This is a genomic window from Streptomyces sp. NPDC058758 (genome assembly GCF_042746075.1).
GTDB lineage: Bacteria > Actinomycetota > Actinomycetes > Streptomycetales > Streptomycetaceae > Streptomyces.
Genome location: NZ_JBHYPS010000003.1, coordinates 110,245 through 223,405, shown reverse-complemented (window position 1 = coordinate 223,405; position 113,161 = coordinate 110,245). Strand labels below are relative to the sequence as shown.

General features: G+C 74.6%; 98 protein-coding genes and 1 pseudogene (2 of these 99 running past the window's edge). 46 read left to right on the top strand and 53 right to left on the bottom strand.

Annotation, left to right across the window (positions count from 1 at the left end; genetic code table 11):
- Both ACFW6A_RS05780 and ACFW6A_RS05775 read right to left on the bottom strand, forming a co-directional pair.
- Positions 1-241: the 5' end (the start) of an ABC transporter permease gene (locus ACFW6A_RS05780; RefSeq protein WP_351847263.1), read on the bottom strand. The gene continues 644 nt to the left of window position 1, outside the view; only the first 241 of its 885 coding nucleotides appear in the window; the start codon lies at positions 239-241; the stop codon falls past the left edge of the window.
- Positions 238-1,221 (bottom strand): ATP-binding cassette domain-containing protein, encoded by a 984-nt coding sequence (locus ACFW6A_RS05775; RefSeq protein ID WP_351847261.1) that lies wholly within the window; start codon positions 1,219-1,221, stop codon positions 238-240. The genes ACFW6A_RS05780 and ACFW6A_RS05775 overlap by 4 nt, the downstream gene beginning before the upstream one ends.
- A gap of 132 nt (positions 1,222-1,353) precedes the next feature.
- Between ACFW6A_RS05775 and ACFW6A_RS05770 the strand changes: the two genes are divergently transcribed.
- The 3 genes from ACFW6A_RS05770 (at position 1,354) to ACFW6A_RS05760 (ending at position 3,921) form a co-directional block, all read left to right on the top strand.
- Positions 1,354-2,562, top strand: coding sequence for a sensor histidine kinase (locus tag ACFW6A_RS05770; RefSeq protein ID WP_351847258.1), 1,209 nt, complete (start codon positions 1,354-1,356; stop codon positions 2,560-2,562).
- Complete coding sequence (locus tag ACFW6A_RS05765) at positions 2,559-3,236, top strand: response regulator transcription factor (protein ID WP_351847254.1); 678 nt, start codon at positions 2,559-2,561, stop codon at positions 3,234-3,236. Before ACFW6A_RS05770 ends, ACFW6A_RS05765 begins: the two co-directional genes overlap by 4 nt.
- A gap of 85 nt (positions 3,237-3,321) precedes the next feature.
- Complete coding sequence (locus ACFW6A_RS05760; protein ID WP_386638894.1) at positions 3,322-3,921, top strand: DUF4328 domain-containing protein; 600 nt, start codon at positions 3,322-3,324, stop codon at positions 3,919-3,921.
- Here ACFW6A_RS05760 and ACFW6A_RS05755 read toward each other — a convergent pair.
- Positions 3,908-6,793: a glycoside hydrolase family 2 TIM barrel-domain containing protein gene (locus tag ACFW6A_RS05755; protein ID WP_386638891.1), complete on the bottom strand. Its 2,886-nt coding sequence runs from the start codon at positions 6,791-6,793 to the stop codon at positions 3,908-3,910. The two genes, ACFW6A_RS05760 and ACFW6A_RS05755, sit on opposite strands and share 14 nt — an antisense overlap.
- Before the next feature lie 318 nt (positions 6,794-7,111).
- On the opposite strand from ACFW6A_RS05755, the gene ACFW6A_RS05750 reads away from it, so the two are divergent.
- From ACFW6A_RS05750 to ACFW6A_RS05740, 3 genes are read left to right on the top strand one after another with little or no spacing between them, the layout of a single operon-like run.
- The gene (locus tag ACFW6A_RS05750; RefSeq protein ID WP_386638888.1) at positions 7,112-8,146 is read left to right on the top strand and encodes a LacI family DNA-binding transcriptional regulator; all 1,035 of its coding nucleotides are present in this window, start codon (positions 7,112-7,114) and stop codon (positions 8,144-8,146) included.
- Positions 8,133-8,675, top strand: coding sequence for a SigE family RNA polymerase sigma factor (locus tag ACFW6A_RS05745; RefSeq protein WP_386638885.1), 543 nt, complete (start codon positions 8,133-8,135; stop codon positions 8,673-8,675). Before ACFW6A_RS05750 ends, ACFW6A_RS05745 begins: the two co-directional genes overlap by 14 nt.
- On the top strand, positions 8,675-9,307 hold the full coding sequence (locus ACFW6A_RS05740) for a hypothetical protein (RefSeq protein ID WP_386638882.1): 633 nt from the start codon (positions 8,675-8,677) through the stop codon (positions 9,305-9,307). Before ACFW6A_RS05745 ends, ACFW6A_RS05740 begins: the two co-directional genes overlap by 1 nt.
- 9 nt (positions 9,308-9,316) lie before the next feature.
- Here ACFW6A_RS05740 and ACFW6A_RS05735 read toward each other — a convergent pair whose 3' ends face one another.
- From ACFW6A_RS05735 to ACFW6A_RS05725, 3 genes and pseudogenes are all read right to left on the bottom strand, one after another.
- Positions 9,317-11,257: a pectinesterase family protein gene (locus ACFW6A_RS05735; protein ID WP_386639116.1), complete on the bottom strand. Its 1,941-nt coding sequence runs from the start codon at positions 11,255-11,257 to the stop codon at positions 9,317-9,319.
- Positions 11,258-11,605: 348 nt separating this feature from the next.
- Positions 11,606-12,079 (bottom strand): annotated as a pseudogene (locus ACFW6A_RS05730) (right-handed parallel beta-helix repeat-containing protein); the annotation flags it as partial.
- Between the two features lie 272 nt (positions 12,080-12,351).
- The gene (locus ACFW6A_RS05725) at positions 12,352-13,689 is read right to left on the bottom strand and encodes a polysaccharide lyase family 1 protein (protein WP_386638878.1); all 1,338 of its coding nucleotides are present in this window, start codon (positions 13,687-13,689) and stop codon (positions 12,352-12,354) included.
- 206 nt (positions 13,690-13,895) lie between these two features.
- Between ACFW6A_RS05725 and ACFW6A_RS05720 the strand changes: the two genes are divergently transcribed.
- Positions 13,896-15,560 carry a rhamnogalacturonan lyase B N-terminal domain-containing protein gene (locus ACFW6A_RS05720; protein WP_386638875.1) on the top strand — a complete coding sequence of 555 codons (1,665 nt, stop codon included), beginning with the start codon at positions 13,896-13,898 and terminating at the stop codon, positions 15,558-15,560.
- A 55-nt stretch (positions 15,561-15,615) separates the two neighbouring features.
- On the opposite strand, the gene ACFW6A_RS05715 is transcribed toward ACFW6A_RS05720, so the two are convergent.
- The 13 genes from ACFW6A_RS05715 to ACFW6A_RS05655 all read right to left on the bottom strand — a co-directional run bounded on the left by ACFW6A_RS05715 (position 15,616) and on the right by ACFW6A_RS05655 (position 30,445).
- Positions 15,616-16,524, bottom strand: a complete 909-nt coding sequence (locus ACFW6A_RS05715) for a DUF2382 domain-containing protein (protein ID WP_386638873.1) — start codon at positions 16,522-16,524, stop codon at positions 15,616-15,618.
- Positions 16,525-16,643: 119 nt separating this feature from the next.
- Positions 16,644-17,783: a pectinesterase family protein gene (locus ACFW6A_RS05710; protein WP_386638870.1), complete on the bottom strand. Its 1,140-nt coding sequence runs from the start codon at positions 17,781-17,783 to the stop codon at positions 16,644-16,646.
- Positions 17,784-17,912: 129 nt separating this feature from the next.
- Complete coding sequence (locus tag ACFW6A_RS05705; protein WP_386638867.1) at positions 17,913-19,208, bottom strand: polysaccharide lyase family 1 protein; 1,296 nt, start codon at positions 19,206-19,208, stop codon at positions 17,913-17,915.
- A gap of 12 nt (positions 19,209-19,220) precedes the next feature.
- Positions 19,221-20,048: a rhamnogalacturonan acetylesterase gene (locus ACFW6A_RS05700; protein WP_386638864.1), complete on the bottom strand. Its 828-nt coding sequence runs from the start codon at positions 20,046-20,048 to the stop codon at positions 19,221-19,223.
- Positions 20,045-21,382, bottom strand: a complete 1,338-nt coding sequence (locus ACFW6A_RS05695) for an ABC transporter substrate-binding protein (protein WP_386638861.1) — start codon at positions 21,380-21,382, stop codon at positions 20,045-20,047. Before ACFW6A_RS05695 ends, ACFW6A_RS05700 begins: the two co-directional genes overlap by 4 nt.
- A gap of 107 nt (positions 21,383-21,489) precedes the next feature.
- Positions 21,490-23,034 carry a family 43 glycosylhydrolase gene (locus ACFW6A_RS05690; protein ID WP_386638858.1) on the bottom strand — a complete coding sequence of 515 codons (1,545 nt, stop codon included), beginning with the start codon at positions 23,032-23,034 and terminating at the stop codon, positions 21,490-21,492.
- Positions 23,031-23,876, bottom strand: a complete 846-nt coding sequence (locus tag ACFW6A_RS05685) for a PmoA family protein (RefSeq protein WP_386638855.1) — start codon at positions 23,874-23,876, stop codon at positions 23,031-23,033. Before ACFW6A_RS05685 ends, ACFW6A_RS05690 begins: the two co-directional genes overlap by 4 nt.
- Positions 23,873-25,054, bottom strand: a complete 1,182-nt coding sequence (locus ACFW6A_RS05680; RefSeq protein ID WP_386638852.1) for a Gfo/Idh/MocA family protein — start codon at positions 25,052-25,054, stop codon at positions 23,873-23,875. The genes ACFW6A_RS05685 and ACFW6A_RS05680 overlap by 4 nt, the downstream gene beginning before the upstream one ends.
- Complete coding sequence (locus ACFW6A_RS05675) at positions 25,051-25,971, bottom strand: carbohydrate ABC transporter permease (RefSeq protein WP_351847209.1); 921 nt, start codon at positions 25,969-25,971, stop codon at positions 25,051-25,053. Before ACFW6A_RS05675 ends, ACFW6A_RS05680 begins: the two co-directional genes overlap by 4 nt.
- A complete protein-coding gene (locus tag ACFW6A_RS05670) occupies positions 25,968-26,906 on the bottom strand; it encodes a carbohydrate ABC transporter permease (protein WP_386485240.1) in 939 nt (312 codons plus the stop codon). The genes ACFW6A_RS05675 and ACFW6A_RS05670 overlap by 4 nt, the downstream gene beginning before the upstream one ends.
- A gap of 148 nt (positions 26,907-27,054) precedes the next feature.
- Positions 27,055-28,860 (bottom strand): L-arabinonate dehydratase, encoded by a 1,806-nt coding sequence (gene araD / locus ACFW6A_RS05665; protein WP_386485242.1) that lies wholly within the window; start codon positions 28,858-28,860, stop codon positions 27,055-27,057.
- Positions 28,857-29,759, bottom strand: a complete 903-nt coding sequence (locus tag ACFW6A_RS05660) for a dihydrodipicolinate synthase family protein (RefSeq protein ID WP_386638847.1) — start codon at positions 29,757-29,759, stop codon at positions 28,857-28,859. Before ACFW6A_RS05660 ends, araD begins: the two co-directional genes overlap by 4 nt.
- A gap of 2 nt (positions 29,760-29,761) precedes the next feature.
- The gene (locus tag ACFW6A_RS05655; RefSeq protein WP_351847198.1) at positions 29,762-30,445 is read right to left on the bottom strand and encodes a GntR family transcriptional regulator; all 684 of its coding nucleotides are present in this window, start codon (positions 30,443-30,445) and stop codon (positions 29,762-29,764) included.
- Between the two features lie 312 nt (positions 30,446-30,757).
- On the opposite strand from ACFW6A_RS05655, the gene yicI reads away from it, so the two are divergent.
- Complete coding sequence (yicI, locus tag ACFW6A_RS05650; protein ID WP_351847194.1) at positions 30,758-33,007, top strand: alpha-xylosidase; 2,250 nt, start codon at positions 30,758-30,760, stop codon at positions 33,005-33,007.
- Positions 33,008-33,203: 196 nt separating this feature from the next.
- Here yicI and ACFW6A_RS05645 read toward each other — a convergent pair whose 3' ends face one another.
- Positions 33,204-33,863 (bottom strand): TetR/AcrR family transcriptional regulator, encoded by a 660-nt coding sequence (locus ACFW6A_RS05645; protein WP_351849609.1) that lies wholly within the window; start codon positions 33,861-33,863, stop codon positions 33,204-33,206.
- Positions 33,864-34,045: 182 nt separating this feature from the next.
- Here ACFW6A_RS05645 and ACFW6A_RS05640 point away from each other — a divergent pair, with 182 nt between their 5' ends.
- From ACFW6A_RS05640 to ACFW6A_RS05630, 3 genes are all read left to right on the top strand, one after another.
- Positions 34,046-35,101, top strand: a complete 1,056-nt coding sequence (locus ACFW6A_RS05640) for a serine hydrolase domain-containing protein (RefSeq protein WP_386639113.1) — start codon at positions 34,046-34,048, stop codon at positions 35,099-35,101.
- Between the two features lie 607 nt (positions 35,102-35,708).
- The gene (locus ACFW6A_RS05635) at positions 35,709-36,548 is read left to right on the top strand and encodes a helix-turn-helix transcriptional regulator (protein ID WP_351849613.1); all 840 of its coding nucleotides are present in this window, start codon (positions 35,709-35,711) and stop codon (positions 36,546-36,548) included.
- Positions 36,545-36,691 carry a DUF397 domain-containing protein gene (locus ACFW6A_RS05630; protein ID WP_351849615.1) on the top strand — a complete coding sequence of 49 codons (147 nt, stop codon included), beginning with the start codon at positions 36,545-36,547 and terminating at the stop codon, positions 36,689-36,691. Before ACFW6A_RS05635 ends, ACFW6A_RS05630 begins: the two co-directional genes overlap by 4 nt.
- A 124-nt stretch (positions 36,692-36,815) precedes the next feature.
- Here ACFW6A_RS05630 and ACFW6A_RS05625 read toward each other — a convergent pair whose 3' ends face one another.
- Complete coding sequence (locus ACFW6A_RS05625) at positions 36,816-37,358, bottom strand: DapH/DapD/GlmU-related protein (protein ID WP_351849617.1); 543 nt, start codon at positions 37,356-37,358, stop codon at positions 36,816-36,818.
- Between the two features lie 385 nt (positions 37,359-37,743).
- On the opposite strand from ACFW6A_RS05625, the gene ACFW6A_RS05620 reads away from it, so the two are divergent.
- Entirely contained in the window at positions 37,744-38,907 is a 1,164-nt protein-coding gene (locus ACFW6A_RS05620) for a Cmx/CmrA family chloramphenicol efflux MFS transporter (protein ID WP_386638841.1), read from the top strand.
- Here ACFW6A_RS05620 and ACFW6A_RS05615 read toward each other — a convergent pair.
- Together ACFW6A_RS05615 and ACFW6A_RS05610 are read right to left on the bottom strand one after the other, a co-directional pair.
- Positions 38,867-39,418 (bottom strand): hypothetical protein, encoded by a 552-nt coding sequence (locus ACFW6A_RS05615; protein ID WP_351849618.1) that lies wholly within the window; start codon positions 39,416-39,418, stop codon positions 38,867-38,869. The genes ACFW6A_RS05620 and ACFW6A_RS05615 overlap by 41 nt on opposite strands.
- Before the next feature lie 142 nt (positions 39,419-39,560).
- A complete protein-coding gene (locus ACFW6A_RS05610; RefSeq protein ID WP_386483424.1) occupies positions 39,561-42,419 on the bottom strand; it encodes a glycoside hydrolase family 3 C-terminal domain-containing protein in 2,859 nt (952 codons plus the stop codon).
- A 384-nt stretch (positions 42,420-42,803) separates the two neighbouring features.
- Here ACFW6A_RS05610 and ACFW6A_RS05605 point away from each other — a divergent pair, with 384 nt between their 5' ends.
- From ACFW6A_RS05605 to ACFW6A_RS05585, 5 genes are read left to right on the top strand one after another with little or no spacing between them, the layout of a single operon-like run.
- The gene (locus ACFW6A_RS05605; protein WP_351849621.1) at positions 42,804-44,504 is read left to right on the top strand and encodes a Tat pathway signal sequence domain protein; all 1,701 of its coding nucleotides are present in this window, start codon (positions 42,804-42,806) and stop codon (positions 44,502-44,504) included.
- 1 nt (position 44,505) lies between these two features.
- Positions 44,506-45,465 (top strand): ABC transporter permease subunit, encoded by a 960-nt coding sequence (locus tag ACFW6A_RS05600; protein WP_351849622.1) that lies wholly within the window; start codon positions 44,506-44,508, stop codon positions 45,463-45,465.
- A 2-nt stretch (positions 45,466-45,467) separates the two neighbouring features.
- Positions 45,468-46,424 carry a carbohydrate ABC transporter permease gene (locus ACFW6A_RS05595; RefSeq protein WP_351849686.1) on the top strand — a complete coding sequence of 319 codons (957 nt, stop codon included), beginning with the start codon at positions 45,468-45,470 and terminating at the stop codon, positions 46,422-46,424.
- Positions 46,425-46,453: 29 nt separating this feature from the next.
- Positions 46,454-48,451 carry a beta-galactosidase gene (locus ACFW6A_RS05590; RefSeq protein ID WP_386638838.1) on the top strand — a complete coding sequence of 666 codons (1,998 nt, stop codon included), beginning with the start codon at positions 46,454-46,456 and terminating at the stop codon, positions 48,449-48,451.
- On the top strand, positions 48,448-50,751 hold the full coding sequence (locus ACFW6A_RS05585) for a glycoside hydrolase N-terminal domain-containing protein (protein ID WP_351849624.1): 2,304 nt from the start codon (positions 48,448-48,450) through the stop codon (positions 50,749-50,751). Before ACFW6A_RS05590 ends, ACFW6A_RS05585 begins: the two co-directional genes overlap by 4 nt.
- Here ACFW6A_RS05585 and ACFW6A_RS05580 read toward each other — a convergent pair.
- The 4 genes from ACFW6A_RS05580 to ACFW6A_RS05565 form a co-directional block, all read right to left on the bottom strand.
- Positions 50,687-51,718, bottom strand: coding sequence for a LacI family DNA-binding transcriptional regulator (locus ACFW6A_RS05580; protein ID WP_351849626.1), 1,032 nt, complete (start codon positions 51,716-51,718; stop codon positions 50,687-50,689). The genes ACFW6A_RS05585 and ACFW6A_RS05580 overlap by 65 nt on opposite strands.
- A gap of 243 nt (positions 51,719-51,961) precedes the next feature.
- Positions 51,962-52,915, bottom strand: coding sequence for a hypothetical protein (locus ACFW6A_RS05575; RefSeq protein ID WP_386638834.1), 954 nt, complete (start codon positions 52,913-52,915; stop codon positions 51,962-51,964).
- An 80-nt stretch (positions 52,916-52,995) separates the two neighbouring features.
- Positions 52,996-54,015, bottom strand: a complete 1,020-nt coding sequence (locus tag ACFW6A_RS05570) for a zinc-binding dehydrogenase (protein ID WP_386486472.1) — start codon at positions 54,013-54,015, stop codon at positions 52,996-52,998.
- Positions 54,012-55,166 (bottom strand): mandelate racemase/muconate lactonizing enzyme family protein, encoded by a 1,155-nt coding sequence (locus ACFW6A_RS05565; protein WP_386638832.1) that lies wholly within the window; start codon positions 55,164-55,166, stop codon positions 54,012-54,014. Before ACFW6A_RS05565 ends, ACFW6A_RS05570 begins: the two co-directional genes overlap by 4 nt.
- A 215-nt stretch (positions 55,167-55,381) precedes the next feature.
- On the opposite strand from ACFW6A_RS05565, the gene ACFW6A_RS05560 reads away from it, so the two are divergent.
- Positions 55,382-56,155 carry an IclR family transcriptional regulator gene (locus ACFW6A_RS05560; protein ID WP_386638829.1) on the top strand — a complete coding sequence of 258 codons (774 nt, stop codon included), beginning with the start codon at positions 55,382-55,384 and terminating at the stop codon, positions 56,153-56,155.
- Positions 56,156-56,300: 145 nt separating this feature from the next.
- Here ACFW6A_RS05560 and ACFW6A_RS05555 read toward each other — a convergent pair whose 3' ends face one another.
- Positions 56,301-57,557 carry an ROK family protein gene (locus ACFW6A_RS05555; RefSeq protein ID WP_386481186.1) on the bottom strand — a complete coding sequence of 419 codons (1,257 nt, stop codon included), beginning with the start codon at positions 57,555-57,557 and terminating at the stop codon, positions 56,301-56,303.
- A gap of 166 nt (positions 57,558-57,723) precedes the next feature.
- Between ACFW6A_RS05555 and ACFW6A_RS05550 the strand changes: the two genes are divergently transcribed.
- The 5 genes from ACFW6A_RS05550 (at position 57,724) to dgoD (ending at position 62,300) form a co-directional block, all read left to right on the top strand.
- Entirely contained in the window at positions 57,724-58,629 is a 906-nt protein-coding gene (locus tag ACFW6A_RS05550; RefSeq protein ID WP_386638826.1) for an SMP-30/gluconolactonase/LRE family protein, read from the top strand.
- 17 nt (positions 58,630-58,646) lie between these two features.
- Positions 58,647-59,288 carry a bifunctional 4-hydroxy-2-oxoglutarate aldolase/2-dehydro-3-deoxy-phosphogluconate aldolase gene (locus ACFW6A_RS05545; RefSeq protein ID WP_386481192.1) on the top strand — a complete coding sequence of 214 codons (642 nt, stop codon included), beginning with the start codon at positions 58,647-58,649 and terminating at the stop codon, positions 59,286-59,288.
- A 146-nt stretch (positions 59,289-59,434) separates the two neighbouring features.
- The gene (locus ACFW6A_RS05540; protein WP_351849639.1) at positions 59,435-60,376 is read left to right on the top strand and encodes a sugar kinase; all 942 of its coding nucleotides are present in this window, start codon (positions 59,435-59,437) and stop codon (positions 60,374-60,376) included.
- A gap of 29 nt (positions 60,377-60,405) precedes the next feature.
- Positions 60,406-61,158, top strand: coding sequence for an SDR family NAD(P)-dependent oxidoreductase (locus ACFW6A_RS05535; protein WP_386638823.1), 753 nt, complete (start codon positions 60,406-60,408; stop codon positions 61,156-61,158).
- Entirely contained in the window at positions 61,155-62,300 is a 1,146-nt protein-coding gene (dgoD, locus tag ACFW6A_RS05530) for a galactonate dehydratase (RefSeq protein WP_351849643.1), read from the top strand. The genes ACFW6A_RS05535 and dgoD overlap by 4 nt, the downstream gene beginning before the upstream one ends.
- A 60-nt stretch (positions 62,301-62,360) precedes the next feature.
- Here the strand turns inward: dgoD and ACFW6A_RS05525 are convergent, their stop codons facing one another.
- On the bottom strand, positions 62,361-63,941 hold the full coding sequence (locus ACFW6A_RS05525; protein WP_351849645.1) for an arabinogalactan endo-1,4-beta-galactosidase: 1,581 nt from the start codon (positions 63,939-63,941) through the stop codon (positions 62,361-62,363).
- A gap of 368 nt (positions 63,942-64,309) precedes the next feature.
- A complete protein-coding gene (locus ACFW6A_RS05520; RefSeq protein ID WP_351849647.1) occupies positions 64,310-66,331 on the bottom strand; it encodes a beta-galactosidase in 2,022 nt (673 codons plus the stop codon).
- Positions 66,332-66,548: 217 nt separating this feature from the next.
- Between ACFW6A_RS05520 and ACFW6A_RS05515 the strand changes: the two genes are divergently transcribed.
- From ACFW6A_RS05515 to ACFW6A_RS05500, 4 genes are all read left to right on the top strand, one after another.
- Positions 66,549-67,868, top strand: a complete 1,320-nt coding sequence (locus ACFW6A_RS05515) for an ABC transporter substrate-binding protein (protein ID WP_386481203.1) — start codon at positions 66,549-66,551, stop codon at positions 67,866-67,868.
- Positions 67,869-67,951: 83 nt separating this feature from the next.
- Entirely contained in the window at positions 67,952-68,845 is an 894-nt protein-coding gene (locus ACFW6A_RS05510; RefSeq protein ID WP_351849688.1) for a sugar ABC transporter permease, read from the top strand.
- Positions 68,842-69,780, top strand: coding sequence for a carbohydrate ABC transporter permease (locus ACFW6A_RS05505; RefSeq protein WP_351849651.1), 939 nt, complete (start codon positions 68,842-68,844; stop codon positions 69,778-69,780). The genes ACFW6A_RS05510 and ACFW6A_RS05505 overlap by 4 nt, the downstream gene beginning before the upstream one ends.
- Positions 69,781-69,809: 29 nt before the next feature.
- Positions 69,810-70,835, top strand: a complete 1,026-nt coding sequence (locus ACFW6A_RS05500; protein WP_351849653.1) for a LacI family DNA-binding transcriptional regulator — start codon at positions 69,810-69,812, stop codon at positions 70,833-70,835.
- Between the two features lie 15 nt (positions 70,836-70,850).
- Here the strand turns inward: ACFW6A_RS05500 and ACFW6A_RS05495 are convergent, their stop codons facing one another.
- From ACFW6A_RS05495 to rhaI, 6 genes are all read right to left on the bottom strand, one after another.
- The gene (locus ACFW6A_RS05495; RefSeq protein WP_386481208.1) at positions 70,851-71,489 is read right to left on the bottom strand and encodes a lactate utilization protein C; all 639 of its coding nucleotides are present in this window, start codon (positions 71,487-71,489) and stop codon (positions 70,851-70,853) included.
- On the bottom strand, positions 71,486-72,946 hold the full coding sequence (locus ACFW6A_RS05490; RefSeq protein WP_386638818.1) for a LutB/LldF family L-lactate oxidation iron-sulfur protein: 1,461 nt from the start codon (positions 72,944-72,946) through the stop codon (positions 71,486-71,488). Before ACFW6A_RS05490 ends, ACFW6A_RS05495 begins: the two co-directional genes overlap by 4 nt.
- Complete coding sequence (locus ACFW6A_RS05485; protein ID WP_351849659.1) at positions 72,943-73,659, bottom strand: (Fe-S)-binding protein; 717 nt, start codon at positions 73,657-73,659, stop codon at positions 72,943-72,945. The genes ACFW6A_RS05490 and ACFW6A_RS05485 overlap by 4 nt, the downstream gene beginning before the upstream one ends.
- On the bottom strand, positions 73,659-75,086 hold the full coding sequence (locus ACFW6A_RS05480) for a rhamnulokinase family protein (RefSeq protein WP_386481217.1): 1,428 nt from the start codon (positions 75,084-75,086) through the stop codon (positions 73,659-73,661). The genes ACFW6A_RS05485 and ACFW6A_RS05480 overlap by 1 nt, the downstream gene beginning before the upstream one ends.
- Positions 75,087-75,142: 56 nt before the next feature.
- Positions 75,143-77,188 (bottom strand): bifunctional aldolase/short-chain dehydrogenase, encoded by a 2,046-nt coding sequence (locus tag ACFW6A_RS05475; RefSeq protein WP_386638815.1) that lies wholly within the window; start codon positions 77,186-77,188, stop codon positions 75,143-75,145.
- Between the two features lie 68 nt (positions 77,189-77,256).
- Positions 77,257-78,423, bottom strand: coding sequence for an L-rhamnose isomerase (gene rhaI / locus ACFW6A_RS05470; protein ID WP_351849692.1), 1,167 nt, complete (start codon positions 78,421-78,423; stop codon positions 77,257-77,259).
- A 186-nt stretch (positions 78,424-78,609) separates the two neighbouring features.
- On the opposite strand from rhaI, the gene ACFW6A_RS05465 reads away from it, so the two are divergent.
- A complete protein-coding gene (locus ACFW6A_RS05465; RefSeq protein ID WP_351849663.1) occupies positions 78,610-78,930 on the top strand; it encodes an L-rhamnose mutarotase in 321 nt (106 codons plus the stop codon).
- Between the two features lie 290 nt (positions 78,931-79,220).
- Positions 79,221-80,222, top strand: coding sequence for a LacI family DNA-binding transcriptional regulator (locus ACFW6A_RS05460; protein ID WP_351849693.1), 1,002 nt, complete (start codon positions 79,221-79,223; stop codon positions 80,220-80,222).
- 20 nt (positions 80,223-80,242) lie between these two features.
- Here the strand turns inward: ACFW6A_RS05460 and xylA are convergent, their stop codons facing one another.
- Positions 80,243-81,412, bottom strand: coding sequence for a xylose isomerase (gene xylA, locus ACFW6A_RS05455; protein WP_386483682.1), 1,170 nt, complete (start codon positions 81,410-81,412; stop codon positions 80,243-80,245).
- Positions 81,413-81,557: 145 nt separating this feature from the next.
- Between xylA and xylB the strand changes: the two genes are divergently transcribed.
- Entirely contained in the window at positions 81,558-83,048 is a 1,491-nt protein-coding gene (gene xylB, locus ACFW6A_RS05450) for a xylulokinase (RefSeq protein ID WP_386638811.1), read from the top strand.
- Between the two features lie 10 nt (positions 83,049-83,058).
- Here the strand turns inward: xylB and ACFW6A_RS05445 are convergent, their stop codons facing one another.
- Positions 83,059-83,484: a helix-turn-helix domain-containing protein gene (locus ACFW6A_RS05445; RefSeq protein WP_351849669.1), complete on the bottom strand. Its 426-nt coding sequence runs from the start codon at positions 83,482-83,484 to the stop codon at positions 83,059-83,061.
- 147 nt (positions 83,485-83,631) lie between these two features.
- On the opposite strand from ACFW6A_RS05445, the gene ACFW6A_RS05440 reads away from it, so the two are divergent.
- Positions 83,632-84,528, top strand: coding sequence for an NADP-dependent oxidoreductase (locus ACFW6A_RS05440; RefSeq protein WP_386483685.1), 897 nt, complete (start codon positions 83,632-83,634; stop codon positions 84,526-84,528).
- Between the two features lie 181 nt (positions 84,529-84,709).
- Here the strand turns inward: ACFW6A_RS05440 and ACFW6A_RS05435 are convergent, their stop codons facing one another.
- The 3 genes from ACFW6A_RS05435 to ACFW6A_RS05425 are packed head-to-tail and all read right to left on the bottom strand — an operon-like array spanning position 84,710 to position 86,562.
- Positions 84,710-84,898 (bottom strand): hypothetical protein, encoded by a 189-nt coding sequence (locus ACFW6A_RS05435; protein ID WP_386483679.1) that lies wholly within the window; start codon positions 84,896-84,898, stop codon positions 84,710-84,712.
- A gap of 34 nt (positions 84,899-84,932) precedes the next feature.
- The gene (locus tag ACFW6A_RS05430; RefSeq protein ID WP_386638808.1) at positions 84,933-85,580 is read right to left on the bottom strand and encodes a phosphoribosylanthranilate isomerase; all 648 of its coding nucleotides are present in this window, start codon (positions 85,578-85,580) and stop codon (positions 84,933-84,935) included.
- A 37-nt stretch (positions 85,581-85,617) separates the two neighbouring features.
- Complete coding sequence (locus tag ACFW6A_RS05425; protein WP_386638805.1) at positions 85,618-86,562, bottom strand: ketopantoate reductase family protein; 945 nt, start codon at positions 86,560-86,562, stop codon at positions 85,618-85,620.
- Positions 86,563-86,856: 294 nt separating this feature from the next.
- Between ACFW6A_RS05425 and ACFW6A_RS05420 the strand changes: the two genes are divergently transcribed.
- Together ACFW6A_RS05420 and ACFW6A_RS05415 are read left to right on the top strand one after the other, a co-directional pair.
- Positions 86,857-88,053, top strand: coding sequence for an ROK family protein (locus ACFW6A_RS05420; RefSeq protein WP_386483675.1), 1,197 nt, complete (start codon positions 86,857-86,859; stop codon positions 88,051-88,053).
- 62 nt (positions 88,054-88,115) lie between these two features.
- Positions 88,116-89,159: a S66 peptidase family protein gene (locus tag ACFW6A_RS05415; protein ID WP_386638802.1), complete on the top strand. Its 1,044-nt coding sequence runs from the start codon at positions 88,116-88,118 to the stop codon at positions 89,157-89,159.
- A 21-nt stretch (positions 89,160-89,180) separates the two neighbouring features.
- On the opposite strand, the gene ACFW6A_RS05410 is transcribed toward ACFW6A_RS05415, so the two are convergent.
- The gene (locus ACFW6A_RS05410) at positions 89,181-90,095 is read right to left on the bottom strand and encodes a LysR family transcriptional regulator (RefSeq protein ID WP_386638799.1); all 915 of its coding nucleotides are present in this window, start codon (positions 90,093-90,095) and stop codon (positions 89,181-89,183) included.
- Positions 90,096-90,273: 178 nt separating this feature from the next.
- On the opposite strand from ACFW6A_RS05410, the gene ACFW6A_RS05405 reads away from it, so the two are divergent.
- The 5 genes from ACFW6A_RS05405 (at position 90,274) to ACFW6A_RS05385 (ending at position 95,351) form a co-directional block, all read left to right on the top strand.
- Positions 90,274-90,969, top strand: coding sequence for a type 1 glutamine amidotransferase domain-containing protein (locus tag ACFW6A_RS05405; protein WP_386638796.1), 696 nt, complete (start codon positions 90,274-90,276; stop codon positions 90,967-90,969).
- Positions 90,970-91,140: 171 nt separating this feature from the next.
- On the top strand, positions 91,141-92,622 hold the full coding sequence (locus ACFW6A_RS05400) for an ABC transporter permease (protein WP_386638793.1): 1,482 nt from the start codon (positions 91,141-91,143) through the stop codon (positions 92,620-92,622).
- Positions 92,623-92,658: 36 nt separating this feature from the next.
- Entirely contained in the window at positions 92,659-93,375 is a 717-nt protein-coding gene (locus tag ACFW6A_RS05395; RefSeq protein WP_351857218.1) for an ABC transporter ATP-binding protein, read from the top strand.
- A 45-nt stretch (positions 93,376-93,420) separates the two neighbouring features.
- Entirely contained in the window at positions 93,421-94,863 is a 1,443-nt protein-coding gene (locus ACFW6A_RS05390; RefSeq protein ID WP_386485902.1) for a WGR domain-containing protein, read from the top strand.
- Positions 94,860-95,351 (top strand): hypothetical protein, encoded by a 492-nt coding sequence (locus ACFW6A_RS05385; RefSeq protein WP_351857222.1) that lies wholly within the window; start codon positions 94,860-94,862, stop codon positions 95,349-95,351. Before ACFW6A_RS05390 ends, ACFW6A_RS05385 begins: the two co-directional genes overlap by 4 nt.
- A 46-nt stretch (positions 95,352-95,397) precedes the next feature.
- Here the strand turns inward: ACFW6A_RS05385 and ACFW6A_RS05380 are convergent, their stop codons facing one another.
- From ACFW6A_RS05380 to ACFW6A_RS05370, 3 genes are all read right to left on the bottom strand, one after another.
- Positions 95,398-95,820, bottom strand: coding sequence for a DUF350 domain-containing protein (locus ACFW6A_RS05380; protein WP_043225569.1), 423 nt, complete (start codon positions 95,818-95,820; stop codon positions 95,398-95,400).
- A gap of 144 nt (positions 95,821-95,964) precedes the next feature.
- A complete protein-coding gene (locus ACFW6A_RS05375) occupies positions 95,965-96,579 on the bottom strand; it encodes an HdeD family acid-resistance protein (protein ID WP_351854804.1) in 615 nt (204 codons plus the stop codon).
- A gap of 14 nt (positions 96,580-96,593) precedes the next feature.
- The gene (locus ACFW6A_RS05370) at positions 96,594-97,988 is read right to left on the bottom strand and encodes a dipeptidase (protein ID WP_351854802.1); all 1,395 of its coding nucleotides are present in this window, start codon (positions 97,986-97,988) and stop codon (positions 96,594-96,596) included.
- Between the two features lie 189 nt (positions 97,989-98,177).
- Between ACFW6A_RS05370 and ACFW6A_RS05365 the strand changes: the two genes are divergently transcribed.
- A complete protein-coding gene (locus tag ACFW6A_RS05365) occupies positions 98,178-98,738 on the top strand; it encodes a DoxX family protein (RefSeq protein ID WP_386638788.1) in 561 nt (186 codons plus the stop codon).
- A gap of 52 nt (positions 98,739-98,790) precedes the next feature.
- A complete protein-coding gene (gene opcA, locus ACFW6A_RS05360) occupies positions 98,791-99,705 on the top strand; it encodes a glucose-6-phosphate dehydrogenase assembly protein OpcA (protein ID WP_351854797.1) in 915 nt (304 codons plus the stop codon).
- Positions 99,706-99,814: 109 nt separating this feature from the next.
- Here opcA and ACFW6A_RS05355 read toward each other — a convergent pair whose 3' ends face one another.
- The gene (locus ACFW6A_RS05355; RefSeq protein WP_386638784.1) at positions 99,815-101,185 is read right to left on the bottom strand and encodes a carbohydrate-binding protein; all 1,371 of its coding nucleotides are present in this window, start codon (positions 101,183-101,185) and stop codon (positions 99,815-99,817) included.
- Positions 101,186-101,323: 138 nt separating this feature from the next.
- Here ACFW6A_RS05355 and ACFW6A_RS05350 point away from each other — a divergent pair, with 138 nt between their 5' ends.
- Positions 101,324-101,794, top strand: coding sequence for a hypothetical protein (locus ACFW6A_RS05350; protein WP_351854792.1), 471 nt, complete (start codon positions 101,324-101,326; stop codon positions 101,792-101,794).
- Here ACFW6A_RS05350 and ACFW6A_RS05345 read toward each other — a convergent pair.
- Together ACFW6A_RS05345 and ACFW6A_RS05340 are read right to left on the bottom strand one after the other, a co-directional pair.
- Positions 101,740-102,732 carry a LysR family transcriptional regulator gene (locus ACFW6A_RS05345; RefSeq protein ID WP_386638781.1) on the bottom strand — a complete coding sequence of 331 codons (993 nt, stop codon included), beginning with the start codon at positions 102,730-102,732 and terminating at the stop codon, positions 101,740-101,742. The genes ACFW6A_RS05350 and ACFW6A_RS05345 overlap by 55 nt on opposite strands.
- Before the next feature lie 58 nt (positions 102,733-102,790).
- Positions 102,791-103,765 carry an acetylxylan esterase gene (locus ACFW6A_RS05340; protein ID WP_351854787.1) on the bottom strand — a complete coding sequence of 325 codons (975 nt, stop codon included), beginning with the start codon at positions 103,763-103,765 and terminating at the stop codon, positions 102,791-102,793.
- 189 nt (positions 103,766-103,954) lie between these two features.
- On the opposite strand from ACFW6A_RS05340, the gene ACFW6A_RS05335 reads away from it, so the two are divergent.
- Both ACFW6A_RS05335 and pntB read left to right on the top strand, forming a co-directional pair.
- Positions 103,955-105,481, top strand: a complete 1,527-nt coding sequence (locus ACFW6A_RS05335; RefSeq protein ID WP_386483877.1) for a Re/Si-specific NAD(P)(+) transhydrogenase subunit alpha — start codon at positions 103,955-103,957, stop codon at positions 105,479-105,481.
- Between the two features lies 1 nt (position 105,482).
- Positions 105,483-106,901, top strand: a complete 1,419-nt coding sequence (gene pntB / locus ACFW6A_RS05330; RefSeq protein ID WP_386638777.1) for a Re/Si-specific NAD(P)(+) transhydrogenase subunit beta — start codon at positions 105,483-105,485, stop codon at positions 106,899-106,901.
- A gap of 116 nt (positions 106,902-107,017) precedes the next feature.
- On the opposite strand, the gene ACFW6A_RS05325 is transcribed toward pntB, so the two are convergent.
- Positions 107,018-107,464, bottom strand: a complete 447-nt coding sequence (locus ACFW6A_RS05325) for a DUF1772 domain-containing protein (protein ID WP_351854782.1) — start codon at positions 107,462-107,464, stop codon at positions 107,018-107,020.
- Between the two features lie 91 nt (positions 107,465-107,555).
- On the opposite strand from ACFW6A_RS05325, the gene ACFW6A_RS05320 reads away from it, so the two are divergent.
- Both ACFW6A_RS05320 and ACFW6A_RS05315 read left to right on the top strand, forming a co-directional pair.
- Positions 107,556-108,134 (top strand): TetR/AcrR family transcriptional regulator, encoded by a 579-nt coding sequence (locus tag ACFW6A_RS05320; protein WP_351854779.1) that lies wholly within the window; start codon positions 107,556-107,558, stop codon positions 108,132-108,134.
- Between the two features lie 92 nt (positions 108,135-108,226).
- Positions 108,227-108,787 carry a DM13 domain-containing protein gene (locus ACFW6A_RS05315; protein WP_351854776.1) on the top strand — a complete coding sequence of 187 codons (561 nt, stop codon included), beginning with the start codon at positions 108,227-108,229 and terminating at the stop codon, positions 108,785-108,787.
- A gap of 145 nt (positions 108,788-108,932) precedes the next feature.
- Here ACFW6A_RS05315 and ACFW6A_RS05310 read toward each other — a convergent pair whose 3' ends face one another.
- From ACFW6A_RS05310 to ACFW6A_RS05295, 4 genes are all read right to left on the bottom strand, one after another.
- Positions 108,933-109,436, bottom strand: a complete 504-nt coding sequence (locus ACFW6A_RS05310; RefSeq protein WP_386483870.1) for a MarR family winged helix-turn-helix transcriptional regulator — start codon at positions 109,434-109,436, stop codon at positions 108,933-108,935.
- A gap of 10 nt (positions 109,437-109,446) precedes the next feature.
- The gene (locus tag ACFW6A_RS05305) at positions 109,447-110,193 is read right to left on the bottom strand and encodes an MBL fold metallo-hydrolase (RefSeq protein ID WP_351854771.1); all 747 of its coding nucleotides are present in this window, start codon (positions 110,191-110,193) and stop codon (positions 109,447-109,449) included.
- A 70-nt stretch (positions 110,194-110,263) separates the two neighbouring features.
- Positions 110,264-111,241: a GlxA family transcriptional regulator gene (locus ACFW6A_RS05300; RefSeq protein ID WP_386638773.1), complete on the bottom strand. Its 978-nt coding sequence runs from the start codon at positions 111,239-111,241 to the stop codon at positions 110,264-110,266.
- Positions 111,242-111,471: 230 nt separating this feature from the next.
- Entirely contained in the window at positions 111,472-112,803 is a 1,332-nt protein-coding gene (locus ACFW6A_RS05295) for a DUF1254 domain-containing protein (protein ID WP_386483875.1), read from the bottom strand.
- A gap of 207 nt (positions 112,804-113,010) precedes the next feature.
- Here ACFW6A_RS05295 and ACFW6A_RS05290 point away from each other — a divergent pair, with 207 nt between their 5' ends.
- Positions 113,011-113,161: the start of a DUF6325 family protein gene (locus ACFW6A_RS05290; protein ID WP_351854764.1), read on the top strand. 317 nt of this gene lie beyond the right edge of the window; the window shows 151 of its 468 coding nt (coding positions 1-151); its start codon is at positions 113,011-113,013; its stop codon lies beyond the right edge, outside the window.

Genomic DNA, 113,161 nt, shown 5'->3' with positions numbered 1-113,161 from the left:
CGGCGTCGGCCGCCGGTCCGGAACCGGGACCGAGCCCCGGGCGCGGACCCCGGCCGAGCCGCTCGGCGTTGGACCGGGCCGCGTTGACGCAGATCCCGGTCACCACGAGTCCGCCCAGGACGAGGGCGTACGGAGTCGAGCGCAGCGACCAGAGCTTGGTCCACTCCGAGCGCAGCAGGTGCCAAAAGCGCGCCGGCACCGCCTGCGGGGCGAGGTGGCGGACGGATGCGGGGGCGTTCACCGGGCGGACTCCTCACGGCCGGACACGGACACAGGCAGGGACGCGAGGGGGTGTTCCGGACCCGGCCCGGCGGGCTCCGGGGCGCCGAACTCGACTCGATCGGCGGTCAGTTCCAGGAACACCTCCTCCAGCGAGGCCGTCCGGGCGGTCAGCGCGTGCAGCCGCACCCGGTGGGCGTGCGCCAGGTCGCCGACGCGTTCGGCGCTCACGCCGGTCACCGTCCAGCCGCCGTCGCCGGACGCGCGGAGCGCCGCTCCGGGCTCGGCCCGCAGCGCGCCGGCGAGGGCCGACGGGTCCGGGGTGCGGACCGCGACGGTCGTGCCCCCGCCCCGGGCGGCGAAGACGGCGAGCGGCTCCGCGGCGACGACCCGGCCCCGGCCCACCACGAGCAGGTCGTCGGCGGTGTGCTCCATCTCGCCCATGAGGTGGCTGGAGACCAGCACCGTCCGGCCCTCCGCGGCCAGCGACCGGAACAGGCCCCGTACCCAGCGCACGCCCTCCGGGTCGAGGCCGTTGAGCGGTTCGTCGAAGAGGAGGACGGGAGGGTCGCCGAGGAGCGCGGCGGCGATCCCGAGCCGCTGCTTCATGCCCAGGGAGAAGCCGCCGATCCGCCGACCGGCCGCCCCGGCCAGCCCGACCGTCCCGAGGACCTCCTCGACCCGGCGGGCCGGCAGACCGTTGCCGTGGGCCAGCGCGGAGAGGTGGGCGCGGGCGGTCCGGCCCCCTTGCACCTCGTGGGCGTCGAGGAGGGCGCCGACGTGCCGCAGTCCGCGCGGCCGGTCGCGGAACGGCCGGCCGCCGACCGTCACCGTGCCGGAGGTCGGCGCCGTCAGGCCCAGGACCATGCGCAGGGTGGTGGACTTGCCCGCCCCGTTGGGGCCGAGGAAGCCGGTCACGCGGCCCGGCCGGACGGTGAAGGACAGCCGGTCGACCGCCGTGACGGGGCCGTAGCGTCTGGTGAGTGCGTTCGCTTCGATCACGCCGTCCACGCTGCCGCCGGACGCCCCCTCCCGGCATCGGCCGACGGGCGCGCCCCGGGGCCCGCCCCGTGGCCCGCGGGCGTAAGCCGCCGGGCCGATGCGCCGCCCGGGGGCACTTCCTAGGATTCCCGCATGACCGTTCCCCCGGCCGTGACCCGTGCGCTCACCTGGGCCGCCGCCCTCGCCTACCTCGCGGTGCCGACCACCGTCGTCCTGCACACCGGGGAGCCCACCGGGACCCGGCTCGTGCCGCCCGTGCTGTCGGCGGCGCTGGTCCTCCCGCTCTTCCCGCGCCGCCCGGGGGTCGCGCTCGCCGTGCTCCTGGCCGGTTCGGCCTCGGCGGCGGTCGCGGCCTCCTCGCGGGTCGCCGCCCTGTATCCGTTCGGCGGGAGCGCCGGCTGGCAGCTCGGCCAGGCGCAGGCCCTGCTCGCCGCCCTCGCCGTGGCGTACGTGGCCGCCACCCGCCGCCCCCGCACCGCCGTGACGGCGGCCGTCGCGACCCTCGTCGTGCAGGCCCTCTCCCTGGGGTTCGCGCGCACGGGCGCGGACGCGTACGTCTCCCACCTCGTCGTCCTCGTGCTCACCACCGCGCTGGCCGGGACGGCCGGCCGCCTGCTGCGCGAGCGGCGCCGGCACGCCCGGGAGCTGCGGTCCAGGGAGGCGGCCGAGGCCGTCACGGCGGAACGGCTGCGCATCGCCCGGGAACTGCACGACATGGTGGCCCACAGCATCGGCGTCATCACCATCCAGGCCGGGGTCGGCCGGCGGGTCGCCGGAGCCCGGCCCGAGGAGGCCCGGCGGGCGCTCGGCGCGATCGAGAGCACCGGGAAGGACACCCTGGCCGGGCTGCGCCGGATGCTCGTCGCCCTCCGAGCGGACGACCCCGAGGCCGCGCCGCGCGAGCCCGCGCCCGGTCTCGCGGACCTCGACCGGCTGGTCGCGGCCACCGCGGGGGCGGGCGTGCGCGTCGGCCTGGAGCGGCGCGGCACGTCCCGCGGGCTCCCGCCGGACGTCGACCTCGCCGCGTACCGGATCGTGCAGGAGGGGATCACCAACGTGGTGCGGCACGCGCACACCGACGCCTGCCGGGTGGTCGTCGACCTGAGCGGCGACGCGGTCAGCGTCGAGATCACCGACGACGGCCCCGGCCTCCCGGACCGGACCGGCGGCCGGGGAGAGGGCGGCCGGGGAGACGGCCCCAGGGGGTCCGGCGCCGGCTACGGCATCACCGGCATGCGCGAGCGGGCCGCCCTGCTGCGCGGACAGTTCACGGCCGGGCCCCGGCCGGGCGGCGGCTTCCGGGTCGCGGCCCGGCTGCCCCTCCCGCAGGAGGCCCGGTGAGCACCCCTCCGGTCCGGCTCCTCCTCGTCGACGACCAGCCCCTCATCAGGGCGGGGCTGCGGCTCCTGGCCGCCGAGGCGCCCGGCCTCGACGTCATCGGCGAGGCGGCCGACGGCGCCACGGCCGTCGCCCTGGCCGAGGAGACCCGGCCCGACGTCGTCCTCATGGACGTACGGATGCCCGGCATGGACGGCATCGAGGCGACCCGGCGCATCACGACCGGCCCCAGCGGCGCCCGCGTGCTCGTCCTCACCACCTTCGACGACGACGAGAACGTGTACGGGGCCCTGCGCGCCGGAGCCAGCGGCTTCCTCGTCAAGGACATGGACCTCGACGACATCCTCGGCGCCGTGCGGGTGGTCGCGGGCGGCGACGCGCTGATCGCCCCCGCCGTGACGAGCCGGCTCATCGCGGCCTTCACCCGGCAGCCGGACCCCGACTCCGCCGTCCCCGCCGTCCGCCCCCTCCCGGAGGCCGTCACCGACCGCGAGCGGGAGGTGCTCACCCTCGTCGGACGCGGCCTGTCCAACCAGGAGATCGCCGGGGAGCTGTTCATCAGCCCGGCCACCGCCAAGGCCCATGTGGCCCGGCTGCTCGCCCGGCTCGCCGCCCGCGACCGCATCCACCTGGTGATCCTGGCCTACGAGTTCGGCCTGGTGACCCCGGGCCGGTGAGCCGCGGACGGCCGTAGGATGCCGCTGATCGCCGCCCCGTGCCCGGCCACGGCGGCGGTAACCGCATCCCGGGGGGGAACACTTCATGGACGCCTACAACGTGCCCGTCGGGCCCGCCGCCGTGCGCGGGCCCCGCTACAGGTTCCGCGATCCGGCGGGGCCCGCCCTCGTCGTGCAGTCGCTCATCGCCACCCAGGCCCTCGCCGACGTCTACGTCATCGCGACCGGCGGCAAGGACTCGCCCTGGCTCTCCGAAGGGCTGGTGCCGCTCCCGGCCGTGCTCCAGGTGGCCTGCTGGGTCTCCTTCCTGGTCTGGTTCCGGCGCGTCCGCCACAACGCCGAGGTGCTCGCCCCCGGCAGCCACGCCCACGCCCCGGGCTTCGCCCTCGGCGCCTGGATCATCCCGCTCGCCATGTGGTGGCTGCCGCGCCGCATCACCCTCGACATCCGCCGGGCCGGCGGGCCGCCCCGCGACGTCTGGCTGATCAACGCCTGGTGGTTCGTCTGGCTCTGCGACGGGCCCCTCACGGTCGCCTTCCACTACCTGGTCCTCGACCACTTCGACTACTACAACCCGGTCGACCAGAGCGTCAGCGTCCTGTGCGCGGTCCTCGCCCTCGCGGTGATCCGGCGGGTGACCACGGGCCAGCCCGCCGGCCCGCTGCCCTACTTCAACATGACCTGAGCGGCGCGAAGGAGAGCGAGAAGGACGCCGGGGCCGCCTCCAGACGGTGCTCCGGCAGCACGCCCGGGCCGCAGGACTGGGAGCCGATGCCGTGCAGGGCGTGGTCCAGGTTCAGCCACAGCGTGTCGCCCGGCACCAGGTCCGGGCGGTGCGCGGCGGCGTCCAGCTCCGCGTGCGTCCAGCGGCGGGCCGTGAACCAGAAGGACGGCTCGCCCTCCACGCGCAGCCCCGCGCCGTCCCCGCCCGAGAGCTCCAGCCACCGGGTGTCGATCCGGGCCCCGTTCTCCTGGGGGCGCACGTACGGCGTCTGGAGGCCGGCCACCGTCGACTCCCAGCGGCCGAGGCGGGCCGCCGCGCGGGTGTCCGGGTACGCCTCCCCGGGGCCGCCGCCGTACCAGACGGCCCGGTCGAGCGCGGTCGGCAGACCGAGCCGCACCCCGAGCCGGGGCAGCGGCACCGGCCACGCGCCCTCCGGCAGCACGTCCGCGTCGAGCCGCACCGCCGCACCGTCCGAGGCCCAGCGGTACGTGACGGCCAGCCCGAAGTCCCGGCCCGCGGGCGCCACCCGGGTCCGGACCGTCAGCCCCTCGCCGTCCGGGGCCACCTCGTCCGTGCGGTGCCGCATCCGGTGCAGGCCCAGCTGCCGCCACAGCGGCCCCCACCGCACGTCGGGCTGCCAGGGCGCGCCCTCGTCGTTGTCCGTCGGCGCCCGCCACACGTCCAGCCCGAAACCGGACACCGCCAGGCCGCCCAGGGAGACGAGCGCACCCGAGCGGGCGTCGAGCACGGCCGGACCGAGGACGAGCCGCCCGCCCTCCCGGGCCGGCCTGCGGGCCGGGGACGGCTGCGCCAGGGGCCGCGGCCCGGTCACGGGCCACTGGCCCCAGGCCATCTCGTGGCCGGCCTCCGCCCACGGCGTCGCGGCGGCGAGCACCGCCCGCACCGTCCACAGCGTCTCCGCGCCCTCCGGATGCGCCGGCGGCTCCGGCAGGGCCGCCTCGACCCGCTCCCCGGCGGCCGCCGGAGGCACCGCCAGCGGCCCCTCGGCCACCACCTCCCCGTCCGCCAGGAAGGCCCACCCGAAGGCGTACGAGGACAGGTCGGCCACGTCGTGGAGGTTGTGCACCGCGGCGGTGCCCGGCCGCTCGCCCGGGGCGATCCGCACCGGCGCGATCACCTTCTTGTACTCGGCCAGGCCCGGCGAGGGCGTCCGGTCCGGGAAGAGGAGCCCGTCGCAGACGAAGTTGCCGTCGTGCAGCTCCTCCCCGAAGTCGCCGCCGTAGCCGTGGCCGTGCGCCGGATGGGCCAGGCCGTGGTCGATCCACTCCCACACGAAACCGCCCTGGCAGCGCTCGTACGTCTCGAAGAGGCGCTGGTACTCGCTCAGGCCGCCGGGGCCGTTGCCCATGGCGTGCGCGTACTCGCACAGGATGAAGGGCAGTGCGCGGCGGGCGGCCGGGCCGCCGTCCTCGCGCCGGCCGATCTCCTCGACCTCGGCGTGCGGCGGGTACATCCGGGAGTACACGTCCACGTCGGCGCAGGACCGGTCGCCCTCGTAGTGCACCGGCCGCGACGGGTCCCGGTCGTGGATCCAGCGGGCCATCGCGCTCAGCCCGGCCCCCGTGCCGCACTCGTTGCCCAGCGACCACAGCACCACCGACGGGTGGTTCTTGTCCCGCTCGACCAGCCGGGCCGCCCGGTCGAGCAGGGCGGGCGTCCACCGTTTGTCGTCCACCGGGTTGCCCCGCCAGTCCAGCTCCTCGAAGCCGTGGGTCTCCAGGTCGCCCTCGTCGATCACCCACAGGCCGTAGGCGTCGCACAGGTCGAGGAAGGCCGGGTGCGGCGGGTAGTGCGAGGTCCGCACCGCGTTGACGTGGTGCCGCTTCATCAGCTCGACGTCCGCCCGCAGGGTGTCCGGGTCCACGGTGCGCCCCGTCTCCGGGTGGAACTCGTGCCGGTTCACGCCCCGGAAGAGGATCCGCCGCCCGTTCGCCTTCAGGACGCCGTCCTCCACGTACACCGAGCGGAAGCCGATCCGCAGCCCGATCCGCTCCCCGCCGGCCGTCAGCTCGCCCTCGTACAGCCGCGGCACCTCGGCGCTCCACGGCTTCACCGGCACCGTGGCGGACTCCCCGGCCGCCAGGTCGAGCCCCAGCTCCGGCACCCGGACCCGGCCGGGCACGTCGCAGTCGACCCGCAGCTCGCCGGTGCCGGCGGTGTGGTCGTACGAGGCGTGCACGAAGAAGTCGCCCGGCGCGCCCTCCGGGCGGTGCAGCAGCGTCACCTCCCGGAAGATGCCCGGCAGCCACCACTGGTCCTGGTCCTCCAGGTACGACCCCGAGGACCACTGGTGGACGCGGACCGCGAGGACGTTGTCCCGCTCCCGCAGCAGTTCCCCGACCGCGAACTCGTGGGCGAGCCGGGAGCCCTTGAACCAGCCCAGCTCCGTGCCGTTCAGCCACACCCGGGCGCAGGACTCGACGCCGTCGAAGCGGAGCACCGCCCCGCCCCCGGCGGGCCAGTCGTCCGGCAGGTCGAACCGGCGCAGGTGGTCCCCGGTGGGGTTCTCGTCCGGCACGTGCGGCGGGTCGACCGGGAAGGGGTAGACGACGTTGGTGTACGCGGGCCCGCCGAACTCCCCGTCCTCGCCCTGGAGCACCCAGTGCCCCGGCACGGTGACGGTCCGCCAGCCGCCCGCGTCGAAACCGGGCTCGGCGAAGGCGGTGTCCGCCGCGTCGGCGGCGGGGGAGAGGCGGAACGCCCAGTCGCCGCCGAGCGGCAGCCGCGCGGCGTCGGAGGCGGCGGTCCAGGCACGCGGCGGCAGCGTGCCCCGCTCGGGGGCGAAGGAGGCGTACCAGGGCAGAACGGTCATGATGCTCCCAACAGAGCGGAAGGAGGAAGGGGAAAGGAGGAGGGGGAGAGCGAAGGAGGGCGGGGAGGAGAGACACCGCCGGAAAGCGCTTGCGCGACCGGTTCCATCCCACCCCGCCGCACGCCCCGGCACAACCCCGCCCGGCCCCCCGGCCCTTGGACTCTTCGCGCCCCGCCTGGACAGTCCGACGAGCGGCCGCTTAGGGTCGGGGTCCCGTCGCCGACGGGCACCCCGCCACCCCGGAGAACCCTCCGCCGCCTCCGGAGGCCCTCCACCCCATCCCGGCGCACCCGCCCGGACCAGCCGAGGAGCGCGCACGTGGTCACCCTCGCCGACGTCGCCCGTCACGCCGGTGTGTCGGCCAGCACCGTCAGCTACGTCCTGAGCGGCAAGCGGTCCATCTCCACCGCCACCCGCGAACGCATCCAGCACTCCATCGACGCGCTCGGCTACCGCCCGCACGCCGGGGCCCGCGCCCTCGCCGGCGGCCGGACCAGCATCCTCGCCCTGATGATGCCGCTGCGCGCCGGCCTCTACGTGCCGGTCATGATGGAGATCGCCATGGCCGTCACCACCACGGCCCGCGCCCACGGCTACGACGTGCTGCTGCTCACCGGCGAGGAGGGCTCCGAGGCCGTCCGCCGCGTCGAGGGCAGCGCCATCGCCGACGGCATGATCGTCATGGACGTCGAGCTCGACGACCCCCGCCTGCCCCTGCTCCGGGAGGCCGAGCGGCCCGCCGTCCTCGTCGGCCTGCCCGCCGACCCCGCCGGGCTCGACTGCGTGGACCTCGACTTCGCCGCCGCCGGCGCCCGCTGCGTCGACCACCTCGCCGGCCTCGGCCACCGCCGCCTCGCCGTCCTCGGCGAACCCCCCGCCGTCTACGCCCGGGGCACGGGCTACGCCGAGCGCACCCTCGCCGGCGTCCGCGCCGCCGCCGCCGAGCACGGCGTCGACCTGCTCCACCGGCCCGTCGACGGCACCTACGCGGCCGTCTTCGCCGCCGTCACCCGGATCTTCGAGGAACGCCCCGGCACCACCGCCCTCCTCGTGCAGAACGAGGCCGCCGTCGAACCGCTCCTCGCCGTCCTGCGCCACCAGGGCCGCGCCGTCCCCGAGGACGTCTCCGTCGCCGCCGTCTGCCCCGACCAGGTCGCCGCCCACGCCTCCGTACCGCTCACCGCCGTCGCCGTGCCCGCCCAGGACATGGGGCGGATCGCCGTCGAGCGGCTCGTCGCCCGGCTGCGCGGCGGGGCCGCCCCCGAGACCGAGCTGCTCGCCCCCCGCCTCACCGTCCGCGCCGGCACCGGCCCGGCGCCCGCCGCGCCGGGGGACGGCCGTGGCCGGGGCTGAGCCGGGCGGGGAGGGGGACGGCGCGGCCGAGTTCCGCGCCTTCTTCGACCGCCACTACGCCGAACTCGCCCGCCTCGCCCACCTCCTCACCGGCGAGACCGACGCCGCCGACGACCTCGCCGCCGACGCCATGCTCGCGCTCTGGCACCGCTGGGACCGGGTCCGCGCCGCCGACCACCCCGCCGCCTACGCCCGGGGCGTCGTCGCCAACCTCGTCCGCACCCGCATCCGCGGCACCGTCCGCGAGCGCCGCCGGATCGCCGCCTTCTGGGACCGCCGCCCCGAGCACACCGAGGACCCGGACGTGCCCGCCGTCGTCGACGTGCGGACCGCGCTGCGCGCCCTCCCCTTCCGCAAGCGGGCCTGCGTCGTGCTCCGCCACGCCTTCGACCTCTCCGAGCGGGACACCGCCCTGGCCCTGGGCGTCTCGGTCGGCACGGTCAAGAGCCAGACCGCCAAGGGCATGGCCGAACTCCAGAGGCTGCTCGGCGGACGGGCCGCCACCGAACTCGCCGCGGGGAGGCGCTGATGGACGAGACACGGCTGCGCGGCGAGCTGCGCGAGGCGGCGGCCGCGCACCGCCCGGACCGCGCCCGGATGCTGGCCCGCGTCGAGCGCGGCATGGCCGCCCCGCCGGCCCGCGCCGGGCTGCCCCGCCGCCGCTGGACGGCCACGGTCGCCGTCGCCGCGACCGTCGTGGCCGTCGCCGCCCTCGGCGGCCTCGCCGTCACCGCCCTCCAGGACCGGCCCGCGCCGCCGGCCGTCGCCGTCGCGCCCGGCCCGGCGGCCCGCGCGGCCGGCACCGTCGACCCCGGCAGCAACAGGTGGTGGGCGCAGAGCGACCTCGCCGTCACGACGGACGGCGAGGTCACGGGCCTCACGGTCGAGCTGCGGGTGGCGCACACCGGTGGGGTCGTCAGCACCGGGCACTGGCAGACCCGCTCCGCCGACGACTTCGCCGTCACGGTCGCGGACGAGGCCGGCGCCCTCGTCTACCGCTGGACGCTGAAGGAGGGCCGCACGGTCCCGGCGGGCCCGCACACCTTCGCCGCCCAGTACAACCACGCCGAGGGCACCCGGGACGCCTCGGCCGACGCGTACACCGTCGTCCTCACCGCCCCCGGCGGCGGCCGCACCACCCTCAGGGGCGGCTTCGGCTGACGCGGCGGGTCAGCCGGAGGCCGTCCAGTCGCCCAGCCAGTCCGCGGTCTCGTGCTCGGCGGCCTGCGCGTCCGTCAGCTGCGGCCGGTCGGCCGAGAGCGGGCCGGCGCCCGGGCCGAGGTTGCGGTACTCGGCGAAGCGGTCGTCCCGCCACGAGAAGCCGCTCATGTCGGTCCAGGGCGCCGGGCGGACGGCCGCGCCGAGGCGGCTGTCGCGGACCACGGTCTGCGGGTCGAGGGTGGCGTCGCCGCCCGCGTGCCAGGGCCGGCCGAGGTGGAAGCTGCCCGCCGCCACGTCGCCGTCGATCACCGACCGGGTGATCAGGAGGCCCCGGTGGCCGGCGGCGGTCGACGGCGCGGTCACGTATCCGGCCGAGCTGCCGTCCCACCGCTTGCTCAGGGTGAGGACCGAGCCGTCGACGACGACCGTGCCCCGCCCGAAGACGAAGTCGACGTTCCCGGAGACGTACGAGTTCGCCAGCCGCACCCGGCCCACGGCGTCCCGGGACGCCGAGTCGGTCTGGAGCGTGTCCTGGTCGCCCTCGACGATCAGCCCGTACAGGTCGATCCGGTCGGCCGCGGTGCGCAGGGCGACCGCCTGGTGGCCGGGCTGCGCCTGGTGGGCGGCCTCGTCGAAGGAGTTGACGACGCTCAGGTTCCGCAGCCGGGTGTCGTCCGCCTCCACGGCGAAGGAGGCGCTGCCGCTGGTGCCGTACGTCCCCGAGCCGTCCGGCTTCGGCGTGCCGGCGGAGTTGGCGTACTCGATCCGGGTGTCGCGGCGGCTCGGCCCGGTGCCCTGCACGGTGACGAACCGCTTGGTGCGCGGGATCCGCACGGTCTCCCGGTAGACGCCGGGGGCGACGGCCACGGTGACGGGCAGCGCGTTCCCGGCGGGGACGGCGTCGACGGCCGCCTGCACGGTGGTGTGGTCGCCGGAGCCGTCGGCGGCGACGGTGAGGACCGTCGGGGCGAGGACGCCGATCGCGGCGCGCGGTCCGGCGCCCGCCGTGACGAGGGCGGGGACCTCGGACGCCGGGTCGAGCGCGTACGGGTAGGCGGCGGCCGGGTCGAAGGCCCCGGCGCCGGAGGAGTCGGGGCCGGACTCGTTGCGGCCGGCGGTGCCGTCGAAGACGTTGCCGCGCTGGACGAGCGCGGCGGTCGCGTCCTTGGTGACGGGGTTCCTGATCCCCTCGAAGTAGCTGTTCTCCAGGACCATCCGGGTCGCGCCCCGGGCGTAGTTGCCGTAGGCGACGGCGACCGGTCCGGCCGGGTCGTCCTGGAGGTAGTTGTTGTAGAGGTGGGCGCGGGCCGCGTTGTCGGCGGAGGGGTTGCGCTGCTGGGTCTCGTACATCCAGTTGTGGTGCAGGGTGAGCGCGGCGGTGGTGTTCGGCGTCCAGCCGATGCCGAGGGTCTTGTTGTTGTCGCTCAGGCGGTTCCAGGAGATCGTCACGTAGGTGGTGTCCTTGCGGCTGTCGATCAGGCCGTCGGCCTGGTTCCGCAGGGAGTTGTGGTCGATCCAGACGTGGTGGGCGCCGTCCATCTGGATGGCGTCGTAGTCGTGCTCGTCGTCGTTCCAGATCCCTTCCGAGGAGTCGCGGATCGTCAGGTTGCGGATGATGACGTTGTGCACGCCGGTGCCGAGGAAGAAGCCGCCGCCGACGAGGTGTCCCGTGGTGCCCTCGCCGACGATGGTCTTGTCCGAGGCGACCTTGATCTCGCGGCCCTTGGGGACCATCGTGATCGTGCCCCGGACGACGACGGTGTACGGCTCCGGCGCCGTCGCGTACTTCTCCAGGTCGGCGAGGGTGGTGGCGAGGACGGTCCGTCCGTCCCGGCCGCCGTGGGTGCCGTTCTGGCCGAGGGCGTTCACCGAGGCGAAGCCGTCGGCGGCGTCGTCGGTCCAGTCGGCGGCGGTCGCTGGGGCGGCGGCCCGTCCGGCGGGCTCGCCGATCTTCTTCTGCGGGCCGGAGAAGCGGTTCACCAGCGCGGGCACGGCGCTCGCCGGGTCGAGCCGGTAGTCGTAGAAGGAGCGCGGGTCGAAGGCGGCGCCGTGGGTGTCGTGCCGGCCGCTGGTGTTGCGCAGGATCGAGCCGCGCTGGACGAGTTCGGCGGTGGCGTCGGCCTGGAAGGGGTGCTGGACGTCCTCGTAGTAGCTGTTCTCGATGACCATCTTCGTGCGGCCCCGGGACCAGTTGCCGTAGGTCCACACCGGGTCGGCCGGGTCGTTCTGCGCGGTCAGGTGGTTGTTGTAGAGGTGGGCGTAGGCGACGTTGTCGGCCGAGGGGTTGCGCTGCTTGGTGTGGGCGAAGAGGTTGTGGTCGATGGTGATCTGGGTGCGGACGTTCGGCGTCCAGCCGATCCCGAAGGTCTTGTTGTTGTCCTCGAAGCGGTTGTAGGAGACGGTGACGTACTCGCTGTCCTTGCGGATGTCGAGCTGGCCGTCGCAGATCCGCGAGAAGCGGTTGTGGTCGATCCAGACGTGGTGGACCGAGTCCATCTGGATGCCGTCGTAGTCGGTGTTCTTGCAGTCCCAGTCGCCCTCGACGGCGGTGTCCCGGATCGTCAGGTTGCGGATGATCACGTTGTGGGTGCCGGGGTTCAGGTGCAGCCCGCCGTGGACCAGTTCGGCGGTGTCGCCGAGACCGAGGATCGTCTTGTCGGAGGCGACGGTGACCTCGGTGCCGAAGGGCTGGAGGGTGAGGGAGCCGGAGACCTGGATGACGTAGGGCTCCGGGGCCGACGCGTAGCGGGCGAGGGCGACGGCGTCGGTCACGGTGACGACCTCGCCGCCCGCGCCGCCGGTGGTGCCCCCGGCGAGCGAGGCGAAGCCGTGCGCGGTGTCGGACCAGCGGTCGGTCCCGGTGCCGGCCGTCGCGGCGGCGGTGCCGGCGGGTTCGGCGGGTTCGGCGGCCCGGGCGGGCAGGGCGGGGGCGAGGGCGGCCAGCAGTGCGCCGGCGAGGAGGGCGCGGGCTGCGGCCCGTCGTCCGGTGCGGGGCGGTGCGGAGGAACGGTTCACGACTCGAACTCCTGGGGAGGGGAGGGGGTTCAGCGGGCGGCGCGGCCGGCGCCGGCGTGGCGGGCCACCGCGCGGTCGGCCGCGGCGGCGTCCTCGATCGGTCCGTGCGGGCCCGGCAGCCGCTCGACCTGGTCCGTCAGGTCGCGCTCGCTGCCCGAGTTGTAGGCGTTGTAGAGGGCCAGCAGGTCGACGGGGTAGCCGTTGAAGACGTTGCCGCGCGCCAGGAGGGCGGTGCCGTTCCAGCTCTTCACCAGGTCGGCGGCCTCCACGTGCGCGGGCGTGGTGAAGGAGTTGTTCTCGGCGACCACCGAGGACTCCGTGGAGACGCCGATCGAGTAGCGGTAGTCGTGGGCGTCCTCGGGGACCACGTACCGGTTGTCGTAGACGTGGACCTGGCCGAAGCGGACCCGGGGCGCGCGCTGCACGATCCCGGTGAACTCGTTGTGGTGCAGGGTGACCCGCAGCTTCCCCCGGTCGGTGAGGACTCCGTCGCCGTTGCCGATCAGCACGGCCTTGTCGTGGCCGGAGAAGCGGCTCCAGCTCACGGTCACCAGGTCGGAGCCGTTGGTGATGTCGAGGAGCCCGTCGTGGCGGAGGAAGTTCCGCCCGAAGTACATGGGTTCGGCGGCGTCCGGGTGGCCCTTGTCGCTGAAGGTGACGTGGTCGACCCAGACGTTCCGGGCGCCGCGCAGCCACAGGGTGTCGTAGGCGGACTTCCAGTCGCCCAGGCCACCGGAGTTGGGCTGCCAGACCGGGAAGCAGTCGTAGGCGTCGGCGAGTTCGAGGTCGCGGACGATGACGTTCGAGGCGCCCTCGACCTGGAGGGCGGCGCCGCGCAGTCCGGCGCGCGGACCGGCGCCGATCAGGGTGGTGTTCGGGCCGACGGCGAGCACGACCCGTTCGGCCTGCCGGGCGGCGGAGGCCCGCCGGGCGTCCTCCTGGGGCCCGGACGGCTTGGCCGCGCCCCAGGTGCGGGGGTCGTAGGCGGCGAGGTAGCCGGCCACGGAGTACCCGTCGGTGGCGTAGTCGTCGCAGGACAGGGGCCGTCCGGCGTCGTCGGTGTTCGCGTCGATCGTCCCGGCGACCCGGATGACCTTCGGTACGGCGCTGCCGCCGTCGAGGGCGCGGACCAGTTCGGCGCGGGTGCGCACGGTGTACACGTGGGCGGCGTCGGCGGCGGACCCGCCGGTGGTGCCGCCCTCGGCGGCGGCCCAGCCGTCGCCGTCCGGGAGGACCTCGCGGCTCAGGTCGGGATAGCGGCCGGGGCCGGACTGCGCGGAGGCCGGTACGGCGGTGAGGGCGGCGGTCAGCGCGGCGGCGAGCGCGAGCCGGGCCGCCGTCCGGTTCCGTCTGCGGTCGCTTCTCATGGGCTCTCCTTCTTCCCGGGCACAGCCGGGTAGTAAGCGCTTTCTCCATGGGGCTGCGACGACCGTAGGGACCGGCTCCCTATTAGTCAACATCGATAACTAATCAAGCGGAAACTTCTTTGAAACGTTTCGAAGGAGGAGGCAACCCTTTCCCGCCCCGCGGCGACCTACGGCTGTCCCCCAGCCCACCGAAGGAGCCGCACCCCATGAGCACCCGCCCCGTCGGCCGCCGTACCGTCCTCGGCGCCGCCGTCGCCGCCACCTCGCTCGCCGCCACCGCCGCGGTCGCCGAAACCGCCCGCGCGGCCGGTTTCGGCTGGAGCGACGACGGCGCGCACTACGTCCTCGACACCGGCGCCGGACTCGTCTTCAAGGTCTCCAAGACCACCGGCGACCTCACCTCCCTCGTCTACAAGGGCAAGGAGTACGAGGGCTACGGCGGCAAGCACTCCCACGTCGAGTCCGGCCTCGGCGCCTCCACCGTCACCCTCCGGCAGGTCGGCGCCACGATCCTCGTCACCGTCGTCCACGGCACCCTGCGCCACTACTACGCGGCCCGCTCCGGCCACAACAACGTCTACCTGTGGACCGACAAGGCCGACACCTCCTTCACCGCCACCCGCTTCATCGCCCGCCTCAAGCCCGGCGTCTTCCCCAACGAGGGCCCGGACTCCTGGGTCGAGGGCGCCGACACCGTCATCGAGGCCGGCGACGTCTGGCGGCGCGCCGACGGTCAGACCCGCTCCAAGCACTACTCCGGCGTCCGCGTCATGGACTACGACCACATCGGGTACACCACGGGCACGGTCGGCCTCTGGATGGTCCGCTCCAACCACGAGAAGGCGTCCGGCGGCCCCTTCTACCGCTCGCTGCTGCGCCACTCCAACGAACTGGGCGTCGGACTCTACGAGATCCTCCACTACGAGCAGTCGCAGACCGAGCCCATGCGCTTCGGCCTCCAGGGGCCGTACCTGCTCGCCTTCACCGACGGCGGCGCCCCCGACCCGGCGCTCTTCGCCGCGAACCACGACACCGGCTGGGTGGACCCGCTCGGGATCCCCGGCTGGGTCGGTGCCGCCGGACGCGGCCGCGTGGCCGGCGTCGGCCTCGCCGGCATGGACCCGGCCCACCCGTACACGATCGGCTTCGCCAACGCCGACGCCCAGTACTGGACCCGGGCCGCCGCCGGCACCGGCGCGTACTCCTGCCGGGGCATGCTCCCGGGGACGTACGCCCTCACCGTCCACAAGGGCGAACTCGCCGTCCACACCACCACGGTGACCGTCACCGCCGGCGCGGCCACCGCCCTGCACACGCTCACGATCACCGGCGACCCGAGCACCGCCCCCGCCCTCTGGCGCCTCGGCGACTGGGACGGAACCCCCGCCGGCTTCAAGAACGCCGCGCTCATGACGTACGCCCACCCGGCCGACGTCCGGGCCGCCGCCTGGACGGGGAACGTCGTCGTCGATGGCACCGATCCCGCCGCCGCCGTGCCCTGTTACCTCTGGAAGGACGTCAACGACGGCTTCCTGGTCCACTTCCGGCTCACCGCCGCCCAGGCCGCCGCCGCCCACATCCTGCGGATCGGCGTCACCACCGCCTTCCTCAACGGCCGCCCGCGGGTCACCGTCAACGACACCTGGGTCTCGCCGATCCCGTCACCGCCCGCCCAGCCGTCGACCCGCTCCCTCACCAACGGCACCTACCGGGGCAACAACCACACCTTCACCTACAGCGTCCCGGCGAGCGCCTGGAAGACGGACCCGTCCCAGTACAACGTGCTCCGGCTGAACGTCGTCAGCGGTTCGACCGGCACCGGCTTCCTGAGCCCGGGCACCGCCCTGGACTGCGTGGACCTCCTGGTCTGAGACCACGGCGCGGGGGCCGGACGGCGATGCCGTCCGGCCCCCGGAGGAGGGTTCCTCACTTGCGGAACTCCTCGCCGGAGTCCCGGACGACGCCGGTGTCCTCGCCCTCGATCTCGATCCGCTCCTTGCGGACCTGGCCGGTGACGGTCTCCTCCTCGGTGACCTCGTCGGTCTCCAGGCGGACCCGCTCGACGGGCACGGCCCGGGTCTCGACCACCGGACGCTCCTCGTGCAGCGTCACCTCGTGCTCGGCCTCGGTGATCTCGGGGCCGGACAGGGCCTCGTCGCGGTTGGCGTCCGTGATCGGCTCGCGCACCACGCGGACCTCCTCGTGGCTCACCGGAACCGTCTGCTGGACCTCCTCGGTGACGACGTACTTGCGGAGCCGGACGCGGCCGGTCTCGACCTGCTCGGTGCCGACGTGCATCTGCTCCTCGGACCGGGTCATCGCGTCCCCGGACGACTCCTCCCTGCCGGTCGAGCCGGTCCGCCCGGTCATCCCGGCCGTGCCCGCCATGCCGGCCGTACCGGCGGCGCCGGCCATGCCCGCCGTGCCCGCCGTACCGGCCGCGCCCGCGGTCCCGGTGCCGTCGCCGTGGGCCCAGCCGCGCTCACCGGGCTCGTTCGCCCGCTGCCACGCCTCGTCCCAGGCGATGCCGTAGTACTCGTAGAGCCGCTGCTCCTCGCTCGCGTCCAGGTGGCCGCCGCCGTCGACGTCGACGTGCGGAGCGCCCTTGACGCGGTCCTTGGGGTAGGGCACCTCCAGGTGGTCGCTCACCACGGAGGCGTCCCTGATCGGCACGAAGGACTCGCTGGTGCCGAACAGTCCGGTCTTGACGGTGACCCATTCGGGACGGCCGGTGGCGTCGTCGAGGAAGACGTGCTTGGCGTCCCCGATCTTCTTGCCCTCGGTGTCGTACACGGGATGGTCCAGCACGGTGGGAATCTGTTCCTGGGCGATCATGTCCACCCTCCAGGCTTGTCGCGGTCACCCGGCGACTAACCGGCGACAAGAGGGAGAAACATCCCCCGCACACCCCATATTTGTTTGATCGATGACCGGTTGACCGTTAAATCGATGGCTCAGGGGCAGACCGGCGCCACGGGCTCCCAGCCGCCCAGGTACACCGCCCGGGTCGCCTCCGCCGCCTGTCCCGCGGTGAGCTGCGGACGGTTCTCCGGCACGGTGCCCTCCGCGCCGCGGCCGGCGTTGCGGTACTCCGCGAAGCGCTGCTCCTGCCAGGGGTGCTCGGCCCGCATGTCCGCGTACGGCGCCACCGCGTCGATCCCCGCGCCCAGGACGCTCTCCCGGACCACCAGCGACGGCCACGCCGTGGGGTCCGAGCCGGGCACCCACGGCCGGGCCAGCTTGTAGAAGCCGTCCGGGGCCTCGCTGGTGACCCGGCACCGGGAGGCCAGGAAGCCGTGCGGGTTGGCGCGGGCCGTCGACGGGGCGAAGACGAAGCCGTACGGCGCCCCGGCCAGGTCGGTGCGGACCAGCGTGCGGAAGTGGCAGTGCTCGAAGACCGCCGTGGCCCGCCCGAAGACGAAGTCCACGTCCCCCTCGACGTGGCAGTGCGCGAAGTACTGCCGGGCGAAGGCCGTCAGGGACATGGAGTCCGCGTACAGCGTGTCCTGGTGCCCCAGGAAGCGGCAGTGGAAGAAGGCCGAGCGGTCGCCCTGCGCCTTCAGCGCCACCGCCTGCGTGCCCGGGTTGCCCGGCAGGTCGGTGCGGAGGAAGTCGTTGGCGAAGGTCACCGCGTGGGCGGTGAAGTCCGCGGCCTGGAGGGTGACCGTCGCCGAGCCGGTGGTGCCGTACGTGCCGGAGCCGTCGGGCTTCGGGGTGCCGGCCGCGTTGTCGTACACCACGACGACGTCCCGCGCGTCCCCGCTCGCCCCGATCCACGTCATGCCGGTCCGGGCCGCGCTCACCCCGACGGTCTCCCGGTACGTGCCCGGCGCGAGCACCAGCGTCCAGCCGGCCCCGGACGCGGCGCTCACCGCGGCCTGGACGGAGGTGTGGTCGCCGAGGCCTCCGGGGTGGACGTACAGCGTCTTCGCGGACAGCCGGGCCGACGGCGAACCGTACCGGCCGAAGGGCCCGGCGGGGCGCTCCGCGGCCGTCGCGGGGGCGGCAGGCAGCGCGAGGGCGGCGAGCGCCGCGCCGGCGCCGACGAGGAAGGAACGGCGGCCGGGGCCGCTGCGGGGGTGGTGCGAGGGCATGCGGATGCTCCTTCGCTGAGCGTGGGAGGGAGAGGGGCGGAGGCGGGGGAGGGGAGGGGAACCGGGCCGGGGCGGGCGCGACGGGACGGGGGTGCCGCGCTCCGCCCCGGCCCGGGGTCGGGGGGCGGGTCAGCGCAGGCGGCCGGCGCCGGCGTGGTGGCCGACGAGGAAGGGCACGGCCAGCGGGTGGTCCACCCGGGTGCGCAGCGTGGGCGTCCAGCCCGCGTCGCCGCGCAGCGCCTCCGCGGGGAACTGCTCGTTGTGGACGGCCAGCAGGTCGACCGGGCGTCCGTCGACGTAGTTGCCGGTGGTGGTGACGGGCGCGTCCTTCCACTTCTTCAGGATCTGCCCGGCTGGCACCCCGGAGCCGAGCGTGAAGGCGTTCTTCTCCGCGTACAGCTGCGACTCCTGGCCGATGCCCAGGCTGTAGACGTAGTTCGCGTCCGGCACCCTGTAGTGGTTGTTGTACGCGTCGACCTGGCCGAAGCGCACGCGGGGCGCCCGCTCCACCACGCCGTCGAAGAGGTTGTGGTGGAGGGTGACGCGGAGCTTGCCGCGGTCGGTGGCGCCCGCGCTGTCGCTGTTGCCGATCATCAGCGTCTTGTCGTGGTCGGTGAAGACGTTCCACGAGACGGTGACGAGGTCCGCGCCGCGCACCACGTCCAGCTCGCCGTCGTGCTGCTGGTACACCTCGCCGTAGTACTCGGGCAGCGAACCGTCCGGGTACCGGCCGTCGGTGAAGGTGTTGTGGTCGACCCAGACGTGGGTGGAGCCGTACACGACCAGGCTGTCGTACTCCGAGTTCCAGGCGCCGGTGGCGCCGTCCGTCGGGTCCCACTGGGGGAAGCAGTCGAGCGGGCTCTCCAGCTTCAGGTTGCGGATCACCACGTTGTCGACGCCGGTGACCTGGAGGCTGCCGCCGAGGATCGTGGCGTCCCGGCCGACGCCGACGAGGGTGGTGTGGGCGGGCACCTTCACCTTGATGGCCTGGCCCTGGGCGGCGGCCGAGGCGGCGCGCAGCTCCTCCTGCGGGCCGCTGACCTCGTTCTCGTACCCCCAGACGGCCGGGTCGTAGTCGGCGAGGTAGCGGTCGAAGTCGTAGCCGGGCGCCTCGAAGGCGGCGCAGCCGGCCTCGACGGCGTCCAGGGTGCCCACGACCTTGACGATCCGGGGCTCGGTGCCGGGGACGGCGAGGGCGGCCCGCAGTTCGGCCCAGGTGGTGACGGTGAAGACGCGGGAGGCGTCGGCGGCGGCGCCGCCGGTGGTGCCGGTGCCGTCGGAGGCCCAGCCGTCGCCGGCGGGGAGGGTGGCGCGGGCCGTGTCGGGTCCGGCCGGGTGACCGGGGTGGGCGCCGGCGGCGGGCGCGGTGACGGCGAGGACGAGGGCGGCGGCGGCCGCCGCTCCGAGCTTCGTGCTTCTGTTCACGCGCGGTTCTCCTCAGGAGGCGGAAGGGGCTGCGGGGGGCCAGGTGATCCAGCGGGCGGGGACGGCGTCGTCGAGCCGGCGGGTCTCGCGCGGGGCGAGCACCCGGGTGCGGAGCAGTTCGCGGGCGACGAGCCGGGCCACCTCGATGGCGCCGGGCGGGTTGAAGTGGGTGTTGTCCTGCTCGGTGGCGGTCCAGTTGAAGTACGTCTTGGTCGCCTCGGGGCCGAGCCGCTGCCACAGCGCCAGCGACAGGGCCTCGACGTCGAGGAGGGGCGTGCCGGAGGCGGCGGCCACCGCGCGGGCGGCGGCCGGGTAGTCGCCGAGCGAGCGCTGGGCGTTCCCGGCGGCGTCGAAGCGGCGCCGTTCCACGGAGGTGGCGATCACCGGGTGGGCGCCCCGGGCGCGGGCGGTCTCCACGAAGATCCGCAGGTTGTCCTGGTAGGCGCCCCGGGGGGCGGCGTACCGGGTGGGGTCGGTGCTCTTGGAGTCGTTGTGCCCGAACTGGACGAGCAGCACGTCGCCGGGGCGCAGGGCGGCCGCGATCGGTTCGAGGCGGCCCTCGTCGAGGAAGCTCTTGGTGGAGCGGCCGTTGACCGCGTGGTTGGCGACGGCCAGTTCGCGGTGGAGGAAGAACGGCAGGGCCATGCCCCAGCCGGTCTCGGGGGCCGCGTCGGCGTACTTCTGCGCGGCGGTGGAGTCCCCGGCGACGAAGAGGGTGCGGGGGCGGGGGGAGGAGCCCTCGGCGGCGGGCTCCTCGGTACGGGCGGCGGCCGGCCGGGCGGCCAGGGCGAGCACCAGGCCCGCCCCGGCCGCGACCGCCTCGCGGCGGCCGACCGTCACTTGTTCTGCGACTTCCACTCGGCCTGGGCCTCGTTCAGCTGCTTGGCGAGGGTGTCGGCGAACTCCTTCGCCGACATCGAACCGAGCAGCACCTTCTGGAAGTTGGCCTCGTTGTCGGCCTTGGAGATGGTGTTCCAGTCGGGCAGGTAGTACGGCAGCTGGACGATGGTCGCCTTGCCGCTGAAGAGGACCTCGGCGGCGAGCTTGGTCGGCTCGGCCTCCTGGAGCCATGGGTCCTGCGCCGCCTCGGTGTGGGCGGGGATGGCACCGGCGGACTTGTTCCACTTGGAGTTGGACTCGTGACCGGCCGCGAACTCGATGAACTTCCAGGCGGCGGCCTTGTTCTTGCTGGAGGAGAAGAGGCCGAGGCCGTCGACCGGGTTGGACACCATCACCCGGGTGCCGTCGTCGAGCGTCGGGTTCGGGATGCCGCGGAACTTCTCGGTGCCCAGGGCCTTCACGTGGTCCTGGTAGGAGCCGAGGTTGTGGTTCAGCATGCCGATCTCGCCGCTGTCCCACTGGGCGACCATCTTGGTGAAGTCGTTGTTGACGTCGGCGGCCGGGGTGTTCTTCTTGAACAGGCCGACGTACTTCTCCAGCGCGGCGACGTTCTTCGGGTCGTTGACCGTGGTCTTGTCACCCTCCCAGAAGCTCTGGATCCCGCTCTGGCCGTACATGGCGTCCAGGGCCTGGGCGATGGAGCCGGCGCCGCCGCGGATGGTGTAGCCGAAGCGGTTCTCGCCCTTCGCGGTGAGCTTGTCGGCGGCCGCGTAGAACTTCGTCCAGGTGGTGGGTTCGTCGAGACCGGCGGCCTTGAACAGGTCGGTGCGGTAGTAGAGGACGCCGTTGCTGGCGGAGGTCGGCACGGTGAAGAGCTTGTCCTGGCCGCCGGCCGCCTTCACGGACTCGACCATGCCCTTGTTCAGCTTGCCGAACAGGGAGCTCTTCTCGATCCGCTCGTCCAGCGGCTCCAGGGCGCCCTGGGCGGCGATCCCGGCGAGCATCGCCGCGCCGACGCCGCCGACGTCCGGCAGCGCGCCGCCCTGGATGGCGGTGTCGTACTTGGACTGGACCTCCTTCGAGGCGACGCCGACGTACTCGACGTCGATGTCCGGGTTGGCCTTCTCGAAGTCGGCGATGATCTCCTTCCAGACGTCGGTGCGGACACCGCCGTTGTTGTCCCAGAAGGTGATCTTGCCCTTGCCCGATCCTTCGGTCCCTTCGCCGCCGGCGCCGCCGCTGCCGTCGTCACCGCAGGCGGTGGCGGTCAGCGCGAGGACGCCGGAGAGGGCGAGGGCGAGGGCGGCTCTGCGCCGTCCGGGGAAGATGGTCATCGTCGGCTCTCTTCTCTCGGGGTGGTGCGGGGGATGGGGGTGTCGCGTGGGGGAGTGCGGGGCCCGCCCGGGTGCGGCGGGCGGTGGCGGCGGCCGGCGGACGGGTCCTAGGCGGCCAGGGTGCGGAAGTCGGTGAACACGCCCGTCCCGGCGTGCCCTTCGCCCTCGGGCGCGGCGGCGAACAGTCCGAGCAGGGCGCCCACCCACCGCCAGGGGGTGGCCGCGAACTCGGGGCCGAGCCGGACGGGTCCCTCGCCGGCGTCGTGGGAGAAGCGGCAGCGGGCGTCGGCGGTGACCTCAATCCGCAGCAGCACCTCGTCGGTGCCGAGGGGCAGGGCGCGGGCCGCGTCCCGCTCCCGGTCGGCGTTGCCCGGCGCGAAGCGGTGGACGAGCAGCAGCCCGCCGCCGGCGTCCCGCTCCAGGCCGATCCAGGCGTACGCGTCGCCGAGCACGACCAGTCCGGCCCGGGCCCCGGGGGCGTCGGACTCCAGCCGCAGCCGGACCTCCACGCTCCGGGCCCCGGCGGGCAGCCGCTGCGTCAGCACGTGCGGCACGGACCGCAGGTCGTCGGCCGACCCGGTGCGGACACAGGCCAGCCGCAGCCCCTGCCCCGGGTGCGCGTGCGTCCACCCCGCGGCGGGGTTGGCGGTCCACGACCACTGCGGCCCGAAGGCGCCGCCCGGGAAGGCGTCGTCCACGACCGGCCGGGCCGGGGGCCCCGGGGGCAGGGCGGGCTTGCGGTGGACGCGCACGGGCGAGCCGTCGTCGCCGAGCACCGGCCAGCCGTCCTCGCCCCAGCGCATCGGCTGGAGGTGGACGAGCCGGCCGTGCGCGCCGGTCTGCTGGAAGTGCAGGAACCAGTCCTCGCCCGCGCCGGTGCGCACCCAGCCGCCCTGGTGGGGGCCGTTGACGTCGGTGTCGCCCTGGGAGAGGACGATCCGCTCCTCGTACGGGCCGAAGAAGGAGTCCGCGCGGAAGGCGCCCTGCCAGCCGGTGGCGACCCCGCCGGCCGGGGCGAGGATCCAGAACCGGCCGTCGTGCCGGTACAGCTTGGGTCCTTCCAGGGTGAACCAGCCGGGGACGAGGTCGGCGTCGACCAGCGTCCGGCCCTCGTCGAGGACCTCGGTGCCGTCGGGGCTCATCCGGTGTCCGGTCAGCCGGTTGTTGAAGCCGGCCCTGGACCTGGCCCAGCCGTGCACCAGGTACGCCTCGCCGGTCTCCTCGTCCCACAGCGGGCAGGCGTCGATCAGTCCCAGGCCCTCCTTCACCAGGTGAGGGCGGCTCCAAGGGCCTTCGATCGCGGGGGAGTTGATCTGGAAGATCCCGTGGTCGGGGTCGCCCCAGAAGATCCAGAACCGGCCGTCGTGGTGGCGGAAGGACGGTGCCCACACCCCGCGGTCGTGCCGGGGGGCGGCGAACGCCTCCTCCGGTTCGAGCCGTTCGAGGGCGTGCCCGACGAGCGTCCAGTTGACCAGGTCGCGGGAGTGCAGCAGCGGCAGGCCGGGGGCGCGGCCGAAGCTGGAGGCGGTGAGGTAGAAGTCCTCGCCCACCCGGACCACGTCCGGGTCGGACCAGTCCGCCGCCAGGACCGGGTTGCGGTAGGTGCCGTCGCCCAGGTCCCCGGTGACCTCGGGCACGTACGGGCCGGTCACGACGCCACCCCCCTGCGGACCAGGGCCGCCGCCCCGTCCCGGTCCAGCCGTCCGTCGGCGACGACCGTGACCACGCGCCGCACGAAGGTCCCGCCGGCCGGGACCGCGAGCCGCTCCCCGTACGCGAGGGAGGAGCCGACGCCGGGGTACTCGGCGGCCCGCACGAACCACGGGTCGCGCCGGGTCGTCGCGGTCGCCCCGGCGAAGACCAGCGTCCAGCCGTCGCCGCACAGCGCCACCCAGTCGGCGCGGGCGCCGTGCACGGCCTCCTCGCCGTCCGCGTCGGGTCCGAACACCCCGGGCGCGGACGCCTCCTTGGGGGCGCGCCAGAAGAAGCCGCCGTACGCCGCGCCCGGGCGTCCGTTGGTGGCCGGGCTGCCGATCGACAGGTCGCGGCCGGAGACGTTGGCGACGGAGAAGGTCAGGTCGAGCGCCCACGCCGTGTCGGTGAGGGCGACCGCGGCGACGGTGCGGTGCTCGGCGAGCAGCCGCTCGCCGCCGGCGGTCCAGGTCAGTTCCTCGACGAAGCCGTCCGGGTCGCACAGCTTGAAGCCGTCGTGGCGCTGCACGCCGTGGTTGTCGAGCTCGACCGGCCCCCGGCCCCGGACGAAGGTCCGGCCGCCCCAGAAGTTGTGCCCCCCGACGTCCGGGACGGCGACGGAGACGCCCAGGTGGTGGACGTGGTCCTCGGGCAGCACCTCGGTGACGGCCCGCCCGGCGAGCGTCGTCACCGGGTGGAGGTAGGGGCGCGGGGAGTGGTCGGCGGCGAGCGCGGGCCGGGTCACGCAGTGGGCGACCGTACGTCCTCCGGCGCGCAGCGTGGTGGCGGTGGCGGTGCTCATCGGGCCTCCGCCGGCGCCGGGGACGCCCAGGGGGCGCCCAGTTCGGAGTAGAGCCGCAGCTGCTCGGCGCTCGCGTCCACCAGCTTCTCCACGTCCGCGACGACCCGTCGCGGGGCGCTCCCGCCGGTCTCGGCGCGCCAGTGGGCGGCGGGCAGCGGCAGCGGGTCGGGGGCGGTGCGGACCGCCTCGACGACCCGCATGAAGGCGCCGGTCGCCTCCGGCGGCACGCACAGGGGGGTGCCGTCGGCGACGTGCGCGAGCAGGTTCTCCAGGAGGTCGGTGCGGCCGTACACGGTCTCCTCGGGGCCGTGGCCGGCCCGCTGGAGCAGGACCCGGTCCTCGCGGTACCAGAAGGTGATCCGGCCGCGGGTGCCGTGCACGACCACGTACGGCTCGCGGGTCTCCTCCGCGCAGAGGGTGGCGGCCACGGTGACCGGGAAGCCGGCGGTGGTGGCGACGCGGACGGCGGAGGTGTCGTCGGACTCGATGGCGTGGGCGTGGAACAGTTCGGTCTCGATGCCGGCCACGTCCTCGGCGCGGGTGGTCCCGGCGAGCGCGAGGGCGGTGGCGACGGCGTGGGCGAGCGGGTTGGTCAGCGCCCCGTCGACGACGTCGAGGCCGTCGAGGCGGCGCCGGCCGGCCCAGGGCGCGCGCCGGAAGTAGGCCTCGTCGCGGACCCAGGCGCCGGCCGCGCCGACGCCCCTGACCTCGCCGACGGCGCCGTCGGCGATGAGGTCGCGGACGGCGGGGACGGCGTGCGAGCCGAGCGACTGGAAGCCGATCTGGCAGGCCCGGCCGGTCTGTGCGACGCCGTCGGCCATCCGGCGGAACTCCGCGTAGGACGGGGCCGGGGGCTTCTCCAGGAGGACGTCGGCGCCGTGCCGGGCGGCGGCCAGCGCCATGTCGGCGTGGGTCTGGATCGGGGTGCTGAGGACGGCGAGCTTCGCGCCGGTGGCGGCGAGCAGCGCCTCGAAGTCGTCGGACTGGGCGGGGTCGCCGAGTCCGTCGAGTTCGGCGGCGTCGAGCGGGCGCAGTTCGCAGACGCCGGCCAGGCGGACCAGGCCGAGCCGTTCCAGGCGGTGGATGTTGAGGAGGTGGCTGCGGCCGTGGCCGCGGGCGCCGGCGAGGACGACGGGCAGGGGTTCGCGTACGGACAGGGGTGCGGGCATGGGGCTCATCCCTTCACCGCCCCGGCGCTGAAGCCGGTGACGAGCCACTTCTGGATGAAGGCGAAGACGATCACGACGGGGACGGCGGCGATGACGCCGCCCGCGGCGAGCGCGCCGAGGTCGACGCTGTCGGCGCCCATGAGGGTGTTGAGGCCGACCGGGATGGTCTGCTTGCTCTGGCTGCTGAGGAACATCAGGGCGAAGAGGAAGTGGTTCCAGGCGTGGACGAAGGCGAAGGAGCCGACGGCCACCAGACCGGGCCGCAGCAGCGGCAGCACGACGATCAGGAAGGCGCGGAAGCGGCCGCAGCCGTCGACCCAGGCGGCCTCCTCCAGCGAGGGGGGCACGTTCCGGATGAAGCCGCTGATGAGGATCATCGACAGCGGGAGCTGGAAGACCGTCTCGGCGAGGATGACGCTGCCGATCGAGTTGATCATCTTCAGCTCGGCGAAGATCTGGAAGAGCGGCACGAGGAGCAGGGCGCCGGGCACGAACTGGGAGCAGAGCAGGGCCAGCATGAAGCCCTTCTTGATCCGGAAGTCGAAGCGGGCCAGGGCGTATCCGCCGGCCAGTGCGACCAGGGTGGTGCTGACGAGCACCGCGACGCCGATGAGCAGGCTGTTCTGGAAGAAGATCCCGAAGCTGCGCTCGGTCCACACCTTCTCGAAGTGCTCGGTCGTCATCGGCCAGGGCAGCAGCGAGGTCGATCCGGCCGGGCGGACGGCGAAGAGGAGGATCCAGTAGAAGGGGACCAGGGTGAAGACGAGGTAGACGCCCAGCGGCAGGTAGATCTGCCAGCGGGGGACCTCGTCCCAGGCCCGGTGCCGCTTGCGGGCGGTGGCGGGCGGGGTGCCCTCCGGCGGGTCCGCGGGGGGCGCGGCCCCGCCGGCGGGGGCGGTGCGGGTGCGGGTGGCTGCGGCGGTCACTTGCTGTCGCCTCCGAACTTGCTCAGGCGCAGATAGACGATCGAGCAGAAGAGAAGGATCACGAACGCCACCGTGGTGAGGGCGGAGGCGTAACCGAAGTTGTGGGCGTCGACGCTGGTCTCGGCGACGTACAGCGGCAGGGTCGTGGTGACGCCCGCGGGTCCGCCGCCGGTCAGGGTGTAGAGGAGGTCGACGTTGTTGAACTCCCACACGGCGCGCAGCAGCGTGGAGAGCACGATCGCGTCCCGGATGTGCGGGAGCGTGATGTGGAAGAACTGCCGCAGCCGGCCCGCTCCGTCGACCTCGGCGGCCTCGTACAGGTCGCCCGGGATCGACTGGAGGTCGGCGAGGATGAGGATGGCGAAGAAGGGCACGCCGCGCCAGAGGTCCGCGACGATCGCGGCCCAGAAGACGGTGCCGGTGTCGGAGAGCAGCGAGGTGCCGTACTCGCCGATGCCGAGGTCCGCCAGATAACGGGTGATGCCGGTCTGGGAGTTGTAGAGCAGCACCCAGATCGCGGAGGTGAGCACGCCCGAGACGGCCCACGGGGAGAAGACCAGGGCCCGGCCCAGGGCACGGCCGAAGAAGGTCTGGTTGACGATGAGGGCGAGCGCCAGGCCGAAGAGCAGCTGGAGCGTCACCTCCACCACGACCCACTTGAGGCTGAAGGTGAGGGTGCCCCAGAAGTGCGGGTCGTCGGTGAAGATCTTCGTGAAGTTGTCCAGGCCGGCGAAGCCGTTCCGCCAGGGCTTGGTGGGGTTGTAGTGCTGGAGGCTGTAGTAGAAGACGCTCAGCACGGGGTAGGCGATGAAGCCCAGCATGAGCAGGCCGGCGGGGGCTATGAGCAGATACGGCAGCCGGCGGGGGGTCGCTCCCGTGCGGCGGCGCCCCCGTGCCGTGGTGGCTCGGGGCGGTTTGGTCACAGCTGTGGCCATGACGGCGGCTCCGTTCTCGGGCGGGCGGTGCGGAGTGCGAGAGGTGTCCGAAAGAGGTTCAGAAAGCGCTTTCAATCACCGGTGAAGCGCTTCGCGAACGGTGTTCGGAATCTCGAACAGGAAGGGTGGTGGCGGGCAGGGCGGGGAGTCAGCCCGCGTACGGATCGGGGGTCGTTCCCGGCCGGGCCAGGAACTCGAAGTCGCAGCCGGTGTCGGCCTGGGAGATCTGCTCCATGTACAGCGCGCCGTAGCCGCGCTCGTACCGGGCCGGCGGCGGGGTCCACGCGGCCCTGCGGCGCTCCAGCTCCTCGTCCGCGACGTGCAGATGGAGGGAGCGGGCCGCGACGTCGAGGGTGATCGTATCGCCCGTACGGACCAGGGCAAGGGGTCCGCCGACATGCGATTCCGGCGCCACGTGCAGCACGCACGCCCCGTAGCTCGTCCCGCTCATCCGGGCGTCCGAGATCCGGACCATGTCCCGCACCCCCTGCTCCAGGAGGTACTTCGGGATCGGCAGCATCCCGTACTCCGGCATCCCCGGGCCGCCCTTCGGGCCCGCGCCGCGCAGCACCAGGACGTGGTCGGCGGTGATGCCGAGCGCCGGGTCGTCGATGGTCCGCTGCATCGTCCGGTAGTCGTCGAAGACGACGGCCGGACCGGTGTGCCTGAGGAACTTCTGCTCCATGGCGACGTGCTTGACGACCGCCCCGTCCGGGCACAGGTTGCCCCGCAGCACCGCGAGTCCGCCCTCGGCGGCCAGCGGCTTCTCCCGCGCCCGGATCACGTCGTCGTCGTGGACGAGCGCCCCGTCGAGCTGCTCGCGCAGGGTGGCGTGGGAGACCGTCGGCCGGTCCAGGTGCAGCACGTCGGCGATCCGCGTCAGGAAGCCGCGCATCCCGCCGGCGAAGTGGAAGTCCTCCATGAGGTGCTCCCCGCCGGGCCGCAGGTTCGCCAGCACCGGCACCGTCCGCGCGATCCGGTCGAAGTCGTCCAGCGTCAGCTTCACGCCCGACCGGCCGGCCATCGCGATCAGGTGGATCACCGCGTTGGTCGAGCCGCCCAGCGCCAGGACGGCGGCCACCGCGTCCTCGTACGCCTCCCGGGTCAGCAGCGCGGAGAGCCTGAGGTCCCGGCGGACCAGCTCCACGATCCGCATCCCCGACGCGGCGGCCATCCGGTCGTGCCCGGAGTCCACCGCCGGCACCGAGGAGGCGCCCGGCACGGTCACGCCCAGCGTCTCCGCGGCGGCGGTCAGCGTCGAGGCCGTGCCCATCGTCATGCAGTGGCCGGGGGAGCGGGCCAGACCGCTCTCCAGCTCGGCCAGTTCGCAGTCGCCGATGGTGCCGGCCCGCCGCTCGTCCCAGTACTTCCACATGTCCGTGCCGGAGCCGAGGGTCTCCCCGCGCCAGTGCCCCGGCAGCATCGGACCGGCCGGCACGAAGACCGTGGGCAGGTCCACCGAGGCCGCGCCCATCAGCAGCGCCGGCGTCGTCTTGTCGCAGCCGCCCATCAGCACCGCCCCGTCCACCGGGTACGAGCGCAGCAGCTCCTCGGTCTCCATGGCGAGGAGGTTGCGGTAGAGCATGGGCGTCGGCTTCTGGAAGGTCTCCGACAGCGTGGACACCGGGAACTCGAGCGGGAAGCCGCCCGCCTGCCACACCCCGCGCTTCACGGCCTGCGCGCGGTCGCGCAGGTGGACGTGGCAGGGGTTGATGTCCGACCAGGTGTTGAGGATCGCGACGACCGGCTTGCCGAGGTGCTCCTCCGGCAGGTAGCCGAGCTGGCGGGTCCGCGCCCGGTGGCTGAACGACCGCAGCCCGTCGGTGCCGTACCACTGGTGGCTGCGCAGCTCCTCGGGCCGCACCTCCCGCCCGCCGTCCGTCCGGCGCCCGCCGTCGGCCGTGGCCGCCGCGTCCGTCCGGTGCCCGTCGGCCGTTCCGTGCCCGCCGCTCATATCGGCCACCCGCCGGCGATCGCCGCCACCTCGGCCCGCTCGTCCTCGGGGAGTTCGCGGCTCGGCGGCCGGATGTCCCGGCGGCACAGCCCGAGCGAGGCCAGGGCCTCCTTCACGACCGTCACGTTGTCCGCGCTGCCGTTGGCGGCGCGCAGCTCCTCGAAGCGACGGATCCGCTCCCACACCTTCATCGCCGTGCCGTAGTCCCCGGCCCGCAGCGCCTCCAGCATCTCCAGGGAGAGCGCGGGCGCCACGTTGACCAGTCCGGAGGTGAAGCCGGTGGCGCCGGCCGAGAAGTACGAGGGGGCGTACGGCTCCGCGAGCCCGGCCACCCACACGAAGCGGTCGAGCCCCGCGTCCCGGGCGAAGCCGGCGAAGCGCGCCGCGTCCGGGACCGCGTACTTGACGCCCACCACGTTCGGGCAGGCGGCGCCCAGCTCGGCCAGCCGCGCCCCGCTCAGCAGCGGGTTGCGGATGTAGGGGACGACGCCCAGCTCGGGGACCGCCTCGGCGATCGCCCGGTGGTAGTCGACCCAGCCGCTCTCGGAGACGTACGGGTGCACCGGCTGGTGGACCATCACCATGTGCGCCCCGGTGTCCCGGGCGTGCCGGGCCGCCTCGACCGCGGTCGGCACGTCGTGCCCGACGCCGACCAGGATCACCGCCCGGCCGGCCGCCTCCTCGACCGTCGCCTCGGTGATGGCGCGGCGCTCGTCGGGGGTGAGGGCGTAGAACTCGCCGGTGTTGCCGTTGGGGGTGAGGGTGCGCACCCCGCCGTCGAGCAGCCGGCGCAGCAGCGCCCGGTGTGCGGCGGAGTCCACCCGGCCGTCCTCGGCGAACGGCGTGACCGGGATGGCCACGACGTCGGCGAGGGCGGCCCGAAGGGTCTCGAAATTCATGGTCACTCGCTGTCGCTGTCGAGAGGGGAGGAACCCGTGCCGGGCTCCGGGGGGTTCGCGGGGAAGGCGCGCTCCACGAACGAGGCGATGTGGGCGTGGACGGCCCGGCGCGCCCCGTCGGCGTCGCCCGCGGCGGCGAGCCGCAGGATCTCCTCGTGCTCGGCCGCCTCCCGGTCCCAGGAGGGGACGGAGGCCCAGGCCACGGTGGAGACGAGCGCGGCCTGGTCGCGCACCTCGTCGAGCATCCGCCCCAGCAGCGGGTTGCCGCAGGGGAGGTAGAGGGCGCGGTGGAACGCCCGGTTGGCCAGGGAGCGTTCGGCCGGGTCGTCGGCGCCGGCCGCCCGGGCGAGCGCCTCGCGGGCGGCGTCGAGCGGGGCGCCCGAGGCGACCGCGCGGCGGACGGCCTCGGGCTCCAGGAGCAGCCGGACGTCGTAGACGGCCCGGGCCATGTCCGCGTCCACCATCCGCACGGTGACGCCCTTGTACTGGCTCATGACCACGAGTCCGCTGCCCGCGAGGGTCTTCAGCGCCTCACGCACCGGCGTCTTGGAGACCCCGAAGCGCGCGGCGAGTTCGGCCTCCACGAGCGCCTGCCCGGGTCTGAGCCCCCCGGTGAGGATGTCGTGCTTGATCGCCTCCTGGACGTACTGGGTCCGGGAGGGGATGGGGCTGGGGGCGAAGGCCATGGAGCACTCTCAGATCTCGTGTATGGCGCATGGTGTACGGCATCTCGTGTATCGCGTCTCATATATGACGTACGAAGTGCAACGGGCATGAAGCTAAGGGGGCGCCGGTGTTTCGTCAATGCTTCGCACACGGTTGGAGAAAGCGTTTTCTATCCGTCATCGGGGGAGCGCTTCCACGAGGGGTCCCCCGTGATCGTCACGGGGCTGTTCCCGGGTTTTGTTTTCTGGGATAACTATTGAGGACCCGGTACGCCCCCGGCCTCGGCGCCGCACTCCGGCCCGGCCCCGCTCCTCCCCACCCCAAGGACCCGCATGAAGTTCACCGACGGCTTCTGGCTAATGCGCGAGGGCGTGCACGCCTCGTACGCCACCGAAGTCCGCGACCTGCGCACGGCGCCCGGCCGCTTCACCGCGTACGCCTCCGTCAAGCGGGTCGAGACCCGCGGCGACACCCTGAACTCGGCGCTGCTCACGGTGGAGTGCCACGCGCCCGCGGAGGGCGTGATCGGCGTGCGGATCACCCACCACGCCGGAAGGGCCCGCCGGGGACCCGACTTCGCGCTCGCCGCCCCCGACCCCGCCGCCGGCACGGTCCGCAAGGACGGCACGGCCGTCGAGCTCGCCTCCGGGCCGCTCCGCCTCCGCCTCGACCGCGCCCGCCCCTGGACCCTGGACTTCCTGGACGCCGACGGCCGCCCCCTCACCCGGGCCGGCCGGAAGGGCACCGCCTTCGTGACCACTCCCGACGGCGCCCACCACATGGCCGTCCAGCTCGCGCTCGGCGTCGGCGAGCAGGTCTACGGCCTCGGCGAGCGCTTCACCCCCTTCGTGAAGAACGGGCAGAGCGTCGACGTCTGGCAGGCCGACGGCGGCACCAGCAGCGAACAGGCCTACAAGAACGTCCCGTTCTACCTCTCCTCGCGCGGCTACGGCGTCTTCGTGAACCACCCCGGACGGGTCTCCTTCGAGGTCGGCTCCGAGGCCGTCGGCCAGGTCCAGTTCAGCGTCGAGGACCAGTCCCTGGAGTACCACGTCGTCGCCGGCCCCACCCCCAAGGACGTGCTGCGCCGCTACACCGCCCTCACCGGCCGCCCCGCCCTGCCCCCGCCGTGGTCCTTCGGCCTCTGGCTCACCACCTCCTTCACCACCGCCTACGACGAGGCGACCGTCACCTCCTTCGTCGACGGCATGGCCGCCCGCGGCATCCCGCTCTCCGTCTTCCACTTCGACTGCTTCTGGATGCGCGAGTACCAGTGGTCGGACTTCGCCTGGGACCCGGAGACCTTCCCCGACCCGGACGGCATGCTCGCCCGCCTCAAGGCCCGCGGCCTGCGCGTCGGCCTCTGGATCAACCCGTACGTCGCCCAGAAGTCCGCCCTCTTCGAGGAGGCCGCCGCCGCGGGCCACCTGGTGCGGCGGCCGAACGGCGACGTCTGGCAGTGGGACCTCTGGCAGCCCGGCATGGCCCTCGTCGACTTCACGAGCCCCGCCGCCCGCGCCTGGTTCCAGGACAAGCTCCGCCCCCTCCTCGCCCGGGGCGCCGACTGCTTCAAGACCGACTTCGGCGAGCGGATCCCCACCGACGTCGTCTGGCACGACGGCTCCGACCCCGAGCGGATGCACAACTACTACGCCCAGCTCTACAACCGCACCGTCCACGAACTCCTGGAGCAGGAGCGGGGCCCCGGCGAGGCCGTCCTCTTCGCCCGCTCGGCGACCGCCGGCGGCCAGCGGTTCCCCGTGCACTGGGGCGGCGACTGCTGGGCCTCCTTCGAGGCCATGGCCGAGTCGCTGCGCGGCGGGCTCTCCCTCTCCCTGAGCGGCTTCGGCTTCTGGAGCCACGACATCGGCGGCTTCGAGGGCACCCCCGACCCGGAGGTCTTCACCCGCTGGCTCGCCTTCGGCCTGCTCTCCTCCCACAGCCGCCTGCACGGCAGCGACTCCTACCGGGTGCCGTGGGAGTTCGGCGAGACGGCCGTGGAGGTGGCCCGCCGCTTCACCCGCCTCAAGCACCGCCTCATGCCGTACCTGTACGCGGCGGCCGTCGAAGCCCGGGACACGGGTCTCCCCGTCATGCGCCCCATGCTCCTGGAGTTCCCCGGCGACCCGGCCTGCCGCACCCTGGACCGCCAGTACATGCTCGGCCCCGACCTCCTCGTCGCCCCCGTCATGGACCCGGGCGGCGCGGTCGAGGTGTACGTCCCCGAGGGCACCTGGACCCACCTCCTCACCGGCGACGCCGTCACCGGCCCGTGCTGGCGCCGCGAGACCCACGCCCTCGACGGCCTCCCCCTGTACGTCCGCCCCGGCGCCGTCCTCCCGCTGGCCGCGCCCTCGGACCGCCCGGACGCCGACTGGCCCGACGGCCTCACCCTCCTGGTGGCCCCCGGCGCCCCCGAGGGCACGACCACGACCGTCACGGTCCCGGACCACCGGGGCGCCCCGGCGGCCGCGTACACCGTGACGCACACGGCGACCGGCCCGACGGCGACCGCGACGGGAACGGAACTGCCGTACGCGGTACGGACGCTGGGCCCGGGAGGCGTGGGGCACGACGGCTGACCCGGCCGGGCCGCGCCCGCCCCGCGCCCGTCCCCCCTCCCGCGCCCGCCCCGCGCCCGTCCCCCCCTCCCGCGCCCGCCCCGCGCCCGTCCCCCCCTCCCGCGCCCGCCCTGCCTCCCCTTCCGCGCCCGCTCCGGCTTCGGCCCCGGGGCCGGCCCCGGGGCCGGCCCCGGTCCGGGAGGGCCACCGGCCGCCGCTAGCGCGGGGCGATCGCGGCCTCGACGTGGGCGAGGTGGGCGGCGAGGAGCTCCTCGAACGCGGCGGCGCGGTCCGCGCCGAGGGGACGGACGTCGCGGGCGAAGTGGGCGAGGGCGGGGAAGCGTTCGGGGTCGGCGCCGAGCACCGCCACACGGAACAGCTCCATGCCCTGCTCGTACTCCTCCGGGCCGAGGGTGCTGACGCCGGCCTCGGAGGCGATCAGCGCCGCGATGAGGACCGCGAGCCGGTGGTAGTGCACCGGAACCTCCGCGTCGGGCAGCCCCGAGGCGCGCAGGGCCCCCAGCACCTCCTCCATGACCAGCCGGGACCCGGCGCCGCCCGACGCGTACCGCCCCCAGACCGAAGCGAGTTGGGGCTGCCGCCCGAAGGCCTCCCGCAGGCGCAGCGCCAGGGCGGTGAGGCGCTCCTTCCAGTCGCCCTCGGGGTGGTGGCCGTCCATGGCGCTCAGCAGGATCCGGTCCGCGACCGCGCGCAGCAGCTCGGTCTTGCTGCGGAAGTGCCGGTACAGGCTGGAGGAGTCGGTCCCCAGGGTCGCGGCGAGCTTGCGCACGCTGAACGACTCCGCGTCGCTCGTGCTCAGCAGCTCCGCCGCCGCGTCCAGGATCTCCTCGGTCGTCCAGCGCCTTCGGCCCGCCATCCCCGCTCCTCTCGCCAAAACCCCAGACTACCGCTGCACTTGGCGTTGCACGCACCGCGTGCATAATGAGGGCATGAGCGGGCGCAGCTCGCTTCCCTCCCTGCGAAAGGACAGCTGACGTGAGCAAGTCCCTGGACTTAGCGGCCCTGGACGCCGCCCTCGAAGACGTCCACCGCGCCGGCATGCCCGGCGTGTTCGCCGAGGTGCGGGACGGCGACCGGGTCTGGCGCGGCGCCGCCGGCGTCGCCGACCTCGCCACCGGCCGTCCCGTCACCGCCGGCATGCGGCACCGCGTCGGCAGCGTCACCAAGACCTTCACCGCCGCGGCCGTGCTCCAGCAGGCCGAGGCCGGCCGGATCGGACTCGACGCGCCGATCGCCCGGTACCTTCCGGAACTGGTCCCCGGAGAACGCGGCGAGGCGATCACGGTCCGGATGCTGATCGACCACACCAGCGGCCTCGCCGAGTACCTCCCCCACGCCTACCCCTCCCTCAGGGCGTTTCCCGTCCTCGCGGACACCGGCCCCCAGAGCCTGGACGACCACCGCCACACCCGGTTCGACCCGCTCGAACTGATCCGTATGGGAGTCTCCGCGCCTCCCGCCGGTGCGCCCGGGAGCACCCCGGGTCTCTACTCCAACACCAACTACCTGCTCCTCGGACAGCTCCTGGAACGGGTGACCGGCACCACGGCCGAGCGGTGCATCACCCGGAACGTCATCGAGCGCGCCGGACTCCGGGACACCGCCTTCCCCGACGAGCCGGAGTTCGACGGCCCGCACGCACGGCTCTACGAGGCGTGGTTCGGCATGATCGACCCGCCGCGCGACTACAGCGTCTTCGACATGTCCTGGACGGGCGTGAGCGCCTCGCTCGTCTCCACCCTCGCCGACCTCAACCGCTTCTACCGCGCGCTGCTGGCCGGCGAGATCGTCAACCCGTCCTCACTGGAGCAGATGCGGCGCGTCGTCCCGGTCGTCTCCCAGGAGATGAAGGTCATCGACTACGGCCTCGGGATCTACCCCACGGAAGAACCCGGTCAGCCCGTCTTCTGGGGCCACGGCGGCACGGTCTGGGGCGGCGGAACCCTGGCCGTCATCCGCGCCGACGGCCGACGGCAGCTGGCCGTCGCGGTCAACCTGCAACGCTGGAACCGGCTCGACCCCTCCGGCGTGCCGCAGCCCCACCCCATCGACGGGGCGCTGGCCGCGTTCCACCGCCTGGCGATGTACGGCTGACGGCCCCCGGGCCGCGCCGGGCCTCTTCCCGTACGCCGCGAGCACGCTCACGGCAACTCCCGGGGAAGCCTCGACTTCGGCTCGGTGTGCGGGTGATTGCGCATCTCGACCCGGAAGTCCGCCGCCCGGGAATGGTCGTTCCTGCGCAGGCAGTTCCGCTCCCACGCGGCCACCAGCTCGCACGTCGGACAGCCCGGCGTCGGCACGGCCGGCGGCAGGGGCTCCGCCGAGAGCACGACCGGCGGCTCCGGGAATCCGGGGCGGGCGGCTCGTCGCCGGGACGGGGGTGGTGAGCACCCGGATGAGCGCGGCCTCCGCCTCGGTCGGGCGCCGCAGCCCGCCCGGCGCGGCCGTCCACGCGGCGCCGCCGCCGGGCGGTTGCAGGTGGACGACGGACCCGTCCCAGGCGGTGACTCTGCCGAGCCGAGGGGTTCCCTCGCCGGTGTCTTCCGCCATGAACGAGCCGAGATCGGGGACGGAGGTGGGGCGGTCGCTTGCGGGCACGAGCGGGCTCCTCTCTGTAGCGGTGCCACTACCAGGAGTCACCAGCGTGACCTATATTCGGCAAGTCTTCAAATCTTCAACTGAGACTTGCGGAAGGAGAGTTGTGGTCAACCGGAAGGAGCTGGACCCGGACGGTGGAGTGGCTGCGGCGTACGGGGCGCGTTTGCGCAGGCTGCGCGAGGAACGAGGCTGGAAACAGGAGGACCTGGCCGCCCGGATCTCGTACTCCGGAAAGCACATCTCCGCCGTCGAAACCGCACGCAGATCTCCAACTCTCAGATTCTCGCGAGAGATCGACTCGGCATTCGAGCTGGCGGGGAAGGCCGAAGCGTTCGAGCGCGAGTGGCGGAAGATGCGAGACGGGGTGCTGCTGGAGGGGTTCCCCGAGTACCTCCATTTCGAGCGGCAGGCAGTGGAGATCAGAATGTTCGACATCGGGGTCGTGCCGGGGCTGCTTCAGACGGACGAGTACGCGAAGGTGCTGGCTGCGTTCTCTGTCGAGCGGGGGTCCGTGACGGCCGACCAGGCCGCACAGCGGGTGCACATTCTGCGGGAGCGCCAACAGATCCTGGAGCAGCGGCGCCCGCCCATGTGCTTCGTGGTGCTGGACGAGAGTTGCCTGCGCCAGATGGTCGGTGGTCCCGCGGTCATGGCGCCACAGCTCGACCGGATCGTCGAACTGGCGGCGCGCCCGCATACCTACGTCCAGGTGGCTCCCTTCAGCCTGGGGGAGAGGCGCCCGTCGCACATGCCCCTTACGCTCCTGACACTGGCCGACCGCTCCCTGCTCGCCTACACCGAGGCGCAGGCCCGGGGGCACCTGGTGCGGGAAGCCGCCACCTTGTCGTATCTGAACGCGACCTACCATCGCCTGGTCGCGGAAGCCCTCTCCCCGGCAGACTCGCTGACCATGATCAAGGAAGTGCGAAAGGGCATGCTGTGACCAACGAGTCCTCTCTCTGGTTCATGTCCTCGTTCAGCGGCAACGGCGGTGCCGACTGCGTCGTGGTCGCCCACAACCTCGTCCCCACCGTCACCGTCTCCGCCGCCGCGTTCACCGCCTTCATCGAGTCCGTCAAGCGGTGATCCGCGACCGCGCGCGGCGCATCGAGGACGTACGGCGCGCCTGCACCAGGAGCTGGGCCTCTGGGTCGCCTCCGGGCGTGGCACGAGGAGCCGGAGCCGGCGGGGCGGCGGCTGACGGGGGCCGTCACCAGCTCCGGTGGACGGTCGCCTTGCCGCCGGTCACCAGGCTCGCCGGCGGGACGTCGTCGGCCACGACCGCGCCGGCGGCGATCACGGCGTCACGCCCGATGGTGACGCCGGGCAGGATCGTGGCGCCGGCCCCGATCCACACGTTCTCCTCCACGTCGATGGGCGCGCCGGTGAGGTACAGCCGGCGCTCCTCGGGGTCGACCGGGTGGCCGCTGGTGATGAAGGTGACCTTCGGCCCGATCATCACCCGCCGGGCGATGCGGATGCCGGCGTAGTCCAGGAACGTGCAGTTCTGGTTGATGAAGACGCGCTCGGCGAGGTCGAGGTTCAGGCCGTGGTCCGTGTAGAACGGCGGGTAGATCGTGACCTTCGGCGGCAGCGGCTTGCCGAGGATCCGCTCGAACAGCTCCGCCTTGCCGGCCTCGTCCTCGAAGGGCAGGACGTTGAGCCGGGAGGTGAGTTCGGTGACCCGCAGGACCCTCTCGGCCATGGCCTGGAACTCGGGGCTGTGGATCCGCATGAGACGGTCGCTGGGCATGTCACGGTCCTCGTCTGTGGTGCCGGTGGCGGGCGGGGGCGCCCGGGGCCATGGTGCGGCGAGCGGTCCGGTCGCCCCTCGCGACGGCACTCTAGGGGACCCCGTACGACTCCGGCCCGGAGCGAAATCCGGGTGCGGGGGAGCGCGGCGGGGCGTAGTGTGCCCCGCGTGTCCAGCCCTGAGGCGTCCAGAGCGGGGGGCTTTCGGTCCCGCCGTCAGCCCCTGAGCCCCCGCCTTCCCTGAGCCGGTGACCCCACCGACCGCCGCCGCGCGCAGCGCCGTGCGGCCGGTCGGGCGTGCCCGTGTGCTCCCGGGCGGGGAGGGGGCGGGCCGACGGCGGTGACGAGACGACGCCCACCGTCCTCGCCTCACCTCGGAGCCTTCCGTGCCCCTCCCTCTCCCTCTGCCCCTCTACCTCCTCGCCCTCGCCGTGTTCGCCATGGGCACCTCGGAGTTCATGCTCGCCGGCCTGCTGCCGGACCTCGCCCGTGACCTGGGGGTGAGCGTCGGCGCCGCCGGGGCGCTGACCTCCGCCTTCGCGGTCGGGATGGTGGTCGGCGCGCCGCTCATGGCCGTGCTCGCGCGCGGCCGGTCCGGCCGGTCCGGGCTGCTCGGCTTCGTGCTCGTCTTCCTCGCCGCCCATGTGGCCGGGGCCCTGACGGGCAGCTTCGCCGTCCTCCTGGCGAGCCGGGCCGTGGCCGCCCTCGCGAATGCCGGGTTCCTCGCCCTGGCCCTCACCACGGCCACCGCCATGGTCCCGGCGGACCGCAAGGCGCGGGCGCTCGCCGTCCTCCTCGGCGGGACGACCGTCGCCACCGTCGTCGGCGTCCCCGGCGGCGCCCTGCTCGGGGCCCACGCCGGGTGGCGGGCCGCCTTCTGGGCGGTCGCGGTGCTCTGCGTACCGGCCGCGCTCGGCATCCTGCGGGGCGTGCCCGCCACGGGGGCGGGCCGTGAAGGGGCCTCCCTGCGCGCCGAGTTCTCGGTGCTGCGCGAGCCCCGGCTCGTGCGGGTGCTCGTCCTCGCCGCGCTCGTGAACGCGGCCACCTTCGGCGCCTTCACCTTCCTCGCCCCGGTCGTCACCGGCCCGGCCGGGCTCGGCCCGGCCTGGGTCTCCGTGGCGCTGGTGCTGTTCGGGGCGGGCTCGTTCGCCGGGGTGACGGCGGCGGGGCGGCTCGGTGACCGTCACGCCGGCCGCCTCCTCGCCGTCGGCGGACCGCTGCTGCTCGCCGGCTGGCTCGCCCTCGCCGTCCTGGCGGACCGCCCGGCGGCCCTGCTGGCGCTCCTGCTCGTCCAGGGAGCCCTGTCGTTCGCCCTCGGCGGGACGCTGATCGCCCGGATCCTGTACGAGGCCGCCGGGGCGCCCGCGCTCGCCGGGGCCTACGCCACGGCCGCCCTCAACGCGGGCGCCGTGGCGGGGCCGCTGCTCGCCGCGACGGCGCTGGGACGGCCGACGGGGCCGTTCCTGCTCGGCGCGGGGCTGGTGGCCGCCGCGCTGGCGTTCGCGGCGGTCAGCGGTAGTCGTCGGGGTGGTCCTGCATCCAGGTGTTGATGAAGTCGCGGGTGGCGACGAGCTGCTTCTCGTGCTTCTTCAGGTTCTCGAAGGAGGCGTCGCCACCGAGCGCCTCGTTGAGCTCGGCCATCTTCCGGAGCGGTTCGGGGAAGTGCCCCGGCCCCTTGGGGTCGTTCTTCATCGCCCCGTCCAGCTCCTGGAGTTCCTTGTTCAGGCGGCCCAGGAAGTAGCCGCAGTCCTGCGCGCAGGAGTCGTCGAGCGTGGCCTGGAGGGTCGCGAAGGCGTCGCGGACCTTCTCGCCGGACTCGGGAGCGTACGGGTCGACGGTGGACGCGGCGGTGGCGGGCGTGGAGTCGTCGGGCAGGGTGCCGGAGTCATCGGTCGTGGCCGTGGGTCCGGCGGTCGTCGGCTCCGGTGCCGGCGTGGTCGTGGCCCGCGCCGGGCCCCCGGCCGGGCGGTCGGGCTCGGGCGTCGTGCCGCAGGAGACGGTCAGGGCCGCCAGTGCGGCGGCCACCAGTACGGCCCGGCGTACGGGCTTCTTGCGGATCATGCGGGTCCCTCCCCGTGGTCATGGACCGGGAGAGCCTAACCGGGAGGTTCCCGGGCCGGGCGCGGCCGGCCGGGCCCGGGGGCGCCCCGCCGGGCCCGGAGGAGGCCGGCGGGGCGCCCGTGCGCCGTGCTCCTCCGGTCCCTCAGCCGGAGAAGCCGACGTGCGCGAGCCGGACCGGCCCGCGCAGCTCCACGCGGAGGTCCGTCACGCCGCGGACGTGACAGGGCGCCCCCGCGAGCACATGGGCGTACGGGCCGTCCGTGGGCCCCACGGTCACCCGGGCCAGCGGGACCGGGGCCGTACCGGCGTAGAACGTCACCTCGCCCGCCCCGGCCGCCGTCACCGCCAGCTCCGTGACCCCGTCACCGAAGTCGCAGGCGCGGAAGAGGAGTGTGCCCGGCGCGGCCGGATCCGCCGGGGCCACCGCGTCGCCGGAGATCCGGGAGCGGTCCACGATGACGGTGCCGGTCTGCTCGTCGTAGCCGGCGGCCTCGATGCCCGCCTCCAGGACCGGGCGCGGGCCCGGCGCCTCGCCCGGCAGCTCCACGCGGACGGTCCGGCGCGGGTCCGCCGAGGACGGCCCCGCCTGGAACTCGTACGCCCCCGGCTCCACCGTCCACCGCCCGTGCGCCACGTCCCAGTACGCGAGTGCCGACAGCGGCACCACGAACGTCAGCGTCGCCGTCGCGCCCGGCGCCAGGTGGATGCGCTCGTGGGCGACGAGCGCCCGGTGCGGGCGCGGCACCGACGGGGCGACCGCCCGGACGTACAGCTGGACGACCTCGTCCGAGGCGACCGCGCCCGTGTTGGCGACCGCGCAGGAGACGCGCACCTCCTCCCCGTCCAGAGCGGCCGTCAGCTCCCGGTAGCCGAAGGTCGTGTAGGTCAGGCCGTGGCCGAAGGGGAAGAGCGGGGTGCCGTCGAAGTACAGGTACGTCTGCCGGCCGCCGATGACGTCGTAGTCGAACAGGTCCGGCAGGTCGGCGTCGGAGCCGTACCAGGTCTGCGGCAGGCGTCCGGCGGGGGAGACGTCCCCGGCGAGGACGCGGGCGAGGGCGGTGCCGGCGGCCTGGCCGCCGTGCGCCGTCCACAGCAGCGCCGGGAGCGCCGCCGCCGCGTCGGGCACGGCGTACGGGTAGGAGGAGACGAGGACCAGGGCCGTGCGCGGATTGGCCGCGTGCGCGGCGCGCCACAGCCGGTCCTGGTGCGGCGGCAGCGCCAGCGTCGCGCGGTCCTCGGTCTCCCGGCCGTTGACGTGCGGGTCGTTCCCGGCGACCACGATCACCGCGTCCGCCCCGGCGGCGGCCCGCGCCACGGCCTCCTCGCCGCGCTCGACGGTCTCCACCGTGAAGATTCCGGCGGATCCGCGGTCGGCGGCAACCTTCACGCCGTCGGCGGCGACAGAGACGTAGCCCCCCGTCCCCAGGTGCAGAAGGAGGTGACCGTCACCGTGGGCCTCGAAGCGGAACGTCTCCTGGACGACCCAGCCCCCGGGCTCGTCCGCCGAGGCGCGCAGCAGCCCGTCCCCGGCGACCGACAGGTACCTGCCGCCGGGGGCGCGCAGGGTCAGCACCCCGTCGCCCCAGTCGATCAGGTCGAGGACCGTGCCCTCCGCGTCGGCGGTCAGCGGCGGCAGGTCCGTGCGGCCGGCGAGCAGCGCCGGGTCGAGCGCGACCTCCGCCTCCCGGCCGGGCTCCTCGCCCGCGGCCTCGGGGACGCGCAGCGCGCGGCCGTCGGCGGTGCGCAGCCGGATCCGGTCCACGCCCTCCGCGAAGTCCACCCGGTCCGCGCCGAACCGCTCCCGGATGCCGTCCAGCGGGGTGGAGCGGTGCAGCAGCGCGCCGCTGTACCAGTCCAGCTTGGCGGCGTCGGCGAGCAGCCCGACGACGGCGACCCGCCCGCCGGCCGCCAGCGGCAGCAGCGGGGCGCCGTCCGCGTCCGGTTCGTTGCGCAGCAGGACGAGCGCCGCCTCCGCCGCCTCGCGCGCCAGCTCGCGGTGGCCGGCCGTGTCGTACGCGGACTCCTGGGCGTACGGGTCGAGTTCGGGGTCGAACTCGCCGAGCGCGAACCGCACGGTCAGCTGCCTGCGGACCGCCCGGTCCACGTCCTCCTGGCCGATCAGGCCCCGCTCCAGGGCCCGTTCCAGCCGGCCGAGGATCACCGAGGGGTCGGTGCCGTGGTCGGTGAAGGAGTCGACGCCCGCGCGCAGCGCCGCCGCGACGGCCTCCTCGTGGCCGTCGAAGTAGGCCTGCGAGTCGGCGAGGTTGCTCGGCGCGCCCGCGTCCGAGCAGACCAGCAGCTCCCGGTCCGTCCAGGTGCGCAGCTCCGACTCCAGGTACGGGGAGAGGTGGTTGGGCCGGCCGTTGACCAGGTTGTAGGCGGGCATCACGCCGGCGGCCGTGCCCGCCTCGACGGCGCCGCGGAAGGCCGGCAGGTCGTACTCGTGGAGCACGCGGGGGCGGACGGAGGCCGAGGAGGTGTCGCGGGCGGTCTCGTTGTTGTGCGCGAGCCAGTGCTTGAGCACGGGCGCCGTGCGCCAGTACACCGGGTGGTCGCCGCGCAGGCCGCGGGTGAAGGCCACGGCGAGGGCGGAGGTGAGCGCCGGGTCCTCGGAGTAGCCCTCCTCGCCGCGGCCCCACAGCGGGTTGCGCAGCAGGTTCACGGTGGGGGCCCACACGTTGAGGCCGACCCGCCCGTCCTTGGCGCGCATCGCCCGCGCCTCGCGGGAGACGGCCTCCCCGACCCGGCGGACCAGCTCGGGGTGCCAGCTCGCGCCGAGGCCGACGGCCTGCGGGAAGACGGTCGCCGGGCCCATCCAGGCGACACCGTGCAGGGCCTCCTGGCCGGTGCGGAAGGCGGCCAGGCCGAGGCGCTCGACACCGGGCGCGAACTGGTGGAGCAGGGCGAGGCGTTCGGCGGGGGCGAGGCGGCCGAGGAGGTCGGCGACGCGTGCGTCGACGGGAAGGGCCGGGTCACGGAAGGGCGGCCGGTCTGCGGTCACGTACGAGTCCCTTGGACGGCGGTCGCCGGAGGGCGGCCGGAAGTTTCGAAGCGCTTCGATGCTCGATCCCTCCCGGGTGGGTGTCAAGGTTCCCGGCGGCGTCATTTCCCGTTCTGTCCACAGGAGTTGAAGGCTTTCGGCCTTCCCGGACGCCGGTTCGAGAAACTCCTGAACGACTCTTGCCGCGCCTGTGACGGTCACTTAACCTCGCAGCAACATCGAAGCGCTTCGACCCGCCGGTGCCGACCTGCCGCGCCCGTCGCCGCGCCCCGGGGCCCCGCCCCGCCCGCACCCCGCACCTTGCTCCATCTCCGTCACCGCAGCCGGCCGGCGACCCCCCCCGGGCGCCGCGTGTCCTGGCGCGTGCCATGAAGGGTTGACGCAATGACGCCGAACGCCGCCTCCACGGGCTCCCCGAGAACCGAGCAGAGCCGGAGGGGCTTCCTCGCCACCGGCGCCGTCGCCGCCGTCGCGGTCGCCGGCGGAGCACCGCTGCTCACCGCCTGCGGCGGCGGTGGCGACACCGGGAAGAAGGACGGCACCACCAGCGGCAAGGACGCCGCCGGGATCCTCCCCGCCCACGTGGCCAGCGGCGTCGTCCCCGCGGACGTCCCCGCCCGGAACGGCTCCGCCGCCGGCTTCACCCGCGCCATCCCCGCCGACCGGCTCAAGGCGTCCGTGCCGCGGAAGCTCGGCAAGGGCGGCGCCCTCACCGTCATGGCACCCTTCTGGGGCACCCCGCCCGCCCCCGGCAACCCGTACTACAAGGCCATGGACGAGGCCATCGGCGTCCAGGCCACCTGGCAGAACCAGGACGGCAACGTCTACGACCAGAAGCTCGGCGCCGTCCTCGCCTCCAGCGACATCCCCGACCTCGTCGTGATCCCCGGCTGGAACCTCGGCGGCAAGATCCCCAGCGCCGTCGACGCCAAGTTCGAGGACCTCGGCCCGTACCTCTCCGGCGACAAGGTCAAGGCCTACCCCAACCTCGCCGCCATCCCCACCGACGCCTGGCAGCGCTCCATCTTCGGCGGCAAGCTCCGCGGCCTGCCCATGCCCGCCTCCTACGTCACCAACATCGCGCCCTTCTACCGCAAGGACCTCTTCGACGCGAAGGGCTGGCAACTCCCCAAGAGCGCCGACGAGTTCCTGGCCCTCGCCAAGGAGATCACCAGCGCCAGGGCCAAGGTGTGGGCCTGCGCCGACATGACCTGGACCGCCTGGAACATGTTCGGCGTGCTGAACGGCAGCGACAAGGCGCTCGGCTGGAACCTCGTCGACGGCAAGCTGGTCAACCGCATCGAGACCCCCGAGTACCTCGAAGCCCTGGAGTGGACCCGCAAGCTCTTCGACGCCGGCGTCGTCCACCCCGACGAGAAGGCCCAGAACCAGGGCGACACCAGCGTCCGCTTCACCTCCGGCCAGTGCCTCATGTACAACAACGACCTCTCCCACTGGTACGGCAAGACCGCCGAGATGGCCGCGCAGAACCCGGCGTTCGCGATGGCCGCGATGGACATCCCCGGCCACGCCGGCGGCAGCCCGCAGCTGTGGGCCACCAACCCCGCCAACATCTGGTCCTTCGTCCGCAAGGGCGCCCCCAAGGCCGTGGTCGAGGACGCCCTCGCCATCGCGAACTTCACCGCCGCCCCCTACGGCACCAAGGAGCGCATGCTCACCGACTACGGCGTCGAGGGCGTCCACCACACCGTCAAGGACGGCCTGCCCGTCAAGACCGACGCCGGCAACCAGGAGGTCAGCAGCTCCTGGATGTTCATCGCCAGCCCCGCCCCCTACATCGCCCACCCCGACCTCCCCGAGATCACCAGGGCGCAGACCGAGTGGCAGCAGCGGATGGGCGCCCTCACCCGCAAGTCCTCCTTCTACGGCCTCACCGTCGCCGAACCCGCCCGGTGGACCGGCCTCATGAACGACTTCGAACAGCTGGAGAAGGACGTCGTCCGCGGCCGCAAGAAGCTCTCCGACGTGCAGCAGGCCGTCTCGGAGTGGAAGTCCAAGGGCGGCGACCAGCTCCGCGACTGGTACAAGAAGCTCCTCGACACCACCGGCTCCGCGGCGAGCTGACGTGAGCGAGCACGACACCACCGACCGCCGGCCGAGGATCCCCCTCGGCCGGCGGCTCCGGCGCGACCGCGTCCTCCTCCTGATGACGCTGCCCGCCCTCGCCCTCGTCCTCGTCTTCCACTACGTCCCGATCCTCGGGAACGTCGTCGCCTTCCAGGACTACGACCCCTACCTCTCCACCAACGGCGTCACCGCCGTCCTGGAATCCCCCTGGGTCGGCCTCGCCCAGTTCGACCGGGTCCTGTCCGACCCCTCGTTCTGGGACGCCGTCGAGAACACCCTGGTCTTCTTCCTCCTCCAGCTGGTCCTCTTCTTCCCCGTCCCCATCGCCCTCGCCCTGCTCGTCCACAGCCTGCTGCGGCCCCGGATCCGCGCCTTCGTCCAGGCCGTGCTCTACCTGCCGCACTTCTTCTCCTGGGTCATCGTCATCACCGTCTTCCAGCAGATCTTCGGCGGCGCCGGCGTCATCGCCCAGACCCTGCGCGAACACGGCCACGAAGGCTTCGACCTGATGACCGACCCCGGCGTCTTCAAGTTCCTCGTCACCGCCGAGGGCATCTGGAAGGACGCCGGCTGGGGCGTCATCGTCTTCCTCGCCGCGCTCGCCGCCGTCGACCAGTCCCTCTACGAGGCCGCCGCCATGGACGGCGCCGACCGGTGGCGCCGCATGTGGCACGTCACCCTGCCCGCGCTGCGCCCCGTCATCGCCCTCCTCCTCGTCCTGCGCGTCGGCGACGCCCTCACCGTCGGCTTCGAACAACTCCTCCTCCAGCGCGACGCCGTCGGCCCCGGCGCCGCCGAGGTCCTCGACACCTTCGTCTGGTGGACCGGCCTGCGCAGCCAGGACTTCAGCTACGCCGCCGCGGCCGGACTCATCAAGGGGATCGTCGGCCTCGCCCTCGTCCTCACCGCGAACAAGGTCGCCCACCTCATGGGCGAACAGGGGGTGTACCACAAGTGACCCTGCGCGTCCTCGAACGGCCCGCGCCGCCGCCCGCCCACGCCACCGCCGCCCGCCGCCCCCGGTGGGCGGCGCCCGCGCGCCCCGTCTGGGAGGAGCCGCCCACCCGGGCCGGACTCACCGCCAAGGCGGCGCTCCTCGCCGCCGCCTGCCTCGCCGTCCTCTTCCCGCTCTGGATCGTCGTCGTCACCAGCCTCTCCAGCAAGCGGGCGATCACCGACGCCGGAGGACTGGTCATCGTCCCCCGCGACTTCACCCTCATCGCCTACCGGGAGCTGCTGAGCGGCGGACAGGTCACCCGCGCCGTCCTCGTCAGCCTCGGCGTCACCCTCACCGGCACCCTCTTCTCGATGACGGTCTCCGTCCTCGCCGCCTACGGCCTGTCCCGGCCCGGCTCCCTCGGACACCGCGCCATCCTCTTCACGCTCATGGGCACCATGTTCTTCGGCGCCGGCCTCATCCCCACCTACCTGCTGGTGCAGAGCCTCGGCCTCACCGACACCTACCTCGCGCTGATCCTCCCCAGCGCCGTCAGCGTCTTCAACATCCTCGTCCTGCGCGCCTTCTTCATGGGCATCTCGCCCGAACTCGTCGACAGCGCCCGCATCGACGGCGCCGGCGACCTGCGCATCCTCTGGACGATCGTGATGCCGCTCTCCCGCGCGGTGATCGCCGTCATCACCCTCTTCTACGCGGTCGGCTACTGGAGCGCCTGGTTCAACGCCTCCATCTACCTCAACGACCAGAACATGATGCCGCTCCAGAACGTCCTCATCCAGCTCGCCCAGAAACAGGAGATCCCCGTCGGCCTCGGCCAGGCCGTCAAGGCCGGGAACCTCTCCGGACTCGCCGTCCAGATGGCCGTCATGGTCCTCGCCCTGCTGCCCGTCGCCGTCCTCTCGCCCTTCGTCCAGAAGCACTTCAAGAAGGGCATGCTCACCGGCGCCGTCAAGGGATGACCCCCCGCCCTCCTACCGGAAGAACCCGTATGCCGAGCCTCGACGACCTCACCCGCCCGCCCGGCCGCCCCGGCCGCATCCTCCACGGCGGCGACTGGAACCCCGAACAGTGGCCGGAGGAGACCTGGACCGAGGACCTGCGGCTCATGCGCCGGGCCGGCGTCACCAGCGTCACCCTCGGCGTCTTCTCCTGGTCCCGGCTCGAACCCGAGCCGGGCGCCCGCGAGTTCGGCTGGCTCGACCGGCTCATGGACCTCACCCACGCGCACGGCGTCGACGTCGTCCTCGCCACCCCCACCGCCTCCCCGCCGCCCTGGCTCGGCCACCGCCACTCTGAGACCCTGCCCCGCGACGAGGACGGCCGCACCGAATGGTGGGGCTCCCGCCAGCACTTCGCCCACTCCAGCGCGGCCTACCGCCGGCACGCCGCCGCGATCACCGAGGACCTCGCCGCCCGCTACGCCGCCCACCCGGCGCTCGTCATGTGGCACATCAACAACGAGTACTGCACCCACGACTGGGGCGACGAGGCCGCCCGCACCTTCCGTACCTGGCTCCGCCGCCGCTACGGCACCCTCGACGCCCTCAACACCGCCTGGGGCGCCGACTTCTGGAGCCAGCGGTACGCCGCCTGGGACGAGGTCCTGCCCCCGCGCCGCGCCCACTACCTGCGCAACCCCGCCCACGTCCTCGACTTCCGCCGCTACACCTCCGACCTGCTCCTGGAGTGCTACCGCGCCGAACGCGACATCGTCCGCAAACACACCCCCCACCTGCCGGTCACCACCAACTTCATGCCCTTCTGGTCCGGGCAGGACGGCTGGGCCTGGGCCGCGGAGGAGGACGTCGTCTCCGTCGACGTCTACCCCGACCCGGCCGAACCCCGCGCCGGCGCCCACGAGAACGCCCTCGTCGCCGACCTCACCCGCGCCGAGGCCGGCGGCCGCCCCTGGATGGTCATGGAGCAGGCCGCCGGCGCCGTCAACTGGCGCCCCGTCAACCGCCCCAAACCCGAAGGGCTCCACCGCCTCTGGACCCTCCAGGCCGTCGCCCGGGGCGCCGACGCCGTCCACTGCTTCCAGTGGCGCGCCTCCCGCCAGGGCGCCGAGAAGTTCCACTCCGGCATGCTCGGCCACAGCGGCGCCGACGGCCGCGCCTTCCGCGAGACCGTCCGCGTCGGCGCCGACCTCGCCCGCCTCGGCCCCCGCGTCGCCGGCAGCCGCCTCCCGGCCGGCGGCGTCGCCCTGCTCCACGACTGGCACTCCTGGTGGGCCGGCCGCCACGAGGGCGCCCTCTCCGACCGCCTCGACCAGGGCGACCTGGTCCGCGCCTGGCACCGCGCCCTCTGGGAGGCCGGCCTCCCCGTCGCCTTCGCCCACCCCCACCACGACCTCACCGCCCACCCCCTCGTCGTCGTCCCGCACCTCTACCTCCTCGACGACACCGCCCTCGACGCCCTGGAGCGGTACGTCTCCGGCGGCGGCCGACTGGTCTGCGGCTTCTTCACCGGCGTCGCCGACCACGACGACCGGATCCGGCCCGGCGGCATGGACGCCCGCCTCCGCGCCCTCCTCGGCATCGACCGGATCGACGAGTGGTGGCCCCTCGCCCCCGGCGAGCACGCCGACTGCGGCACCTTCCGGGGCACCCTCTGGTCCGAGGAACTGGTCCCCGCCCCCGGCGCCGAGACCCTGGCCGCCTACCGGGGCGGCGAACTCGACGGCCGCCCCGCCGTCCTGCGCCACGGCCGCACCCGCTACCTCTCCACCCTCCCCGAACCCGCCGCCCTGCGCGCCCTCCTCGCCGAAGCCGCCCACGACGCGGGCGTGCGGCCCGTCCTCGCCGGCCTCCCCGACGGCGTCGAGGCCGTCCGCCGCGGCGACCTCCTCTTCCTGCTCCACCACGGCCGCGACCCGGTCACCGTCGCCGTGCCCGGCCGCCACCGCGACCTGCTCACCGGCACCACCGTCGACGACACCCTCACCCTCGACCGCTTCGGCGCCGCCGTCCTGGAGGAGCACCCATGAGCGCACCCGCCCCCGCCTCCCCGCACACCCCCGCGCCCCCGCCCGGCCCCGCGCACGGCACCTGGGAGGCCGGGCCCGCCGCCCGCTGGGAGGACGCCTTCCTCGCCGGGAACGGCCGGCACGGGGCCCTGGTGTACGGCGACCCCGTGGACGACCGGGTGATCGTCACCCACCACACCCTCGTCCGCCCCCACCACGCCCCCGGCGACACCGACCCGCCGCGCCTCGCCGACCGGCTCCCCGCCCTCCAGGACGCCCTCCTCTCCGGCGACCCCACCGCCGCCGAGGCCTTCACCGACGGCCGCCCGCTGCGCCGCATCCAGTCCTTCCACCCGGCCTTCCTCACCCGCGTCCGGGACGAGGCGCCGGACGGCGGGCGCGCGGCGCGCCGCGAGGCCGACTTCGCCACCGGCGTCCTCACCGCCACCGCCGGACCGCGCACCAGCCGGGTCCTCGTCTCCCGCGCCGACGACGTCCTCGTCCAGTACGTGACCGGGCCCGGCCCCCGTGTCCACGTGGAGCTCGACCACCGCCTCGACGGCGTCCCGCCCGGCCTCGCCACGGGACGCGGCATCACCACCGCCCACGGCGAGACCCTCCTCACCCTGCGCGCCGGCTACCCCGGCTCCACCCTCGGCTACACCGGCGTCACCCTCGTCGTCGCCGACGCCGGCCGCACCGCCCTCACCGACCGCGGCATCCGCGTCGAGGGCGCCGGCGGGCTCCTCCTGCTCACCCGGGTCCGCCGCCACGACGGCCCCTACGACCCCGCGGAGGAGACCGCCGCCCTGCGCGCCCTCGCCGGGGAGGAGGGCCCCGCCGCCGCGTACGCCCGGCTCCTCGCCCGGCACGCCGCCCTCCACGGCGCCGCCTACCGCCGGGTCGCCCTCGACCTCGACGCCGACCCGGCGGAACGCGCCCTGCCCGGCTCGGAACTGCTGGCCCGCCCCGCGGGACCCGCGCTCCTCGAACGCCTCTTCGCCGCCGGCCGGTACCACCTGCTCTCCTCGGCCGGCCTCCACCCGCCCCGCCTGTGCGGACTGTGGACCGGCGACTGGGACACCGCCTGGTCCGGCGGCTTCACCACCGACGCCAACCTCGCCCTCCAGACCGCCTCCGCCGTCGCCGCCGACCTCCCCGAGGTCACCGGGGCCCACCGCGCCCTGATCCGGGGCCAGTGGGCCGACTGGCGCGACAACGCCCGGGCCGTCTTCGGTACCCGGGGCGTCGTCGCCCCCGCCCACACCGACGGCGAGAGCGGCCACGCGTACCACTTCGACCGGGAGTACCCCCTCCACCTCTGGACCGCCGCCGCCGACTGGCTGCTCCTCCCGCTCCTCGAAGCCGACGAGGCCGACGGCCGCCGCGACCCCTGGCTCACCGGTCTGCTCCTCGAACTCGCCGAGTTCTACGAGGACTTCCTCACCCGCACCGGCCCCGACGGGCACCTGGTCGTCGTCCCCTCCTACTCGCCGGAGAACCGCCCGCGCGGCGGCAGCTGGGGCGCCGTCAACGCCGCCATGGACCTGGCCGCCGCCCGCCACGCCCTCGCCGCCGCCGCCGACCGCGCCCCCGGCGAGCGGGCCGCCCGCCTCCGGGCCCTCGCCGACCGCCTCCCGCCCCACCGCGTCAACGCCGACGGAGCCCTCGCCGAATGGGCCTGGCCCGGCCTCGGCGACCGCTACGACCACCGGCACCTCAGCCACCTCTACCCCGTCTGGCCGCTCGACCAGATCACCCCGTACGACACCCCCGACCTGGCCCGGGCCGCCGCCCGCGCCCTCGCCCTGCGCGGCCACGAGAACGACTCGGCCCACGGCCACCTCCACCAGGGCCTGATCGCCGCCCGGCTTGGCGACGCCGCACGCACCGGGGACGCCCTCCGCCGGGTCCTCGGCGGCGACTTCTTCCACGCCTCGCTGATGAGCGCCCACTACCCGAAGCGGGACGTCTACAACGCCGACGCCGCCCACGCCCTGCCCGCCCTCCTCGTCGAGGCGCTGGTCCGCTCCGCCCCCGGCCGGCTCGTGCTGCTGCCCGCGCCCCCGCCCGGACTCTGCGCGCGCGGCCGGATCACCGGCGTCCGCACCCGCTTCGGCGCCCGGCTCGACCTCGCCTGGGCACCGGGGGAGTACCGGGCCGTGCTGCGCCCCGCCCGGGACGCCGACGTCGAGCTGTGCGCCCCCGACGGCCGGCGGCGGCTCCGGCTCCGCGAGGGCGAGGAGCGCGTCCTCGTCAGCCCCCGACCCGCAGGGCGGCCCGCGGACCCGAACTGGCCCGCACCGTCAGCACCGGGGTGAGCAGCTCCACCCCGGTCGCCTCGGGACCGTCGGGACCGGCGAGCCGGGCGAACAGCCGCTCCACCGCCCGCCGGCCCAGCTCCTGCGCCGGGATGGCCACCGCGGTGAGCGGCACGGACGCCTGCGCGGCCACCGCCTCCGGGCAGACCGCGACCACCGACACGTCCTCCGGGACCGCCCGGCCGGTCCGCCGCAGCAGGGCCAGCAGCGGCTCCACCGCCGACTCGTTCTGCACCACGAAGGCGCTGACCCCCGGGCGTTCGTCCAGGATCCGCGCGAGGACCCCGGCGACCGCGTCGTGACTGCCGTCGCACGGCCGGTGCAGCAGTCCGACGCCCAGCAGCGCGGCCCGCTCGCGCAGCCCGCCGAGGGTCCGCTCGGCGAAACCGGTGTGCCGGGCGTACACCCCGGGCGAACCGCCGACGACGGCGATCTCCCGGTGCCCGAGCCCGGCCAGGTGCTCCACGCAGAGCGCCCCGGCCGCGGCGAAGTCCAGGTCCACGCAGTTCAGTCCGGCCGGATCGGCCGGCAGCCCGACGAGGACGGCGGGCGGCGCCGCCCCCCGCAGCACCGGCAGCCGCCCGTCGTCGAGCTGCACGTCCATCAGGATCACGGCCTCGGCCAGCCCGCTGCCGGTGACCCGGCGCAGCGCCGAGGGCCCCTCCTCGCCGGTGAGCAGCAGCACGTCGTAGCCGCGCGCCCGGGCCGCGGTGGCGACGGAGACCGCGATCTCCAGCATCACCGGCACGTACACGTCGGTGCGCAGCGGCACCATCAGCGCGATGATCCGCGACCGGCTGCTCGCGAGCGCCCGGGCCCCGGCGTGCGGCTGGTACCCGAGCTGCTCGATGCTGGCCCGCACCCGCCGCCGGGTGGGGTCGGAGATGGGCCGCTTGCCGCTCAGGACGTAGCTCACCGTGCTGGCCGACACCCCGGCGTGGCGGGCGACCTCGGCAAGCGTGACCATCCGATCTCCCTGCGGCCAGGACGGGTGAATCGCTTCGACGGAGACGGCCGTCCGATCGTTCCGGCGACCCAGCGAGACCGTAACGCGGGGGAGTTGGGGGTGTCCAGAGCGGAGACCGAGGAGATCGAAGCGCTTCGACGGTCAGTCGTCCGGCGGGCCGGCCCGCAGCCCCCGCCCCGCTCGGCGCGTGGGGCGGGGAGCACCTGGAGCGCATCGAGGTGCCGCCCTGGACGGGGTTCCGGGTCAGGAGGGGCCGGCGGGGAAGCGGGCCAGGGGGCCGGGGTCGTGGGAGCCGACGGGGGACATGGCGCCGGCGGCACCGTGACGGGCCAGCTGGTCCAGGACCAGCCGTCCGCGCCGGACCCGCTCCCGGGCGGTGGCCAGCGCGTGCTCGCGCAGGTGGGCTCCGTACGGGTAGACGCCGGCCGCCCGGCTCAGACCGAACTTCAGGTACAACGGCGCCGCCCTGCGCACCAGTTCGGCCACCTCGTGGAGGCGGACGTAGCCGCCGAGGTCGTCCGGCGCCTCCACGTAGAGGTCCATCGGCGCGGCGCTGGCCCGGCGGATCTCGGTGAGGTGGGCGGGCGTCAGGTCCGAGGGGACGTTCAGGGAGTCGGCGCCCAGCCGTTCGTAGACGGCGTACGAGGCCGGGTTCACCGGGCCGATCAGCGCCGACACCTTGAACCGCGTCCCGGCCGGCAGGATCCCGGCGGTGCGCAGCCGGTGCAGGGTCCAGAGCACCCCCTCGTCCGCCACCAGCAGCGAGCGCACCCCCAGCCCGGCGGCCCGCAGGGCGTCCTCCACGCAGCCGGCGAGGGCGTCGTGGCCCCGGGCGCGCGGCCCCGCGCCGCCCGAGTCGGTGCGGGTCGCCGCCCCGGTGTCCCAGGTGCCGCGCGGTCCGGTGAACAGGCAGAGTTCCACGGACCGTTCGGCGCAGGCGGCCACCATCTCGGCGATCTCGGCGTCGGTGAGCATCCACACCCCGCTGCCCTGGCTCACCCGGTGCACCGGCACGTCGAGCCGCGCGCTCTCCGCGAGCACCGCCGCCAGGGCCTCCGGGCCCTCCACGGACGGCACCTCGGTGCGCCACCGGCCCCCGTCGGGGAAGGCGTGCGGGGAGGAGTCGGCGGGGTCGGGCCGCGGGACGGGGTGGCCGATGCGGCGCAGGGCCTCGGCCCCGGGGTGACGGGCGGACATCTGACTCCTCGTGTGCGACGGGCCGGACGGTGTGCGCGGAGCGGGGCGGGCGGGCGCCCGCCCGGTGGGGCGCGGCGGGTTCAGGGCCGCAGCAGGACCTTGCCGACCGCCGGGTCCCCGCCGCCGACCAGGTCCAGGGCCTCGGCGAAGCGCTCCAGCGGGAACTCGTGGGTGACGAGCGGCGCCGGGTCCAGGAGTCCGGCCGCGAAGGCCCGCACCGCGTCCGCCCAGGCCGCCGAGGAGGCGCCGAAGACGCTCCGCAGCTCCAGCTGGCTCACCGAGAGGTGCACCGGGTCGATGCCGGCGGCGCCCGCCCCGAACATGCCGGTGAGCACCACCCGGCCGCCCCGGCGGGCGAGCAGGCAGGAGGACGCGGCCGTGGTGGGCGCCCCGGCGGTCTCCACCACGAGGTCGAAGGAGCCGTGCGCCGCCTCCCCGGGGGCGAGCGCGGCGCTCGCGCCGAAGTCCAGGGCCCGATCGGCCCGGGCCGCGCGCGGATCGATCACGGTCAGCCCGGCGGGCGAGTGGGCGGCCAGCCACCGCACGGCGAGCAGCCCGAGCGTCCCGGCGCCCACGACCGCGATCCGCTCCCCGGGGCGCGGCCGTCCGGCCCGGACCGCCGCCGCGACCACCGCCGCGGGCTCCAGCAGGGCGGCGGCCCGCAGGTCGGAGCCGTACGGCAGGAGGTGGAGGAGCCGGGCGGGCACGAGCAGCCGGTCGGCGAAGGCGCCGGGCTCGGTGAAGCCGGTCTCCGCGTACCCGGCGGTGCACAGGCTCGTCTCGCCGTACCGGCACCGCTCGCAGCTCCCGCAGCAGCGGAAGCCCTCGGCGACGCAGGGCCGGCCGGCCAGTCCCGGGTCTACCCCGGGGCCGACCGCCTCGACGGTGCCGGCCCACTCGTGCCCCGGCACCACCGGGTAGCGCACGTAGCCGGGCGCCCGCCGCCCCTCGTACACCTCCCGGTCGCTGAGGCAGATCCCGGCGGCGGCGACCCGCACCAGGACCTCGCCCGGGCCGGGTTCGGGCCGGGGCCGGGTCACGAGCCGGGCGGCACCGGGCCGTTCGACGAGCACGGCGCGGTCGCTCGGTCCGCCGGTCACTTCGGCCGCCTCCGCTCCCAGCCCTCGGCCCACAGGTCGAACCTGGCCCGCTGCTGGGGGAACTCGGCCGCCGCGTCCACGTCCAGCTCGACGCCGAGGCCGGGGGCGTGCGAGACGGGGAAGCAGCCGGTCTCCGGGTCGACCTCCGGGGCGCTGCGCACCACCTTCTTGATCTCCGCGTCGGCGAAGTCGTTGAAGTGCTCCAGCACCTTGAAGTTCGGGGTGCAGGCGGCGAGCTGGAGGGAGGCCGCGGTGAGGACCGAGCCGCCGACGTTGTGCGGGGCGACGGTCACGTAGTGGGTCTCGGCGGTCGCGGCGAGCTTGCGGGCCTCCAGGATGCCGCCGATGTGCCCGACGTCCGGCTGGACGACGTCGGCGGCCTGCGACTCGAACAGCTCCCGGAACTCGATCCGGTCGTGGATCCGCTCCCCGGTGGCGATCGGCAGCTCGGTCTTCGACGCCACCTTCGCCAGCGCCTTCAGGTTCTCCGGCGGCACCGGCTCCTCCAGCCACGCGGGGCGGAAGGGGGCGAGTTCGCGGGCCAGGCGGACGGCCGTCGCGGGGGAGAAGCGGCCGTGCATCTCCACCATCAGCTCGGTGTCGGGGCCGATCGCGTCCCGCACGGCCTCGATGAGCGAGACCGCGTACCGCGAGGCGGCCGGGTCGAGTTCGAGCCGGCCCGCGCCGAACGGGTCGATCTTCAGGGCCCGGTAGCCGCGCGCCACCACCTCGCGGGCCGCCGCGTGGTACGCCTCGGGGGTCCGCTCGCCGGTGTACCAGCCGTTCGCGTACGCCGGCACCCGGTCCGTCACCCGCCCGCCGAGCAGCTGCCAGACCGGCACGCCGAGGGCCTTGCCCTTGATGTCCCAGCAGGCCGTCTCGACGACCGCGATCCCCGACATCACGATCTCGCCCGCCCGCCCGAAGTCGCCGTACTTCATGCGGCGCACCAGGTCCTCGACGGCGAAGGGGTCGGAGCCCGCGATGTGGTTCGCCTCCGCCTCGCGGAGATAGCCGAGCAGGGCGTCGGTGTGCCCGAGCATCCGGGTCTCGCCGACCCCGGTCAGCCCCTCGTCGGTGTGGACCAGGACGTAGGTGAGGTTGCGCCAGGGCGTGCCGACGACATGAGTGGTGATTCCCGTGATGCGCACGGCGATGACTCTCCGGAGTGTTCGCGATCTCGAACGGTGTTCGGCCAGGTGGCGTGACCGTAGGCAGCGGCCCGCCGGGGTGTCAACGGAAGCGGGGCCGCCCGGCCGGGTGCGGAGAGGGGCCGTTGCCCGGCCCGCGGTCCGGGGCTAGTCTCTGTCCGCGATTTCGGTCGTGGTGCGGCATTTCGAACGGCGTGAGGGTGAGGTGGGGGGCCATGGGACGACTCGTACCCGCGGTGACCAGGGCATTCGACATACTGGAGCTGTTCCTCCAGGGGGACGGCACGCTCTCCGCCCCCGAGATCACCCGCAGGCTCGGGCTGCCCCGCACCACGACCCACGAGCTGGTCTCCACGCTCACCGCCCGCAACTACCTCGTCCCGGTGCCGGACCAGCCCGGCCGCTACCGGCTCGGGGTGCGCACCTACCAGCTCGGCAGCCGGTACGCCGAGGAGCTCGACCTCGCCGCGGAGGGGCGGGAGGTCGCCCGCGAGACCGCCGAGACCTGCGGCGAGACCGTCCACGTCGCCCTCCTGGAGGACGCCGACGTCATCTACGTCGCCAAGGTGGACTCCACCCACGCCGTCCGCATGGTGTCGGCGGCCGGCCGGCGGCTGCCCGCCCACTGCACGGCCGTCGGCAAGATGCTCCTCGCGATGCTCCCCGCCGAGGAGCTGGACGCCCTCCTCGACGGGCGCGAGCTGGCCGGCATGACCCCGCGCAGCATCACCGACCCGGACGTCCTGCGCGCCGCGCTCGCCGAGATCGCGATCCTCGGGGTCGCCGTCGAGCAGCGCGAGTCCAACCCGGACGTCTCCTGCGTCGCCGCCCCCGTCCGCGACCGCTCCGGCCGGGTCGTCGCCGCGCTCTCCATCTCCGTCCCGGTCATCCGCTGGGACGAGGCCCGCGAGAACGAACTCACCGCCCTCGCCGTGCGCGGCGCCGGCGAACTCTCCACCCGCCTGGGGTACCGGGGCGCGGTGCGCTGACCCGCGCACGGGCGCGTGCGCGTACACGCGCCCGCAGCCGCGCCCGTACCTGCGTCCGTACGCGCACCCGTACCTGCGTCCGCACGCGTGCACGTACCTGCGTCCGTACCCTCGTCCGTACGCGCATCCGCCCCCGGGCCGTTCCTCAACCACCCGCGCCCGCACCGCCCTTGGCGGCCTTGCGCATCCGGCTCACCGGGCCGAAGACCTCCCGGTCGTCGAGGAAGCCCTCCAGGGCGAAGGTCGCCGCGCCGCGGGTCACCGGGTTGTGCGGGACGGCGCTGCGGCGCAGGGTCGCCGCCCGGTGCGGCAGCGCCAGGGCGTGGCGTCCGACCGCCTCGTACGCGGCCGGCAGCAGGCGCTCGCCGAGCAGGTCGACGACCTGGTTGCCGACCACGACGACCTGGGGGTTGAGCAGGTTGACCAGATGGGCGACGGCGGCGCCGAGCCAGCGCCCGGTGCGGTCGATCACCGAGGCGGCCACCGGATCGCCCGCGTCGGCCGCGCGCGCCAGCTCCGCGACGGTCGCCGCGTCGTCGGGGCCGTCCGCCCGGCCGTCGTCCGGGGCGAGTTCCCGCCAGGTCGCGGCGATCCCGCGCAGCGACACGTAGGCCTCCACGCAGCCCCGGTTGCCGCAGGTGCACGGGCGCCCGTCGAGGACGAGGCAGGTGTGGCCCCACTCGCCCGCGCTGTTGGTGAAGCCCCGGTACAGCTGCCCGCCGATCGCGATGCCCGCGCCGACGCCGGCCCGCAGCGTCAGCACCACCAGGTCGTCCACCTCGCGGCCCGCGCCGAACCACATCTCCGCGACCGTGCTGGCCCGCAGCGGGTTGTCCAGCCACAGCGGCAGCCCGAGCCGCTCGTCGAGCAGGGTCCGCAGCGGCACCTCGTGCCAGGACCAGTACGGCGAGAACGACGACACGCCGCCCTCGCGTTCGACCATGCCCGGCACGCTCACCCCCGCGCCGAGGACCCGCGAGCGGTCGGTCCCGGAGGCGGCGAGCAGCTCCTCGACGGCTCCGGCGAGCGCGTCGGCCACGTCGGCGGGGCGCACGTCCCCCGGCGGCAGGGGGCGCTCCACGGAGTGCCGGACGGCCAGCGCCAGGTCGAAGAGTTCGGCGTGGACCGAGGTCTCGGCGATGTCGACGCCGATCAGCGCGCCCCGCTCCGGGTTCACGGCGAGCCGCGCGCGGGGCCGTCCGCCGCCGGACTCCTCGTGCCCGGCCTCAACGAGGACCCCGGCCTCGAGCAGTTCGGCGGTGAGGTTGGCGACCGTGGCGAAGGAGAGGCCCGTGGCGGCCGCGATGTCCTGCCGGCTCATCGCGCCCGGGCCGGCGTAGACCCGGCGCAGCACCTCGAAGCGGTTGAGGCGGCGAATGTCCTGCGAGGTGCGCCTGATCATCCCTGCTGTCCTCCGTCGGTGCGCGGTCGTCGCCCGATCTTATTCGAAGGGTTGGAAGAAGGAGTCCGCAGGATATTTACAACCGTTAGACGAACCCGTAGCTTTTCTCTCGCCGCCACGGCGCCACCTCCGTGGACACGCCCCCCGCCACCCAGGAGGAGACACGATGCTCCAGCTCAGGGCCCTGCCCTGCACCCCCGCGCCCGGCCGCCTCCCCGAAGGGCCCGTCTGGGACGCCGCCCGCCAGGAGCTCCTCTGGGTCGACATCACCGAGGGCCTCGTCCACCGCGCCGTCCTCACCCGGGAGGACGGCCGCACCGACCTCGCGCCCACCGCCGCCCTCCGCTTCGACCGCCCCGTGGGCGCGGCCGTCCCCTGCGCCTCCGGGGCCCTCCTCGTCGCCGCCGGCACCGCCTTCCTCCGCCTGGAGGCCGGCCGCGCCCCCGCCGAGGCCGTCGAGCTCGCCGCCCCCGCCCTCCCCGGCGACGGCGTCCCGCGCCGCATGAACGACGCCTCCGTCGACCCCGCCGGCCGCCTCCTCGGCGGCACCATGGCCTTCGACGAGCGGCCCGGCGCCGGAGCCCTCTACCGCCTCGACGCCACCGGCCTCACCACCCTCGTCGAGCCCGTCACCATCTCCAACGGCCTCGGCTGGAGCCCCGACGGCACCCTCCTCTACTACGCCGACAGCCCCACCCGCCGCGTCGACGTCTTCGACTACGACCCCGCCACCGGCGCCCTCTCCGGCCGCCGCCCCTTCGCCGTCCTCGACGCCGGCTACCCCGACGGCCTCACCGTCGACGCCGAGGGCAACGTCTGGGTCGCCGTCTGGGGCGGCGGCGAAGTCCTCGCCCTCACCCCCCGGGGAGACCTCCACGCGCGCGTGGAGCTGCCCGCCTCCCACGTCACCAGCTGCGCCTTCGCCGGCCCGGACCTCGACGTCCTCGTCGTCACCACCGCCACCCACCACCTCCCCGCCGACCGGCTCCGGGCCGAACCCGACGCCGGCCGCCTCTTCGTCTGCCGCCCGGGGACGACGGGCCTGCCCGCCACCCCGTACGCCGACCGCTGACCCCTCGGGAACCCACCATGACCAGCCCGTACGAGGGGCTGCGCGCCGCCCTGGCCGCCGCCCCCGTCATCGCGATCCTCCGCTCCTCCTCCGCCGCCCGCTTCGCGGAGGTCACCGACACCCTCCTCGCCTCCGGCGTCCGCGCCGCCGAGTTCACCCTCACCACCCCCGGGGCGCTCGACGCGCTCCGCGAGTACGCCGCCGACGCCCCGCCCGGGCTCGCCCTCGGCGCCGGCACCGTCACCACCCCCGCCGAGGCACAGGCCGCCGTGGAGGCCGGCGCCACCTACCTCATCACCCCCGCCACCTGCACCGACGTCATCGCCGAGGCCGTCCGCCTCGACGTGCCGGTGCTGCCCGGCGCGTACACCCCCACCGAGATCCTCACCGCCTGGCGGGCCGGCGCGACCATGGTCAAGCTCTTCCCGGCCGCCACCGGCGGCCCCGCCCACCTCAAGGCCGTCCGCGCCCCGCTCCCCGACGTGCCGCTCGTCCCCACCGGCGGCATCGGCGCCGACGACGCCCCCGCCTACCTCGCCGCCGGCGCCACCGCCCTCGGCATCGGCGGCCCCCTCCTCGGGGACGCCTGCGAGGGCGGCTCCCTCACGGCCCTCACCGACCGCGCCACCGCCCTCCTGAACGGGATACGCCTCCGATGACGCACCCCGCACCGAGCCCCGCGCCCGCGCCGGGCTCCACCCCGGCGCCCGGGCCGGCGCCGGCATCCGCGTCCGGGCCCGAGCCGGCATCCGTGTCCGGGCCCGAGCCGAGTCCCGCCTCCGCGCCCGCGCCGGCACCAGGGCCCGTGCCCGCCCTGGTCACCCTCGGCGAGGTCATGGTCGTCGTCGCCGCCGCCGAGGCCGGGCCCTTCGCCAACGGTGCCCCGATGCGGCTCGGCTGGGCAGGGGCCGAGGCGACCGTGGCCGTAGGGGTCAGCCGGCTCGGCCACCGCGCCGCCTGGACCGGGCGGGTCGGCGACGACGCCGCCGGCGCCATGGTCCTCGCCGGACTGCGCGCCGAGGGCGTGGACGTCTCCGGCGCCCGCACCGACCCCGACGCCCCCACCGGCCTGATGCTCCGCGAGCGCAGGACCGCCGACCGGCTCCGCGTCGCCTACTACCGCTCCGGGCTCGCCGGCTCCCGCCTCGCCCCCGCCGACCTCGACGAGGACCGGATCACCGGCGCCCGGATCCTCCACGTCACCGGCATCACCCCGGCGCTGAGCGCCACCGCCCGCGCCGCCGTCGAGCACGCCGTGGCCCTCGCCCGGGCCGCCGGAGTCACCGTCTCCCTCGACGTCAACCACCGCGAGCGCCTGTGGAGCCGCGCCGAGGCCGCCGAGGTGCTCGGCCGTCTCCTCCCGCACACCGACCTGGTCTTCGCCGGCCCGGAGGAGGCCGCCCTCTTCGTCCCCGGCGGCACGCCGGAGGAGACGGCCCGCGCCCTCACCCGGCTCGGCCCCGCCGAGGCCGTCGTCAAGCTCGGCGCCGACGGAGCCGTCGCGGTCACCGCCGACGGCACCCACCGGCAGGCCGCGATCCCCGTCACCGCCGTCGACCCCGTCGGCGCCGGCGACGCCTTCGTCTCCGGCTACCTCGCGGCCCGCCTCGACGGCTCCCCGGTCCCCGAGCGGCTGCGGCTCGCCGCCCTCTGCGGCGCCTTCGCCGTCTCCGTGCCCGGCGACTGGGAGGGCATCCCGCGCCGCACCGAACTCGGCCTCCTGGCCGCCCAGGACATCACCCGCTGACCTCCCCCCCCCCCGAGAAGGCCCCACCCATGAACCGTTTCTCCGGGCAGACCGCCGTCGTCACCGGCGCCGCCTCAGGAATCGGCGCGGCCAGCGCAGCCCGGCTCGCCCGAGAGGGCGCCGCCGTCGTCGTCGCCGACATCGCCGCACCCGCCGGCGAGGCCGTCGCCGCCCGCATCCGCGAGGAGGGCGGCCGCGCCGCCTACGTCCGGTGCGACGTCTCCTCCGAGGCCGACTGGGCCGCGCTGCGCGAGGAGACCCACGAGCGTTTCGGTTTTGTCTCCGTCCTCCACAGCAACGCCTTCACCCACACCCCGGCCGCCGCCCACGAACTCCCCGTCGACACCTGGGACCGCGAACTCGCCGTCAACCTGCGCTCCCTCTACCTCGCCGCCCGCACCTTCCTCGACGACCTGCGCGCCGAGGGCGGCAGCCTCGTCGCCACCTCCAGCGTCCACGCCGACTTCGGCCTCCCCGGCTACCCCGCCTACGCCGCCTCCAAGGGCGGCATGTGCGCGCTGATCCGCCAGTTCGCCGTCGAGTACGGCCCCGACGTGCGCTTCAACTCCGTCCTGCCCGGCCCGATCCTCACCGACGTCTGGAACGACGTCGACGAGGAGGGCCGCCGCCTCTCCGCCGGCGCCACCGCGCTCGCCCGCCTCGGCCGCCCCGAGGAGGTCGCCTCCGCCGTCGCCTTCCTCGCCTCCGCCGACGCCGCCTACATCACCGGAACCAACCTCGTCGTGGACGGCGGCTGGACCGTCAAGAAGGACTCCAAGTGAAGATCACCTCCCTGAAGACGTACCTCGTCGCCCCCCGCTGGTGCTTCCTGCGGATCGACACCGACGAGGGGATCACCGGCTGGGGCGAGCCCGTCGTCGAGGGCCGCGCCCACACCGTGGCCGCCGCCGTCGAGGAGCTGTCCGACTACCTGGTCGGCCAGGACCCGATGCGGATCGAGGACCACTGGCAGGTCCTCACCAAGGGCGGCTTCTACCGCGGCGGGCCCGTCCTCTCCAGCGCCGTCGCCGGCATCGACCAGGCCCTGTGGGACATCAAGGGCAAGGCCCTCGGCGTCCCCGTCTGGGAACTCCTCGGCGGCCGCGTCCGCGACCGGGTCCGCGTCTACAGCTGGATCGGCGGCGACCGCCCCGACGAGGTCGCGAGCGAGGCCCTGGCCCGCAAGGACGAGGGCTTCACCGCGATCAAGATGAACGCCTCCGCCCAGCTGCGGCTCATCGACACCCCCGCGGCCACCCAGGGCATCGTCGACCGCGTCGCCTCCATCCGGGAGGCCGTCGGCGACGCGTTCGACATCGCCGTCGACTTCCACGGCCGCCTCACCCTCCCCATGGCCCGCCGGGTCCTGCCGCTCCTGGAGCCGTACCTGCCCTTCTTCGTGGAGGAGCCGGTCGTCCCCGAGATGAGCGACCACATCGGCGAGATCGTCCGCTCCACCTCGATCCCCGTCGCCACCGGCGAACGCCTCTACTCCCGCTGGGACTTCAAGAAGGTCCTCGGCCAGGGCGTCGCCGTCGCCCAGCCGGACCTCTCGCACGCGGGCGGCATCTCCGAGACCCGCCGGATCGCCGCGATGGCGGAGGCGTACGACGTCTCCCTCGCCCCGCACTGCCCGCTCGGCCCCATCGCCCTCGCCTCCTGCCTCCAGGTCGGCTTCGCCACGCCCAACCTGCTCATCCAGGAGCAGAGCCTCGGTATCCACTACAACACCGGATCCGACCTCCTCGACTACCTCGTCGACCCCTCGGTCTTCCGGTACGAGGACGGGCACGTGGCCCTGCCCACCGGACCCGGCCTCGGCATCGAGGTCGACGCGAAGGCCGTCGAGCGAGCCGCCGAGACCGGCCACCGCTGGCGCAATCCGGCCTGGCGCCGCGACGACGGCTCCCTGGCGGAGTGGTAGACCCGGACCCATGGGAAGGGGCCGGACCCCCGCACGGGAGTCCGGCCCCTTCCCCACGGCCTACCGGTGGGCGAACCAGCCCGCCGCCGGAAGCAGCCTGCTGTCGTAGTCGAACAGCGCCTGGTTCTCCCAGGCGTTGCCCGACGACGGGTCCGCCGGGTCCCAGCCGTTGCCGGCGACCGCGGTCCAGGCCGGCTCCCAGTAGACGACGCCGAGGCCGCGCCCGCCCGGGACGGCCTCCACCACGTTCATCACGTCACGGAGCCACGCCGCCTGGCCGGCCGGGGACGCCGGGTAGCCGGAGACCAGCTCCGAGGACAGGTCGATGATGTTCTCGTGCGCGTCCTCGCTGTCCAGGCGGAAGGGGTACGCCGTCTCCGCGACCATCACCTTCTTGCCGTAACGGGCCGCGATGTCGTCCAGGTTGGCCTGGAGCGAGGACAGCGCCCCGTGCCAGTAGCCGTAGAAGGACAGCGCGATCACGTCGTAACCCACGCCCTGCGCCTTGGCGTTGTCGAACCACGTGCGGTACAGGGCGTTGTCGCCGCCGTTCGCCAGGTGCAGCGCGATCTGCGTCGAGGACGACACCGCCTTCGCCGCCGAGATGCCGGAGTTCAGCAGCCCCGCGAGCTGCGTCCAGTTCGACGTGGAGCCCTCCGGCCACAGCATGCCGGTGTTGATCTCGTTGCCGATCTGCACCATGTCGGCCGTGGTGCCCTGCGCCTTCAGCGCGCCCAGGACGTCGTACGTGTGGTTGTACACGTCCGTCTTCAGCTGGCTGTACGAGTGCCCGGCCCACGCCGCCGGCTTGGACTGCGCGCCCGGGTCGGCCCAGACGTCCGAGTAGTGGAAGTCGACGAGCAGCTTCATGCCCTGCGCCTTGATGCGCTTCGCGGTGGCGAGGACCCGCGCCTTGGTGTTGTAGCCGTCGGCCGGGTTCACCCACACCTTCAGCCGGCCGTAGGTGGCGCCCGCGCCCTTGAGCAGGGCTACCGGGTCGCCGGTCGTCCCGGAGGCGTTCTTGTACGTGGCGCCGAGGTCCTCGTTCTTCTTCAGGGCGGACAGGTCCACGCCCTTCACGGAGAGCCCGGTCGTGCCGGAGGTGAAGGAGAGGTCGTCCACGTTCAGCCAGTTGCCCGCGTTCGCGTCGGAGTTGACGCTGATCGTGCAGCCGCCGCCGACCACCTTGACGGAGGTCACGACCCGTATCCAGGAACCGGTGGTCACCGGCAGGTCGGTGCGCTGCTCGGCCGAGCCGCAGTTGCGCAGGGCGAGGTACGCGGAGTTCTGGCCGCCGCCCGAGCGCACCCACGCGGTCAGCGTGTAGGTGCCGTCGGCCAGCCCGCTGAGGTACTGGTACGTCTCGACCTTGTAGGCGGACGGGGACCAGTGCGAGAGGCGGTAGCCGCCGCTGTGGCCGCCGGCCTCGGTGAAGGAGGCCGCGTTCTGCCCGGCGGCCGAGTAGGTCGACCAGCCGGACGGCGTGGCCGTACCGGTGCCGTCGGCCTCGAAGCCGGTGTTGGTGAGCGTGCTCGCGGCCACGGCCTGCTGCGCGGGCAGCGGGGCGAGCAGCAGGCCCGCGCCGAGCGCGGTGGCGAGCGCGGCGGAGCGGAGCCGGAAGCGGCTTCTGGTGGTGCGCATCGTCGAGTCCCTTCGACGGTGACGGACGGGGGAGTGGTGGTGCGGTGGCGCTGTTCCTCGGGGACGGGGGAGATCGGGTGGTACGGCTCGCCCGGGGGCGGCGCAGCGGGTGCGGACCGCCCCCGGGGAGATCGGGGGCCGGCCCCGAGGGGGCCGGAGGAGGGGGGCTACGGGGCTGCCGCCGGAGCGGCCGACGCGTGCGCGCCGCCCCCGGGCGGAGCACGTACGGGCCCGGCGCGCTCACGGTTCCGGCGCGCGGACTGCCGGCGCGCGGACTGCCGACCGTCGACCGGCAGCCGCCGGTAGTCGGCCATCGGCTGCCGGTCGGTCCCGGCTGGGTGGTTCCGGGGCGGGCGGTCCGTCCGGGGTCAGTCGTCCAGGCGGACGACCCGGACGCCGCCGGCCGGGACGGTGAGCGTGCCGTCGACCCGCCCGCCGTCGAGCAGTTCCGTGCCGGCGGCGTCCAGCGGCACCTTCGTCTCCCCGGCGGTGTGGTTGAGGACGAAGACGTAGCGGCCGTTCGCGCCGGCCCGGTGCACGACCTCGACGTCCCGGGCGAGCCCGGTGCGGCCCGGGAGCCCGGCGTCCTCGGCCGCCGCCGCCACGATCGCGTCCAGCGCGACCGCGTCGAGGCGGGTGGAGACGTACCAGGCGGTGCCCCGGCCGAGCCGGTGCCGGGTGACGGCGGGACCGCCGGCGGCCGGCCCGTCCGCGTAGGTCCAGACGGTCTCGGCGCCGCGCGGCCGGACGAACTCGGTCCACACGTCACCGGTGAGCGCGGCGCCGCCGGGGCCGGTGAGGCCGACCCGCTGGTGGTCCAGGAGCGGCGACCACTCGTCGACGGTGAGTCCGAGGACGTCCCGCAGGGCGCCCGGGTAGGCGCCGGGGTGGACGGCGTCGTGCTCGTCGACGATCCCGGAGAAGTAGGAGACGACCAGGGTGCCGCCGTTCTCCACGTACTCCCGCAGGTTCTGCCCGGCGGCCTCGGTCATCAGGTAGAGGGCCGGGACGACGACCAGCGGGTAGGCCGACAGGTCGGCCTCGGGGTGGGCGAAGTCCACCGTGAGGTGCCGGTCGTAGAGGGCCTCGTAGAAGCTGTCGGCGCGCTCGCGGGCGTCGTGCGCCTCGTTCGGCCGCCACTCCAGCTTCTGCGCCCACCAGGAGTGCCAGTCCCACAGCACGGCGACGTCGGGGACGGTCCGGCTGCCCCGGATCTCCTCCAGCGCGCCGAGTCCGGCGCCCAGCTCGACGACCTCGCGCCAGATCCGGGTGTCGGTGCCGCCGTGCGGGACCATCGCCGAGTGGAACTTCTCGGCGCCGCGCCGGGACTGCCGCCACTGGAAGAACATGGCGCCCTCGGAGCCGCGGGCGACGTGGGCGAGGGAGTTGCGGGCCATCTCGCCGGGGCGCTTGGCCGGGTTGCGCGGCTGCCAGTTGACGCCCGAGGTGGAGTGCTCCAGGAGCAGCCAGGGGGCGCCGCCGGCGACGGAGCGGGTGAGGTCGGCGGCCATCGCGAGGTTCACGTGGGTGCGCCGGCCGTCGGTGATCAGGTAGTGGTCGTTGGTGACGAGGTCGACCTCGCGGCCCCAGGCCCAGTAGTCGATCGAGTCGCACTGGCTGAGCGCGGTCATGAAGTTGGTGGTGACCGGGATCCCGGGCGACAGCTCGTGGAGGATGTCCCGCTCGGCGCGGAAGTTCTCGCGGAGGGTGGCGTCGGCGAAGCGGCGGTAGTCGAGCTGCTGGGCCGGGTTGCCGACGGTCGGGGTGGTGCGGGGCGGCAGGATCTCCTCGTACGTGCCGTACCGCTGGCCCCAGAAGGCGGTGCCCCAGGCCTCGTTCACGGCCTCGAGGGAGCCGTACGCGCCGTTCAGCCAGCGCCGGAAGTGCGCGGCGCAGGTGTCGCAGTAGCAGGCGCTGACGGGGACGCCGTACTCGTTGTGGACGTGCCAGAGCGCCAGCGCCGGGTGGCCGGCGTAGCGGCGGGCCAGCTCGGTGGTGATCCGGGCGGCGGCCTCGCGGTAGGCGGGGGAGCTGTGGCAGATCGCGCCGCGCGAGCCGTACGAGAGGCGGACGCCGTCGGCGGTGACGGGCAGCGCCTCGGGGTGGGCGCGGTAGAACCAGGCGGGCGGGGCGACCGTGGGGGTGCCGAGGTCGACCCGGATGCCGTGGGCGTGCAGCAGGTCGAGGACCCGGTCGAGCCAGCCGAAGTCGTACCGGCCCGGCTCGGGCTCCAGGAGCGCCCAGGAGAAGATCCCGACGCTCACCATGGTGACGCCGGCTTCCCGCATCAGCCGCACGTCCTCCTGCCAGACGCTTTCCGGCCATTGTTCGGGGTTGTAGTCCCCGCCGAACGCGAGCCGGGTCAGGCCCTTGGGGGTCGTGGCAGACATGAGTCTCTCCTGAGCACCTGTGAAACGGAAGGGGGTGATCGATCGCCGTAGCTGTGAACGTACACACATCAGATTTCGAAGCGGCAACGCAACATAACCGCACAGGAACAACCATTGACAAGTGTCCGGAACGTTTCTCTACTGTGAACGCTCACAGATGCATGGTCGGCCTCTCCGTCCGATGGAGAGGCCCCTTTCGGTCAGGGAGAACCCATCCATGCCCCAGATCACGCGCCGCAGCCTCGCCGCCGCCACCGCCGTCCTCCTCGGCGCCACCGCGCTCACCGCCTGTGGATCCTCCGACTCCGGCGACGAGGCGGGCGGCGGGTCCGGCCCCGTCGAGCTCACCTACTGGGCCTGGGCGCCCGGCATGGACAAGGTCGCCGCCCTCTGGAACGCCAAGCACCCCGAGGCCCGGGTCACGGTGCAGAAGCAGGCCTCCGGCGACGACCTCGTCACCAAGATCATCACGGCGGCCAAGGCCCACAAGGGCCCGGACCTCGTCCAGGCCGAGTACCAGGCCCTGCCGACCCTCGTCAGCAACGACGCCCTCGCCGACATAGCCAAGGAGGTCCAGGGCGTCGAGAAGCAGTTCGCCCCCGGCGTCTGGCAGCAGACCACCCTGGGCGGCGACGCCGTCTACGCCCTGCCCCAGGACTCCGGCCCGCTGATGTTCTTCTACCGCCAGGACCTCTTCAAGGAGTACGGCCTCACCGTCCCCACCACCTGGGACGAGTTCGCCGAGACCGCCCGCGCCCTCAAGAAGAAGGCCCCGAAGAAGGCCCTGACCACCTTCTCCGCCAACGACTCCGGCCTCTTCGCCGGCCTCTCCCAGCAGGCCGGCGCGAAGTGGTGGACCTTCGAGGGCGACAACTGGAAGGTCGGCATCGACGACGCCGCCACCCGGAAGGTCACCGACTTCTGGGGCGGCCTCGTCGCCGAGGGCGCCATCGACAACCAGCCCATGTACACCCCCGCCTGGAACAAGGCCCTCAACACCGGCGAGCAGCTCGCCTGGGTCTCCGCCGTCTGGGCCCCCGGCACCCTCGGCACCGCCGCCCCCGACACCAAGGGCAAGTGGGCCATGGCCCCCCTCCCGCAGTGGAACGAGGGCGAGAACGCCACCGGCAGCTGGGGCGGCTCCTCCACCGCCGTCACCAGCGACTCGAAGCACAAGGAGGCCGCCGCGAAGTTCGCCACCTGGCTGAACACCGACCCCGAGGCGCTGACCGCCCTCGTCAAGGAGAGCGGCATCTACCCCGCCGCCACCGCCGCCCAGACCAGCGGCGCCCTCGCCAAGGCCCCCGACTACTTCGCCAACCAGCCCGACTTCTACACCAGGGCCGCCGAGATCGCGAAGACCACCGCCCCCGCCGCCTGGGGCCCCAACGTCAACGTCGCCTACACCGCCTTCAAGGACGAGTTCGGCAAGGCCGCCAAGGCCAGGACCGGAGCCGCCTTCGGCACCGCCCTCACCAAGGTCCAGGACGCCACCGTCGCCGACCTGGAGAAGCAGGGCTTCGGAGTCGCCAAGTGACGCAGCCCCCCAAGGGCGCGCGCCGGTCGTACGGGGCCGAGACCGCCCCGTACGCCCACCCGTCGCCCACCACCCGCGAACGGGTGCGAAGCGCCCCCTACTTCTTCCTCCTCCCCGCCGCCGTCCTCTTCGCCCTCTTCTTCGCCCTGCCCATCGGCTACGCGGTCTGGCTCAGCTTCCACAAGGTCGAGGTCAAGGGACTCGGCCTCGGCAAGGGAGCCAAGTCCGAGGTCTGGGCCGGCCTGGGGAACTACGCCTCCGCCCTCTCCGACTCCGAGTTCCTCGCCAGCGCCCTGCGGGTCCTCGGCTACGGCGCCCTCGTCGTCCCCGTGATGCTCGGCCTCGCGCTCCTCTTCGCGCTCCTGCTCGACTCCGCGCGCGTCCGGGGCCGCTCCTTCGCCCGCCTGGCGATCTTCCTGCCGTACGCCGTCCCCGGCGTCATCGCCGCCGTCCTCTGGGGCTTCCTCTACCTCCCCGACGTCAGCCCCTTCCACTTCCTCCTGGAGAAGGCCGGACTCCCGCAGCCCGACCTCATGGACGGCGGACCCCTCTACCTCGCGATGTCCAACATCGCGGTCTGGGGCGGCACCGGCTTCAACATGATCGTCATCTACACCTCGCTGCGCTCCCTGCCCGCCGAGGTCTTCGAGGCGGCCAAGCTCGACGGCTGCTCCGAACTCCAGATCGCGCTCCGCATCAAGATCCCGATGGTGATGCCCTCCCTGGTCCTCACCTTCTTCTTCTCCGTCATCGCCACCCTCCAGGTCTTCAACGAGCCCATGACGCTCAAGCCGCTCACCAACGGCATCCCCTCCACCTGGAGCCCCCTGATGAAGGTCTACAACGACGCGTTCACCGGCGGGAACATCCACGCGGCCTCCGCCACGGCCGTCGTCCTCGCCCTCGCCACCTTCGCGCTCTCCTTCGCCCTCCTCAGGATCTCCAACCGCCGCACCACCCAAGGAGCCGGCCGATGACCGGTCACGCCACCCCCGCGCTCCGCAAGGCGCCCCCCGCCGCCGGCACCACCCCCGGCACCGCACAGGCCCCGCCCCGCGACCCCGCCACGGGCCGCGCCGCCCCCCGCCGCACCGCCCTGCTGCCCACCGCGGCCCTGATCCTCGGCGCCCTCTACTGCCTGCTCCCGGTCGCCTGGGTCGTCGTCGCCGCCACCAAGGCCGACGACGAGCTCTTCTCGACCTTCACCTTCCTGCCCGGCAGCGGCCTCGCCGACAACCTCGGCGACCTCACCGCCTACCGCGACGGCATCTACTGGAAGTGGATGGGCAACTCCGTCCTCTACGCCGGCCTCGGCGCCCTCCTGTCGACCGCCGTCTCCGCCTTCGCCGGCTACGCCCTCGCCGTCTACCGCTTCCGCGGCCGCGAGCTCTTCTTCAACGTCATGCTCACCGGCGTCCTCATGCCCCCGGTCATCCTCGCCATCCCGCAGTACCTCCTCATGGCCGAGGCCGACCTCACCGACAGCTACGCCTCCGTGCTGCTGCCGCTGATCCTCTCCCCGTACGGCGTCTACCTCGGCCGCATCTACGCCGAGGCCGCCATCCCGGCCGAACTGGTCGAGGCGGGCCGCGTGGACGGCGCCGGGGAGTGGCGGATCTTCACCCGGATCGCCGTGCCCATGCTCGGCCCCGGCCTGGTGACGATCTTCCTCTTCCAGTTCGTCGCCATCTGGAACAACTTCCTGCTGCCCTTCATCATGCTCGGCGACGACGAGAAGTTCCCCATGACCGTCGGCCTGTTCACCCTCCTCAAGCAGGGCGCGAGCCAGCCCGCCCTCTACACCCTGGTGATCACCGGCGCGCTGCTCGCCGTCCTCCCGCTGATCGCCCTCTTCCTCGTCATCCAGCGGTTCTGGAGCCTCGACCTGCTGTCCGGCGCCGTAAAGTCCTGAACACAGGGGAACGAGGGGAAACACACAGCATGAGCACAGCAGCGAGCAGGCGCCGACCGGCGACCATCCACGACGTGGCCCGCGAGGCCGGCGTCTCGCGCGGCACCGTCTCCCGCGTCCTCAACGGCGGCCACTACGTCAGCCCCGCGGCCAAGGCGGCCGTCGACGCCGCGATCCGCAGAACGGGGTACGTCGTCAACCGGCACGCCCGCTCGCTGATCACCGGCAAGTCCGACTCCGTCGCCTTCCTCCTCACCGAGCCGCAGGAGCGCTTCTTCGAGGACCCCAACTTCAACGTCCTCCTGCGCGCCTGCACCCAGGCCCTCGCCGACCGCGACATCCCCCTGATCCTGATGATCGCGGGCACCGAGGACGAGCGCCGCCGCAACCTCCGCTACATCGAGGCCGGCCACGTCGACGGCGTCCTCCTCGTCTCCAGCCACTCCGGCGACCCCGTCGTGGCCCGGCTGCACGAGGCCGGCGTGCCCGTCGTCGCCTGCGGCAAGCCGCTCGGCCAGACCACCCGCGTCGGATACGTCGCCGCCGACGACCGCGACGGCGCCCGCGAGATGGTCCGCCACCTCCACGCCACCGGCCGGCGCCGCATCGCCACTGTCACCGGCCCGCTCGACACCCCCGGCGGCGTCGAACGGCTCGCCGGCTACCGCGAGACCCTCACCGCCTGCGGCCTGCCCGTCGACGAGGACCTGATCGTCACCGGCGACTACAGCCGCGCCAGCGGAGCCGAGGGGGCCCGCACCCTCCTGGAGCGGGCCCCCGACGTCGACGCCGTCTTCGTCGCCTCCGACCTCATGGCGCAGGGCGTCCTCGACGCCCTCGCCCGGGCCGGCAGGCGCGTCCCCGAGGACGTCGCCGTCGGCGGCTTCGACGACTCCCCGGCCGCGCTCTCCTCCCAGCCGCCGCTGACCACCATCCGGCAGCCCTGGGACCGGATCAGCACCGAGATGGTCCGCACCCTCCTCGCCCGGATAGCGGGCGAGGACCCGGCGACCGTCATCCTCCCCACCGAACTGGTGGTCCGCGAGTCCGCCTGACCCCGCCGCACCGCCCTACACCGGGCCCCGGACCAGGACGACCTCCAGGGTCCGGGGCCCGTGCACGCCCTCCACCCGGTCCAGCTCGATGTCGCTGGTCGCGGACGGCCCCGAGATCCAGGTCAGCGCCCGCAGCGGATCCAGCCGGGGCAGCGCCTCCGGCACGGAGGCGACGACCTGGTCCTCACGGACCACACACACGTGCAGGTCCGGCACGAGGGTGAGGGCCCGCCGCCCCTGCCCCGGGCCGCCGTCGAGCACGATGGTGCCCGTCTCCGCGACCGCCAGCGCGCACCCCGTCACCACCGCGTCCGCCCCGTCCAGGGCGGCCGGCGTCAGCCCCGGCCCGTCGGCCACCCGCTCGGCACCCGACTCCGCCAGCCACGCCTCCGGCAGCCCCGGCGGCACGACGACGCTCCGTGCCCCGTGCCCGTCGAGCAGCCGGGCGACCAGCGCGGGCAGCCCGGCCCCGTCGGAGCGGTGCACCCGGGCCCGGTAGTCGGCCAGGTTCTCGTGCAGCAGGTCGACCACCGCGTCCGGGTCGTCGGGGACGTGGCGGCCGAGGTACGCGCGCGGCACCTCCGGCGCCTCGGGCGCGCCGGCGACGGCGGACCGGATCCGGGCGAGGATCCGCCCGCGGGACTCCTGGCTCATGCGTCGTCTCCCGTGCGCTCGTCCGGACGGTCTCCGGCGCGGTTCTTCTTCCACCAGTCCCGGAAGGGCTCGGCGGGCAGGTCCGGCAGGTCCCGGTGGTCCGTCCACTGGCGGGCGCCGGGCCCGGGCAGCCTCTTCGGGTGCAGGGCCCGGGTCTTCGAGGCGAGGCGCTCGCCCGCCGCGAGGACCCCCGGGTGGTCGAGGACCCACCCGGAGGCCTTCATCGCGGCCTTCTCCAGCCGGTGCCCCTTCCCGCCCTGCCCGGCGACCCGCTCCCGCAGGTGCACCAGCACCTCCGGGATGTCGATGGCGACCGGGCACACCTCGTAGCAGGCCCCGCACAGCGAGGAGGCGTACGGCAGCGAGGCGTCGACCTCGCTCGCCGTGCCGCGCAGCTGCGGGGTGAGGATCGCGCCGATCGGCCCCGGGTAGACGGAGCCGTAGGCGTGCCCCCCTGCCCGCTCGTACACCGGGCAGACGTTGAGGCAGGCCGAGCAGCGGATGCAGCGCAGCGCCTGGCGGCCGACCTCGTCGGCGAGGGCGTCGGTGCGCCCGTTGTCGAGGAGGACCAGGTGGAAGGCGCTCGGGCCGTCGCCGTCCGTCGTCCCCGTCCACGTGCTCGTGTACGGGTTCATCCGCTCGGCGGTGGAGGAGCGCGGGAGGGTCTGGAGGAAGACCTCCAGGTCCCGCCAGGTCGGCACGACCTTCTCGATGCCGACGACCGAGATCAGCGTCTCGGGGAGGGTGAGGCACATGCGGCCGTTGCCCTCCGACTCCACCACCACGAGGGTGCCGGTCTCGGCGACCATGAAGTTCGCCCCGGAGATCCCGACCTTCGCCCGCAGGAACTTCTCCCGCAGGTGCAGCCGGGCCGCCTCCGCCAGCTCGGCGGGGGAGTCGGAGAGCCCCTCCGGCGCGGGCCGCCCCCAACGACCCATCGTGTCGCGGAAGATGTCACGGATCTCGCCCCGGTTGCGGTGGATCGCCGGGACCAGGATGTGCGAGGGCCGGTCCTCGCCGAGCTGCACGATCAGCTCGGCGAGATCGGTCTCGTAGGCGCGGATCCCCTCGGCCTCCAGGTGCTCGTTGAGCCCGATCTCCTGCGTGGCCATCGACTTGACCTTGACGACCTCGCTCTCGCCGGTCGCCTTCACCAGCTCCGTGACGATCCGGTTCGCCTCCGCGGCGTCCGCCGCCCAGTGCACGGTGCCGCCCGCCGCCGTCACCGCCTCCTCCAACCGGAGCAGGTGCGCGTCGAGGTGACGGAGCGTCCGGTCCTTGATCCGCTTCCCGGCCTCCCGCAGCTCCGCCCAGTCCGCCAGCTCCGCCACCGCCCGCGCCCGCTTGTCGCGGATCGTGTGCGTGGCGTGCCGCAGGTTGGCCCGCAGCGTGCCGTCGCGCACGGCCTCGCGCGCCGCCACCGGGAAGGCCGGCATCCCCAGGAAAGTGCCGCTCACGTCCAGGGCTCCTCTTCCGTGCTCGCCAGGATCTCCGCCAGGTGCACCGCCCGCAGCGGCGCCCCCCGCCTGCTCAGCATGCCGCCGACGTGCAGCAGGCACGAGTTGTCCGCCCCGCACAGCACGTCCGCGCCGGTCGAGACCGCGTTCGCCACCTTGTCCGCGCCCATCGCCGCCGACACGTCCGGGTTCTTCACCGCGAAGGTCCCGCCGAAGCCGCAGCACTCCTCCGCCCCCGGCAGCTCCACCAGTTCCAGGCCCTTCACCGCCTCCAGGAGCCGGCGCGGCCGCTCGCCGAGCCCGAGCAGCCGCAGCCCGTGGCAGGACGGGTGGTACGTGACCCGGTGGGGGAAGTGGGCGCCGACGTCGGTCACGCCCAGGACGTCCACCAGGAACTCCGTCAGCTCGTACACGCGCGGCCCGAGCGCGGCCGCCTCCGCCCCGAAGGACGGGTAGTGGTGGCGGACCATCGCCGCGCACGAACCCGACGGCACCACCACGTGGTCGTACCCCTCGAAGGCGCGCACCGTGCGCCGCACCAGCGGCTCGGTCTCCCGCCGGTAGCCGGTGTTGAACGGGGGCTGCCCGCAGCAGGTCTGCGCCGCCGGGAAGTCCACCTCCACGCCGAGCCGTTCGAGCAGCCGCACGGTGGCCACCCCCGTCGACGGGAAGACGGCGTCGTTGACGCAGGTGACGAAGAGGGCGACGCGCATCAGCACTTCCTCGGGGACGGTTCGAGACGGGCGGCGGCCCGGTCCCAGACGGCACCGTCGCCCTGCGGCTCGTAGTGTCGCAGGGGCTGCGTCCGCGCGACCAGGCGACGCACGGACGCCAGGTCGCCGACGAGCCCCGCGGCCCGCGCCTGCACCAGCACGTTCCCCAGCGCGGTCGCCTCCACCGGGCCCGCCGTCACCGGCACCCCGGTCGCGTCCGCCGTCCACTGGCACAGCAGCGCGTTCCGCGCCCCGCCGCCCACCAGGTGGATCCTGCGGACCTCCCGCCCGGCCAGCTCGGCGGCCCGCCGCAGCGTCCGCCGGTGCGCCACGGCCAGCGATTCCAGGACGCAGCGCAGCACCGCCGCCGGGGACCGCGGCGCCGGCTGCCCGGTGTGCCGGCAGAACTCCGCGATCCGCTCCGGCATGTCCCCGGGCGCCAGGAACTCCGGCGCGTCCGGGTCGATCAGCGAGACGAACGCCCGCTCCCGGGCCGCCTCTTCGAGCAGCGCCGGCAGGTCGACGGCGTACCCCCGCCCCTCCCAGGTCCGGCGGCACTCCTCCCACAGCCAGAGCCCCATCACGTTCCGCAGGAACCGGATCGTGCCGTCCACCCCGCGCTCGTTGGTGAAGTTCGCCGCGCGGGCCTCCTCGGTGAGCACCGGCCCCGGCAGTTCGATCCCCGCCAGCGACCAGGTGCCGCACGAGACGAACGCCACGGCCCCGGCCCCGACGGCGGGCACCGCCACCACCGCCGACGCCGTGTCGTGCGAGGCGACCGCCGTCACCGGCGTCCCCGCCGGCAGGCCGGTGTGCGCGGAGACGTACGGCAGCAGGTTCCCCGCAGGATCGCCCGGCGCCCGCAGCCGCGGCAGCAGCCCCGGATCGATCCCGAGCCGTCCGGTCAGCTCCTTCGACCACGTGCCGGCCCTGACGTCGAAGAGCCCGGTCGTCGACGCGTTCGTCTCCTCCGCGCCGGCCGTCCCCGTCAGCCAGTACGCGAACAGGTCCGGCATCAGCAGCATCGTCCTCGCCGCGGCGAGCTGCGCCGACCCGGCCGCCGCGGCCAGCTGGAAGACGGTGTGGAACGGCAGGTGCTGGAGACCGGTCGTCCGGTACAGCTCCGCCGCGCCCCCGACCCGCGCCCACACCTCCTCCGCGACCCCGTCCGTCCGCGCGTCCCGGTAGTGGTACGGGGCGCCGAGCAGCGCCCCGTCGGCGTCGAGGAAGCCGTGGTCCACCGCCCAGGCGTCCACCCCGACCGAGTCCACCGGACCCGAACGGGCCGCCGCCCGCAGCCCGTCGAGGATCCCCCGGTGCAGGGCGAGCGCGTCCCAGCGCAGCCCGTCCGGCAGCCGGACCGGCGTGTTGGGGAAGCGGTGCGCCTCGGCCAGCTCCAGGGTGCCGGGGCCCACCCGGCCGACCATGACCCGTCCGCTGGTGGCCCCGAGGTCGGCCGCCGCGAACGTACCGGTGCGCCCGCTCACCGCAGGAACGCCGCGGCGACGCCCGCGTCGACCGGGACGTGGAGTCCGGTGGTGTGGGTGAGGTCGCCGCCGGTGAGGGCGAAGACCGCGTTCGCGACGTGCTCGGGGAGCACTTCGCGCTTGAGGAGGGTGCGCCGGGCGTAGAACGCGCCGAGCTCCTCCTCCTCGATGCCGTAGGTGGCGGCGCGCTGGGCGCCCCAGCCCGCGGCGAAGATCCCCGAACCGCGCACCACCCCGTCCGGGTTGACGCCGTTGACCCGGATGCCGTGCTCGCCCAGCTCGGCCGCGAGGAGCCGCACCTGGTGGGCCTGGTCGGCCTTGGTCGCCGAGTAGGCGATGTTGTTCGGGCCCGCGAAGACGGCGTTCTTCGACGCGATGTAGACGATGTCGCCGCCGAGCCCCTGCTCGGTCATGATCCGGGCGGCCTCGCGGGAGACGAGGAAGGAGCCGCGGGCCATGATGGCGTGCTGGAGGTCCCAGTCCTTCGCGGTGGTCTCCAGGAGGGGCTTGGAGATGGAGACGCCGGCGTTGTTGACGACGAGGTCCACGCCGCCGAAGGCGAGGACGGCCCGGCGGAACGCGGCGGCGATCTGCTCCTCGGAGGTCACGTCCACCGTGACCGCCACCGCCTTGTCCGGGCCGCCCAGCTCCTCGGCGACCGCCTCGGCGTTGTCACCGTTCAGGTCGGCGACGACCACGCAGGCGCCCTCGGCGACCAGCCGGTGCGCGATCGCCTTCCCGATGCCGGAGCCCGCGCCGGTCACCAGGGCGATCCGGGTGGCGAGGGGCTTCGGCTCCGGCATCCGCCGCAGCTTGGCCTCCTCCAGCTCCCAGTACTCGATGCGGAACTTCTCCGCCTCCTCGATGGGGGCGTAGGAGGAGACGGCCTCGGCGCCGCGCATCACGTGGATCGCGTTGACGTAGAACTCGCCCGCGACCCGCGCGGTCTGCTTGTCCTTGCCGAAGGAGAACATCCCGACGCCGGGGACCAGCACGATCGCCGGGTCCGCACCGCGCAGGGCCGGCGAGTCGGCGGTGGCGTGGCGGGCGTAGTAGGCGGCGTACTCCTGCCGGTACTCGGCGTGCAGTGCCTTGAGCCGGGCCACGGCCTCGTCCAGGGGGGCGGTCGGCGGCAGGTCGAGGACGAGGGGGCGGACCTTGGTGCGCAGGAAGTGGTCGGGACAGGAGGTGCCCAGGGCCGCCAGGCGCGGGTGCTCGGCGTGGGCGAGGAAGTCCAGGACGGTCTCGGAGTCGGTGAAGTGCCCGACCTGGGGACGGTCCTGGGAGGCCAGGGCCCGGATCACCGGGGCGAGGGCGGCGGCCCGCTCCCGGCGTTCGGACTCGTCCAGCGCCGCATAACCGTCCAGCGGGGCGCCGAACGGCTGCTCCTTGCCCCGCTCGGTGAGGAACGCCTCCGCCGTGCGGATCATCCACAGGGCGTTGGCCTCGCACTCCTCGGCGCTCGCGCCCCACGCGGTGATGCCGTGCCCCCCGAGGACCACGCCGACGGCCTCGGGGTGGGCTTCCCTGACCGCCGCGATGTCGAGGCCGAGCTGGAAGCCGGGCCGGCGCCACGGCACCCAGGCCACCTTCCCGCCGAAGCACTCCGCCGTCAGCTTCTCGCCGTCGGCGGCGCAGGCCAGCGCGATGCCCGCGTCCGGGTGGAGGTGGTCGACGTGCGGCGCGTCGACCAGGCCGTGCATGGCGGTGTCGATCGACGGGGCCGCGCCGCCCTTCCCGTACAGGCAGTGGTCGAAGGCGGCGACCATCTCGTCCTCGCGCTCCACCCCCGGGTACACGTCCTTCAGCGCCCGCAGCCGGTCGAGCCGGAGGACGGCGAGCCCGTCCTCGGTGAGGGTGCCGAGGTCGCCCCCGGAGCCCTTCACCCACATCAGCTCCACGGCGCCGCCGGTGACCGGGTCGGTGGCGGAGCCCTTGGCGGAGGCGTTGCCGCCCGCGTAGTTGGTGACGGTCGGGTCGGCGCCGAGGCGGTGGGCGCGCGCGAGGAGGGCGGCGACCTCGGGGTGGGTGCCGGAAGTCATGGCGGTCTTCTTTCGTGGAGAAGGGGGAGGGCGGGCCGTGCGTCCCGGCGGGACCGGGCGGCCGGGGGTTACGCGCCCCAGCCGGCCTGGGCGCCGCCGACGCGCTCGGCGGCGACGCGCTCCAGGCGCCCGGAGCGGAGGGTGGCGGCCACCGGGTCGGGGTCGAGGCCCCGCTCCTCGCGGACTTCGCGCAGCAGCGGGCGCACGTCGGTGTCGTAGGCGTCCATGAGGACGGCGTGGGCGGCGAGCACGTCACCGGAGCGCTGGGCGGCGGCGAGGGCGTCGGCGTCGACGAGGAGGGCCTTGGCGGTGGCCTCCTGCACGTTCATCACGGAGCGGATGACGGCGGGGACCTTGGCCTCGACGTTGTGGCACTGGTCGAGCATGAAGGCGATGCCGGCCGCCGCCTCCAGGCCGCCGCCGGCGACCACCTCGTGCATGATCCGGAAGAGCTGGAAGGGGTCGGCGGCGCCGGCCATGAGGTCGTCGTCGGCGTAGAAGCGGGAGTTGAAGTCGAAGCCGCCGAGTCGTCCCTCCCGCAGGAGGAAGGCCACGATGAACTCGATGTTGGTGCCCGGCGCGTGGTGCCCGGTGTCCACGACGACCCGGGCCTTCGGGCCGAGCTTGAGGCAGTGGGCGTAGGCGGTCCCCCAGTCCGGGACGTCGGTGGTGTAGAAGGCGGGCTCGAAGAGCTTGTACTCCAGGAGCATCCGCTGGTCGTCGCCGAGCCGCGCGTACACCTCGGCGAGGGCTTCGGCGAGCCGCTCCTGCCGTCCGGCGACGGAATCCTGGCCCGGATAGTTGGTGCCGTCGGCGAACCACAGCTTGAGGTCGCGCGACCCGGTGGCGTCCATGATGTCGACGCACTCCAGGAGGTGGCCGACGGCCTTGCGGCGCACGGCCGGTTCCGGGTGGCAGACGCTGCCCAGGCGGTAGTCGTCGTCCTGGAAGGTGTTGGAGTTGATCGCGCCGAGCTCCAGGCCGCGCTCCTTCGCGTACGCGGCGAGGGCGGCGTAGTCGTCGACGCGGTCCCACGGGATGTGCAGGGAGACCTTCGGGGCGACGCCGGTGCGGGCGTGCACCTCGGCCGCGTCGTCGAGCTTCTCGTAGGGGTCGCGGGGCACGCCGGGCCGGGCGAACACCTTGAAGCGGGTGCCGGAGTTCCCGTAGCCCCAGGAGGGTGTCTCGATCCGCTGGGCGGCGAGGGCTGCCTTCACGGCGGCGATGTCGGGCATGTCCACCTCGGTGCGTTCGATAGCGTTCAATGAATCGATTCAGATCGCTTGGAAGCTAGCCTGCACCCAAGGTGTCGTCAAGGTTCTTGACCGCCTGGGCGACGGGGATCTAGCGTCCGGGAGCGGAGAATCTGAAACATTTCATTCGCGCCGGGAGCCCACCCGGCCCCGAACGGAGGAGCCGCCGTGCAGAGGGTCTGCTTCCTGCTGAAGGTCCGTGCCGAGCGGACCGCGGAGTACCGGCGGCGCCATGCCGAGGTGTGGCAGGAGATGCGCGACGCGCTCACCGCCGCCGGCTGGCGCAACTACTCGCTCTTCCTCCGCGAGGACGGCCTCCTCGTCGGCTATCTGGAGACCGAAGACTTCGGGCGGGCCAGGGCCGCCATGGACGCCACCGGGGTGAACGCCCGCTGGCAGGCGGAGATGGCCGGCTTCTTCGAGGAGCTGGACGGCAGCCGGCCGGACGAGGCGATGCGCCCGCTGACCGAGGTCTTCCACCTCGCGTGAGCGGGGCCGCATAGGATGCGACAGGTGGCGGCGACCCCGGGCGGACGGGGCGGGACGGGCAGGACGGACGACCAGGTGGCACGCAGGTGGAACGGGTGACGGGCACCGCGCGCAACGCCGGGACCGCCGGGGACGGACGCGCCGACGGCCGTACGGAGCGACGCCCCGGCACCGCCGGGGACGACGGCCCCGCGGCGGCCGGAGCAGGGACGGCAGGCGTCAAGGCGGCCGGAGCCGGGACGGCCGCGGCCGGCGGCGCCGAACGGCCCCCCGGCGGCAGGGCCGTCGGCATCAAGGACGTGGCCCGCGAGGCCGGCGTCTCCGTCGGCACCGTCTCCAACGTGATCAACCAGCCGGACCGGGTCTCCCCCGCGACCCTGGAGCACGTCCGCCGGGTCATCGACCGGCTCGGCTACGTGCGCAGCGAGTCCGCGCGCCAGCTGAGGGCCGGCCGCAGCCGGATCGTGGCGCTGCTCGTCCTCGACATGGGCAACCCCTTCTTCGTCGACATCGCGCGCGGCGCCGAGCGCACCGCCCGCGCCGCCGGGCTCGGCGTCATGGTCTGCAACAGCGACCAGAACCCCCGCGACGAGGCCGACTACCTCTCCCTCTTCGCCGAACAGCGGGTCCGCGGCGTCCTCGTCACCCCCGCCGACGCCGGCGGCGGCAACCTCCGCGACTTCCGCCGGCACGGCATCCCCCACGTCCTGGTCGACCGGGTCGGCGGGGACGGCGGCGGCTGCTCCGTCTCCGTGGACGACGTCGTCGGCGGCTCGCTCGCCGTCCGCCACCTCGCCGCCACCGGCCACCGCACCTTCGCCTACGTCAGCGGCCCCGCCCACCTCCAGCAGGTGCGCGACCGCCGGGAGGGCGCGCTGCTCGCGCTCGCCGAGGCCGGACTGCCCGCCACCGCCCTGCGGGAGCTCCCGGCGGACCGGCTCGACGTCGCCTCCGGCCGGGACGCCGGCTCGCGGCTGCTCGGCCTGGCCGACCGCCCGACCGCCGTCTTCTGCGCCAACGACCTGCTCGCCCTCGGCGTCCTCCAGGCGCTGTACGCCGCCGGGGTGCGGGTCCCGGAGGACATGGCGATCGTCGGCTACGACGACATCGAGTTCGCGGCGGCGGCCACCGTGCCGCTCACCTCGGTGCGCCAGCCGGCCCTGACCCTGGGGGCCCGGGCCGCCGAGCTGCTCCTGGAGGAGACGGGCGAGGCGGCGGCGGACCACCGGCACCGGCAGGTGGTGCTCCAGCCGGAGCTGGTCGTCCGCCGCTCCACCCTCGCCCCCCGCTGACGCCCCCTCGGGGCGCGGGCTCAGCGCACCCCGAGCAGGTGGTCCAGGGCCAGCTGGTCGAGCCGCTCGAAGGCCATCGAGCGCGCCGCGGCCGCGTCCACGTCGAAGGTCTCGTACGCGGTCGGGTCGGCCAGCAGCCCGGCCAGGCCCTCGGCGGCGGTGGGCAGGGCCAGCTCGTGCAGGCGGGAGGCGGTCAGGGCCTCCTGCACCTCCGGGTCGGCGCGGAAGGCGGCCGCCCGCTCCTTGAGGACGAGGTAGTTGCGCATGCAGTTCTTCGCCGACTCCCAGACGCCGTCGAAGCCGTCGGTGCGCACGGGCTTGAAGTCGAAGTGCCTCGGGCCCGCGTAGCCCGCCGACTCCAGCAGGTCGACCAGCCAGAAGGCCTGGCGCAGGTCGCCGGCGCCGAAGCGGAAGTCCTGGTCGTACTTGATGCCGGACTGGCCGTTGAGGTCGATGTGGAACAGCTTGCCCGCCCACAGGGCCTGCGCGATGCCGTGCGGGAAGTTGAGCCCGGCCATCTGCTCGTGGCCGGTCTCCGGGTTGACGCCGACCAGCTCGGGCCGCTCCAGGCGCTCGATGAAGGCGAGGGCGTGGCCGATGGTGGGCAGCAGGATGTCGCCGCGCGGCTCGTTCGGCTTGGGCTCGATCGCGAACCGGAGGTCGTAGCCCTGCTCGGTGACGTACTGGCCGAGGAGGTCGAAGGCCTCCTTCATCCGGTCCAGGGCCACCCGCACGTCCTTCGCGGCACCCGACTCGGCGCCCTCGCGCCCGCCCCAGGCGACGTAGGTGGTGGCACCGAGCTCGACGGCCAGGTCGATGTTGCGGATCGTCTTGCGCAGCGCGTAGCGGCGGACGTCCCGGTCGTTGGCGGTGAAGGCGCCGTCCTTGAAGACGGGGTGGGTGAAGAGGTTCGTGGTGGCCATGGGGACCGCCAGACCGGTGCGGTCGAGGGCGTCCCGGAACCGCTTCACGACCGCCTCGCGCTCCGCCTCGGGCGCGCCGAAGGGGATGAGGTCGTCGTCGTGGAAGGTGACGCCGTACGCCCCGAGGGCGGCCAGCCGCTCGACCGACTCGACCGGGTCGAGGGCCGGGCGGGTGGCGTCGCCGAACGGGTCGCGGCCCTGCCACCCGACGGTCCACAGGCCGAAGGTGAAACGGTCCTCGGGGGAGGGGGAGAAGCGCTCGGACATGGTGGGTCCTTCTCGTGGAGGGGCGGGGGAGGGCCGCTGACGCGATGCTGGCGGCCGGATTTGTTTTCTGAGATAACTAATACGCCACCGGCACCCCGGGACGCCAGACCCGGACGAGAACCGCAGACCCGAAAGAGGTGAGGGCGTGCCCGTCAGCCCCTCCGTCGTGATCGGCGTGGACAGCTCCACGCAGTCCGCCAAGGCCGTCGCCGTCGACGCCGCCACCGGCCGCGTCCTCGGCCTCGGCCGCGCCCCCCACACCGTCACCGGCACCGGCGGCGCCCGCGAGAGCGACCCCGAGGAGTGGTGGACCGCCCTGGTCGCCGCCGTCCGCGCGGCCGTCGACGCGGCGGCGCGCGACGCCGGCGCCGCCCCCGCGTCCGTCACCGGCATCGCCGTCGCCGGACAGCAGCACGGCCTCGTCGCGCTCGGCACCGACCACCGCCCGCTGCGCCCCGCCCTCCTCTGGAACGACACCCGCTCCGCCCCCCAGGCCGCCGCCCTCGCCGACCGCATCGGCGGCCCGAAGTCCTGGCTGCGGCGCACCGGTTCCGTGCCCGTCGCCTCCATGACCGCCGCCAAGTGGCAGTGGCTCCGCGAGCACGAACCGCACCACGCCGCCGCCACCGCCGCCGTCCGCCTCCCGCACGACCTCCTCACCGAACGCCTCTCCGGCGAGGCCGTCACCGACCCCGGCGACGCCTCCGGCACCTGCTGGTACGCCCCCGCCGCCGGCGCCTACGACCCCGAACTCCTCGACCTGCTCGGCCTCGCCCCCGCCCAGCTGCCGACCGTGGCCCCCACCGGCGCCACCCGCGCCGGCGGCCTCACCGCGGCCGCCGCCGAGGCCCTGGGCCTGCCCCGCACGGTCGCCGTCGCCGCGGGCACCGGCGACAACATGGCCGCCGCCGTCGGCCTCGGCCTCGGCGCCGCCGGCCTCCTCGACCACCCGGTCGTCAGCCTCGGCACCTCCGGCACCGTCTTCGCCGCCACCCGCTCCCACCCCGCCGACCCCGCGCTCGCCGGATTCGCCGCCACCGACGGCACCCGCCTGCCACTGGGCTGCACCCTCAACTGCACCCTCGCCGTCGACCGCTTCGCCGCCCTCCTCGGCCTCGACCGCGAGGACGCCCTGCCCGGCGGCGAGACCGTCGTCCTGCCCTACCTCGACGGCGAACGCACCCCCGACCTCCCCGCCGCCTCCGGCCTCCTCACCGGCCTGCGCCACACCACCGACCCCCGCGAGGTCCTCGGCGCCGCCTACGAGGGCGCCGCCTTCACCGTGCTGCGCGCCCTCGACGGCCTCCTCGCCGCCTGCGGCCTCGACCCCGCCGACCCGGCCGTACGCTCCCGCCCCCTGCGCCTGATCGGCGGCGGCGCCCGCGGCCGGACCTGGACCGACACCGTCCGCCGCCTCTCCGGCCGCCCCCTCGTCGTCCCCGCCGCCACCGAACTCGTCGCCCTCGGCGCCGCCGCCCTCGCCGCCGGCGCGACCACCGGCGAGGACCCGGTGGCCATCGCGACCGCCTGGGGCACGGGCGCGGGGGAGACCCTGCCGGCGCTCGCCCGGGACGAGGAGACGTGGGGGAGGATCGAGGGGGTCCTGGGGGCGGCCGCGGCGGGACTGCTGTCCTGACGAAGCGCGGCTAGGGGGTGTCCGTGCCGGCCGTTCCGTCGAAGCGGGCGCGGTTGCGGACGATCTCGTCGTGGTGGGTGCCGGCCCAGTCGATCAGGGCGGTGACGGCGTCGAGCAGGGCGGCGCCCAGGTCGGTCAGCGCGTACTCCACGCGGGGAGGCACCTCGGGGTAGGAGGTGCGGGTGACGAGACCGTCGCGCCGCAGCTGGCGCAGGGTGTGGGTGAGCATGCGCTGGGAGATGCCGGGGACGGCGCGCTGCAGGTCGGTGTAGCGCAGGGTCTCCTCCCGCAGGGTGCCGATGACGAGGACGGCCCACTTGTCCCCGGCCCGCTCGACGATCTGCCGGATGGTCTCGCCCTGTTCCGCGGGCCACCGGGAACACGGCCCGGCCAGAGCCGCGGCGGCCCGCCGGCCCCCGTCCGCTTCGGCGGCCATGGCGCGTCCCTCCTTCCCGTTCCGCACACGCGTGTGCCTTTTGTATCGACCTCCATGGTCGCGCATCCTCCGAGGGAACCGCGCGATCCGCGCGATCCGCGCGATCTCCGCGGTCCGCGTACCCGTATCAGGAGGACGAACATGCTCATGCGCGCCGTGACGGTGTCCCGCTTCGGCGGGCCCGAGGCAGTCGAGATCACCGAGCTCCCGGTGCCCCCGGTGGGCGCGGGGCAGGTGCGGATCAAGGTGGCGGCGGCCGCGCTGAACCCGGTGGACGCGGCCATGCGGTCCGGGGTCTTCGGCGGCGAGGGGGAGCGGATCGGCCTGGGCTGGGACGTCGCCGGCACCGTGCACGCCGTCGGCGACGGCGCGGACTGGTCGGTCGGCGACCGCGTCATCGGCCTGGCGACGGGCCACCGCACGCCGCTGGGCACGCACGCCGACTACGTCGTGCTCGATGCGGACGCCGTCGCCCCCGCCCCGGCGGGCCTGGACGACGCGCACGCCGCGTCGCTGCCCCTGAACACGCTGTCCGCGGCCCAGTTCCTGGATCTGCTGGACCTGCGCGAGGGGCAGACCCTGCTGGTCACCGGCGCGGCCGGTGGCGTCGGGACGCACGCGGTGGAGCTCGCGCGCCTGCGGGGGCTCGACGTGACGGCGCTGGCCTCCGCCGACGACGAGGAGTTCCTCGCGTCTCGCGGGGCCGACCACTTCCTCGCCCGTACGCGGACGCCCCAGCCCGCCGCCTTCGACGGCGTGCTCGACGCCGCGGGGCTCGGGCGCGCCGCGCTCGCCGCGGTGCGCGACGGCGGAACGTACATCGGCCTGTGGCCCGGCCGGGAGCCGGAGACCGAGCGCGGCATACGGGTCGACGCCCTGGACGTGCGGGCCGACGGTGCGCGGCTCGCCGAGCTGTCCCGGCACGCCGGGACGGGCGCGCTGCTCGCCCGCGTCGCCCGGACCTATCCGCTCGACGAGGCCGGCCGCGCGCACGCGCGCCTGGCCGACGGGGGCCTGCGCGGACGCATCGTCCTGGTCCCCTGACCGGCCGGACCGACGGGACCTAGGCCGTTTCTTTCGGATCAGGCCGGGTCAGGGAGCGGCGTCTGGTGCGTGCGATCGCAAGGCGGAGGAGGGAGACCATGCGGAGCATCGGCGACCGACGACAACGCGGCGAGCGTGCGTGCCAGACGCCGCGAGCCCGGCAAGATCCGAAAGAAACGGCCTAGTCCTCCCGCCGCTCCTCCCCTGCCTTCCCGTCCTTGCCGTTCCGCCGCCTGCGGGGGCGGTCGGCCTCCGCCGCGGCGAACTCCGCCGCGGCCGAGTAGGCCTCCGGGACCGAGAGCACCGCGGCCACGCCGCGCGCCGCCGCCCCGGCCGCCCGCACCACGACCTCCGCCAGTTCCTCCACCATCACGGCCCCCTCGTTCCCCGTCGGTACGTCCTGCTCACCCGTACTGACGCGCGGAGGCGTCCCGGGGTTGAGCGGGCGCCGCGCTCTTCGCGGCGGCGACGAAGGCGCGGACCAGGTCGTGGTCCTTCACGCCGGGCGCCGACTCGACGCCGCTGGAGACGTCGACGCCCCAGGGGCAGGCGGTGGCGATCGCCTCGGCGACGTTCGCGGGGGCGAGGCCGCCCGCCAGGAGCCAGTGGCCCTCGGGGCGGGCGGCATCCAGGAGCGAGAGGTCCCAGCGGGAACCCGATCCCGCCTTGGGCGAGTCCAGCAGCAGGACCTCCTCGCCGAGCGCGCCGACGCGCGTGTCGGGCCCGTCGGCGAGCGCGGTCGCCCGCCACAGGCGCGGCAGGATCCCGGCTGCGGCCTCGAACTCCGCCCGGCCGTAGGCGCGGCCGTGCAGCTGGAGCGCGTCGAAGCCCAGGTCGGCGGCGATCCGGGCGGCCTCGGCGGCCGGGGTGTCGTTGACGACGAGCACCGACACCACGCCGTCCGGCACGTGCGCGACGAGCCCCGGCACGCGGTCCCGGCCCAGCCCGCGGACACTCGTCCCGCTGATCACCAGACCGATCGCGTCCGCGCCCGCCTCGGCGGCCGCGTCGATGTCGGCGGTCGTGGCGAGCCCGCACACCTTGACGAACACTCTGTCGCTCCTCTGCTCCCGTCCGGCGCCGTCGAGCCTACTGACCCCGGCCCGCACCGTCGATCCGCCGCTGGTGGATCCGCAGGTGGAGGGTGGCCAGGTCGAGCAGCGGGGTCGGCACGTCCAGGGCGCGGGCCCGCGCGGTCAGGTCGCCGAAGAGGTGCTCGACCTCGGTGGACCGGCCCGCCGCCAGGTCCCGGTAGAGCGAGGGGACCATCGGGGAACCCGGCGCCGAGACCACCGCGAGGCTCGCCGCCCGCTCCGCCTCCGGCACCGGGTGCCCGGCCGCCGCGGCCACCGCCGCCCCCTCCGCCAGGACCGCGGGGCCCAGCTCCGGGCCGCCGGGGGCGTCGTACACCTCGCCGACCGTGCCGCGCATCAGGCTCGTCACCGCGCCGATCGTCGTGATGAAGACCCACTTGTGCCACATCGCGGTGACGATCGAGGCGGGCACCGGCGCGTCGATGCCCGCGTCCTCCAGGACGGTGCGGATCTCCTTCACGCGCGGCGAGACGGAGCCGTCCCGCTCACCGAGCGCGAGGTGCGCCAGCGGCGCGAGCCGCCGGATCGTCCCCGAGTCGTCGAGCGTGGTGACCACCTTCGCGACCCCGCCGAGGACCGCCCCGGCGCCGAACCGGGCGTCCAGCGCGTCGAGATGGGCCATGCCGTTGAGCAGCGGCAGCACCGCCGTGCCCGGCGAGACGAAGGGGGCCAGGTCCGTGAGGGCCGCGTCGAGGGCGGTCGACTTCACGCCGAGCAGCACCAGGTCGTACGGACCGTCCGACGGCTCCTCGCCGGCCGTGACGAGCCGGGGCGCGTCCAGCACCCACTCCTCGTCCCGGCCCGCGACCCGCAGCCCGCCCGCGCGCAGCGCCGCCGCGCGGCCGGGTCGCACCAGGAAGGTCACGTCCTGCCCGGAGCGGGCCAGCATCGTGCCGAAGTAGCCACCGGTGGCACCGGCGCCGACGACCAGGATCTTCATGAGGGTTCCTCTCGTGGGGAGAAGCGGGGGCGGAGAAGCGGGGGCGGAGAAGCGGAACGGAGCGGTGGGACGGGACCGACGGGCGGAACAGCAGGACGGGCGGAACAGCGGGTCGGGCGGAACAGCGGTGCGGAACAGTGGCCGGGCGGCGCGGCGAGTCGTCCGGCCGGCGGCCCGGCCGGGCCGCTCGCGCGGCGGGCCCACGGGCGGCAGCCTAGGACGTGCCCTCCTGGTCACGCCGGGCCCGGCCGTGTTTCTGTTCGAGCGAAAGGGGCGACTAGGCTCTCGCTCACCATGAACCAGCCCACGGAACCCAAGGCCGACAAGTCGGGCGTGCGCCGGCACAACCTGAGCCTCGTCCTCAGGACCGTCCACGACGCCGGCGAGACCACCCGGGCCGCCGTCGCCGCCCGCGTCGGCCTCACCCGGCCCGCCGTGTCTTCCCTGGTGGAGCAGCTCCTCGACCTCGGGTTCCTGGTCGAGTCCGGCAAGACCTTCAGCGGCCAGGCCGGCCGCCCCGGCACCGTCCTCAAACCGGCGGTGACCGGTCCCGCCGCCCTCGGCGTCGAGATCAACGTCGCGTACGTCTCCGTCTGCCTCGTGGACCTCACCGGCACCGACCGGATCCGCCGCACCGTACGGCTCGACAACCGTGCCGACGCCCCCGAGGTCCTGGCCCGCGCCGCCGGCATCGCCGCCGAGGCGCTCGCCGAGGCCGAGGCCCTCGGCCTGCACCCGTCCGCCGCCGCCCTGGCCCTGCCCGGCCTGGTCTCCGACGGCACCGTCCGCCAGGCCCCCAACCTTGGCTGGCACGACACCCCCGCCGAGCGCCTCTTCGGCGACGCCCTCGCCGCGCTGCGCCCCACCGCCCGCCGGCTCGCCGTCGCCTCCGACAACGAGGCCAACATGGCGGCCCTCGCCGAACTCCGCTTCGGCGCCCCCGGCGCGCCCCGCACCTTCCTCCACCTGACCGGCGAGACCGGCGTCGGCGGCGCCGTCGTCGTCCACGGCGAACTCCTGCGCGGCGCCCACGGCTTCGCCGGCGAGATCGGCCACCTCGTCGTCGACGCCGGAGGCCCCCGCTGCCGCTGCGGCTCCCGCGGCTGCCTGGAGCAGTACGCCGGCCAGGCCGCCCTGCTGAGGGCGGCGGACGCCGCCGACGTCGACGACCTCGCGGCCCGTGCCGAGCGCCGGGAGCCCCGCGCGCTCGCGGCCCTCGCCGAGGCCGGCCGGATGCTCGGCCGGGCCCTCTCCGGCGCGGTCAACCTCCTCGACCCCGAGGCCGTCGTCCTCGGCGGCATCTACCCCCGCCTGATGCCCTGGCTCGCGCCCGCCGTCACCGGGGAACTCGCCGAGCGGGTCGTCTCCGGCCTGTGGCCCGCCGACGCCCGCCGGCTGCGGGCCGCCTCCCCGTCGACCGACGCCGCCCGGGGCGCCGCCGCCCTCGTCCTCCACGACGTCCTCGCCGACCCGCTGGCCCACGCCCGCTGACGTCCGCGCGCCCGCCGGAAAACGACCCGACGCCAGAGCGCGGCCGCGTCTAGGGTGCGGGAATGACGGAGATCATCGTTCCTGCCAAGCCGCGTCCCGGAGACCGGGTCGCCGTGCTGTCGCCCGCCGCCGGACTGCCCGAGGTGCTGCCGCTCCCCTTCGAACTGGGCCTGCGCCGGCTGTCCGAGGAGTACGGCCTGGTGCCCGTCGAGTACCCGACGACGCGCAAGCTCGGCGCGTCCGCGCGGGACCGGGCCGCCGACCTGCACGCCGCCTTCGCCGACCCCGCGATCGCGGCGATCGTCGCCAGCATCGGCGGCGACGACCAGATCACCGTCCTCCCGCACCTCGACGACGCGCTGATCCGCTCCCACCCCAAGCCGTTCTTCGCCTTCAGCGACAACACCAACCTGCTGATGCGGCTGTGGAACCTCGGCGTCGTCGGCTACCACGGGGCCTCCGTGATGACCCAGTTCGGCCGCCCCGGCGCCGTCCACCCCGTCACCGACGCCTCCGTGCGCGCCGCCCTCTTCGGCTCCGGCCCCTACGACCTGCCGGCACCGACGGACACCAACGACGTCGAACGGCCCTGGGAGGACCCGCGCACCTTCGACTCCGCCCCCGTCATGGAGCCCGCCGGCCCCTGGATCTGGCACCGCGCCGACCGGGTCGTCGAGGGTCGCTCCTGGGGCGGCTGCCTGGAGATCGTCGCCCAACTCCTCATGGCCGGCCGGGAGATCGCGGAACCGGAGGCGTACGAGGGCGGGGTGCTGTTCCTGGAGACCTCCGAGCTGCTGCCCTCCGCCGACGAGGTCTTCCGGATCCTCCGGGCCATGGGGGAGCGGGGCCTCCTCGCCCGCTTCCCCGCCCTCCTGATGGGCCGGGCCCGCGCCTGGTCCTTCGACAGCCCCCATGACGTGACGGCCCGGGCCGCGTACCGGGAGGCCCAGCGCGCCGCCGTGCTGCGCGCGCTCGACGCCTACGCCCCCGACACCCTCGCCGTGTTCGACGTGGACCTCGGCCACACCGACCCGCAGGTGGTCGTCCCGTACGGCGGCACCGTCCGCGTCGACGGCCCCGCCCGCCGGATCACCGTCACCTACTGACGGCGCGGCAGGACCGGGCAGCTATCCGGCCTCCCGCCCGTGCCGGGCCAGATGGTCCCGGACCAGCGCCACGTGCGGGTGGGCCGGCGGCCCCGGACGCTCCACCAGGAAGCCAGTGTTGATCGGCGGGTCCTCCGGCAGGTGGAGCGGTACGAGGGCGCCCGAGGCCAGCTCCGCCGCGCACAGGTAGCGGGGCAGCACGCTCACCCCGGCGCCGCCGGCCACCGCCGCCCGCACGGCCCGCAGGTCCGGGGCGGTCACCGCGGGCACGGCCGTCAGGCGCCGGCCGAAGACGTGGCGCCAGTAGCGGCGCAGGATCGGCAGGTCCTCGGCGTACGCCACCAGCGGCACGCCGTGCAGCGCGGCCGGCCCCTCCGCGGCGATCCGCCCGCCCAGCCGCTCGGCCCACCCGGGCGCGCCGACCAGCACGAACTCCTCGTCGGCGAGCGGCAGCCAGGCCAGGCTGCGGCCCCGGGGCCGCACCGTCGCCACCACCAGGTCGTGCCGGCCCGCCCGCAGCCCGTCGAGCAGGTCGTCGGTGAGGCCGAAGTCCACGCGCAGCCGCACCCCGCGCTCCACCAGCGGCGCCAGCCTCGGCAGCACGGTGTGCGCCAGGTACTCGGCCGGGCCCGCCAGCCGGACCGGTTCCGCCGGGCCCTCCTCGCCCGGGAGCCCGGTCAGGGCCCCGGCGGCGGCGCCCAGCGCGTCCAGCGGGTCCGCGATCCGGGCCGCCAGGTCGTCCGCGAAGGGCGTCGGCACCACCCCGCGCGGGCGCCGCTCGAACAGCTCCCGGCCGAGCCGGCCCTCCAGGGCCCGGATCTGCGCCGTCACCGTCGGCTGCGACAGGCCCAGCACGCGGGCGCCCGCCGTGAAGGCCCCGGCCCGGTACACGGCGAGGAAGGTCCGCAGCAGGTTCAGGTCCGGCGGCCCGCCCACCGGACCGGAACCCGCCGGTATTCCCGCCGATCCATCGGAATTCCTATCGTCCACATGTCCGAGCCTATTGGATTCCCATGGGTCGGGGCGCCTACGGTCGGACCATCGCCGACCGCGCGACCCCCTCCGCGGGGAGCGCGCCGGCCACCCGCCCCCGACCGAGAGGCCCCGCAGACCCATGTCGAAGATCCTTTTCGTGCTGACCGGCGCCGACCACTGGACCCTGGCCGACGGCACGAAGCACCCCACCGGCTTCTGGGCCGAGGAGGCCGCCGCCCCGTACGAGGCCTTCGCCGCCGCCGGCCACGAGGTCGTCGTCGCCACCCCCGGCGGCGTCGTGCCCCCCGTCGACCGCGGCAGCCTCGCCCCCGAGGCCAACGGCGGCCAGGAGGGCGCCGACCGCGTCGCCGCCGCCCTCGACGCCTTCACCGCGCTGCGCACCCCGCTCCGCCTGGAGGACGTCGACCTCGCCGAGTACGACGCCGTCCTCTACCCCGGCGGCCACGGCCCCATGGAGGACCTGGCGGTGAACGCCGACTCCGGGCGCCTGCTCGTCGACGCCCTCGCCTCCGGCAAGCCGCTCGCCGTCGTCTGCCACGGCCCGGCCGCCCTCCTCGCCGCCGTGCGCGAGGACGGCACCAACGCCTTCGCCGGCCGCCGCGTCACCGCCTTCACCGACGCCGAGGAGACCCAGGCCGGCCTCGCCAGCAAGGCGAAGTGGCTCCTGGAGACCCGCCTGCGCGAGGCCGGCGTCGACGTCGTGGCGGGCGAGCCGTGGGCCCCGCACGTCGTCGTCGACGGCAACCTGGTCACCGGCCAGAACCCCGCCTCCTCCACCGCCCTCGCCGAGGAGGTCCTGAAGAAGCTCGCCTGACCCGCCCCGCCCGCCCGTCCCGCCCCCGCCCGCCGGTCCCGGCCCTGCCCGCGGCGGCGGGAGCAGGGCCGGGACCGGCGGGCGGCCCGGCGGCGGAAGGCGGGCCGCGCTCTCATCCCGCTCTCACGCGGGCCTTATCCCGGCCTCACGCGGCGCCCCTACGTTCGCGCCATGTTCTTCACCTACCTCCGGCGCGAACTGCGCCGCCGCAGAAAGGCGGCGCTGGTCGTCGCCTCCGGCCTGGCGCTCGGCATCGCGCTGGTCATCGTCGTGACCTCGGTCTCCGCGGGCATGAAGCAGGCCCAGGGCAAGGTCCTCGAATCCCTCTACGGACTCGGCACGGACCTGACGGTGACGAAGGCCCAGGAGCGGCCCGCCGAGGGGGCGCAGCCGGCGCGGCCCCGCTTCGAGTTCCAGGGCGGCGACGAGGGCGAGGAGCAGAGCAGCGACCGGCTCATGGTCCAGGGCTTCCAGACCCTCGCCGACTCCACGGTCGCCACCGTCGCGAAGCAGGCCGGCGTCGACCGTGCGGTGGGCGGCCTCAGCCTCGTCAACCTCAAGATCGACGGCGAGTTCCGGCGCGGCCAGATCCAGCGCGGCCAGGGCCAGGCGCAGGGGCAGCCGCCGGGCCAGGGCCAGGGCGGCACCGGAGGCCCCGGCGACACCGTCACCGGCGGCGGCGCCGCCTTCGACGTCGACTCCTTCACCCTCTACGGCACCGACGTCACCAGCCCCGACCTCGGCCCCCTCACCACCTCCACGGTCACCGGGGGCCGCACCTTCGAGACCACCGAGACCGACGCCGCCGTCGTCGTGGTCGACAGCGCCTACGCCCAGCAGAAGGACCTCGCCGTCGGCGACGAACTCACCGTCAAGGGAGTGAAGTTCGAGGTCATCGGCATCGCCACCGCGGACAGCGGACAGGCCGCCGCCCAGGTCTACCTCCCCCTGAAGCGGGCCCAGACCCTCTCCGGCTCGGCGGGCAAGGTCACCACCGTCTACGTCAAGGCCACCGACTCGACCAGGATCGACGCCGTCAAGGCCGCCATCCAGAAGAACGTCTCCGGCACCACGGTCACCACCTCCGCCGACCTCGCCCAGACCGTCTCCGGCTCCCTCGACACCGCCGCCGGCCTCGCCTCCAACGTCGGCAGGTGGCTCTCGTACGCCGTCCTCCTCGCCGCCGTCCTCGTCGCCGGACTCCTCACCTCCTCCGCCGTCAGCCGCCGGGTCCGCGAGTTCGGCACCCTCAAGGCCCTCGGCTGGAAGAGCGGCCGCGTCACCCGCCAGGTCGTCGGCGAAGCCCTCGTCAACGGCGTCATCGGCGGCGCGCTCGGCATCGCCGTCGGCCTCGCGGGCGCCTACGCCGTCACCGCCGTCAGCCCCACCCTCACCGCCGAACTCGGCGCGAGCACGGGCGGGTTCGCCGGTCGCGGCGGCGGCATGGCCTTCGGCGGCGGCATGGGCGGCCCCGGCACGGCGCGCACCGCCGCGGGCCGCAGCGTCGACATCGCGCTCACCGCCCCCGTCAGCCTCACCACCGTCGGCCTCGCCGTCCTTCTCGCCCTCGTCGGCGGCCTCGTCGCCGGAGCGTTCGGCGCCTGGCGCGCCTCCCGGCTGCGCCCCGCCGACGCGCTGCGCCGCGTCGAGTAGCCGCCCACCCCTCCCCGTACCGCAGGAGTCCCACCCATGTACGAACTCATCGGCGTCACCAAGCAGTACCGGCGCGGCCAGGCGAGAGTCGACGCCCTCGCCGGGATCGACCTGAAGATCGCGCAGGGCGACCGCCTCGTCATCCAGGGCCCCACCGGCGGCGGCAAGTCCACGCTGCTCCAGATGCTCGGCGGCCTCGACCGCCCGACCGCCGGCAGCGTGTTCCTCGACGGCACCGACCTCGCCAAGCTCTCCGAGAGCCGGCTCACGGCCGTCCGCAGCCGGTACATCGGCTTCGTCTTCCAGAGCTTCAACCTCATCCCCACGCTCACCGCCCAGGAGAACGTGGAGACCGCGCTCGTCCCGCTCGGCGTCAAGGCGGGCGAGCGCCGCCGCAGGGCCGCGGAGGCGCTGGAGTCGGTCGGCCTCGGCGAGCGCCTGTCCCATCTGCCGTCCGAGCTCTCCGGCGGCCAGCAGCAGCGCGTGGCCATCGCCCGCGCGCTGGTCAAGCGGCCCCAGGTGCTGCTCGCCGACGAGCCCACCGGAAATCTCGACGAGTCCACCCGCGACGAGATCTCCGGCCTCCTCGAAGGGCTCTGGAAGGAACACGGCCTGACCTTCGTGATGGTCACCCACGACAGCACCCTCGCCCGCCGGGCCCCGCGCCTGGCGACCCTCCGCAAGGGCCGCGTCACGCTCACGGAGAACCCGGAGGGCGCCCCCGGGGCCGGGAAGGCGCCTTCCGGGGTCTGAGCCGCGCGGCGGCCGTTGTCAGTGGCTCCCCCTACCGTACGGACCATGACGACGACCTATCTGGAGCTGTCGCAGGACGGCGGCGGTGCCCACAAGTTCTACGAAGTGACCGTCGACGGCCTGGACGTGTCCGTCCGCTACGGCCGCATCGGCGCGGCCGGGCAGACCCAGCGCTCCTCCTTCGCGACCGCCGAGAAGGCGCAGGCCGCGGCGGCGAAGAAGATCGGCGAGAAGGTCCGCAAGGGATACGCCCCCGCCGTGCGGGGGCAGCGCGCCGCCCGCGCCGTCACCCGCCGCGCGGTCGGCTCCGCGCCCTCCACGGCCCGGGCCGTCGCCCCCGTCCTGTGGCGCTTCCGCACCGGCTCCGCCGCCTTCGGCATCCACGTCGACGAGGAGCGGATCTGGGTGGGCAACCAGGGCGGGGACGTCTTCACCCTCGACCACGGCGGCGAGGTGCTGGCCCGCTTCGGCCTGCCCGACGGCGTGAAGTGCCTGGTCGCCGACGACTTCTGGATCTACGCGGGCTGCGACGACGGCAAGGTCTACGACCTCTCCTCCAAGCTGCCGTTCGCCGCCTACGAGATCGGCGCCGACGTCGACATCTTCTGGCTCGACATCCACGAGGGCGTCCTCGACGTGGCCGACCGCTCCGGCCGGCTCACCGTCATCGACCACGAGGACGAGCACCAGTGGTCCCGCTCCGGCCGCGGCGAGTACGCCTGGATGGTCCGGGCGGACTCCCGCGCGGTCTACTACGGCGACACGAAGGGCGTGACCGCCTACGCGGCGGACGGCACCGGAGAGCTGTGGCACACCGCCTCCGACGGCGCGGTGCTCTTCGGCTGGCAGGAGGAGACCGCCGTCTACGCGGGCACGGGCCACCGCAAGGTGCAGCGGCTGGCGAAGCGGGACGGCCGCGTCGAGGCCGTCTACGCCTGCGACGCGATGGTGTACTCGTGCGCCACCTCGCCCGGCGGCCGCTTCGTCTTCGCGGGCGACTCGTCCTCCTCCGTCTACTGCTTCGCCGAGGACGGCACCCGGCTGTGGAAGCTGGGCACCGGCGGCGGCTCCGCGCTCTCCATGCAGTACCGCGACGAGCGCCTGTACCTGGTGACCACCGACGGCTCGCTGGTCTGCGTGGACGCGAGCGAGGCGGCGATCGAGGCCGCCCAGCAGGGCAGCGTGCCCGTGGTGCGGGACGTCAAGCTGGCCGCCGCGCTGCCCACGTACACCCCGGCGACCACCGCCTCCGCCGTCGCCGCCGTCGCCTCGGTGGCCGAGGCCCCGGCCGGCTCGATCGTCGTCGAGTGCGTCCGCGAGGGCGGCCGCAGCCGCGTCCGGGTGGTCAGCCACGGCTACGAGCCGTCGTGGAACGTGCAGTTCCCCCGCGCCATCCGCGAGGCCGGCGCGCGGTACGTCGTGGAGGCCCTGCACCCGGCGGCCGGCGGCTTCTACCGGGTCCGCGGCGAGATCCGGCGCCTGCTGTGAGCCGGGACCCGGACGCCAAGGGGGCGTTCGAGGCGGCGACGGGCGACGGGCCGCCCTTCACCGGCGACCCCGAGCAGCGCTCCCGCGAGGTCCGCTCCGCGCTCGATGGGCTCCGCCAGATCAGACGCCTCACCGGCGGCCCGGACGCCGGGGCCGTCCCCGCCCCGTGGGAGCGCCGGCAGCCGGTACGGGCCGTGGCGCTGGCCCTGGAGGCCGGCGGGCTCGCCCCGTCGGCGGTGGACGCCGGCGGGGCCCGGACCGCGACCGGCTACCGGGTGCGGGCGGGGGAGCGGCCCGAGACCGCCGTGGTCGAGTGGCTGGGACCGCCCGGCTCCGGCGCAGCAGGGCAGGAGACCGGGGCGCTGGCGGCCTGCGCCGAGGCGCTGGGCCGGCTCGGCTGGGAGGCCCTGCTCTACAAGGGGCCGCGCGGCCGCCGCTTCCTGGAGGCGGAACCGGCCGGGAAGCCCGCCGGCCCGGTCCCGTCCTGAACGGACGGGCACCGGGCCGGAGAAGGTGCGCAGGAGGCGGGGCGCGTCAGGCGATCGAGGCGGAGACGATGGCGGAGACGGCGATGTTGCAGGAGGCGGTCACCCAGACCGCCGGGTGCGGCTCCGGGTCCACCAGCGTGGCCCCCAGCTTGCCGGGCGTCACCAGGTCCACCACCAGGAAGGCGACCGCCATCATCACCAGGCCGAGGAGACCGAACGCGGCCGTGGAGGCCAGCCCCTTGCCGAAGTTGTCGTAGGTGGTCCAGATCGACGTGAAGACGATCCCGCCGATGCCGAGCAGGGCGGAGCTCAGCAGGATCGCCGCGTTGCGGTTGCGGTCCTCCCATATCTGCCGGCCCAGCTTGCCGGGGGTCAGGATGTCCACCAGGACGATGCCGAGGATCAGCAGGACCACGCCGAGGGCGCCGTAGGCGGTGGCACGGCCGAGGCCGTTGACGATGTCGGTCATGGGAAGCCGGCTCCGGAGAGTGGTGATCGCGAGCGATCGACGGTCATGGACCGGCAAAATCTAGCGCACGGAACGAGCCGGTCCGCCGCCCGCCCGGAGATCGGGCGGGCGGCGGACCGGACGAGCGGCGCACAGCGGGGCGGATCAGGCGCCCGGCGGCAGGTGCCTGGCCCGCGAGCGGAGCTGGATCGCCGTGACGATCTCGGCCGCGCCGACCGCGATCAGCCAGATCCCGCCCAGCAGGGTCAGCACCGCGACCGACTCCAGCGGCGAGACGATCAGCACGACCCCGGCGACGGCGCTGACGATGCCGAGGAAGACCTGCCAGCCCCGGGCCGGCATCGCCGGGTCGGAGGCGGCCGCCACGGTCTGCGTGATGCCGCGGAAGAGCCAGCCGATGCCGATCCACAGCGCGAGCAGCAGGATCGACTGCGTCGCGCCCCGGAAGCAGAACAGGCCGAGCAGGATCGACAGGGCGCCGCTGATGAAGGCCAGCACCCGCAGCGAGGCGGTGGCGTGCGTGCCGAAGGCGGCGACCAGCTGCGTCACCCCGCTGAACAGCAGGTAGAGGCCGAAGAGCACGCCGGCCGCGAGCAGCGAGGCGCCCGGCCACACCAGCACCAGCACACCGAGGACGAGGGCCACCGCCCCGGCCAGCAGGAGGGCCTGCCAGGCCGCCCCGGCGAGCAGCGCGAGCGGTCCGCGCGGCGGTTCGGTCCGGGCGGCCCCGTCGTGCGGCCTGTCATGGGTCTGCGTCATGGGAGGCGTCCTCTCTACCGTGCGGCCGAGCGCGCGAACGCCCCGGCGTAGGAACGGAGGAAGAGCGCCTCGGCCAGGGCCATCCGCTCGATCTCCGCAGGGTCGACGCTCTCGTTCGGGGCGTGGATGAGACAGCCCGGCTCCTCCACGCCGATCAGCGCGATCTCCGCGTCCGGGAAGCGGTCCGCGAGCACGTTGCACAGCGGGATCGAACCGCCCTGCCCCGACTGGACCATGGCCGTGCCGTACGCCTCGCTCAGCGCCGCCCCGAGCGCCGCGTACGCGGGCCCGTCGGTGCGGGCCCGGAAGGGCTGCCCGACGCCCTCCGCCTCCACCTCGACCCGCGCGCCCCAGGGCGCCGCCGCCACCAGGTGGTCGGAGAGCGCCTTGCGGGCCTGCTCGGCGTCGGTCCCCGGCGGCACCCGCAGGCTGACCCGCGCCCGCACCTTCGCCTGCACGGCGGCGGAGGAGCCCACCACCGGCGGGCAGTCGATGCCGAGGACGGTGACCGCGGGCCGCGCCCACAGCTCGTCGGCGACCGAGCCGGTGCCGACCAGGTGGACCCCGTCGAGGACACCGGCGTCGGCGCGGAACTGCTCGGCCGGATAGGACACCCCGTCCCACAGGCCGTCGCCCGCCAGCCCGTCGACCGCGGTGTTGCCGTGCTCGTCGCGCAGGCTGTCCAGGATCCGCACCAGCGCGGCCAGCGCGTCGGGCGCCGGTCCGCCGAACATGCCCGAGTGCATCTCGCCCTTGAGCGTGGAGACCGTCACCACCACGTTGGCCAGCCCGCGCAGCGAGGTCGTCGTGGTGGGCAGGCCGAGCGCGAAGTTGCCGGTGTCGCAGATCAACAGGGCGTCCGCCTCGAAGAGTTCGGGCTGCAGCGGCACCAGCCGTTCGAGGCCGCCGGTGCCCTGCTCCTCGGAACCCTCCGCCACGAACTTGAGGTTCACCGGGAAGCCGCCGCCGTCCGGGCCGCCGAGCGCCCGCAGCGCCGTGAGGTGCATGGCGATGTTGCCCTTGCAGTCGGCCGCGCCGCGTCCGTACCAGCGCCCGTCGCGCGCGGTCAGCTCGAACGGCGGGGTCCGCCAGGCGGCGTCGTCGAGCGGCGGCTGCACGTCGTAGTGGCAGTAGAGGAGGACGGTGGGCGCGCCCTCGGGGCCCCGCCCGTGCCCGACGACGGCGTCGGTGCCGTCCGGGGTGGTGACCCGCCGCATGTCCTCCAGCCCCGCCTCGGCGAAGGCCCGTACCAGGAAGTCCGCGGCCTTCGCGCACTCCTCGGGCGGGAACTGGCGGGGGTCGGCCACGGAGCGCATCGCGACCAGTGCGGTCAGGTCCTCCTCGGCGCGCGGCATCAGGGCCCGGACGCGCTCGCGCAGCGCGGCGGTGTCGGTGGACTCGGCGGTCATGCGTACCCACTTCCCTCGGGCCGCTCCCGGACGGCCGGGACGGCGACGGCCACCCCAGTCAAGCAACGCGCGACAAACGCCGCAAAACATGACTCGACTGGAGTATTCGAGGGGCTCCCGGGCGGCAGCGGAGGAGCGTCCCGCCGACAGTGGAGGCGTACGCGTCCCCTCCCGCACCTGGAGAACGTCATGTCCCACCCCAACCGGCGCGACCTCGGGCTGCTCGTGCTGCGGGTCGGCACCGGCGCCGTACTCGCGGCGCACGGCACCCAGAAGCTCTTCGGCTGGTTCGGCGGCGGAGGCATCGAGGGCACCGCCGGGGCGATGTCCGCCATGGGCTTCCACCCGGCCCGCGAGTCCGCCATCGCCGCGGGCCTCGGCGAGGCCGGCGGCGGCGTCCTGCTCGCCCTCGGCCTGGCCACCCCCGCCGCCGGCGCGGCCGCCGCCGGAGCGATGGCGGGCGCCGTGTCCGTGCACGCCCCGGCCGGCTTCTTCGCGCAGGCCGGCGGCTACGAGTACCCGGCCTTCCTCGGCTTCACCGCCGCCGCCCTCGGCATCACCGGCGCCGGCCGCTACTCCCTGGACCACGCCACCGGGCACGTCCTCGACCGCCCCTGGGTGGTGGCCACCGCCTTCCTCGGCACGGCGCTCGCCGCCGCCGCCGTGGTCGGCCGCCGCGCCCAGAACCGGGCCGCCGCCGCTGCCGGCGACGGCGCCGGCACCGAGGACGCGGACACGGGCGACCACTGAACCCCGCGCGGGGCGTTAGGCTCGCCGCAGAGGAAGGGACGGGCGCCGGGCAATGAAGATCGATCTCACGGACACCAACTCCAGCGCGATCAACAAGGCGATCCTGGAGGGCAGGAGGGCCGTCGGCACCCCCGCCGTCGGCGTCGTCCTGACCCTCGTGATCGTCACCGACGAGGAGAACGCCTACGACTCCGTGCGGGCCGCCAACGAGGCGTCGAAGGAACACCCTTCGCGCACCCTCGTGGTGATCCGCCGCCGGGCGCTCTCGCCGCGCGAGCGCCATGTGACCCGGCTCGACGCCGAGGTCCGCCTCGGCACCGACGCCGGCTCGGGCGAGACGGTGCTGCTCCGCCTCCACGGCGAACTCGGCGCCCGCGCCGACTCGGTGGTGCTGCCGCTGCTGCTGCCCGACGCCCCCGTGGTCGTCTGGTGGCCGGTGGACGCCCCGGCCGTCCCCTCCAGAGATCCCCTCGGCGCCCTCGCCCAGCGGCGGATCACCGACGCGTACGCGGTCGAGGACCCGCTCGGCGCGCTGGCCGCCCGGGCCGCCGCGTACGCCCCCGGGGACACCGACCTGGCGTGGACCCGGCTCACGCCCTGGCGCTCGATGCTGGCCGCCGCCCTCGACCAGGCCGGGACGGACGTCGTCTCGGCGGCCGTGGAGGCCGAGGAGGCCAACCCGAGCGCCGAGCTGCTGGCCCGCTGGTTCGAGATCCGGCTGGGCGTCCCGGTCGAGCGGATCGTCTCCGAGGGCCCGGTCGTCACCGCGGTGCGGATGGGCACCCCGCAGGGGGAGGTCCGGATCGACCGCCCCGAGGGCCCGGTCGCCCGGCTCGCCATCCCCGGCCAGCCGAGCCGCGTCATGGCGCTCAAGGTCCGCTCGACCGCGGAGCTGATCGCCGAGGAACTGCGCCACCTCGACCCCGACGACGCCTACGCGGCGGCCCTGGAGGCCCGTCCCTCCTGAGCCGCCGCGCGGTCCGCCGCCGAGGGCGTGACCGGTCCCGGACGCACCGGCGCCGGACGCCACCCGCCGGAGGGGCGGGTGGCGCCCGGCACACGAGGAGCGGACAGGCTCAGACGCGCTGCCAGAGGGCCGGCACGTTCGGCGGCTCCCAGCCCGCCTGGGCCTGGTGGCCCTGGAGGCAGCGGTAGGTGGAACCGCCGTACGTGACCGTGGCGCCGGCCGCGTACACCGTGCCCGCCTTCCAGGTGCCGCCCGGCTCCGGCTCGCCCGGGCCGGGGCCGGGGCCCGGGTCGGAACCGGCGGTCTTCAGGGTCAGGCCGTAGTTCGACAGGATCGGGTTCAGCGGCTGGAAGTACGTCGTGCCGCCGCTGGAGCAGTTGCCGGAACCGCCCGAGGTCACGCCCTGGGCCTGGCTGCCGGAGATGTACGAGCCGCCGGAGTCGCCCGGCTCGGCGCACACGGTCGTCCGGGTCACCCCGGTGATCGTGCCCTCCGCGTAGGTGACGCTCGTGTTGTGCTGCTGGATGGTGCCGCAGTGCCAGCCGGTGGTGGAGCCCGACCGGCAGACGGACGCGCCCACGGGCTGTAGCACGGACCCCGTGACCTGCACGTTCGCGCCGCCCGCGCCCTTCACGTACGGCGTCGACGTCCAGCTGGAGTTGGTCGCCACCCAGGCCATGTCGTTGCCCGGGAAGACCGACGCCTGGAAGCTGCCCTGCGCCACCTGGTTGTAGCCGCTGGTGGTCTGGCCGGCGCGGCCGCAGTGCCCGGCCGTCGCGAAGCCCTGCGTGGTGCCCCGGGTCACCGGGAAGCCCACCGAGCAGCGCCCGCCGCCGCCCATGTAGTACGCGTCGCCGCCCCGGAGGTCGTACAGCGGGCGCGGCGCCTCGGCGGACCGCACGACCCGCACGAGCTCCGCCGGCACCCCGGTGGCCGCCACCAGGCGGGCCCCGGCGCCGGCCCGGGTCTCCTCGACGACCAGCGCGTTCGCGCGGACGTCCACGTACCGCACCGGCGCGTCGGCGGTCGCCGCCCGGTCCAGGGCCGCCTTCGCCCGCTCCAGCGCGGGCAGCCCGTGGCGGACGAGCGAGGCCTCGGCCCCGGCCGCCCGGATCGCGGCGAGGTCCGAGGCGCGGGTGGTGGCCACGGTCAGGGAGCCGGACTCGGCCCCCGCGACCCAGGCCCCCGCGAAGGAGCCGCCGAGCCGGTCGCGGAGCCGGGCGGCGGTGGCGCCGGCCTCCGCCTCGTTCACCAGCCGCCGCTCTGCCTGCGCCCGGCTCAGGCCCAGGTCGCGGCCCATCGCGGCGAGCAGCTCGGGCCGGGCCTCGGCGGCGCCGAGCGCCTGGGCGGCGCTCCGCACGCCCGGGCCGGTCCCGGGGGAGGGCTGCGCGGCGGTCGCGGACCCGGTCTGGAGGCCGGCCAGCACCATTCCGGCGGTGGCCAGCGCGGTACACGCCGCGCGGGCGTGTCGTCGGAGCATGGGGAGTCTCCTCGGTTCTCGGTGGGGGATCTGCCGAGAACCGTAGGAACGCGTCCGGGGGAGCGGGAGCCTCCACCCGGCCCCTCCCCCCGCGTTATGGCCCGGGGCGCTGTCGGAGGCGGGGTCTACGGTGTGCCCATGAGCGTTCCCGAGGTCGTCCCGATCGCGTACGAGCCCGACTACCGGACCTCCACCATCGGCCGGTGGGACGGCGGCCAGTTCTTCGCCTCGGTCACCGCCGCCTTCCCCGAGGACTGGACGATGGACGACGACTGGCGGGAGCGGAAGCGCTGGTACGCCGTCCTCCACCGCTTCGACGGGGCCGGCGGGCACCTGGGGTCGAGCATCGCCTCCACCGGCACCACGGCCCGGGGGGAGCGGGGGGCGATCGACGCCGCCGGGGCGCTCCTCGACGAGTGGCTGGACGCCCTGCCCGGGCGGCGGTACGAGTCCATCGCGATCGCCCCCTTCGCCGTGCGGTTCGAGGGCGCCCTGTTCGGCCTGGTCGTGGAGGAGGGCCCCGGCGGGGACGGGGAGACGGAGTGGGCGGAGCTCTACCCCGACGGCCTGGGGTTCTCCGCCCCCTGGGACGGTCTGTACGACACCTGACGGTGGTCCCGGCGCGCCGCGTCCGCGGTCCGTCCCGCGCTGCGCGCCAGCGCCTCGGCGTGGGCGTCGCGGGCGTGGGCGAGGACGGTGGCGGCGCGGCCGGCCGCGCCGCCCTCGGGGTGCCAGCCGAGGAGGTGGCGCCAGACGAGCGGCGCGCCCGCCAGGGGGCGGGTGACGATGCCCGGGGTGGCGGGGAAGGTGGCCCGGCAGAGGCCCACCGCCCGGCCCACCTGGACCAGGTGGACGCAGGAGGCGGTGTCCGTCTCGTACACCCGGGCCGGGGTGAAGCCGGCCCGCACGCAGGCGGCGGCGAAGCAGTCGCCGAAGCAGCCGTCGCCCGGCACGTCCGTCCAGTCCTCGGCGGCGAGTTCGGCCAGCGCCACCCGCGGGCGGGAGGCCAGCGGATGGCCGGTCGCCAGCATCACGTACACGGGGTCGCGGGCGACCTCCGTCCAGGCGAGCCGCCCGGCCTCCGGCGGGGAGCTCTCCCCGCACACCCCGACGAGCGCGAAGTCGAGCCGCCCGGCCACCACCCCGTGGGCGACCTCCCGCTCCGACCAGGAGGTGTACGTGGTCACCCGCGCGTCCGGATCGGTCCGGGCGAGCCGGTCCACGAGGCCGCCCAGCAGCGGCCCGTGGGTGCCGCCCAGGCGGTGCCCGGCGACGCCGTCCCGGGCGAACCGGACGGCCTCCTCCTGGAGTCCGCACACGGCGGGCAGCACCACCCGGGCCCGCTCCAGGACCAGATCGCCCAGGGCGGTGGCCCGCACGCCGTCCCTGCCGCGCACGAACAGGGCCCCGCCCAGGGTTCGTTCGATCCGTTTGAGCTGGGCGCTGAGGGCGGGCTGCGCCAGTCCGAGGGCGGTGGCCGCGCGCGTGAGGCTGCCGGCCTCGGCAATGGCCCTGACCGTCTTCAGATGCCGCAACTCCAAGTCCATGCGCCCAGCTTGACGCCGGAGGCCGTGCAGGTCCAGACCAGGGGAGGCGGCAAGGGGACTACCGGGCGCGGAGCCGCTCCGGCAGCCAGGCCAGCTGCGCCGCCTGCTGGAACGCGCCGCCGCCCTCGTGGTCGTTGAAGTCGTAGACCTCGATCGCCTTGTCCTCGTGCGCGTACGCGTTGAACGCCGCGAACACCGTCGACGGCGGGCAGGTCTGGTCCTCCAGCGCGGTGGAGAACAGCGCCGGCGCCGTCGCCCGGGCCGCGAAGTGCACCCCGTCGAAGTAGGCGAGGGTCTCCCGCACCCGCTCCACCCGGCCCCGGTGCGTCTTCAGGTAGTTGCCGATCTCCCGGTACGGCGCCCGGTCCGTCACCGTCGTCGCGCGCGGGAAGTCGCACAGGAACGGCACGTCCGGCGCCACCGCCGCCAGACCGGGCACCAGCCCCGCCACGGCCACCGTGATGCCGCCGCCCTGGCTGATCCCGGTCACCGCGGTGCGCTCCGCGTCCACCAGCGGGTGCGAGCGGGCCGCCTCCACCGCGCGCACCGCGTCCGTGTACAGACGCCGGTAGTAGTACGTCTCCGGATCCTCCACGCCCCGCGTCATGAACCCCGGGAACGCCGGCGCGCTGCCCACCGGGTCGGCGGTGTCGCCCGGCGCCCAACCGCTGCCCTGGCCCCGGGTGTCCATCACGAAGTGCGCGAACCCGGCCGAGGCCCACAGCAGATGGCTGTGCGCGAGCCCCCGCCCGCCGCCGTACCCCAGGAACTCCACGACGACCGGCACCGGCTCGCTCACCCCGGCCGGGACGACGAACCAGCCCTTGACCGGATGCCCGTCGAACCCGGCGAAGGTCACGTCGTACGTCTCCACCGTCGCGAGCCCCGTCGCCACGCGCGCGAACCGCGCGTCCAGCGCGTGCTCCCGCGCCCCGCCGAGCGTCTTCGCCCAGAACGCGTCGAAGTCCTCCGGCTCCACCGAGGCGCTGCGGTACTCGCGCAGCCGGTCGAGGGGCAGGTCGAACAGGGTCATGGAACACCGCCTGGTCAGGTCGTCACGTTCGAAATGTCGACCGGTCCACCCCGGCCCGGCCCACCCTAGCCCGACCGGCCCCCGGATTCATATACGTGAACGATCTTCGGTCTTCCATGCGCGAGCCTTCTTCCCGGACGGGCCCGCGGGGGCCAAGGTGGGGGCGACAGCGGCGAACGGAGGGGTGTGGTGATTGTCGGAGTCCTCAAGGAGGCGCGGGACGGCGAGCGGCGCGTGGCGGCGACGCCCGCCACGGTCGAGAAGATCCGCGGGCTCGGCTACGAGGTCGTCGTCGACCCGGACGCGGGCGCGGCGGCGGGCTTCCCCGACGCCGCCTACGAGACCGCCGGCGCCCGCGTCGGCGAAGCGGTGGCCGCGGACGTCGTGCTCGGCGTGAACGCCCCGCCGCCGGAACTGCTGGACCGGATGCGCCCCGGATCCACGGTCGTCGCGCTCTTCGCCCCCGCCTTCGACCCGGCGACGGTCGAGGACCTGGGCCGGCGGCCCCTCACCGTCCTGTCCCCGGACGCAGTGCCCCGCATCAGCCGGGCCCAGTCCATGGACGTGCTGTCCTCGATGGCGAACATCGCCGGCTACCGGGCCGTCGTCGAGGCGGCCCACGAGTTCGGCCGCTTCTTCACCGGCCAGGTCACCGCCGCCGGCAAGGTGCCGCCCGCGCGGGTCCTCGTCGCCGGCGCGGGCGTCGCCGGACTCGCCGCCATCGGCACCGCCGGCTCGCTCGGCGCGATCGTCCGGGCCACCGACCCCCGCCCCGAAGTGGCCGACCAGGTCCGCTCGCTGGGCGGCGAGTACCTGGCGATCGAGTCCCCGGAGACGGAGGTCTCGGCCACCGGCTACGCCAAGGAGATGGGCGACGACTACAAGGCCCGCGAGGCCGCCCTCTACGCCGAGCAGTGCCGCGAGGCCGACATCGTCATCACCACCGCCCTGATCCCCGGCCGCCCCGCGCCCCGGCTCGTCACCGCCGACACGGTGGCCGCCATGCGCCCGGGCTCGGTGATCGTGGACATGGCCGCCGCCAACGGCGGCAACGTCGAGGGGACGGTGAAGGGCGAGCGGACCGTCACCGCGAACGGCGTGACGATCCTCGGCTACACCGACCTGGCGGGCCGGCTCCCCGCGCAGGCGTCACAGCTCTACGGCACCAACCTGGTGAACCTGCTGAAGCTGATGACGCCGGAGAGGGACGGCCGGCTCGTCCTCGACCCGGACGACCCCGTGCAGCGCTCCGTCACCGTCGTCCACGACGGCGAACCGTCCTGGCCGCCGCCGCCCGTCCAGGTCTCGGCCGCCCCCGCGCCCGCCCCCGGCGCGGCCCCCGTCCCGGCCCCGCCGGCCAGGACGCCCCCGACGGCGGGGCGGCGCTTCGCCGGCGTCGCCCTCGCGGCCCTCGCGCTCTTCCTCGTCGTCGGCTTCGCCCCGCCCGCGCTCCTGCCCCACGTCACGGTCTTCGTCCTCGCCGTCGTCATCGGCTACTACGTCATCGGACACGTGCACCACGCCCTGCACACCCCGCTGATGTCGGTGACCAACGCGATCTCCGGGATCATCCTCGTCGGCGCGATGCTCCAGATCGGCCACGGCTCCCCCGTCGTCACCGTGCTGGCGGCCGTCGCCGTCCTGCTGGCCGGCATCAACGTCTTCGGCGGCTTCGCGGTGACGCGCCGCATGCTCGGAATGTTCCACAGGAGCTGACATGTCCGCCACCCACGCCGCACAGGCGGCCTACCTCGTCGCCGCGCTGCTCTTCATCCTCGCCCTCGCCGGACTCTCCCGGCACGAATCGGCCCGGCTCGGCAACGCCTTCGGCATGCTCGGCATGGCCGTCGCCCTCGTCGCCACCGCCGTCCTCGCCGCCGACCGGGGCATCGGCGCCGGCGCCGCCGGCCTCCTCGCCGCCGCCATGCTCGCCGGCGCGCTCATCGGCCTGTGGCGGGCCCGCGGCGTCGAGATGACCGGCATGCCCGAACTCATCGCGCTGCTCCACTCCTTCGTCGGCCTCGCCGCCGTCCTCGTCGGCTGGAACGGCTACCTCGACGTGGAGCACCGCCCCGGCGGCGCCGAGGCCGCCGCCCTCGACGCGCTCGGCACCCTCGGCATCCACCACGCCGAGGTGTTCGTCGGCGTCTTCATCGGCGCCGTCACCTTCACCGGCTCCGTCGTCGCCTACCTCAAGCTCGCCGCCCGCATCGACTCCCGGCCGCTGGCGCTCCCCGGCAAGAACGCCCTCAACCTCGGCGCCGTCGCTCTCTTCCTCGTCCTCACCGTCCGCTTCACCGTCGCCCCCGCCCTCTGGCTGCTCGTCGCGGCCACCGCCCTGGCCCTCGCCCTCGGCTGGCACCTGGTCGCCTCCATCGGCGGCGGCGACATGCCCGTCGTCGTCTCGATGCTCAACAGCTACTCCGGCTGGGCCGCCGCCGCCTCCGGCTTCCTCCTCGGCAACGACCTGCTGATCGTGACCGGCGCCCTCGTCGGCTCCTCCGGCGCCTACCTCAGCTACATCATGTGCAAGGCGATGAACCGCTCGTTCCTGTCGGTGATCGCCGGCGGCTTCGGCACCGAGGCCCCCTCGGACTCCGAGGCCGACTACGGCGAGCACCAGGAGATCACCGCCCAGGGCGCCGCCGAACTCCTCGCCGCCGCCCGCTCGGTCGTCATCACCCCCGGGTACGGCATGGCCGTCGCCCAGGCCCAGTACCCGGTCGCGGAACTCGCCTCCAAGCTCCGCGCCCGGGGCGTCGACGTCCGCTTCGGCATCCACCCCGTCGCCGGCCGCCTGCCCGGGCACATGAACGTCCTCCTGGCCGAGGCCAAGGTGCCGTACGACATCGTCCTGGAGATGGACGAGATCAACGGCGACTTCGCCGACACCGACGTCGTCCTCGTCATCGGCGCCAACGACACCGTCAACCCGGCCGGCGCCGAGGACCCGGGCAGCCCCCTCGCCGGCATGCCCGTCCTCACCGTCTGGGAGGCCGACCAGGTCGTCGTCTTCAAACGCTCGATGGCCTCCGGCTACGCGGGCGTCCAGAACCCCCTCTTCTTCCGTCCCAACACCAGCATGCTCTTCGGTGACGCCAAGGACCGCGTGGAGGACATCGTCAGCGCCCTGTGACCCCGCCGCCGCGGGCCCCGGCACCCTCCCCGGGCACGCGGCACCCCGTCGTCCGGCACCCCCGCCGCCTTCCTCCACCTGCGGCGGGCCACCGGCCGGGACTGACGGTCCCGGGCTCAGACGAGGGCGGTGACCAGCAGGGCGAAGGCGGCGACGATGACGGCGACGCGCACGTAGTGGTAGCGGTCCCAGCGGTTCGCCTGCTCCTTCCAGTCGGCCGGCCGGTTCTCGGGGGTCCAGGTCTTGCCCCGGTTGTTGATCGGGACGAGCAGCAGCACCGACATGATCACGCTCAGGACCAGCAGTCCGGCGGCGACGACGACGAGGCGGGTGCCGGGGTCGCCCCACGCGGCGACGGCCCAGACCGCGCTCAGGACGAGCGAGGCGATGTACCAGACCGGCATCACGGCGCCGAGCATCCGGCCGCCGTGGGCGCGACCGAGCAGGCCGCTGTCCTCGGGAAGGGCGTTGAGGATCCGGTTCATGACGAAGGCGACGGAGAACTCCACCCCCACCATCAGGCCGACGACCACGGTGGTGACGACCTCGAGCGCGCTGAGCATGACGACCCCTCCTGTTTTCTAGCATTGCTAGCTGGTGAGGCAACGCTAGTACTTGCTTAGCTCGATTGTCTAGCGGTGCTAGCATCGAGTCATGTCGGTACAGGAACGCAAGCAGCGCGAACGGGCGGACCGCGAGCGCCTCATCGTGGCCACGGCCCGTGAACTCGCCGAGCGGCAGGGCTGGGACGCCGTCACCACCCGCCGGCTCGCCGAGCGCATCGAGTACAGCCAGCCCGTCCTCTACAGCCACTTCCGCGGGAAGCGCGAGATCATCGGCGCCGTCGCCCTCGAAGGCGCCGCCGAGATGGCCGCGGCGGTGCGCGCCGCGACCTCGGCGGCGGACGGCCCCCGCGACCGGGTCACCGCCCTCGCCCGCGCCTACCTCGACTTCGCCGTGCGCAACCCGGCCGTCTACGACGCCATGTTCCAGCTCGACGGCGGCCTGGCCTTCGCGCACGAGGACACCCCCGAACCGCTGAAGGACGCCTTCGCCGCCTTCCTCGAGAGCCTCGGCGAGGTCGCAGGGGAGGACGTCCACCCGGCGCTGTTCACCGAGACGTTCTGGGCCGCCCTGCACGGCCTGGCCACCCTCACCCGGGCGCGGAGGCTCCCTCCGGAGGACACCGAACGCAGGGTCCGCCTCCTGGTGGACCGCCTCGCCGTGGCCTGACCCGGCACCACCCGGGGAAGGGGTCTTTCCCCGGCGCCCCCGGTCGCGTTGGATGGGCCGGAGGAGACGTCGAGGTGCGAAGGGGGTGCGCCGTGGGGCGCGTCACGAAGAGGCGGCGGTGGGCGGCGGCGGTCGTCGCCGCGGTGATCGCGGTGGCCGGACTGGTGTGGTTCAAGCCCTGGGCCCTGTGGGTGGACGAGACCGTCCACGAGGCGCTGCCCTCCGCGACGGCGCCGAGCGGGACGGGAGCGGTGCCCGCGGACCCGTCCCCCTCCGCGCCGCCGACGGAGCCCGCCGGACCGGCCACCGTGGCACGGGGCTCGTTCATCAGCCACGAGCACGCGACGACCGGAACAGTGAGGATCGTCCGGCTCGCCGACGGCAGCCACACGCTCCGGCTCGAAGGCCTCGACACGAGCAACGGCCCCGACCTGCACGTCTGGTTGAGCGACGCGCCGGTGAAGGAGGGGACGGCCGGCTGGCGCGTCTTCGACGACGGCAAGTACGTCGACCTCGCCAAGCTCAAGGGGAACAAGGGCGACCAGAACTATCCGCTGCCGGCGGACCTCGACCTGTCGGCGTACACGAGCGTGAGCATCTGGTGCGACCGCTTCGACGTCTCGTTCGGCGCCGCGGAGATCGTCCGCACCTGACACCGCACGGGGGACGCGTTCGGGACGTCCCCGGCCGACGTCCGCCGCCGGCCCGCCCGCGCTCCACCGGCAGCTCGCCGGCGACACCGGCCACGCCGCCGCCCTCCGGCTGCCCCGGGGCACCGGCCGCGTCACGCCCGCCGTGTCAGAGCGGGCCGCCGGCGCCCCCGTGGCCCTCGACGTTGGCCACCATCCGGCGCAGCACCTTGAGGGCGGCCACGTACTCCTCGTCGCCGATGCCCTCGTGGACCACGGCGCGCACCTCGGTCGCCAGTTCGCGGATGCGCACCCGGGCGGCCTCGCCGGTGTCGGTGAGGCGCAGGCGCCGTTCGTCGTCGGTCCGCAGCCAGGCGCGGTGGAGCAGCTGGTCGACGGCCCGGGCGATCTCGTGCGGCCCGGCGGCGAGGTGCGCCAGCTGTGCGGCGACCTCTTCCCGGCCCGGCGCCGCGGGACCGCCGTTCACGCGGTCGAGCACCCAGTACTGCGGCTGCGTGACGTCGATCCTGGCCATGGCGTCCCGCAGGTGCCGGGTGACGGCCGCCTGCGTCAGCCCGCACCAGTAGCCGACCGGCTGGGTGGCCGGCATGTCATCGGTGGCGGCCGGGTTCGCCGGCGCCTGGTCGGTGAGGGCCCTCCTCGACGATTCCATGATCGGCACACTATCCCCGTGCGGACGGGAGCCGCCCCGCCGCTTCGCGCCGGGACAGCCGCCGCTGCTCCCGGTCGGCCCAGCGCCGGACCCGGTCGGGTTCCAGCGGGGTGCCGTGGCCGACGTGGAGGGCAGTGGGGGAGAGGGCGAGCATCGCGCGCAGGCTGGCGAGGTTGCCCAGCGGGTCGTCGTGGAAGGGAGGGTTGCCGGGCCGGCCCCGCACCAGGCCGAAGAAGGAGTTGGCGATCAGGTCTCCGGCGACGAGGTCCCCGCGGTCGGTGAGGACGGAGACCGACCCGGCGGTGTGCCCGGGGGTGGGCATGATGCGCGCCGCGACCCCGAAGTCCTCCAGGTCGGTCTCGCCGGTCACGACCACGTCGGGTTCGACCGGGGGGACCTTGACGTGCAGGTTCCTGTGCCGGGCCATGAGGCGGCCCATCGGCCCGGTGGGCAGGTACGGTTCGCGGGCCCGGCCGGTGCGGTAGGGACCGAGGTCGGCGACGTGCCCCGCGACGGGCGCCCCGGTCAGGCGGCGCAGTTCGGCGGCGGAGCCGAAGTGGTCGATGTGGCCGTGGGTGAGGACGATCAGCGCCACGTCGGCGGGGTCCACGCCGTGGGCGGCGACCTGCTCGTGGATCCTCCGGCCGCTGCCGGGCGTCCCCGCGTCGACGATGACGGGGCGGCGGCCCAGCAGCAGGTAGGCGTTGATGTGGTGCCGCCCCATGACGGGCAGGGGGACGACCTTGGTTCGGGACACGGTTCTCTCCTCGGGCATGACCGTCTTCCGCCGCGCGGCGGTCCGCGGGCGGTGGGAGGGGGTGCGGGGTTCAGCGGAAGCGGCGCCGGTACTCGGCGGGGGTGGTGCCGAGACGGCGCCGGAAGGAGCGGTGCAGGCTCTCCACGGAACCGAGGCCGCTGAGGGCGGCGATCTCGGGCAGGCCGTGGGCGCTGTCCTGGAGCAGCCGGCGGGCGGCCTCGAGGCGCAGGGACTCGACGTACGCGGCCGGAGTGGTGCCGGTGCGCCGCCGGAAGACCCGCGAGAAGTGCCGCACGCCCAGGTGCAGCCGGGCCGCCAGGACCTCGGCGGACAGGTCCTCGGCGAGGTGCTCGCCGATCCACACGCGCAGGTCGTCCAGCCGGTCGCCGGGCGCGGCGGGAGGGGTGAGCGGCACGCTGAACTGGCTCTGCCCGCCCGCCCGTTTGACGTACATGACCATCGTCCGGGCGGTGGCGAGGGCGAGTGCGGGGCCGTGGTCCTCGGTGACCATGGCCAGCGCCATGTCCATCCCCGACGCGATGCCGACGCAGGTCCACAGCCTGCCTTCCCGGATGAAGATCGGGTCCGGGTCCACGGTGACGAGCGGGTGGTCGGCGGCGAGCCGCCCGGCCGTCCGCCAGTGGGTCGTGGCGGTACGGCCGTCCAGCAGCCCCGCCGCCGCCAGCAGGTGCGCGCCCGAGCAGACGGACCCCAGCCGGCCGGTGCCGGGCGCCACTTCGCGCAGCCAGTCGACGATCCGGCGGTCGAGCACCGGCTCCACCTCGTGGTCGCGCACGCGGACGGCACCCGACACGAGCAGGGTGTCCACGTCGCCGTCCACCTCGTCCAGCGCCAGGTCGGCCATCAGCCGGATCCCGCCGGAGGTGGCCACCGGCTCGCCCCCGGCCGTGGCGATGCGGACGGTGTAGCCGGGCCGGGCGGAGCCGGCGATCCGGCCGGCCATCGAGAAGACCTCGGCCGGCCCGGTGACGTTGAGGAGCTCGACGCCGGGGAAGGCCGCGACGACGACCCGGTGCGGTGGAAGCATGCGCCGATCATTCCGCCCGGCCCCGACGTCCGCAATGACCATGTTCTGTCAGATCCGGACCTGCCGCGGACGGCGGACGGTGCGCGTTCGGCTTCGTCCGCGGCCCGCGGCCCGCGGCCCGAGGCCCGAGGCCCGAGGCCCGCGGCCCGAGGTCCGAGGTCCGAGGTCCGAGGTCCGCGTCACCGTGCCCCGCCCCTTGCCGGGCCCGACGGCGCCGGGCCCCGCCGGTGTCAGCCGGTGCGGCGCAGGGGCGGCGGGGTCCAGTCGCCGGTGAGGGCGGACTCCTCGGGCCAGTACAGGCGCAGGAAGACGTTGAAGCTTCCGGCGGGGGCGGGGAGCCAGTTGCTCTCGCGGTCGGGGCCGGGGCTGTCGTGCTGGACGTGGATGTCCAGGGAGCCGTCGGGGTTGGTCCGCATGCCGCTGCGGTCGCCGATCGCGTACCGGCCCAGCGGGTTGTCGGCGAAGAGCTGGCGCTCGTTCATCATCGTGAGGGACCAGAAGCCGTCGACGGGCGGGGTCCGGCCGGCGTCGAAGTGCAGCACGTAGGTGTGGGCGCCGTCGAGGGGCCGGCCGTCGGCGTCGGTGGTGGCGTGCGGGTACAGGGCGTCGGCGTCGAGGTTGGCCCCGTAGCCGAACCGGGTGATGACCGCGCGCTTGGCGTAGTCCGTGCCGTAGTCCCCCAGCCCCCGGTGCACCGTCCAGCCGTCGGTCTTCGCGGACTCCGCCCGGCCGAGCAGCTCGCGCAGGACCTCGGGTCCGCGCCGCGCGCCCGCGTCGAGGACGGCGATCTCCTCCGGGGACAGGTCGTCCAGGCTCGCGCCGGGTGCGATGCCGAGCTTGGCGAGGGTGCCCAGGAGCGGCGCGTCGGCGGGGGCGGGGGGATTGTCGACCATCATCCGGTTGAGGAGGGCGAAGTAGTCGCGGCCGCCGAGCGCGTGGACCTGGTCGACGGGCGCCGTCGCGGTGTCGGCGCCGGCGGCGACGGGCACGTCGGTGGGAGGGGAGTAGTCGTCGGGATCGCCGGTCCACCGCGACAGCGGGACCAGCCGCGTGGCGTCCTGCAGCGCGTTCACGGCCGGGAAGTCCGCCGGGCCGCTGGTCGCGTACCTGGCGATGATCCAGTTCACGGCGGTGGGCGACTCCAGCAGCGTCAGGCCGTCGGGGACCGCTCCCGACCAGGACGGCCCGGCGATCAGGAACGGCCCGGCGGACGAGCCGTTCCCGCGCCGGCCGACGACGGCGCAGACGTCGGACCAGGCGTCCAGGACCGGAACCATCCAGAAGCGGTCGCCGAAGTCGGGCAGGGTCAGCACCAGGGGCTCGTCGGACAGGTCGAGCCAGCCGCTGGAGTACAGCGTGTCGGCGTTCGGCGAGACGACCTCGGTGAAGGAGGCGTCCGGGGTGGCGCGCATGTAGCAGAACTGGTTGACCGGGGCCTTCCTGCGCGCGTCGTCCCGGGCCGGCACCGCCGTCATGACGTTCTTCGTGACGGCCGCCGTGACCAGCGGATACCCGTAGATCCAGGCCTCCGTGGCCAGCTTTTCCATCGACTCGTCAGGCATGCGTCGCTCCAGGTGTGAGGGGCCCCGTTGGGGCCCGACGCTATGAGCGCGGCCCCCCGGCCGCCCGACGGGTCCGCTGAACGGGTGACGGGGCCGCGAAAGTGCGGGCGCGGTCGCGCGGTGTTGGAATGGGTGGCGGCAACGGGTGCGGCCGGGGGCGTGGCCGCCGTACCGCCGAAGGCCGAGAGCCGTCAGCGAGGAGTCGGAATGAGCGTCGACGAAGTCGAATTCTCCGAGATGGGGCCCGTGGACTTCCTGGTCCTGGAGTTCCCGGGAAACCGCATGACCGGAGAAGGGCTGCCCCTGCTGCTCGACCTCGTCGAGCGGCGCGTCATCCGGATCCTCGACCTGTCCTTCG

Coding starts and splice junctions, on each gene's coding strand:
- ACFW6A_RS05770 (WP_351847258.1), top strand. CDS start 1,354: ATGACCGTTCCCCCGGCCGTGACCCGTGCGCTCACCTGGGCCGCCGCC.
- ACFW6A_RS05760 (WP_386638894.1), top strand. CDS start 3,322: ATGGACGCCTACAACGTGCCCGTCGGGCCCGCCGCCGTGCGCGGGCCC.
- ACFW6A_RS05755 (WP_386638891.1), bottom strand. CDS start 6,793: ATGACCGTTCTGCCCTGGTACGCCTCCTTCGCCCCCGAGCGGGGCACG.
- ACFW6A_RS05740 (WP_386638882.1), top strand. CDS start 8,675: ATGGACGAGACACGGCTGCGCGGCGAGCTGCGCGAGGCGGCGGCCGCG.
- ACFW6A_RS05725 (WP_386638878.1), bottom strand. CDS start 13,689: ATGAGAAGCGACCGCAGACGGAACCGGACGGCGGCCCGGCTCGCGCTC.
- ACFW6A_RS05720 (WP_386638875.1), top strand. CDS start 13,896: ATGAGCACCCGCCCCGTCGGCCGCCGTACCGTCCTCGGCGCCGCCGTC.
- ACFW6A_RS05715 (WP_386638873.1), bottom strand. CDS start 16,524: ATGATCGCCCAGGAACAGATTCCCACCGTGCTGGACCATCCCGTGTAC.
- ACFW6A_RS05710 (WP_386638870.1), bottom strand. CDS start 17,783: ATGCCCTCGCACCACCCCCGCAGCGGCCCCGGCCGCCGTTCCTTCCTC.
- ACFW6A_RS05695 (WP_386638861.1), bottom strand. CDS start 21,382: ATGACCATCTTCCCCGGACGGCGCAGAGCCGCCCTCGCCCTCGCCCTC.
- ACFW6A_RS05685 (WP_386638855.1), bottom strand. CDS start 23,876: ATGAGCACCGCCACCGCCACCACGCTGCGCGCCGGAGGACGTACGGTC.
- ACFW6A_RS05680 (WP_386638852.1), bottom strand. CDS start 25,054: ATGAGCCCCATGCCCGCACCCCTGTCCGTACGCGAACCCCTGCCCGTC.
- ACFW6A_RS05670 (WP_386485240.1), bottom strand. CDS start 26,906: ATGGCCACAGCTGTGACCAAACCGCCCCGAGCCACCACGGCACGGGGG.
- araD (WP_386485242.1), bottom strand. CDS start 28,860: ATGAGCGGCGGGCACGGAACGGCCGACGGGCACCGGACGGACGCGGCG.
- ACFW6A_RS05660 (WP_386638847.1), bottom strand. CDS start 29,759: ATGAATTTCGAGACCCTTCGGGCCGCCCTCGCCGACGTCGTGGCCATC.
- ACFW6A_RS05655 (WP_351847198.1), bottom strand. CDS start 30,445: ATGGCCTTCGCCCCCAGCCCCATCCCCTCCCGGACCCAGTACGTCCAG.
- yicI (WP_351847194.1), top strand. CDS start 30,758: ATGAAGTTCACCGACGGCTTCTGGCTAATGCGCGAGGGCGTGCACGCC.
- ACFW6A_RS05645 (WP_351849609.1), bottom strand. CDS start 33,863: ATGGCGGGCCGAAGGCGCTGGACGACCGAGGAGATCCTGGACGCGGCG.
- ACFW6A_RS05640 (WP_386639113.1), top strand. CDS start 34,046: ATGCCCGGCGTGTTCGCCGAGGTGCGGGACGGCGACCGGGTCTGGCGC.
- ACFW6A_RS05625 (WP_351849617.1), bottom strand. CDS start 37,358: ATGCCCAGCGACCGTCTCATGCGGATCCACAGCCCCGAGTTCCAGGCC.
- ACFW6A_RS05615 (WP_351849618.1), bottom strand. CDS start 39,418: ATGATCCGCAAGAAGCCCGTACGCCGGGCCGTACTGGTGGCCGCCGCA.
- ACFW6A_RS05605 (WP_351849621.1), top strand. CDS start 42,804: ATGACGCCGAACGCCGCCTCCACGGGCTCCCCGAGAACCGAGCAGAGC.
- ACFW6A_RS05590 (WP_386638838.1), top strand. CDS start 46,454: ATGCCGAGCCTCGACGACCTCACCCGCCCGCCCGGCCGCCCCGGCCGC.
- ACFW6A_RS05585 (WP_351849624.1), top strand. CDS start 48,448: ATGAGCGCACCCGCCCCCGCCTCCCCGCACACCCCCGCGCCCCCGCCC.
- ACFW6A_RS05580 (WP_351849626.1), bottom strand. CDS start 51,718: ATGGTCACGCTTGCCGAGGTCGCCCGCCACGCCGGGGTGTCGGCCAGC.
- ACFW6A_RS05575 (WP_386638834.1), bottom strand. CDS start 52,915: ATGTCCGCCCGTCACCCCGGGGCCGAGGCCCTGCGCCGCATCGGCCAC.
- ACFW6A_RS05560 (WP_386638829.1), top strand. CDS start 55,382: ATGGGACGACTCGTACCCGCGGTGACCAGGGCATTCGACATACTGGAG.
- ACFW6A_RS05555 (WP_386481186.1), bottom strand. CDS start 57,557: ATGATCAGGCGCACCTCGCAGGACATTCGCCGCCTCAACCGCTTCGAG.
- ACFW6A_RS05550 (WP_386638826.1), top strand. CDS start 57,724: ATGCTCCAGCTCAGGGCCCTGCCCTGCACCCCCGCGCCCGGCCGCCTC.
- ACFW6A_RS05545 (WP_386481192.1), top strand. CDS start 58,647: ATGACCAGCCCGTACGAGGGGCTGCGCGCCGCCCTGGCCGCCGCCCCC.
- ACFW6A_RS05535 (WP_386638823.1), top strand. CDS start 60,406: ATGAACCGTTTCTCCGGGCAGACCGCCGTCGTCACCGGCGCCGCCTCA.
- ACFW6A_RS05525 (WP_351849645.1), bottom strand. CDS start 63,941: ATGCGCACCACCAGAAGCCGCTTCCGGCTCCGCTCCGCCGCGCTCGCC.
- ACFW6A_RS05520 (WP_351849647.1), bottom strand. CDS start 66,331: ATGTCTGCCACGACCCCCAAGGGCCTGACCCGGCTCGCGTTCGGCGGG.
- ACFW6A_RS05515 (WP_386481203.1), top strand. CDS start 66,549: ATGCCCCAGATCACGCGCCGCAGCCTCGCCGCCGCCACCGCCGTCCTC.
- ACFW6A_RS05505 (WP_351849651.1), top strand. CDS start 68,842: ATGACCGGTCACGCCACCCCCGCGCTCCGCAAGGCGCCCCCCGCCGCC.
- ACFW6A_RS05500 (WP_351849653.1), top strand. CDS start 69,810: ATGAGCACAGCAGCGAGCAGGCGCCGACCGGCGACCATCCACGACGTG.
- ACFW6A_RS05495 (WP_386481208.1), bottom strand. CDS start 71,489: ATGAGCCAGGAGTCCCGCGGGCGGATCCTCGCCCGGATCCGGTCCGCC.
- ACFW6A_RS05485 (WP_351849659.1), bottom strand. CDS start 73,659: ATGCGCGTCGCCCTCTTCGTCACCTGCGTCAACGACGCCGTCTTCCCG.
- ACFW6A_RS05480 (WP_386481217.1), bottom strand. CDS start 75,086: ATGGTCGGCCGGGTGGGCCCCGGCACCCTGGAGCTGGCCGAGGCGCAC.
- ACFW6A_RS05475 (WP_386638815.1), bottom strand. CDS start 77,188: ATGACTTCCGGCACCCACCCCGAGGTCGCCGCCCTCCTCGCGCGCGCC.
- rhaI (WP_351849692.1), bottom strand. CDS start 78,423: ATGCCCGACATCGCCGCCGTGAAGGCAGCCCTCGCCGCCCAGCGGATC.
- xylA (WP_386483682.1), bottom strand. CDS start 81,412: ATGTCCGAGCGCTTCTCCCCCTCCCCCGAGGACCGTTTCACCTTCGGC.
- ACFW6A_RS05445 (WP_351849669.1), bottom strand. CDS start 83,484: ATGGCCGCCGAAGCGGACGGGGGCCGGCGGGCCGCCGCGGCTCTGGCC.
- ACFW6A_RS05440 (WP_386483685.1), top strand. CDS start 83,632: ATGCGCGCCGTGACGGTGTCCCGCTTCGGCGGGCCCGAGGCAGTCGAG.
- ACFW6A_RS05435 (WP_386483679.1), bottom strand. CDS start 84,898: ATGGTGGAGGAACTGGCGGAGGTCGTGGTGCGGGCGGCCGGGGCGGCG.
- ACFW6A_RS05425 (WP_386638805.1), bottom strand. CDS start 86,562: ATGAAGATCCTGGTCGTCGGCGCCGGTGCCACCGGTGGCTACTTCGGC.
- ACFW6A_RS05420 (WP_386483675.1), top strand. CDS start 86,857: ATGAACCAGCCCACGGAACCCAAGGCCGACAAGTCGGGCGTGCGCCGG.
- ACFW6A_RS05415 (WP_386638802.1), top strand. CDS start 88,116: ATGACGGAGATCATCGTTCCTGCCAAGCCGCGTCCCGGAGACCGGGTC.
- ACFW6A_RS05405 (WP_386638796.1), top strand. CDS start 90,274: ATGTCGAAGATCCTTTTCGTGCTGACCGGCGCCGACCACTGGACCCTG.
- ACFW6A_RS05400 (WP_386638793.1), top strand. CDS start 91,141: ATGTTCTTCACCTACCTCCGGCGCGAACTGCGCCGCCGCAGAAAGGCG.
- ACFW6A_RS05395 (WP_351857218.1), top strand. CDS start 92,659: ATGTACGAACTCATCGGCGTCACCAAGCAGTACCGGCGCGGCCAGGCG.
- ACFW6A_RS05390 (WP_386485902.1), top strand. CDS start 93,421: ATGACGACGACCTATCTGGAGCTGTCGCAGGACGGCGGCGGTGCCCAC.
- ACFW6A_RS05380 (WP_043225569.1), bottom strand. CDS start 95,820: ATGACCGACATCGTCAACGGCCTCGGCCGTGCCACCGCCTACGGCGCC.
- ACFW6A_RS05375 (WP_351854804.1), bottom strand. CDS start 96,579: ATGACGCAGACCCATGACAGGCCGCACGACGGGGCCGCCCGGACCGAA.
- ACFW6A_RS05370 (WP_351854802.1), bottom strand. CDS start 97,988: ATGACCGCCGAGTCCACCGACACCGCCGCGCTGCGCGAGCGCGTCCGG.
- ACFW6A_RS05365 (WP_386638788.1), top strand. CDS start 98,178: ATGTCCCACCCCAACCGGCGCGACCTCGGGCTGCTCGTGCTGCGGGTC.
- opcA (WP_351854797.1), top strand. CDS start 98,791: ATGAAGATCGATCTCACGGACACCAACTCCAGCGCGATCAACAAGGCG.
- ACFW6A_RS05355 (WP_386638784.1), bottom strand. CDS start 101,185: ATGCTCCGACGACACGCCCGCGCGGCGTGTACCGCGCTGGCCACCGCC.
- ACFW6A_RS05350 (WP_351854792.1), top strand. CDS start 101,324: ATGAGCGTTCCCGAGGTCGTCCCGATCGCGTACGAGCCCGACTACCGG.
- ACFW6A_RS05345 (WP_386638781.1), bottom strand. CDS start 102,732: ATGGACTTGGAGTTGCGGCATCTGAAGACGGTCAGGGCCATTGCCGAG.
- ACFW6A_RS05340 (WP_351854787.1), bottom strand. CDS start 103,765: ATGACCCTGTTCGACCTGCCCCTCGACCGGCTGCGCGAGTACCGCAGC.
- pntB (WP_386638777.1), top strand. CDS start 105,483: ATGTCCGCCACCCACGCCGCACAGGCGGCCTACCTCGTCGCCGCGCTG.
- ACFW6A_RS05325 (WP_351854782.1), bottom strand. CDS start 107,464: ATGCTCAGCGCGCTCGAGGTCGTCACCACCGTGGTCGTCGGCCTGATG.
- ACFW6A_RS05320 (WP_351854779.1), top strand. CDS start 107,556: ATGTCGGTACAGGAACGCAAGCAGCGCGAACGGGCGGACCGCGAGCGC.
- ACFW6A_RS05310 (WP_386483870.1), bottom strand. CDS start 109,436: ATGGAATCGTCGAGGAGGGCCCTCACCGACCAGGCGCCGGCGAACCCG.
- ACFW6A_RS05300 (WP_386638773.1), bottom strand. CDS start 111,241: ATGCTTCCACCGCACCGGGTCGTCGTCGCGGCCTTCCCCGGCGTCGAG.
- ACFW6A_RS05295 (WP_386483875.1), bottom strand. CDS start 112,803: ATGCCTGACGAGTCGATGGAAAAGCTGGCCACGGAGGCCTGGATCTAC.